Origin of the sequence: Jujubicoccus corallicola, assembly GCF_047345645.1 — a bacterium.
Lineage (GTDB): Bacteria > Pseudomonadota > Alphaproteobacteria > Rhodobacterales > Rhodobacteraceae > JBLEFH01.
The window spans coordinates 169110-281753 of record NZ_JBLEFH010000001.1 but is presented as its reverse complement, the minus strand read 5'-3'; the positions used below and the strand labels follow the sequence as shown (position 1 = coordinate 281753).

At 61.9% G+C, this 112644-nt stretch carries 108 protein-coding genes (2 of these 108 running past the window's edge); 64 read left to right on the top strand and 44 right to left on the bottom strand.

Annotated elements, in window-relative coordinates; all coding sequences use genetic code 11:
* The 3 genes from ACMA5I_RS01350 to ACMA5I_RS01340 form a co-directional block, all read left to right on the top strand.
* Positions 1–734, top strand: the 3' portion of a protein-coding gene (locus tag ACMA5I_RS01350; RefSeq protein WP_525884422.1) for a purine-nucleoside phosphorylase. It extends 67 nt beyond the left edge of the window; only the last 734 of its 801 coding nucleotides appear in the window; the start codon falls outside the window, past its left edge; the stop codon is at positions 732–734.
* A 78-nt stretch (positions 735–812) separates the two neighbouring features.
* Positions 813–1724, top strand: coding sequence for a sulfite exporter TauE/SafE family protein (locus tag ACMA5I_RS01345; RefSeq protein WP_525884421.1), 912 nt, complete (start codon positions 813–815; stop codon positions 1722–1724).
* Positions 1721–2485: a TIGR02186 family protein gene (locus ACMA5I_RS01340; protein ID WP_525884420.1), complete on the top strand. Its 765-nt coding sequence runs from the start codon at positions 1721–1723 to the stop codon at positions 2483–2485. Before ACMA5I_RS01345 ends, ACMA5I_RS01340 begins: the two co-directional genes overlap by 4 nt.
* A 9-nt stretch (positions 2486–2494) precedes the next feature.
* Here the strand turns inward: ACMA5I_RS01340 and ACMA5I_RS01335 are convergent, their stop codons facing one another.
* The 4 genes from ACMA5I_RS01335 to ACMA5I_RS01320 are packed head-to-tail and all read right to left on the bottom strand — an operon-like array spanning position 2495 to position 5423.
* Entirely contained in the window at positions 2495–2971 is a 477-nt protein-coding gene (locus ACMA5I_RS01335) for a c-type cytochrome (protein WP_525884419.1), read from the bottom strand.
* Between the two features lie 19 nt (positions 2972–2990).
* A complete protein-coding gene (gene fghA / locus ACMA5I_RS01330; RefSeq protein WP_525884418.1) occupies positions 2991–3830 on the bottom strand; it encodes an S-formylglutathione hydrolase in 840 nt (279 codons plus the stop codon).
* Complete coding sequence (locus tag ACMA5I_RS01325) at positions 3808–4311, bottom strand: GNAT family N-acetyltransferase (RefSeq protein ID WP_525884417.1); 504 nt, start codon at positions 4309–4311, stop codon at positions 3808–3810. Before ACMA5I_RS01325 ends, fghA begins: the two co-directional genes overlap by 23 nt.
* Positions 4311–5423 (bottom strand): S-(hydroxymethyl)glutathione dehydrogenase/class III alcohol dehydrogenase, encoded by a 1113-nt coding sequence (locus tag ACMA5I_RS01320; protein ID WP_525884416.1) that lies wholly within the window; start codon positions 5421–5423, stop codon positions 4311–4313. The genes ACMA5I_RS01325 and ACMA5I_RS01320 overlap by 1 nt, the downstream gene beginning before the upstream one ends.
* A 184-nt stretch (positions 5424–5607) precedes the next feature.
* Here ACMA5I_RS01320 and ACMA5I_RS01315 point away from each other — a divergent pair, with 184 nt between their 5' ends.
* Genes ACMA5I_RS01315 through ACMA5I_RS01290 form a run of 6 tightly spaced genes read left to right on the top strand, consistent with a single transcriptional unit; the run spans position 5608 to position 11937 of the window.
* Positions 5608–6069: an NADH-quinone oxidoreductase subunit NuoE family protein gene (locus ACMA5I_RS01315; RefSeq protein WP_525884415.1), complete on the top strand. Its 462-nt coding sequence runs from the start codon at positions 5608–5610 to the stop codon at positions 6067–6069.
* Positions 6066–7592 (top strand): formate dehydrogenase beta subunit, encoded by a 1527-nt coding sequence (locus tag ACMA5I_RS01310; protein ID WP_525884414.1) that lies wholly within the window; start codon positions 6066–6068, stop codon positions 7590–7592. The genes ACMA5I_RS01315 and ACMA5I_RS01310 overlap by 4 nt, the downstream gene beginning before the upstream one ends.
* Positions 7589–10438: a formate dehydrogenase subunit alpha gene (gene fdhF / locus ACMA5I_RS01305; RefSeq protein WP_525884413.1), complete on the top strand. Its 2850-nt coding sequence runs from the start codon at positions 7589–7591 to the stop codon at positions 10436–10438. Before ACMA5I_RS01310 ends, fdhF begins: the two co-directional genes overlap by 4 nt.
* Positions 10438–11259: a formate dehydrogenase accessory sulfurtransferase FdhD gene (gene fdhD, locus ACMA5I_RS01300; RefSeq protein ID WP_525884412.1), complete on the top strand. Its 822-nt coding sequence runs from the start codon at positions 10438–10440 to the stop codon at positions 11257–11259. The genes fdhF and fdhD overlap by 1 nt, the downstream gene beginning before the upstream one ends.
* Positions 11249–11467, top strand: coding sequence for a formate dehydrogenase subunit delta (locus tag ACMA5I_RS01295; protein WP_525884411.1), 219 nt, complete (start codon positions 11249–11251; stop codon positions 11465–11467). The genes fdhD and ACMA5I_RS01295 overlap by 11 nt, the downstream gene beginning before the upstream one ends.
* Positions 11464–11937: a hypothetical protein gene (locus tag ACMA5I_RS01290; RefSeq protein WP_525884410.1), complete on the top strand. Its 474-nt coding sequence runs from the start codon at positions 11464–11466 to the stop codon at positions 11935–11937. Before ACMA5I_RS01295 ends, ACMA5I_RS01290 begins: the two co-directional genes overlap by 4 nt.
* Positions 11938–11957: 20 nt before the next feature.
* Here the strand turns inward: ACMA5I_RS01290 and ACMA5I_RS01285 are convergent, their stop codons facing one another.
* Complete coding sequence (locus ACMA5I_RS01285) at positions 11958–16577, bottom strand: translocation/assembly module TamB domain-containing protein (RefSeq protein ID WP_525884409.1); 4620 nt, start codon at positions 16575–16577, stop codon at positions 11958–11960.
* Entirely contained in the window at positions 16577–18484 is a 1908-nt protein-coding gene (locus ACMA5I_RS01280; protein ID WP_525884408.1) for an autotransporter assembly complex protein TamA, read from the bottom strand. Before ACMA5I_RS01280 ends, ACMA5I_RS01285 begins: the two co-directional genes overlap by 1 nt.
* Before the next feature lie 230 nt (positions 18485–18714).
* Between ACMA5I_RS01280 and ACMA5I_RS01275 the strand changes: the two genes are divergently transcribed.
* The 5 genes from ACMA5I_RS01275 (at position 18715) to ACMA5I_RS01255 (ending at position 24591) form a co-directional block, all read left to right on the top strand.
* Positions 18715–20277, top strand: a complete 1563-nt coding sequence (locus tag ACMA5I_RS01275) for a peptide ABC transporter substrate-binding protein (RefSeq protein WP_525884407.1) — start codon at positions 18715–18717, stop codon at positions 20275–20277.
* Positions 20278–20335: 58 nt separating this feature from the next.
* On the top strand, positions 20336–21259 hold the full coding sequence (oppB, locus tag ACMA5I_RS01270; protein ID WP_525884406.1) for an oligopeptide ABC transporter permease OppB: 924 nt from the start codon (positions 20336–20338) through the stop codon (positions 21257–21259).
* A complete protein-coding gene (locus ACMA5I_RS01265; protein ID WP_525884405.1) occupies positions 21252–22415 on the top strand; it encodes an ABC transporter permease in 1164 nt (387 codons plus the stop codon). Before oppB ends, ACMA5I_RS01265 begins: the two co-directional genes overlap by 8 nt.
* A gap of 1 nt (position 22416) precedes the next feature.
* Positions 22417–24033, top strand: a complete 1617-nt coding sequence (locus ACMA5I_RS01260; protein ID WP_525884404.1) for an ABC transporter ATP-binding protein — start codon at positions 22417–22419, stop codon at positions 24031–24033.
* 84 nt (positions 24034–24117) lie between these two features.
* The gene (locus tag ACMA5I_RS01255; protein ID WP_525884403.1) at positions 24118–24591 is read left to right on the top strand and encodes a hypothetical protein; all 474 of its coding nucleotides are present in this window, start codon (positions 24118–24120) and stop codon (positions 24589–24591) included.
* A 96-nt stretch (positions 24592–24687) separates the two neighbouring features.
* Here ACMA5I_RS01255 and ACMA5I_RS01250 read toward each other — a convergent pair whose 3' ends face one another.
* The gene (locus ACMA5I_RS01250) at positions 24688–25659 is read right to left on the bottom strand and encodes a DUF1963 domain-containing protein (protein ID WP_525884402.1); all 972 of its coding nucleotides are present in this window, start codon (positions 25657–25659) and stop codon (positions 24688–24690) included.
* A gap of 331 nt (positions 25660–25990) precedes the next feature.
* Here ACMA5I_RS01250 and trpA point away from each other — a divergent pair, with 331 nt between their 5' ends.
* Positions 25991–26884 carry a tryptophan synthase subunit alpha gene (gene trpA, locus ACMA5I_RS01245; RefSeq protein WP_525884401.1) on the top strand — a complete coding sequence of 298 codons (894 nt, stop codon included), beginning with the start codon at positions 25991–25993 and terminating at the stop codon, positions 26882–26884.
* A 223-nt stretch (positions 26885–27107) separates the two neighbouring features.
* On the opposite strand, the gene ACMA5I_RS01240 is transcribed toward trpA, so the two are convergent.
* Positions 27108–27695, bottom strand: coding sequence for an MliC family protein (locus ACMA5I_RS01240; RefSeq protein WP_525884400.1), 588 nt, complete (start codon positions 27693–27695; stop codon positions 27108–27110).
* Positions 27696–27787: 92 nt separating this feature from the next.
* On the opposite strand from ACMA5I_RS01240, the gene xth reads away from it, so the two are divergent.
* The gene (xth, locus tag ACMA5I_RS01235; protein WP_525884399.1) at positions 27788–28579 is read left to right on the top strand and encodes an exodeoxyribonuclease III; all 792 of its coding nucleotides are present in this window, start codon (positions 27788–27790) and stop codon (positions 28577–28579) included.
* Positions 28580–28630: 51 nt separating this feature from the next.
* Here xth and ACMA5I_RS01230 read toward each other — a convergent pair whose 3' ends face one another.
* Positions 28631–28939 carry a DUF4156 domain-containing protein gene (locus ACMA5I_RS01230; RefSeq protein WP_525884398.1) on the bottom strand — a complete coding sequence of 103 codons (309 nt, stop codon included), beginning with the start codon at positions 28937–28939 and terminating at the stop codon, positions 28631–28633.
* A 320-nt stretch (positions 28940–29259) separates the two neighbouring features.
* On the opposite strand from ACMA5I_RS01230, the gene ACMA5I_RS01225 reads away from it, so the two are divergent.
* Positions 29260–29781: an outer membrane protein gene (locus ACMA5I_RS01225; RefSeq protein ID WP_525884397.1), complete on the top strand. Its 522-nt coding sequence runs from the start codon at positions 29260–29262 to the stop codon at positions 29779–29781.
* A gap of 62 nt (positions 29782–29843) precedes the next feature.
* On the opposite strand, the gene ACMA5I_RS01220 is transcribed toward ACMA5I_RS01225, so the two are convergent.
* Positions 29844–31118, bottom strand: coding sequence for an E22 family MetX-like putative esterase (locus ACMA5I_RS01220; protein WP_525884396.1), 1275 nt, complete (start codon positions 31116–31118; stop codon positions 29844–29846).
* A 106-nt stretch (positions 31119–31224) separates the two neighbouring features.
* On the opposite strand from ACMA5I_RS01220, the gene ACMA5I_RS01215 reads away from it, so the two are divergent.
* Positions 31225–31962 (top strand): enoyl-CoA hydratase/isomerase family protein, encoded by a 738-nt coding sequence (locus ACMA5I_RS01215; protein WP_525884395.1) that lies wholly within the window; start codon positions 31225–31227, stop codon positions 31960–31962.
* A gap of 38 nt (positions 31963–32000) precedes the next feature.
* Here the strand turns inward: ACMA5I_RS01215 and ACMA5I_RS01210 are convergent, their stop codons facing one another.
* A complete protein-coding gene (locus ACMA5I_RS01210) occupies positions 32001–32594 on the bottom strand; it encodes a LolA family protein (protein ID WP_525884394.1) in 594 nt (197 codons plus the stop codon).
* Between the two features lie 131 nt (positions 32595–32725).
* On the opposite strand from ACMA5I_RS01210, the gene ACMA5I_RS01205 reads away from it, so the two are divergent.
* On the top strand, positions 32726–33646 hold the full coding sequence (locus tag ACMA5I_RS01205; RefSeq protein WP_525884393.1) for a hypothetical protein: 921 nt from the start codon (positions 32726–32728) through the stop codon (positions 33644–33646).
* A gap of 36 nt (positions 33647–33682) precedes the next feature.
* Here ACMA5I_RS01205 and ACMA5I_RS01200 read toward each other — a convergent pair whose 3' ends face one another.
* The 3 genes from ACMA5I_RS01200 to ACMA5I_RS01190 form a co-directional block, all read right to left on the bottom strand.
* On the bottom strand, positions 33683–36271 hold the full coding sequence (locus ACMA5I_RS01200) for a DNA translocase FtsK (protein WP_525884392.1): 2589 nt from the start codon (positions 36269–36271) through the stop codon (positions 33683–33685).
* 10 nt (positions 36272–36281) lie between these two features.
* A complete protein-coding gene (locus ACMA5I_RS01195; RefSeq protein WP_525884391.1) occupies positions 36282–37466 on the bottom strand; it encodes an aminotransferase class I/II-fold pyridoxal phosphate-dependent enzyme in 1185 nt (394 codons plus the stop codon).
* 130 nt (positions 37467–37596) lie between these two features.
* Complete coding sequence (locus ACMA5I_RS01190) at positions 37597–38916, bottom strand: amidase (protein WP_525884390.1); 1320 nt, start codon at positions 38914–38916, stop codon at positions 37597–37599.
* 118 nt (positions 38917–39034) lie between these two features.
* On the opposite strand from ACMA5I_RS01190, the gene ACMA5I_RS01185 reads away from it, so the two are divergent.
* Positions 39035–40258, top strand: a complete 1224-nt coding sequence (locus ACMA5I_RS01185; RefSeq protein WP_525884389.1) for a UbiH/UbiF/VisC/COQ6 family ubiquinone biosynthesis hydroxylase — start codon at positions 39035–39037, stop codon at positions 40256–40258.
* Positions 40259–40311: 53 nt separating this feature from the next.
* Here ACMA5I_RS01185 and ACMA5I_RS01180 read toward each other — a convergent pair whose 3' ends face one another.
* Positions 40312–41085, bottom strand: coding sequence for a GGDEF domain-containing protein (locus ACMA5I_RS01180; RefSeq protein WP_525884388.1), 774 nt, complete (start codon positions 41083–41085; stop codon positions 40312–40314).
* Between the two features lie 299 nt (positions 41086–41384).
* Here ACMA5I_RS01180 and purU point away from each other — a divergent pair, with 299 nt between their 5' ends.
* Both purU and ACMA5I_RS01170 read left to right on the top strand, forming a co-directional pair.
* Positions 41385–42257: a formyltetrahydrofolate deformylase gene (purU, locus tag ACMA5I_RS01175; protein WP_525884701.1), complete on the top strand. Its 873-nt coding sequence runs from the start codon at positions 41385–41387 to the stop codon at positions 42255–42257.
* Between the two features lie 117 nt (positions 42258–42374).
* Positions 42375–43316, top strand: a complete 942-nt coding sequence (locus ACMA5I_RS01170; protein ID WP_525884387.1) for an EamA family transporter — start codon at positions 42375–42377, stop codon at positions 43314–43316.
* A 3-nt stretch (positions 43317–43319) separates the two neighbouring features.
* On the opposite strand, the gene ACMA5I_RS01165 is transcribed toward ACMA5I_RS01170, so the two are convergent.
* Positions 43320–44459, bottom strand: coding sequence for an AI-2E family transporter (locus ACMA5I_RS01165; RefSeq protein ID WP_525884386.1), 1140 nt, complete (start codon positions 44457–44459; stop codon positions 43320–43322).
* 140 nt (positions 44460–44599) lie between these two features.
* Between ACMA5I_RS01165 and ACMA5I_RS01160 the strand changes: the two genes are divergently transcribed.
* Positions 44600–45520 carry a zinc ABC transporter substrate-binding protein gene (locus ACMA5I_RS01160; RefSeq protein ID WP_525884385.1) on the top strand — a complete coding sequence of 307 codons (921 nt, stop codon included), beginning with the start codon at positions 44600–44602 and terminating at the stop codon, positions 45518–45520.
* On the opposite strand, the gene ACMA5I_RS01155 is transcribed toward ACMA5I_RS01160, so the two are convergent.
* On the bottom strand, positions 45517–45933 hold the full coding sequence (locus ACMA5I_RS01155; protein ID WP_525884384.1) for a universal stress protein: 417 nt from the start codon (positions 45931–45933) through the stop codon (positions 45517–45519). The genes ACMA5I_RS01160 and ACMA5I_RS01155 overlap by 4 nt on opposite strands.
* Before the next feature lie 169 nt (positions 45934–46102).
* Here ACMA5I_RS01155 and ACMA5I_RS01150 point away from each other — a divergent pair, with 169 nt between their 5' ends.
* The 6 genes from ACMA5I_RS01150 (at position 46103) to ptsN (ending at position 49829) form a co-directional block, all read left to right on the top strand.
* Positions 46103–46714, top strand: a complete 612-nt coding sequence (locus ACMA5I_RS01150) for a ribonuclease D (protein WP_525884383.1) — start codon at positions 46103–46105, stop codon at positions 46712–46714.
* 2 nt (positions 46715–46716) lie between these two features.
* A complete protein-coding gene (locus ACMA5I_RS01145) occupies positions 46717–47349 on the top strand; it encodes a hypothetical protein (RefSeq protein ID WP_525884382.1) in 633 nt (210 codons plus the stop codon).
* Positions 47349–47816: a lipopolysaccharide transport periplasmic protein LptA gene (gene lptA / locus ACMA5I_RS01140; protein WP_525884381.1), complete on the top strand. Its 468-nt coding sequence runs from the start codon at positions 47349–47351 to the stop codon at positions 47814–47816. The genes ACMA5I_RS01145 and lptA overlap by 1 nt, the downstream gene beginning before the upstream one ends.
* The gene (gene lptB, locus ACMA5I_RS01135; RefSeq protein WP_525884380.1) at positions 47813–48559 is read left to right on the top strand and encodes an LPS export ABC transporter ATP-binding protein; all 747 of its coding nucleotides are present in this window, start codon (positions 47813–47815) and stop codon (positions 48557–48559) included. Before lptA ends, lptB begins: the two co-directional genes overlap by 4 nt.
* Before the next feature lie 163 nt (positions 48560–48722).
* A complete protein-coding gene (hpf, locus tag ACMA5I_RS01130; RefSeq protein ID WP_525884379.1) occupies positions 48723–49313 on the top strand; it encodes a ribosome hibernation-promoting factor, HPF/YfiA family in 591 nt (196 codons plus the stop codon).
* A gap of 51 nt (positions 49314–49364) precedes the next feature.
* On the top strand, positions 49365–49829 hold the full coding sequence (ptsN, locus tag ACMA5I_RS01125) for a PTS IIA-like nitrogen regulatory protein PtsN (RefSeq protein ID WP_525884378.1): 465 nt from the start codon (positions 49365–49367) through the stop codon (positions 49827–49829).
* A 70-nt stretch (positions 49830–49899) separates the two neighbouring features.
* On the opposite strand, the gene ACMA5I_RS01120 is transcribed toward ptsN, so the two are convergent.
* Positions 49900–50922, bottom strand: coding sequence for an asparaginase (locus ACMA5I_RS01120; protein ID WP_525884377.1), 1023 nt, complete (start codon positions 50920–50922; stop codon positions 49900–49902).
* Between the two features lie 168 nt (positions 50923–51090).
* Between ACMA5I_RS01120 and ACMA5I_RS01115 the strand changes: the two genes are divergently transcribed.
* The 4 genes from ACMA5I_RS01115 (at position 51091) to ACMA5I_RS01100 (ending at position 53886) form a co-directional block, all read left to right on the top strand.
* Entirely contained in the window at positions 51091–51591 is a 501-nt protein-coding gene (locus ACMA5I_RS01115; protein WP_525884376.1) for an invasion associated locus B family protein, read from the top strand.
* A 96-nt stretch (positions 51592–51687) separates the two neighbouring features.
* Positions 51688–52845, top strand: a complete 1158-nt coding sequence (gene rlmN / locus ACMA5I_RS01110; RefSeq protein ID WP_525884700.1) for a dual-specificity RNA methyltransferase RlmN — start codon at positions 51688–51690, stop codon at positions 52843–52845.
* 79 nt (positions 52846–52924) lie between these two features.
* A complete protein-coding gene (locus ACMA5I_RS01105; protein ID WP_525884375.1) occupies positions 52925–53467 on the top strand; it encodes a L,D-transpeptidase family protein in 543 nt (180 codons plus the stop codon).
* A 29-nt stretch (positions 53468–53496) separates the two neighbouring features.
* Complete coding sequence (locus tag ACMA5I_RS01100; protein WP_525884374.1) at positions 53497–53886, top strand: RidA family protein; 390 nt, start codon at positions 53497–53499, stop codon at positions 53884–53886.
* Between the two features lie 46 nt (positions 53887–53932).
* Here ACMA5I_RS01100 and dalA read toward each other — a convergent pair whose 3' ends face one another.
* Positions 53933–54544 (bottom strand): divisome-associated lipoprotein DalA, encoded by a 612-nt coding sequence (dalA, locus tag ACMA5I_RS01095; RefSeq protein ID WP_525884373.1) that lies wholly within the window; start codon positions 54542–54544, stop codon positions 53933–53935.
* Between the two features lie 143 nt (positions 54545–54687).
* On the opposite strand from dalA, the gene ACMA5I_RS01090 reads away from it, so the two are divergent.
* The 3 genes from ACMA5I_RS01090 (at position 54688) to ACMA5I_RS01080 (ending at position 56882) form a co-directional block, all read left to right on the top strand.
* Complete coding sequence (locus tag ACMA5I_RS01090; RefSeq protein WP_525884372.1) at positions 54688–55323, top strand: L,D-transpeptidase; 636 nt, start codon at positions 54688–54690, stop codon at positions 55321–55323.
* A gap of 151 nt (positions 55324–55474) precedes the next feature.
* Entirely contained in the window at positions 55475–55690 is a 216-nt protein-coding gene (locus ACMA5I_RS01085) for a hypothetical protein (RefSeq protein ID WP_525884371.1), read from the top strand.
* 532 nt (positions 55691–56222) lie between these two features.
* On the top strand, positions 56223–56882 hold the full coding sequence (locus tag ACMA5I_RS01080; protein ID WP_525884370.1) for a PEP-CTERM sorting domain-containing protein: 660 nt from the start codon (positions 56223–56225) through the stop codon (positions 56880–56882).
* 118 nt (positions 56883–57000) lie between these two features.
* On the opposite strand, the gene secA is transcribed toward ACMA5I_RS01080, so the two are convergent.
* Positions 57001–59712 carry a preprotein translocase subunit SecA gene (gene secA / locus ACMA5I_RS01075; RefSeq protein WP_525884369.1) on the bottom strand — a complete coding sequence of 904 codons (2712 nt, stop codon included), beginning with the start codon at positions 59710–59712 and terminating at the stop codon, positions 57001–57003.
* 171 nt (positions 59713–59883) lie between these two features.
* On the opposite strand from secA, the gene ACMA5I_RS01070 reads away from it, so the two are divergent.
* The 12 genes from ACMA5I_RS01070 (at position 59884) to ACMA5I_RS01015 (ending at position 68570) form a co-directional block, all read left to right on the top strand.
* A complete protein-coding gene (locus ACMA5I_RS01070) occupies positions 59884–60984 on the top strand; it encodes a peptidylprolyl isomerase (RefSeq protein ID WP_525884368.1) in 1101 nt (366 codons plus the stop codon).
* A 150-nt stretch (positions 60985–61134) separates the two neighbouring features.
* Complete coding sequence (gene argJ / locus ACMA5I_RS01065; protein WP_525884367.1) at positions 61135–62415, top strand: bifunctional glutamate N-acetyltransferase/amino-acid acetyltransferase ArgJ; 1281 nt, start codon at positions 61135–61137, stop codon at positions 62413–62415.
* On the top strand, positions 62412–62810 hold the full coding sequence (locus ACMA5I_RS01060) for a (deoxy)nucleoside triphosphate pyrophosphohydrolase (RefSeq protein ID WP_525884366.1): 399 nt from the start codon (positions 62412–62414) through the stop codon (positions 62808–62810). The genes argJ and ACMA5I_RS01060 overlap by 4 nt, the downstream gene beginning before the upstream one ends.
* 183 nt (positions 62811–62993) lie before the next feature.
* Positions 62994–63383, top strand: coding sequence for a succinate dehydrogenase, cytochrome b556 subunit (gene sdhC, locus ACMA5I_RS01055; protein WP_525884365.1), 390 nt, complete (start codon positions 62994–62996; stop codon positions 63381–63383).
* A gap of 11 nt (positions 63384–63394) precedes the next feature.
* A complete protein-coding gene (gene sdhD, locus ACMA5I_RS01050) occupies positions 63395–63772 on the top strand; it encodes a succinate dehydrogenase, hydrophobic membrane anchor protein (protein ID WP_525884364.1) in 378 nt (125 codons plus the stop codon).
* 10 nt (positions 63773–63782) lie between these two features.
* The gene (gene sdhA / locus ACMA5I_RS01045) at positions 63783–65588 is read left to right on the top strand and encodes a succinate dehydrogenase flavoprotein subunit (protein ID WP_525884363.1); all 1806 of its coding nucleotides are present in this window, start codon (positions 63783–63785) and stop codon (positions 65586–65588) included.
* Positions 65588–65956 (top strand): hypothetical protein, encoded by a 369-nt coding sequence (locus tag ACMA5I_RS01040; RefSeq protein WP_525884362.1) that lies wholly within the window; start codon positions 65588–65590, stop codon positions 65954–65956. Before sdhA ends, ACMA5I_RS01040 begins: the two co-directional genes overlap by 1 nt.
* Positions 65956–66339: a hypothetical protein gene (locus ACMA5I_RS01035; RefSeq protein ID WP_525884361.1), complete on the top strand. Its 384-nt coding sequence runs from the start codon at positions 65956–65958 to the stop codon at positions 66337–66339. The genes ACMA5I_RS01040 and ACMA5I_RS01035 overlap by 1 nt, the downstream gene beginning before the upstream one ends.
* Positions 66340–66341: 2 nt before the next feature.
* Positions 66342–66698 (top strand): hypothetical protein, encoded by a 357-nt coding sequence (locus ACMA5I_RS01030; RefSeq protein ID WP_525884360.1) that lies wholly within the window; start codon positions 66342–66344, stop codon positions 66696–66698.
* A complete protein-coding gene (locus ACMA5I_RS01025; protein ID WP_525884359.1) occupies positions 66695–67090 on the top strand; it encodes a hypothetical protein in 396 nt (131 codons plus the stop codon). The genes ACMA5I_RS01030 and ACMA5I_RS01025 overlap by 4 nt, the downstream gene beginning before the upstream one ends.
* Positions 67090–67869 (top strand): succinate dehydrogenase iron-sulfur subunit, encoded by a 780-nt coding sequence (sdhB, locus tag ACMA5I_RS01020; protein ID WP_525884358.1) that lies wholly within the window; start codon positions 67090–67092, stop codon positions 67867–67869. The genes ACMA5I_RS01025 and sdhB overlap by 1 nt, the downstream gene beginning before the upstream one ends.
* Positions 67870–67922: 53 nt before the next feature.
* Positions 67923–68570 (top strand): succinate dehydrogenase, encoded by a 648-nt coding sequence (locus ACMA5I_RS01015; RefSeq protein ID WP_525884357.1) that lies wholly within the window; start codon positions 67923–67925, stop codon positions 68568–68570.
* Positions 68571–68584: 14 nt separating this feature from the next.
* Here the strand turns inward: ACMA5I_RS01015 and ACMA5I_RS01010 are convergent, their stop codons facing one another.
* Complete coding sequence (locus tag ACMA5I_RS01010; RefSeq protein WP_525884356.1) at positions 68585–70549, bottom strand: methylmalonyl-CoA mutase family protein; 1965 nt, start codon at positions 70547–70549, stop codon at positions 68585–68587.
* Positions 70550–70822: 273 nt separating this feature from the next.
* Here ACMA5I_RS01010 and ccrA point away from each other — a divergent pair, with 273 nt between their 5' ends.
* The 3 genes from ccrA to ACMA5I_RS00995 all read left to right on the top strand — a co-directional run bounded on the left by ccrA (position 70823) and on the right by ACMA5I_RS00995 (position 73404).
* Positions 70823–72091 (top strand): crotonyl-CoA carboxylase/reductase, encoded by a 1269-nt coding sequence (ccrA, locus tag ACMA5I_RS01005; RefSeq protein WP_525884355.1) that lies wholly within the window; start codon positions 70823–70825, stop codon positions 72089–72091.
* A 122-nt stretch (positions 72092–72213) separates the two neighbouring features.
* On the top strand, positions 72214–72381 hold the full coding sequence (locus tag ACMA5I_RS01000) for a hypothetical protein (RefSeq protein WP_525884354.1): 168 nt from the start codon (positions 72214–72216) through the stop codon (positions 72379–72381).
* Between the two features lie 57 nt (positions 72382–72438).
* On the top strand, positions 72439–73404 hold the full coding sequence (locus tag ACMA5I_RS00995; protein ID WP_525884353.1) for an ion transporter: 966 nt from the start codon (positions 72439–72441) through the stop codon (positions 73402–73404).
* 26 nt (positions 73405–73430) lie between these two features.
* On the opposite strand, the gene ACMA5I_RS00990 is transcribed toward ACMA5I_RS00995, so the two are convergent.
* From ACMA5I_RS00990 to ACMA5I_RS00970, 5 genes are read right to left on the bottom strand one after another with little or no spacing between them, the layout of a single operon-like run.
* On the bottom strand, positions 73431–73892 hold the full coding sequence (locus ACMA5I_RS00990; RefSeq protein ID WP_525884352.1) for a universal stress protein: 462 nt from the start codon (positions 73890–73892) through the stop codon (positions 73431–73433).
* A gap of 9 nt (positions 73893–73901) precedes the next feature.
* Positions 73902–74921, bottom strand: coding sequence for a tryptophan--tRNA ligase (gene trpS / locus ACMA5I_RS00985; protein ID WP_525884351.1), 1020 nt, complete (start codon positions 74919–74921; stop codon positions 73902–73904).
* A gap of 27 nt (positions 74922–74948) precedes the next feature.
* Positions 74949–76487 carry a murein biosynthesis integral membrane protein MurJ gene (gene murJ, locus ACMA5I_RS00980; RefSeq protein WP_525884350.1) on the bottom strand — a complete coding sequence of 513 codons (1539 nt, stop codon included), beginning with the start codon at positions 76485–76487 and terminating at the stop codon, positions 74949–74951.
* 10 nt (positions 76488–76497) lie between these two features.
* Positions 76498–79251 carry a [protein-PII] uridylyltransferase gene (locus tag ACMA5I_RS00975; RefSeq protein ID WP_525884349.1) on the bottom strand — a complete coding sequence of 918 codons (2754 nt, stop codon included), beginning with the start codon at positions 79249–79251 and terminating at the stop codon, positions 76498–76500.
* An 8-nt stretch (positions 79252–79259) separates the two neighbouring features.
* The gene (locus tag ACMA5I_RS00970) at positions 79260–80453 is read right to left on the bottom strand and encodes a penicillin-binding protein activator (RefSeq protein WP_525884348.1); all 1194 of its coding nucleotides are present in this window, start codon (positions 80451–80453) and stop codon (positions 79260–79262) included.
* 118 nt (positions 80454–80571) lie between these two features.
* Here ACMA5I_RS00970 and rsmI point away from each other — a divergent pair, with 118 nt between their 5' ends.
* The 6 genes from rsmI to ACMA5I_RS00940 all read left to right on the top strand — a co-directional run bounded on the left by rsmI (position 80572) and on the right by ACMA5I_RS00940 (position 86746).
* Positions 80572–81411 (top strand): 16S rRNA (cytidine(1402)-2'-O)-methyltransferase, encoded by an 840-nt coding sequence (gene rsmI, locus ACMA5I_RS00965; protein WP_525884347.1) that lies wholly within the window; start codon positions 80572–80574, stop codon positions 81409–81411.
* A complete protein-coding gene (locus ACMA5I_RS00960; RefSeq protein WP_525884346.1) occupies positions 81408–81746 on the top strand; it encodes a YraN family protein in 339 nt (112 codons plus the stop codon). Before rsmI ends, ACMA5I_RS00960 begins: the two co-directional genes overlap by 4 nt.
* 10 nt (positions 81747–81756) lie before the next feature.
* Complete coding sequence (locus ACMA5I_RS00955; protein WP_525884345.1) at positions 81757–82581, top strand: glutamate racemase; 825 nt, start codon at positions 81757–81759, stop codon at positions 82579–82581.
* An 18-nt stretch (positions 82582–82599) separates the two neighbouring features.
* On the top strand, positions 82600–83541 hold the full coding sequence (gene gshB / locus ACMA5I_RS00950) for a glutathione synthase (RefSeq protein WP_525884344.1): 942 nt from the start codon (positions 82600–82602) through the stop codon (positions 83539–83541).
* Between the two features lie 134 nt (positions 83542–83675).
* Entirely contained in the window at positions 83676–85475 is a 1800-nt protein-coding gene (locus tag ACMA5I_RS00945; protein ID WP_525884343.1) for an OmpA family protein, read from the top strand.
* A 14-nt stretch (positions 85476–85489) separates the two neighbouring features.
* Positions 85490–86746, top strand: coding sequence for a helix-hairpin-helix domain-containing protein (locus tag ACMA5I_RS00940; protein WP_525884342.1), 1257 nt, complete (start codon positions 85490–85492; stop codon positions 86744–86746).
* 33 nt (positions 86747–86779) lie between these two features.
* Here the strand turns inward: ACMA5I_RS00940 and ACMA5I_RS00935 are convergent, their stop codons facing one another.
* The 6 genes from ACMA5I_RS00935 to ACMA5I_RS00910 form a co-directional block, all read right to left on the bottom strand.
* Entirely contained in the window at positions 86780–88279 is a 1500-nt protein-coding gene (locus ACMA5I_RS00935; RefSeq protein WP_525884341.1) for a YifB family Mg chelatase-like AAA ATPase, read from the bottom strand.
* A gap of 81 nt (positions 88280–88360) precedes the next feature.
* The gene (locus ACMA5I_RS00930; RefSeq protein ID WP_525884340.1) at positions 88361–89329 is read right to left on the bottom strand and encodes an ABC transporter ATP-binding protein; all 969 of its coding nucleotides are present in this window, start codon (positions 89327–89329) and stop codon (positions 88361–88363) included.
* Positions 89326–90321 carry an ABC transporter ATP-binding protein gene (locus ACMA5I_RS00925; protein WP_525884339.1) on the bottom strand — a complete coding sequence of 332 codons (996 nt, stop codon included), beginning with the start codon at positions 90319–90321 and terminating at the stop codon, positions 89326–89328. Before ACMA5I_RS00925 ends, ACMA5I_RS00930 begins: the two co-directional genes overlap by 4 nt.
* Before the next feature lie 9 nt (positions 90322–90330).
* Entirely contained in the window at positions 90331–91239 is a 909-nt protein-coding gene (locus tag ACMA5I_RS00920) for an ABC transporter permease (RefSeq protein WP_525884338.1), read from the bottom strand.
* Between the two features lie 3 nt (positions 91240–91242).
* Positions 91243–92250 (bottom strand): ABC transporter permease, encoded by a 1008-nt coding sequence (locus tag ACMA5I_RS00915; RefSeq protein ID WP_525884337.1) that lies wholly within the window; start codon positions 92248–92250, stop codon positions 91243–91245.
* A 66-nt stretch (positions 92251–92316) separates the two neighbouring features.
* Positions 92317–93900 carry an ABC transporter substrate-binding protein gene (locus tag ACMA5I_RS00910; RefSeq protein WP_525884336.1) on the bottom strand — a complete coding sequence of 528 codons (1584 nt, stop codon included), beginning with the start codon at positions 93898–93900 and terminating at the stop codon, positions 92317–92319.
* A 335-nt stretch (positions 93901–94235) separates the two neighbouring features.
* On the opposite strand from ACMA5I_RS00910, the gene acs reads away from it, so the two are divergent.
* From acs to ACMA5I_RS00890, 4 genes are all read left to right on the top strand, one after another.
* The gene (gene acs / locus ACMA5I_RS00905) at positions 94236–96179 is read left to right on the top strand and encodes an acetate--CoA ligase (RefSeq protein ID WP_525884335.1); all 1944 of its coding nucleotides are present in this window, start codon (positions 94236–94238) and stop codon (positions 96177–96179) included.
* A gap of 65 nt (positions 96180–96244) precedes the next feature.
* Positions 96245–96508 carry a DUF4212 domain-containing protein gene (locus ACMA5I_RS00900; RefSeq protein WP_525884334.1) on the top strand — a complete coding sequence of 88 codons (264 nt, stop codon included), beginning with the start codon at positions 96245–96247 and terminating at the stop codon, positions 96506–96508.
* A 3-nt stretch (positions 96509–96511) separates the two neighbouring features.
* The gene (locus ACMA5I_RS00895) at positions 96512–98311 is read left to right on the top strand and encodes a sodium:solute symporter family protein (protein WP_525884333.1); all 1800 of its coding nucleotides are present in this window, start codon (positions 96512–96514) and stop codon (positions 98309–98311) included.
* Between the two features lie 100 nt (positions 98312–98411).
* Entirely contained in the window at positions 98412–98696 is a 285-nt protein-coding gene (locus ACMA5I_RS00890; protein WP_525884332.1) for a Dabb family protein, read from the top strand.
* Here the strand turns inward: ACMA5I_RS00890 and ACMA5I_RS00885 are convergent.
* The 8 genes from ACMA5I_RS00885 to fliF form a co-directional block, all read right to left on the bottom strand.
* Positions 98693–101857, bottom strand: a complete 3165-nt coding sequence (locus ACMA5I_RS00885; RefSeq protein WP_525884331.1) for an efflux RND transporter permease subunit — start codon at positions 101855–101857, stop codon at positions 98693–98695. The genes ACMA5I_RS00890 and ACMA5I_RS00885 overlap by 4 nt on opposite strands.
* Positions 101854–103059 carry an efflux RND transporter periplasmic adaptor subunit gene (locus ACMA5I_RS00880; RefSeq protein ID WP_525884330.1) on the bottom strand — a complete coding sequence of 402 codons (1206 nt, stop codon included), beginning with the start codon at positions 103057–103059 and terminating at the stop codon, positions 101854–101856. The genes ACMA5I_RS00885 and ACMA5I_RS00880 overlap by 4 nt, the downstream gene beginning before the upstream one ends.
* Before the next feature lie 14 nt (positions 103060–103073).
* Positions 103074–103532, bottom strand: a complete 459-nt coding sequence (locus tag ACMA5I_RS00875) for a GbsR/MarR family transcriptional regulator (RefSeq protein ID WP_525884329.1) — start codon at positions 103530–103532, stop codon at positions 103074–103076.
* 121 nt (positions 103533–103653) lie between these two features.
* A complete protein-coding gene (locus tag ACMA5I_RS00870) occupies positions 103654–104727 on the bottom strand; it encodes a FliG C-terminal domain-containing protein (RefSeq protein ID WP_525884328.1) in 1074 nt (357 codons plus the stop codon).
* Positions 104724–105434 carry a flagellar type III secretion system pore protein FliP gene (fliP, locus tag ACMA5I_RS00865; RefSeq protein ID WP_525884327.1) on the bottom strand — a complete coding sequence of 237 codons (711 nt, stop codon included), beginning with the start codon at positions 105432–105434 and terminating at the stop codon, positions 104724–104726. The genes ACMA5I_RS00870 and fliP overlap by 4 nt, the downstream gene beginning before the upstream one ends.
* Positions 105415–105654: a FliM/FliN family flagellar motor switch protein gene (locus ACMA5I_RS00860; protein ID WP_525884699.1), complete on the bottom strand. Its 240-nt coding sequence runs from the start codon at positions 105652–105654 to the stop codon at positions 105415–105417. The genes fliP and ACMA5I_RS00860 overlap by 20 nt, the downstream gene beginning before the upstream one ends.
* A gap of 91 nt (positions 105655–105745) precedes the next feature.
* Positions 105746–106339, bottom strand: a complete 594-nt coding sequence (locus tag ACMA5I_RS00855; RefSeq protein WP_525884326.1) for a hypothetical protein — start codon at positions 106337–106339, stop codon at positions 105746–105748.
* Positions 106340–106348: 9 nt separating this feature from the next.
* A complete protein-coding gene (gene fliF / locus ACMA5I_RS00850) occupies positions 106349–107902 on the bottom strand; it encodes a flagellar basal-body MS-ring/collar protein FliF (RefSeq protein WP_525884325.1) in 1554 nt (517 codons plus the stop codon).
* A gap of 131 nt (positions 107903–108033) precedes the next feature.
* Here fliF and ACMA5I_RS00845 point away from each other — a divergent pair, with 131 nt between their 5' ends.
* Genes ACMA5I_RS00845 through ACMA5I_RS00835 form a run of 3 tightly spaced genes read left to right on the top strand, consistent with a single transcriptional unit; the run spans position 108034 to position 109553 of the window.
* Positions 108034–108510, top strand: a complete 477-nt coding sequence (locus ACMA5I_RS00845; RefSeq protein ID WP_525884324.1) for a flagellar basal body-associated FliL family protein — start codon at positions 108034–108036, stop codon at positions 108508–108510.
* 12 nt (positions 108511–108522) lie between these two features.
* Positions 108523–109035: a hypothetical protein gene (locus ACMA5I_RS00840; protein WP_525884323.1), complete on the top strand. Its 513-nt coding sequence runs from the start codon at positions 108523–108525 to the stop codon at positions 109033–109035.
* Entirely contained in the window at positions 109032–109553 is a 522-nt protein-coding gene (locus ACMA5I_RS00835) for a MotE family protein (RefSeq protein ID WP_525884322.1), read from the top strand. Before ACMA5I_RS00840 ends, ACMA5I_RS00835 begins: the two co-directional genes overlap by 4 nt.
* Here ACMA5I_RS00835 and rfbA read toward each other — a convergent pair.
* The 4 genes in view from rfbA to rfbC are tightly spaced (at most 1 nt apart) and all read right to left on the bottom strand, a layout consistent with a single transcriptional unit that may run on beyond the window.
* Positions 109550–110425 (bottom strand): glucose-1-phosphate thymidylyltransferase RfbA, encoded by an 876-nt coding sequence (rfbA, locus tag ACMA5I_RS00830; protein ID WP_525884321.1) that lies wholly within the window; start codon positions 110423–110425, stop codon positions 109550–109552. The genes ACMA5I_RS00835 and rfbA overlap by 4 nt on opposite strands.
* Position 110426: 1 nt before the next feature.
* Complete coding sequence (rfbD, locus tag ACMA5I_RS00825; protein ID WP_525884320.1) at positions 110427–111272, bottom strand: dTDP-4-dehydrorhamnose reductase; 846 nt, start codon at positions 111270–111272, stop codon at positions 110427–110429.
* A complete protein-coding gene (gene rfbB, locus ACMA5I_RS00820) occupies positions 111269–112309 on the bottom strand; it encodes a dTDP-glucose 4,6-dehydratase (RefSeq protein ID WP_525884319.1) in 1041 nt (346 codons plus the stop codon). The genes rfbD and rfbB overlap by 4 nt, the downstream gene beginning before the upstream one ends.
* A protein-coding gene (gene rfbC / locus ACMA5I_RS00815; protein WP_525884318.1) for a dTDP-4-dehydrorhamnose 3,5-epimerase crosses the window boundary here: on the bottom strand, positions 112309–112644 show its 3' portion. It continues 225 nt past the right edge of the window; 336 of the gene's 561 nt are visible here — the last part of the coding sequence; its start codon lies beyond the right edge, outside the window — the gene reads right to left on this strand; it ends in the stop codon at positions 112309–112311. The genes rfbB and rfbC overlap by 1 nt, the downstream gene beginning before the upstream one ends.

The window sequence follows — 112644 nt, the reverse complement described above, 5'->3', positions numbered from 1 at the left end:
TCGTCCTCGGCTCCGGCCTTGGCGGGCTGGCGGACCGGGTCGAGGGGCTGGCGATTGACTATGCCGACCTGCCCGGCTTCCCCCATGCGGGCGTCTCCGGCCACAACCCCAAGCTGGTGATCGGCACGCTCGAAGGCGTCCGCGTCGCCATCTTCGGCGGAAGGGCGCATTATTATGAAAGCGGCAAGCCCGATGTGATGCGCGCCCCGCTGGAGCTGCTGCAATCGCTCGGCGCGGAAAGCCTGCTGCTGACCAACTCCGCCGGATCGCTCCGCGAGGATCTGCCGCCGGGCAATATCATGGCGCTGTCCGATCACATCTCGCTCTTCGGGCAGAACCCGCTAATCGGCGAGAAAACCGACAAACGCTTCGTCAACATGACCGAGCCTTATGACCCGGACATCCGCGCCGCGCTCCATGCGGCGGCGGAGGCGGAAGACGTCACATGCGGGGATGGCGTTTACGCATGGTGCACCGGCCCGTCCTTTGAAAGCCCGGCGGAAATCCGGATGCTCAAAACCCTCGGCGCGGATGCGGTCGGCATGTCCACCGTGCCCGAAGCGATCCTTGCACGGTTCCTCGGCCTGAAGGTCGTCGCGGTTTCTGTGATCACAAATATGGGCGCGGGCATGGCCGCCGAAAATATCAGCCACGAACAGACCAAGGAAATGGCGCCCATCGGGGCGGCGAAACTCGAAAAAGTCATCCGCCGCTGGCTGCGCGACATGGCCTAGGCCTTCCCGCAGCGCAGCATTTGCGGTTAACCTTATCGCAAGCCTCGCGGGTTACACCGCCCCAATTGCCGGAGCGCCATGCCAATTTACCTGCCCATAGCTGAAATCTCGGTGGATCTCTTCGTGATCCTCGGTCTCGGCGCGGTTGTGGGGGTGATGTCCGGCATGTTCGGCGTCGGCGGCGGGTTTATCCTGACGCCGCTCCTCTTCTTTATCGGTGTGCCGCCCGCCGTGGCGGTCGCGAGCCAGACAAATCAGGTCGTCGCCAACTCCTTCTCCGGCGTGCTTGCGCATCTCAGGCGCGGCGCGGTGGACCTCAAAATGGGCACCGTCCTGCTCATCGGCGGCCTGATCGGCTCCTTCTTGGGCGTCCGCCTCTTCTCCTATCTCGAACGCATCGGCCAGATCGACCTCTGGGTCAGCCTCGGCTATGTGCTGCTACTCGGCATTATCGGCACGATGATGTTTGTCGAGAGCCTCAAAGCCGTGCGCAATATCGGCAAGGCGCATAAGAAACCGAAGCGAAAACGGGGCTGGGTCCATGCCGTCCCGTATAAAATGCGCTTCCGCCGCTCGCAGCTCTATATCTCCCCGATCCCGCCCGCGCTGATCGGCGCCGCCATCGGCTTTATCGCCGCCATGCTCGGCGTCGGCGGCGGGTTCATCATGCTCCCCGCAATGATCTATATCCTCGGGATGCCCACCAATGTCGTGATCGGCACCTCGCTCTTCCAGATCCTCTTCGTGACCGGCTTCACCACGGTCCTCCACGCGACCAGCACGCAAACGGTCGATGTGGTCCTCGCCATGCTGCTCATCATCGGCGGGGTGATCGGCACGCAAATCGGCGCGCGGCTCTCGGGCATCCTGCGGCCCGAATATCTGCGCCTGATGCTCGCCGTTCTGGTGCTTGGCATGGGCCTCAAACTCTTCGCCGATCTGGTGCTGACCCCGTCCGAAATGTTTGAACTGACGCGGGTCTCGCCATGATCCGCCTGCTGCTCTTCCTCGCACTCGCCCTCCCCGCCTTCGCCCAGCCGAGCCGCCAGACGCAAAGCAATATCGTGGTCGGCCTCAGTCAGGAGGACGTGTCCATCACCACGGATTTCTCCGGCTCGCAGATCTATGTGTTCGGCGCCGTGCGCAATATCGAGGGCGAGGGCAATCTCGATGTGGTCGTGACCGTGCAAGGCCCCTCAACCCCCGTGATCGTCCGCCGCAAGGAACGCAATTGGGGCATCTGGATGAACGGGCAAGCGGTCGAGGTGGACCAGGCCCCCAGCTTCTATGCCGTCGCCGCGACCGAGCCGATTGGCGATCTGCTCACCAATACCGACGATCTGCGCTACCGGATCTCGCTCAAAAACGCGATCCGCATGATCGGCGCGCCGCTCCATGTCGATGATATGCGCGTCTTTACCGACGCCGTGCGCGATGTGCGGACCCGCCAGGGCACCTACCGCGAACTCGATACGCCGGTCGTCCTGCGCGAGCAAACCCTGTTCGACACGGCGATCGACCTGCCCGCCAATCTCATCGAGGGCGATTTCACCGTGCGGATTTTCCTGCTGCAAAATGGCCGGGTGATCGCCAATCACGCCGAGGATCTGCCGGTGCGCAAGGTCGGGCTGGAGCGCACGCTCTACAACCTCGCCAACGAGCGGCCCTTGCTTTACGGGTTGCTCGCCATCGCGCTGGCGCTGGCGGCGGGTTGGACCGCCTCCGAAGTGTTCCGCTGGATCAGACGGTAAGAGGGTAGATCACTCCGCCGGCTCTTCCTCCGGCGTCTCCGCACCCGCTTCGCCGCTTGCCTCCGGGACGAAATCCGGCGAGAAACTCGCCAGATAAGCGATCATCGCGTCCCGCTCTTCCTGCTCCCGCAGCCCGACAAAGACCATCTTCGTGCCCTCCACCAGATCCCGCGGCTTTTCGAGATAGGCGTTCAGCAGATCCGGCGTCCACACCGGGTTTTCCTCCGCAAAGGCCAGCATCCCCGGCGAATAGCCCGGACTATCGGCAAACGCCTCACTCGCCGCCACCGGCCCGCCGACCATCCCATTCAGCGCCGGACCCGAACGCTTCTGCGCATCCTCACCCACCATGTGACAGGCGCGGCATTTGCGAAACTGCGCCTCGCCCTCCTCGATCAGCGCGGGATCGCTGAAATCCTGCGCAAAGCTCGGGATGGCGAGAAGGCTCAGCGCGGTGGCCGCGCGGGTAAGAGAGGCGAGGTTCATGGGGCGACTCCTTTGAGGCTCAGGACAGCCGGGCAGCGTGCCAGGCGATATGATCCTTGGCGAAACTTGAAATAAAATCATAGGAGTGGTCGTAACCCGGTTGCAAGCGCACGACTCCGGGCATTTTAACTTTCGCCATCGCCGCACTCAGCGCCCAGGGCCGCAGAAGATCGTAAAACTGGTCCGCCGTGCCCTGATCGACGAGCAAATCGCCCGTCCACGCCCCGCTTTCAATAAGATGTGAGGCATCGTGGTCCTTATGGTCCTCCGCCTTGCCGCCGAGATAGCCGGTCAATTGCTTCTGCCCCCACTCGGACTCCGTCGGGTTCGCAATCGGCGCGAAGGCCGAGACGGTTGCGTAAAGCTCCGGGTGGCGACAGGCCAGCGTGATCGCCCCATGCCCGCCCATGGAATGCCCGAAAATGCCGTGATTGGTGAAGGCAAACTCCTTGTCCATCAGCTTGCGCAACTCCTTGGTGATATAGCTTTCCATCTGGAAATGCGCGGCCCATGGGGCCTCCGTCGCGTCCACATAAAAGCCCGCGCCCTGCCCCATATCGTAAGCCTCATCATTGGCGACGTTCTCACCGCGCGGGCTGGTGTCGGGGTAGATCACCGCCAGCCCGGCCTCGGCGGCATGGTCCTGAAACCCCGCCTTGGTGAAGGCGTTCTCATGGGTGCAGGTCAGCCCCGAGAGATACCACAAAAGCGGCACCGGCCCGGTTTCAGCGGCGGGCGGCAGGTACAGCCCGAAGGTCATCTCGCTGCCGAGCATCTTCGACTGATGCGTCATCACAAGATTGCGGCCACCCGCGCGGCGGTTTTCGGATTTGATCTCAAGACCCATCGGTCCCTCCATTCAGCTTGCGGAACATGACCAGCGCATCGACATAGCCATGGTCAGGATGATCGAACGCTTCGGGCAGGCGGCAGAGCGTTTCAAACCCCGCCCGCTCCCAAAGCCGGATCGCGCCCTGATTGGTGGACACGACAAAGTTGAATTGCATGGCGCGAAACCCGTCCGCCGTCGCGCCCTCCAGAACCGCATCCAGCAGCCCTTGCGCCACGCCCTTGCCGCGCGCGGCGGGCGCGGTGGCAAAGCTGGCATTGGCCACATGCGCGCCGCCGCCAGGACGGTTCGCGCCATAATGGGCGGTGCCAAGAACCGCGCCGTCCTCCTCCGCGATCAGCACGGTCCAGCCGTCGCACCAGTCCGCCAAAGCGGCGTCGCGCGAAATATCGCGGGGGATGCAATAGGTCGCCCCCTCACGGTAAACCGGCTCCAGAACAGACCAAAGGGCGTCCCCATCGGACGCCCTATACGCGCGGATCGAGACCATTAATACTCGACCACCGCCCGGATCGACTTGCCCTCATGCATCAGATCAAAACCGTGATTGATCTCGTCGAGCTTGAGTTTATGGGTGATCATCGGATCGATCTCGATCTTCCCTTCCATATACCAATCGACGATTTTCGGCACATCGGTCCGCCCGCGCGCGCCGCCAAAGGCCGTGCCGCGCCAGCTTCGGCCGGTCACAAGCTGGAAGGGCCGCGTCGAGATTTCCGCCCCCGCCGGTGCCACGCCGATGATGATCGACTGACCCCAGCCCTTATGGGCACATTCCAGCGCATCGCGCATCACCTTCACATTGCCCGTCGCATCAAAGGTGTAATCCGCGCCGCCTTTGGTGAGGTTCACCAGATAGGGCACCAGATCGCCCTCGACCTCCTTGGGGTTCACGAAATCGGTCATGCCGAAATGCTCCGCCATCTCGCGCTTGGAGTCGTTGAGATCCACCCCGACGATCTGCCGCGCGCCCGCAAGGCGCAGCCCCTGAATGACATTGAGCCCGATCCCGCCAAGGCCGAACACCACCGCGCGCGAGCCGATCTCGACCCCGGCGGTATAGATCACCGCGCCGATCCCCGTGGTCACGCCGCAGCCGATGTAACAGACCTTGTCAAACGGCGCGTCCTCACGGATTTTCGCGACCGCGATTTCCGGCAACACCGTGTAATTCGAGAAGGTCGAGCAGCCCATATAGTGATGGATCGGATCGCCATCGAGCGTCGTGAACCGGCTCGTCCCGTCGGGCATCAAGCCCTTGCCCTGCGTCTCGCGGATCGACTGGCAGAGATTGGTTTTGGGATGAAGGCAATACTCACACTCGCGGCATTCCGGCGTGTAGAGCGGGATCACGTGATCGCCTTTCTTGAGGCTCGTCACCCCTTCGCCGACTTCCACCACAACGCCCGCGCCTTCATGGCCGAGGATCGCCGGGAACAGCCCCTCGGGATCGTCGCCCGAGAGGGTGAAGGCATCCGTATGGCACAGCCCGGTGGCCTTGACCTCGATCATCACCTCCCCGGCTTTGGGGCCGTCGAGATTGACGTCAATCACCTCAAGCGGTTTGCCAGCTTCAAAAGCGACGGCTGCACGGGTTCTCATGGGCTTTCTCCCTCTGCTTGCCCCGGCCTGCGCCGGATGGCTTGGAAATTTGCGACCGCCCTTTGGGCGGGCCATGAAAACCATTGCCTAGGACGCAAGGCCCATGCAACCCTGACGGAAGCGCTGCCGCAAATTTTGCATAAAAATGCCGCATAGAGAGAGCAGCCAAGCAAGGGAGGCCCGCGTGACGCAGATCCCCAGCGAGGAGGACATCACCGCCATCTGCGCCGGTCATGCCGACGCGCCCGATGCCTTGCTCGAAATTTTCCACGACATCCAGCTTCAGTTCGGCGCGGTGCGCGAGGCGGATCTGCATGTCATCGCCCAGCGGCTCAACCGCAGCCGGGCGGAGATTTACGGCGTTCTGAGCTTTTATCACGATTACCGCCGCGAACCCGCGGGGCCGGTGGTGGTGAAACTTTGCCGCGCCGAAGCCTGCCAGTCCGTCGGAGCGCTGGCGCTGATCGAAGAGATCTGCGCCGCGCGCGGTGCGGCGCTTGGAGAGACCGCGAACGGCGTGACACTGGAGCCGGTCTATTGCCTCGGCAATTGCGCCCTTGGCCCGGCGGCGCTGGTCAATGACCGGCTGATCGGGCGGCTCACCCCCGCGCGGCTCGACGCGGCGATTGCGGAGGCGCAGGCATGATTATCTGGGTGCCCAGCGACTCCGCCGCCCGCTCGGTCGGGGCCGACGCCGTCGCCGCCGCCCTCGCCAAGGCCGCGCCGGATGCCACGATCCGCCGCAACGGCACGCGCGGGATGCTCTGGCTGGAGCCGCTGGTCGAGGTGGAAACGCCCGAAGGCCGCGTCGCTTACGGTCCCGTCACGCCCGAGGATGTGCCGGGGCTAGTGGACGCGATCCAATCGGGCGGCGACCACCCCCTCGCCCATGGCCTCACCGACAAGATGGACTGGATGACCCGCCAGGAACGGCTCACCTTCGCCCGCGTCGGGCTGATCGACCCGCTGGATCTCGACGCCTACGCCGCCCATGGCGGGCTCGCGGGCCTCAAGGCAGCACTCCAGACGGACCCCGCCGAGATCTGCGCCACCCTCAAAACCTCCGGCCTGCGCGGGCGCGGCGGCGCGGGCTTTCCGGCGGGCATCAAATGGGACACCGTCCGCCAGCAACCCGGCGCCGAGAAATACATCGCCTGCAACGCCGATGAGGGCGACAGCGGCACCTTCGCCGACCGCATGGTGATGGAGGGCGACCCGTTCATGCTGCTCGAAGGCATGGCCATCGCGGGCCTCGCCACGGGGGCGGAAACCGGCTTCCTCTACATCCGCTCGGAATACCCGGACGCGATTGCCCGCATGAACGAAGCCGTCGCGATCATGGAGAACGAGGAATGGCTCGGCGCGGATATCGCCAAGACGGGCCGCCCCTTCCGCGTGAAAATCCGCACCGGCGCGGGCGCCTATATCTGCGGCGAGGAGAGCGCCATGCTCAACTCCATCGAGGGCAAACGCGGCACCGTACGCGCCAAACCCCCGATCCCGGCCATCGCGGGCCTTTTCGGCGCGCCCACCGTGGTCAACAACGTGCTGACCCTCGCCACCGTTCCGCTGATCCTCGCCAAGGGCGCGGACGCCTACGCCAGCTACGGCCTCGGCCAATCCACCGGCACACAGCCCTTCCAACTCGCCGGAAACATCAAACGCGGCGGGCTGATCGAGAAAGCCTTCGGCGTCTCCCTGCGCGAGCTGATCGAGGATTTCGGCGGCGGCACCCTCTCGGGCCGCCCCTTCCGCGCGGCCCAGCTTGGCGGCCCGCTCGGGGCCTATGTCTCCGCCGCCATGCTGGACCTTCCCATGAGCTATGAGACTTTGGCCGCAAACTCTGCTATGCTTGGCCATGGCGGCATCACCGTTTTCGATGACACGGTCGACATGGCCGAAATGGCCCGCTTCGCGTTCGAATTCTGTGAAATCGAGAGCTGCGGGAAATGCACGCCCTGTCGGGTGGGGGCAACGCGCGGCCGAGAGACCGTCGAAAAGATCATCCAAGGGGGTGATGTCGCTCGCAATATCGCCCTCGTGGAGGATTTGTGCGAGGTGATGACAGATGGTTCACTCTGCGCCATGGGCGGGCTGACCCCGATGCCGGTGCGCTCGGCCATCCGCCTGTTCCCCGAGGATTTTGAGACCGCAGGAGGCCAGCCATGACCTATCAGCGCCAGCCCGATCTCGGCACCCCGGCCCGCAAGGGCGCGGAGGTGTCGCTCATCATTGACGGCCAAAGCGTCACCGTGCCCGAAGGCACGTCCATCATGCGCGCCGCGGCGATGATCGAGCGGGACATCCCCAAACTCTGCGCCTCCGATATGATGGAAAGCTGGGGCTCCTGCCGCATGTGTCTGGTAGAGATCGAGGGCGTCAAAGGCACCCCCTCAAGCTGCACCACCCCGGTCCGCGAGGGCATGGTCGTCCGCACCCAGACCCAGCGGCTGGAGCGTCTGCGCAAGGGGGTGATGGAGCTCTATATCTCCGACCACCCGCTCGACTGCCTCACCTGTTCGGCCAATGGCGATTGCAATTTGCAGGATGTGGCCGGGCAAGTGGGCCTCCGCGAAGTCCGCTACGGCATGGAGGGCGAGAACCATTTCGACGTGGAGAGCAAAGCCGCGCCGGACCTCTCCAACCCCTATTTCCAATATGACCCGAGCAAATGCATTGTCTGCTCGCTCTGCGTGCGCGCCTGCGAGGAGGTCCAGGGCACCTTCGCGCTCACCATCGAAGGGCGCGGGTTCGACAGCCGCGTCTCCGCCGGCACCGGGGCCGATGATTTCTTTGGCTCGGAATGCGTCTCCTGCGGGGCCTGCGTCCAGGCCTGCCCGACCGCCACACTGATGGAAAAATCCGTCGTGGATCACGGCATCCCGCGCCGCACGGTCGAGACCACCTGCGCTTATTGCGGCGTCGGCTGTTCCTTCCGCGCCGAAATGCAGGGCGAGGAGGTCATCCGCATGGTGCCCTCGAAAACCGGCGGCGCGAATGAGGGGCATAGCTGCGTCAAAGGCCGTTTCGCCTTCGGCTATGCCACCCATAAGGACCGCCAGACGGAGCCGATGATCCGCGAGGCAATCACCGATCCTTGGCGCAAGGTCAGTTGGGACGAGGCCATCGCCTTCGCCGCCGACCGGTTCAAGGCGATCCAAAACCAGCATGGCCGCGCCTCCATCGGCGGCATCACGTCGAGCCGCTGCACCAATGAAGAAGTGTTCGTTGTCCAGAAGATGATCCGCGCCGCCTTCGGCAACAACAATGTCGATACCTGCGCGCGGGTTTGCCATTCGCCGACCGGCTATGGCCTCTCGCAAACCTTCGGCACCTCCGCCGGGACGCAGGATTTCAAATCCGTCGATCAATGTGACGTGATGCTGCTCATCGGCGCGAACCCGACGGACGCGCATCCCGTCTTTGGCAGCCGCATGAAAAAGCGGCTCCGGCAGGGCGCGCAGATCATCGTGGCGGACCCGCGCCGCATTGATCTCGTCAAATCCCCCCATATCGAGGCGGCCCATCACCTCCAGCTCAAACCCGGCGCGAATGTGGCGCTGATGAATGCGCTCGCCCATGTTGTCGTGACCGAGGGGCTGGTCGATGAAGCCTTCGTCGCCGAACGCTGCGAGGCGAAAAGTTTCACTCTCTGGCGGGACTTCATCGCCGATCCGCGCCACGCCCCCGAGGCGGTTGAGGAGGCCACCGGCGTCGGCGCCGAGCATATCCGCCTCGCCGCCCGCACCTATGCCAAGGCGGGCAACGCCGCGATCTATTACGGCCTCGGCGTCACCGAACATAGCCAAGGCTCGACCATGGTGATGGCGATGGCCAACCTTGCCATGGCCACCGGCAATATCGGGCGCGAAGGCGTCGGCGTGAACCCGCTGCGCGGCCAGAACAATGTCCAAGGCTCCTGCGATATGGGCAGCTTCCCGCATGAGTTCTCCGGCTACCGCCATGTCGGCCTTGATGATGTGCGCAGCCTGTTTGAGACCGATTGGGGCGTGCCGCTCGACCCCGAGCCGGGCCTCCGCATCCCCAACATGTTCGACGCCGCCCTCGACGGCTCCTATCGCGGCCTTTTCGTGCAGGGCGAGGACATCGCCCAGTCCGACCCCAACACCGCCCATGTGCAAGCGGCGCTGGAGGCGCTGGATTGCCTCGTCGTCATGGACCTGTTCCTCAATGAGACCGCCGCCTTCGCCCATGTCTTCCTGCCCGGCACGTCCTTCCTCGAAAAAGACGGGACCTTCACCAATGCCGAGCGCCGCATCAACCGCGTGCGCCCGGTCATGGCGGAGAAATCCGGCCTCAGCGAATGGGAAGCCGTCTGCCGCCTTTCCCGCGCCATGGGCTACGACATGCACTATGCCAGCGCCTCCGAGATCATGGACGAGATCGCCCGCCTCACCCCGACCTTTGCGGGCGTCAGCTTCGACCGGCTCGACCGCGAAACCCTGCAATGGCCCGTCAACGACGCGCACCCGGACGGCGCGCCGATCATGCATGTGGACGGCTTCGTGCGCGGTGAGGGCCAGTTCATGCTGACCGAATTCGTCCCGACGCCGGAGCGGACCACGCGCTTCTACCCGCTGATCCTGACTACGGGCCGCATCCTCAGCCAGTATAATGTCGGGCAGCAAACCCGCCGCACCGAGAACAGCCAATGGCACGAAACCGACGAGCTGGAGATCCATCCCTTCGACGCCGAAGAACGCGGGATCGCCACCGGCGACATGGTCTCCATCGGCAGCCGCATCGGCACCACGACGCTCCGCGCGCGGGTCTCGGACCGGATGCCGCAAGGCGTGGTCTACACGACCTTCCACCACCCCCTGTCCGGTGCGAATGTGATCACAACCGAGAATTCCGACTGGGCCACCAACTGTCCCGAATATAAGGTGACCGCCGTGCAAGTGACGCGCTCCAACCAGCCCTCGGACTGGCAGACCAGGCGCGAAGAAATGGAAGAGACCCATTACGGGATCGACCTTCCGGCGGCGGAGTGATGCTCGACAAGTCCGACAAATCGATTCATTCACCCTATGCCAGGGGTCGGGTTTTAACCGCGGAGGGCGGAAACATACCGACCGGTTGGTATGTTTCCGAGGAAATGCCGGTCGCGATCTTAACGAACGGGCAACGCTTCGCGGTGATGATGGCGACCCCGGCGGACCTTGAGGACTTCGCCCTCGGCTTCGCGCTGTCCGAAGGCTTGGTGCCTTCCGCGGAGGTTCTGACGGATGTGAAAATCGCCGAAGCGGCGGATGGTTGGCTGGTCAATCTGAAGGCCGACCCGGAGATTTTCACCGCCGCCGAAGACCGCCGCCGCCGCATCGCGGGCCGGTCGGGCTGCGGGATCTGCGGGGCGCAAAGTCTCGACGCAGCGGTGCGGCCCGCGCGGGCTGTGACCGGCGCCCGGCCCACAGTTGCCGCCATCCTGCGCAGTTTCGACGCGCTGCGCGAGGCGCAGGAGATGAAGGCTCTCAACCATTCCGTCCACGGCGCGGCGCTGTGCAACGGCTCGGGCGAGGTCCGGCTGATCCGGGAGGATATTGGCCGCCATAACGCCCTCGACAAACTCATCGGCGGGGCCCTGCGCGCGGGCGGGCCGAAGCCCGGCGATTTCGTGACCCTGTCGAGCCGGGTGAGCGTCGAGATGGTGCAGAAAGCCGCAACCCTCGGCACCCCGCTTCTGGCCGCGATCTCCCCGCCTAGCGCGCTGGCGCTACGGCTGGCTGCGGATGCAGGGCTGGCCATCGCCGCACGGGCCAAGGGCGATGTGATGCTGTTCGATCCCGCCCAGTTCGGAGCCGCTGATGAAGCCTGACCACCTTGTCACCATGGCCAACCAGATCGCGGATTTCTTCGCCGCTTATCCCGAAACGGAGGCGGTTGACGGGGTCGCAGGCCATATCGAGAAATTCTGGGACCCCCGGATGCGGGCCGCGATGGCGGCGCATCTCGATGCGGGCGGCGACGGGCTGACCCCGCTGGCGCGGCAAGGGGCGGAGAAGCTGCTGGCGCAGGCCAAGTGAGCGCCCGCGCCGCCGCTGCGCTGGCGTGGATTGTTTCCGAAATCGAGGCGGCGGGCCTCCCCTATCAAATCGTCGGCGGCCTCGCGGCGCGCGCCTATGGGGCGACGCGGGCTTTGCATGACATTGATCTTTATGTGCCTTTCGAGGGCGACCGCGACTTTATCGACAGCATCGCGCCGAGCATCATCTGGGGGCCGGAGACGCTGGTCGAAGGCCCATGGTCGCTAACTTATGTTAAGCTCGATCATGCAGGCCAACGGATCGAGATTGGCAGCCCGGACCGCCTCGCCCTTCGAGACGGACGGACCGGCGCTTGGATGCCGCAAGAGATTGATTTCGCAAGTTCCGTGCGGCGGGAGGTTTTGGGCCAAACCGTCTGGGTCATGCCGCGCGCGGCGCTGATCGCTTACAAGACGATCCTGCACCGGGACGTGGATCTGGACGATATCGCCGAGATCTCACGACCCTAGAGGGGGCCGCAGCCCCCTCCTCAATAATCCCGCTCGTAATAGATGCCGATGGTGCCTTCGCTCTCGTTATCGACGGAGATGCGGCCTCGGATATGCTCGGTGATATCCACGCTGACGCCGGCCTCGGTGGTCCCGGCGGAGTTGGTCTCGATGGTGGTGTAGACATCATCGGAGAGATATTTGCCGGCCTGCACCGCGGTTTCGCCATCCTCGTCGGTTTTCACGTCGAGATTGTCGAAGCCGATGGTCTCGCGGATCTCGCTCATCACGCCGCCATCGCCGCCGCCGGTCAGTTCCGACACCGCCGCCGCCAGCTGGGCAAGCTGGAAGGCCGACAGCTCGGAGATCGAGCGGTCGAAGATCACGCGGGCCAGCACCTCGTCCTCGGGCAGTTCCGGGGTACTCTGGAAGGTCAGATCGAGATCATTGACCGGACCAGCGACGATCACCTGCGCGGTCACATCGCTGCTCTGGGTGAGCGCGACGAGGCGCAGACGCGGGGTCAGCGTGCCGTTGAGGGTCAGGGTTCCTTCGTCGAGGTCGATCCGCTGGCCGAGCAGGTTGAGGCGACCGCGATTGAGTTCGAACTGGCCGATCGGGGCGGGATCGCCCACGGTGCCTTCGATCTGGACGCTGCCGCCAAGCTCGCTGTCGAGGCCGCGTCCGCGCACAAACACACGCTCGGGGGCGGAAATCTCGATATCGAGCCGCAGATCATCGGTCGGGCTGGCCTGCTGGCTGCGCTGGCGCTCGCGGATCGCGGCGCGGGCGAGCGTGGCTTCCACGGCGGGCGGCGCGTTCACATGCTCGACCCCGAGACGCAGACCGGCGGAGCCGCCAAAGCCCTGCGGGATCGAGATTTCGGTTTCGCTCAAATCGATCCGGCCCGAGACGAGGCCCGCGCCATAGATCGGCCCGTCGATGGAGAGATCGCCGTTGAAGCGGGTCGCGACGATATCGCCATCGGTATAGCGGATGCCGCGCATGGTGATGTCGATATCCGCCGGGAAGGGCGCGGCGATGCCCATCGTGCCGGAGGCGTTGATCGTGCCGCCGCGCGCCAGTTCCGCCGAGAGGCTGTTGAGGTTGAGCGTGTCGCCCGCCAGCGCCGCATCGAGCGCGATGTTCTCGACGCGGATGTTGAGGCCCGCATCCACATAGGTCGCGCCGCTGGTGGAGATGGTGCCGGAGAGTTGTGGGTTGGAGAGCGCGCCGCTCGCCGCAATGTCGAGATTGACGACGCCGTCGGCGCGGGCGTTGCGGCTGGCCAGGGTCTGGTCGAGCAGATCGAGGGGCAGCGCGCCTTGGGCGTTCACGTTCATCGCGCCGCCGTTGAAGGGGACGGAGCCCTGGGCGTTGAGGGTCAGCCCGGCGGGGCCGTTCACCTGAAGCCCGGTGACGTTGAGCGCCTGCCCGCGATATTCGCCGGTGAGCGCTGCCGAGAGGCCATTCGCGCCGAAACTGTCAAGCGGGGCCGCGCCGATGCCGGAGCCATCGAGATCGAAGCTGACCGCCGGATCGGTGAGCGAGCCGGTGACTTGCCCCGTCCCAGTGACGCTGCCGCGCAGGTTTTGCCCGTCGACAAAACGGTTGGCGAAGGCGAGCGGGAAGGCGTCGAGATTGATCGAAAGGTTGACCGGCCCGCCGCTGAGCGAGGTGGTGCCGTTCACGCGGGCGGAGACGCCGTCATCGGTGTTGAGCGCAGCGTTGAGGGCCAGCTGATCCGTGCCGGTCATCTCGCCGCTGGCGTCGATATCGATGGGCGGCACGCCGGCATTGGCGATCGGCGCGGCGGTCAGGTCGCGGCCCGTCACGTCGAAATCGACATTGGGCTGGGTTCGCGAGCCGGTGATGGTCGCATTGCCGTTGACGATGCCGCCCGCGTTGAGATTGGGCACGACGGCGTTGGCGATATCGAGCGGGACATTGGCGAGATTGGCGCGCAGGTTGAGCTGCTCGCCCGCCTCGCCGCTGACCTCGACCCGCCCGCCATTCACGTCGAGCGCGATGTCGCCAAGGGTGACATCCTGCCCGCGCAGTTGGATTTCTGCGGGGTTGAGGAGGCGTGCGGAGGCGTTGTTTTGATTGAGCTGCGCCGTGTCGAGCGCGAGATCCATGCCGCCTTCGACCTGCGTGACCGCACCCGCTGCGTCGATGGTCGCGCCATTGCCGAGCCGGGTGTTCACGTTGAAATCGGTGGTGTCGCCATTGGTGGTCGCCGAGCCTTCAACGATATCGACCGAGGTTTCGCCGAAGCTGATGTTGCCGCCCGAGAGATCCGCATTGATCTGCGGCGCGGCGAGGGCGTTGGCGATGGTCGCGTCGAGGGTGATGTTGCCGATGCGGATATTGCCCTGCTCGATACCGTTGAGATCGCCATCGACGGCCACATCCTGCTCGCCATTTTCAGCCGAGAACTGCACATCGAGATCGACGGACCCGGCGGCTTCCATCAGCGCCAGCGCGGCGGCGTCGGAAATATCCGGCGAGATGATCTGGACGCCGCCCTCGAAGAGACCAGATTCGACATTCTGCACCACATCGCCGACGAGCTCGGTCGCGCCGATGGCGAGATCGAGACCGCTGATCTGGCGCTGTTCTTCGCCAATATCGACGGAGCCAGCCAGCGTGATCGGCGCATCGCCAAGCTCGCCGCCGCCCGAGAGATCGCCGCGCAGGCCCGCATCGTCGTTCACGCCGGCGAATTCGAAATAGATATCCTGCGCGTCGCGGCCCTGAAGTTGGCCGTTCGGGATATCGCCGCGGGCGGTGAGATTGGTCGTGCCGTCCCGGCCCTCGGCGGTCGCCGTGAGGTTGAGCGCGCCGGAGGCGTTTTCGGACAGCACTCCGAGATCGCGGATCAGTGCGTCGAGCGAAATGTCGTTGCGGTTCGAGTTGGCAACGCCGGAGAGATTGGCCTGCAACTGACCGTTGTTGACTTCCACATCGCGGAAGAGGAGCCCCGCCTCGTCACGGATCGCGCGGCCATCGAGCGCGGTCTCGCCCGCGAGCATGGCGTTGGCCTGCTCCTGCCCGACCTGAAGGTCTTGCATGAGGCCGGTAATGTCGAAATCGAATTTGCCCGAAGTCAGGCCATAGCTGCCCTCAAGGGTCAGGTTGCCGCCGCCCGCGAGATCACGGTTGGCGAGGCCCGCGAGCGGGGTCAGGTCCGGCAAATCGGCCTCGATGGTGCCGTCGAAGGTGAAATCGTCGATCAGGCCCTGAAGCCCGATCTCGCCCACTTCGCCGCTGATTTGCGCGGTTTGTAACTCGACCGGCTGGCCCGCAGGGAGCCGCGCCTGAATGTTGAGATCGAGCGCATCGCCAAGGGCGCGCGCCGTGTCCGCATCCTCCGCATCGAGACCGCGCAGCCCGCCGGTGATGCCAACCGTCACGAGACGATTTTCCGCATCATCAAGGGCTTGCGCCTCGCCGCCCAGATCAATGTCGAGCGCTTCGGCGGAAATCTCGTCGAATTGCAGCGCCTCGGCGGTGATGGAGCCATCCCATGCGTCGGACCCTTCCAAGCCATAGCGAATGTCGATATTGGCCTGCCGCAGCGACGCCTCGGTCTCGCCCGCCGGGAGCGGCACATCCTCGGTGCCATCGCCAAGCTGACCTTGCAGATCGAGACGGCGCAGGAAGCCGCCCTGAAGCGTTTCAAGCTGGCCGGAGAGGGACAGCGCATTGGTTTCAACGGCAAGCTCGCTGAGTTCAACCGCGCCTTCGCCTTTGTTGACGCCCTGCACCTTCACCGTGCTTTCGCCCTCAAGGAAGGGGCGGTAGCGCTCCGGCACGACGCGGGCCATCTGGCCGCGCAGATCCGCGCCGAAACCGAGACCCTGCTCACCCTGACGCATGGCGACCGTGCCAACGACGAGGTCTTCGCTGTCGGTCTCCAGGTCGATATTCACGTCGAGATTGTCGAGTTTGCCCTCGCCCTGCACCTCAAGCGAAATTTCCGGCTGCCCTTCGATGTTGAGCAAGGAGGAGACGAGACCGCCCGGCGGCTCATAGGTCGAAATGTCGATCAGTGTGTCGCGGCTGTTGCTGTCGAACTGCGCCGTCACGCTGATATTGCCGCCATTGTCGCCGTTGTCGAGGCGCTCCAGATTCATGGTCGCGTCAATCGCCGCGTCGTCAAAGGTCATCCCGCCCGTGACGGAGGCGGCGAACGCCTCACCGACGACCGGCTCGCCCACCTCGACGCGCTGAATATCGAGCTCACCCAGATTGAGCGAGACCGGCAGATCGGGGAGCGTGAAGGGCTTGGCTTCCGTCTCGACCTGATCGCCGCCCTGCCCCGGCAAGCGCGGGATCTCGATGCTTTCGGCGGCGAGGCGGTTGATGTTCACGCGGCCGCGCAGGAGCGCGAGGCGGTTCCAGTCCAGCTCGGCGTTGCGGATGGTCAGCCACGGGCCGTCCTCATCGGCAAAGCTGATTTCGCCGACGCGGGCATTGCTCGACAGCGCGCCATCGACGCCCGAAATGCTGACGGTCATGTTTTCGCTCGACAGCCGCTGTTCAAGCTGGCGGACGATGAAGCCGTTTTCATCCTCGTCGCCATCTTGTTGCGCGGAGAGCGGCAGCACGAGCGCGGTGGACAGGAGAAGGCCGGTAAGAAGGGTTTTGCGTGTCATCAAAATGCCTGCCCGAGACCGATATAGACCCCGAAGTTTTCGTCTGCTTTGTCTTTGTCAAGCGGGACCGCCACATCGACGCGGATCGGGCCGAGCCCGGTCTGGCGGCGTATGCCGAGGCCCGCGCCAAAGAGCATGTCGCCCGAGAAGTCCGGCGTGGTTTCATCGGTGACGAGACCGCCATCAACGAAGGCGACCGCGCCCCAGTTATCGGTGATATCGGCGCGGAATTCGACCGAGGTTTCGACCAGCGAGAGACCGCCTTCGACAATGTCGTCGCCGTCTTCATCCTGTCCGGTGACGATGCCGATCTGCTTGTATTCATAGCCGCGCACGGAGCCGCCGCCGCCGGCGTAGAAGGTCAGGCTGTTTGGCGCTTCATCGAGATCGGTGTTCAGGAGCGAGCCGACCTTGACCCGGCCTGCCAGCACGAAACGATTATCGGTGCCAAAGCCTTTGTAATAGCGGCCTTCCAGCGTCGGGCGGAGGGGGAAGTTCTCGTATTCGGCCTCGTAATAGGCGTCAAACGTGCCGCGCAGATAGAAGCCGGAACGCGGGTCCGTTTCGCTGTCGCGGCGGTCCCATTCGATGGCGCTTTCGGCGCCGAACAGGAGGAATTCCTGCGTCCCGGTCGCGTCCACCACTTCGGATTTCTCGACCACGGCGAAGAGGCTGCCGGAGGTGTATTTGTCGTAGATATAGTTGAAGCCCGTCCGCGCGCTGACGCTTTCGTCGCGGTAAGTCTCGAACACTTCCTGTTCGGCAAAGACGGAGGAGACGAAATCGAGATCCGGGTCGAACAGGCCCGGCATGGTGTAGGTGACGCCGACCGAGTAGTCGATATCGTTTACATCATCGATGTCGCTGATGTCTTCGCTGGAGCCGATGCGGCTGACCGAGGCGTCGAAGCGCAGGCGCTCGGCGCGGCCAAAGAGGTTGCGGTGATACCAGTAGCTTTCAAGGCTCACCCCGTCGAGCGAGGACAGCTCTGCCCCGAAGGAAATGCGGCGCAGCGGTTTTTCCTCCACTTCGATATGGATCGGATAGCTGCCATCGGGGTTGATGCTCTCCGGCTCCTCGAAGCGCAGCATGCGGAACACGTCGAGCCGCCCGATGCGCTCTTCGGCTTCCTCGATCACATCGGGGTCGAACTCCTGACCCTCGGGGATATCGGCCATATAGACGGTATAATTCGGGTCCATCCGCTCCGTGCCGGCGATGCTGGTGCGGCCAAAATTGGCGCGTGAACCCGGCTCGACCGGAACATACACATCAAGCTGCTGGCGGTCGTGATCGGCCACGGCGTCGGGGGCATATGCGGTGGCTTTGGGATAGCCAAGCTGGCGCCAAAGCCGCGTCGTTGCGCGGGCGGCGCGGTCCACCACACCGGCGCGGGCGGGCTCCCCGGTCTCAAACCCGACATCCTCGGGCGAGGTGCCGATGTCATCCTCGGTCTTAATGTAGCCGGTATAGCGGTTGCCAATCTCGGCGCGGCCAAACTCGAATTCCGGCCCGGCGCTCACCGTGATTTCCACCGGCACGGGATTCGGCAAAGGCGCGTCCAACTCGATTTCTGAGGCTTCCTGACCATTAATTTTAATAGAGACGACAGGGCCATAGCGGGCCTCGTCATACATCGCGCCGATAATATTGCGGTAATCGCCCCGTGCTTTCGCGATAACCCCGGCGGAGCCAGAGGCCGGATCGTCGCGGTCTTCCCAAAGCGCCGAGGCCGATTCCGTGATGTCCTTGGCCGTGTCGTCATCGGCGGTGATCGTGACCTCGTAATTATGCGGGTCGATCACATCGACCTCGCCTTCATCTTCGTCTCCCCACAAATGAATTCCAAAGAGTTCAAAGGCTTGTGCTTTTTGCGGGGTCATCAAAAGCGCCGGAACGCTGCTCATGAGAAGGAAGACGGCCGAGCGGATCACGGGGGAAAAACTCCTTTGAGGCATGTGCTCACCAAATCGGATCGGTGAAGGTAGCGCAAGTAAACTTCAGTGCTTAAACGCTTAACTAAGCAAAGCGTTGCATAAAAATCTCCGCATCACTCTCATTTTGTTCCCCTTGCGAGCGCCCAAATTTTGGGCAACCTTTCTGACATGAATAACTCTATCAGGGAGTAAGAAGAAAAATGTTGAAAACAATCGCAACCGTTTCGGCCATCGCATTGATGGCGAGCCAGGCCCATGCCGTGACCTATATGCGCGGCAACGATGGCGACCCGGAGACACTGGATCACCACAAGACCTCCACCGTCGCCGAGGGCCACATCATGCGCGACCTCTTTGAAGGTCTCGTCATCAAGGACGCGAATAACGAACTCGCACCCGGCGTCGCAGAAAGCTGGGAAGAGAGCGAAGACGGCACGGTTTATACCTTTACCATCCGCGAGGATGCAAAATGGTCGAATGGCGATCCGGTGACCGCTAATGATTTCGTCTTTGCCTTCCGCCGCCTGCAAGACCCGGCGACAGCTGCGTCTTATGCGACCATTCAATATGCCATCAAAAACGCAGAGGCCGTGAACACGGGCGAAATGCCGGTTGAAGAGCTTGGCATCCGCGCTGTGGACGATAAGACCCTCGAAATCACGCTGGAACAGCCGACCCCTTATTTCATTGAGCTGCTGACTCACCAGACCGGTCTGCCGATGCACCCGGCCAGCGTCGAAGCCGGTGACTTCACCCAAGCGGGCAACATGGTCTCGAACGGCGCGTATACGCTGCAAGAGGTCGCGCTGAACGAGCGCATCGTTCTGCAAAAGAACCCGGAATTCCACGATGCCGAGAATGTCGCTATCGACGAAGTGCAGTATATCCCCTTCGAAGACCGCGCGACCTGTGTGCGCCGTTGGGAAGCGGGCGAGATCCATTCCTGCTCCGACCTTCCGGCGGAAGATCTTGAGCGCCTGAAGGCCGAGCATGGCGATGCCGTGCGCCTGCCCCCGTATCTCGGCACCTATTACTATGACATCAACACCGAGCGTTTTGACGATGTGAATGTCCGTCAGGCGCTGAACATGGTGATCGACCGCGAATTCCTCGCCAATGAAATCTGGCAGGGCTCGATGGCGCCGGCATATGGCTACATCCCGCCGGGGATCGGCAACTATGAGGTCGAAGCGCCGACCTATGAGTGGTCCGAGGACTCGCTTCTCGACCGTGAGGACGCCGCCATCGCGCTGATGGAAGAGGCGGGCTATTCCGACGACAACCGCCTTGAGATCGAACTCAGCTACAACACCTCGGAGAACCACAAGGCGACCGCCACCGCGATTGCCGAGATGTGGGCCCCGATCTATGTGGATGTGACCTACAACGTCCGCGACGCGTCGGCGCATTATGCCCATCTTCGCGACACCAGCGATTATGATGTCGTCCGCGCAGGCTGGATCGGCGACTATTCCGACCCGCAGAACTTCCTGTTCCTGCTGGAGCAAGGCAATGACGGCTTCAACTACGCCAACTATGCCAATGATGAGTATGACGCGCTGATGGAGGAGGCCGCCGCCGAGCAGGATCTCGTGGCGCGCGCCGAAATCATGAAGCAAGCCGAGGAAATCGTTCTGCGCGATGTCCCGCGGATTCCGCTGCTGTGGTACAGCTCGCACGGCCTCGTGTCGCCGAAACTGCAAGGCTGGGTCGATAACATCGACGACAACCACCCGACGCGCTTCCTCTCGATCGCAGAGTAAACCCGCAACCGCGCCGTCCCCTTGTTTCGGGGGCGGTGCCCTTTTGGGGGTTTGAACCATGCTCTCCTATGTTTTGCGGCGCCTGTTGAGCGCTATTCCCACCCTGTTTTTGATCATTACCGCCACGTTTTTCCTGATGCGGATCGCCCCGGGCGGCCCCTTCGACGGCGAGCGCCCACTGGAGCCGACCGTGATGGCGAATATCAACGCCACCTTTGGCCTCGATAAGCCGCTCCATGAGCAATATCTCATGTATCTGGGCAATCTCGCGAAAGGCGATCTTGGCCCGAGCTTTGTCTATCGCGACCTGCGTGTGCAGGATATTCTGGGCAACGGCCTGCCCGTCTCCATCCAGCTTGGCCTGACCGCCCTCGCGGTCGCCCTCGTGATCGGTGCCACCCTCGGCTCCATCGCCGCCGTGCGCCAGAACAGCTGGATCGACTATGCCGTGATCGCCACCGCGACCTTCGGCATCACCATCCCGAATTTCGTCGTCGCGCCCGTGCTGGCGCTGGTCTTTGGCGTGATGCTCGGCTGGCTGCCCGCGGGCGGCTGGGAGAACTGGTCGCTGGAGCATATGATCCTACCGGTCATCACCCTGGCCCTGCCGCAGATCGCCGTGATCGCCCGCCTCGTGCGCGGCGCGATGATCGAGGCGCTGCGCTCGGACCATGTCCGCACCGCCCGCGCTTACGGCCTCGGCCGCTGGTCGGTGATCGTCACGCATAGTTTGCGTGCGGCGATCCTGCCGGTTGTGTCTTATCTCGGCCCGGCGGCGGCGGCGCTGCTCACCGGCTCCATCGTCGTCGAGCAGATTTTCGGCATCCCCGGCATTGGCCGCTACTTCGTGCAAGGCGCGCTGAACCGCGACTATACCCTCGTTATGGGCACCGTCGTGATCGTCGCCGTCTTTGTCGTCCTCTTCAATCTTATCGTCGATCTCGTCTACGCGGCGCTCGACCCACGGGTGCGTTATGAGTGATATTTCCCAACTCCCCCATGATCCGCTGACCCCGCTCGATCCGGGGCAGGAGCAACTTCCCGACACCGAAAGCCGGTCGCTCTGGCAAACCGCCCTGATGCGGCTGAAAAAGAACCGCGCGGCGATGGTCGCGATCTTCACGCTGCTTTTGCTGACTCTGGCGGGGATTTTCGGGCCGATGGTGGTGCCCAACCACTATGCGCAGGTTTTCCCGGAATATGTGAAAACGCCGGCGAGTCTGGAGGCGTATCCGCGCGCCGATGAGATCGTCCCGGCCGCCGAGGACGCGCTCCGCCGCGCCCGGATGGAGCTGGGCGAGATCACCGTCGAGGGCGGCAAGGTCACGATTCCCGTCACCTCCGCCCGCGAGATCGACCCTCGCTATGCGCGCTATCTTGAACGGGCGAACGACTTTTCGAACGCCGAATTCACCGAGATCGCGAGCGACGGGCTGAGTGGCACCCTGACCGCAGATGTGGCGCAGAATTACTTCTTCTTCGGCACCGATGCGAATGGCCGGGATCTTCTCTCCCGCACCCTGATCGCGCTGCGCGTCTCGCTCATCATCGGGGCGCTGGCCACCGCCGTCGCGCTGGTGATCGGCGTGACCTATGGCTCCATCGCGGGCTTTGTCGGCGGGCGTGTGGACAACGTGATGATGCGGTTTGTGGATATCCTCTATTCGCTGCCCTTCATCTTCTTCGTGATCCTGCTGGTGGTGTTCTTTGGCCGCAATCTCGCGCTGATGTTCGTCGCGGTCGGCTGCGTCGAATGGCTGGACATGGCGCGGATCGTGCGGGGGCAAACCATCTCGCTCCGCCGCCGCGAATTCGTGCAGGCCGCCGAGGCGCTTGGCGTCCGCTCCCGCGGCATTCTGCGCCGCCATATCGTGCCGAACACGCTCGGGCCGGTCATCATCTACATGACCCTGCTGATCCCGAAAGTGATCCTGCTGGAGAGTTTCCTGTCCTTCCTCGGTCTCGGGGTGCAGGAGCCGCTGACCTCGCTCGGCGTGCTGATCTCCGAAGGGGCCCGCAATATGCGCGGCGCGCCCTATATGCTGATCTTCCCGGCCGCCACGCTGACCGTTCTGCTCTTTGCGCTGAACTTCATTGGCGATGGCCTGCGCGACGCGCTTGATCCGAAGGACCGTTGATATGACTGACCAACCCGTATTCGACGCAACCGACGTTCATGTGCGTTTCGACACCCCCGATGGCGAAGTTCACGCGGTCAAAGGCATCTCGATCAATGTGATGCCCGGCGAGCGCGTGGCCGTGGTGGGCGAGTCCGGCTCGGGCAAGAGCCAGACGATGATGGCCGCCATGGGGCTTCTAGCCGTCAACGGCAAAGCCACCGGCTCGATCAAATATCGCGGCGAGGAACTTCTCGGCGCGTCCAAGGACAAGCTCAACCGCATTCGCGGTGCCAAGATCACCATGATCTTTCAGGAGCCGATGACCTCGCTTGATCCGCTCTACACGATCGGCGCGCAGTTGATCGAGGTGCTGAAAAAACATGGCGGCTACAAGGGCCGCGCGGCGGAGGCGCGGGCGCTGGAGCTTTTGCAGCTCGTCCATATCCCCCAACCGGAGCGCAAGCTGAAGGCCTATCCGCATGAGATGTCCGGCGGGCAGCGCCAGCGCGTAATGATCGCGATGGCGCTCGCCAATGACCCGGATTTGCTGATCGCGGACGAGCCGACCACCGCGCTCGACGTGACCATTCAGGCGGAAATCCTGATGCTCCTGCGCGAATTGCAGGACAAGATCGGCATGTCGATCCTCTTCATCACGCACGACCTGACCATCGTCGAAGCCTTCGCCGACCGGGTCTATGTGATGCAGGGCGGCAATCTGGTGGAACACGGCACCGCCGCGCAGATTTTCGGCAATCCGGAGACGGACTACACAAAAATGCTGCTCGCTGCCGAGCCGGAGGGCCGCAAAGCCGCGCCGCAAGAGGGGGCCGAAACCCTGCTCACCGGCGATGATGTCTGCGTGACCTTCGGCGATGCGGGCGGGCTCTTCTCGAAAGGCTGGGAACTCAAGGCGGTTGACCACATCTCGCTGGCGCTGAAACGCGGCCAGACCATCGGGGTTGTGGGCGAATCCGGCTCGGGCAAATCCACCCTCGGGCGGGCGCTGCTCAGGCTCAACAAATCCGAAGGGCGGATCGCCTATCGCGGGCAACTGCTGTCGGATCTCGATGTCGCCGAAATGCGGCCCTTCCGCGAAGACCTGCAAATGGTGTTCCAGGACCCTTACGGCTCGCTCAGCCCGCGCATGAATGTCGGGCAGATCATCACCGAGGGCCTGCTGGTCCACCAGCCGGAACTGTCCTCCAAGGAGCGCGACAAGATCGCTGGCGATATTCTGGAGGAGGTCGGGCTGACCCGCGCCATGCGCAACCGCTTCCCCCATGAATTCTCCGGCGGGCAGCGCCAGCGGATCGCCATCGCGCGGGCGCTGGTCCTCAAACCCGATGTGATCGTCCTCGACGAGCCGACCTCGGCGCTCGACCGCTCCGTCCAGAAACAGGTGATCGAGCTCTTGCGCCAACTCCAGCGCGACTACGATCTCTCCTATATCTTCATCAGCCACGATCTCGCGGTCGTCCGGGCGCTCTCGGACTACGTGATGGTGATGAAACAGGGCAAGGTCGTGGAGGAAGGCCCCGTCGATCAGATCTTCGACGCGCCGCAAACCGAGTATACCCGCGAGTTGATGCGTGCGGCCTTCTCGCTCTCGGACATCCTCAAGGAAGCCTCGTAACCACCCCCTGCCCGCCACATGCGCGGGCAGGTTTTCCACAGGGCCGATCTGGTCCTTTATGCGCGCCATACCTATATTATGGGTATGGCGCTCTTTTTATTGATCCTTCTGACCCTCGCCCTCATCGCCATCGCCCTGCCGCGCCTGCGGCTTGCGGCGGCGGGTCTCGCGATCCTCATGGCGGGCGGGCTCGGCACCTATCTTCTCACCGATGGCGGGCCGGATGACAGCACCCTCAGCGTCGAGGATCTGCGCATCACCGACATGGCCCTTGGCGAGCGCCCCGGCGGACGGATGCTCTCGATGCGGGTGCATAATGACGGCGCGGTGCCGCTCGAAAGCGTGACCATGCGCCTCCAGATGCTCGACTGCCCCACAACCACCGAAAGCGACGCCTGCGAGATCATCGGCGAAGGCCGCGGCTCGGCCTATGTCACGGTGCCCCCCGGCCAACTCCGCGAAATGAACATCCCCTTCGCCCTGCCCGGCGACACCCCCGCACAGGGGAACCTCCTGTGGCGGGCCGAACCGGATCGGATCCGGGCGGGGCAGCGGTAGGGCTGGCGTGGTCGCGCGCCGTTCTGAGGCCGCGGTTGCTCCTCATCACACCCGCTGAACCCTATTTTCAATTAGACCTCAGCTAATTAGGTCTCCTCAGGTCATTTGTGAGGTCCCTACTGCGCGGTCAAATCGACATTCGGCGAGGTCTTTCTCATCAACAAACATATACATCGCACCGTCACCCCATGTTGGCATGAGCCGCGATAGGTATGTCTCGGCATTTATTGTCAGCACATGTCGCCAGCGTTCTCTTGCACGGGCTATTTGGTCGTCATTGTCCGGCCCCGGTCCAGTAGCAATCATTTCGACGTCGCCGTGCATATCTTGTTGAAGCGGGACCTCCCAGCCACCAAGTTGGTCGCCCCCGCCATCCGCAAACTCGAATCTCTCGTCTGCCAGTCGGTGGTAGAAAGCTTGATCTCGTCGCGGATTCACCGTCCACCCTGAAATAGGCGAGAGCGGCTCTGCTTCTATATCCGCGTCCCAAGGTTCCACCATCGGGGTTCCAAAGTCTGAAACACCAAGTTGCCATGCCTCGCGGAGAAGGGCCGGTGTTTCATGCCGCCTCAGCCCGCTCGCATCGCTCCAAAGCAAGGTGATGCCTCCATGCGGCGATTGCGGGCCATACCAATCTGCAAATGAATCATTAAAAGCCCAAAGCATACCCCGATCTGGCAGCGCAGGATCGAAACCTTGTTCGTGCGCCATAGCTTCGAGGTCGACTTGCGCAAGAAAAGCCATCGGAAAGGGTTTTCCGAGAAGGTCGATTGCAAAGTCTACGAAGACTTCCTGCTCCGGTAAAACGATAGAGTCCCTCAGTAGCTGCGCATAGCGCTCGCAATCTGCAAGAGGCGGCCTTACGGGCCAAGCAAGTTCAGGCGGTAAATCTGGTTCGCCGCCCACCTTCGATGTGCGAACTGGCAAACCGACGTCGGGAGCGGGATCGCTGTGCCTTAACCAAATCGTTGGACGCGCAGTTTCAATCAAAAGGCGCGATGACGAGGCATCAAGTCCGAGCGTACGGCAGGCGTGATTGATCGCGTCAATATTAGAAAAGAAAGTCATTTAGATCCTTTTGTCAGCGAGCCTTACTTGGGTCGTTTTCGTCGGCCTTTATGTCACGTTAGCTGTTCTGCAAACCCGGTACGAGAGGTGATCTCATCCAAAGGTAAAGCCGCACACATGCGGTTCGAAAGATCAATAAAGCTGTGCACAAAAGTCGATCTCACCCAAAATAGCAAAGCGACCACACCTAAGAATTCACCAAGACTATTTTGATGATCTAGCGGAGATCACGAGTGCCGGTATTGTCTAAACCCCTTCCCGTCAAAATTTCTCTCTCTCCGCTTTCCTTCCGCGCGCCAGTGTGGTTTCACTCATGCGCAAGGAGACCACTATGACGCATCGCCTGACCGACACTTTCGCCCGTTGCCGCGCCGAGGATCGCGCGGCGCTTGTCACCTTTACCATGGCGGGCGATCCGGACGCCGAGACCGCGCTCAATGTGCTGAAAGCCCTGCCCGAAGCGGGGGCGGATATTGTCGAGTTCGGGATGCCCTTCACCGATCCGGTGGCCGATGGTCCGTCGGTGCAGCGTGCGGGGATCCGCGCATTGAAAAACCAGGTTCCGTTGGGGCAGACGCTCGACATGGTGGGCCGGTTCCGGGCGGAGAATGACAGCACGCCCATTATTCTGATGGGCTATTTCAACCCGATTTACGCCTATGGCGTGGAGAAATTCTGCACCGAGGCGGCGACGGCGGGCGTGGACGGGCTGATCGTCGTGGATGTTCCGGCGGAGATGGATGCCGAGATCGCCCCGCAGGCGCAGATCGCAGGTCTCGATCTCATCCGCCTTGTGACGCCGACCACCGATGACAAGCGGCTCGGCAAGGTTCTGCAAAACACCTCGGGCTTTCTCTATTATGTCTCGATCAAGGGGACGACCGGCGCGGCGACCGCGAATTTCGCCGCTGTGAAAGAGGCGTTGACCCCGATCCGCGCGAAAACGGATCTGCCGATTGCCGTGGGTTTCGGGATCAAGACCGCCAAGGACACCGAAGAGGTCGGGCGGTTCGCCGATGCGGTGGTCGCGGGCTCCGTGATTGTCGATGCGCTGGAGGCGAGTCTTGCCGAGGGCGCGGCGACGGATCAGACGGTCAAGGCGGTCACCGATGTGGTGAAAGAGCTGCGCAGCGGCATTGATCGCGGCGGCAAGGCGCGGCAGCAGCCGGTGCAGCGTGAAGGTGCCTTTGGGCGGTTCCTGCGCGGGATCGGGTTGCGGCGCTGACCGCCGCACCCTGTTTTTCAAGGCTCAGTAAACGCCGAGCAGCTTCAGAATCAGGACGACCACGACAACGAGGCCGACCAGATAGATAATGCTGTTCATCTTCTCTCCTTTAAGTGACGGGCACGTAACATGCCCTCACCGACAGGGTGAATCGGCTATCTGATTGTTTCAAGACAATTTTATGTTTGGAGGCTGAAAAACCTCCAAACGGTGCTTTGGGGACTCAGAGCGGTCCTTCATTGAAATGCGCGCCGGCGCAGCCGGTCATTTCCATCCCGCCGACCGTGACGCTCGCGGTGAAAGGATAGCTGCGGTCGGCCATCGTATCGTCACAGCGCTGGTCCGTGACGTCGAGGGTGAAGGCGCTGGCGGCAAACTGCCAGCCCGTATCTGTGCGGCTCACACTCGCCGTCGGGACAACCACATCCTCGAAATCGGGTCGGGCCAGCGTCATGCTGCGCCCTTCCACCGAGACCGACCAGAACGGTTCATTCCCGCCCGCGCGGAACGGGATCAGGGTGCAGCTATCCTCGCCGTCATCCAATTGCAGGATCGCCTCATTGCCCTTCATGTGGAAACCATAACCCTCCCCCGCATAGCGCGACCCGCTGGCCGCTGGGATCTGATCCAGCGTCTTGCGGCCCTCTGAATCGTCGATATAGGCCACGCCCTCCCCGGCAATCACGCCATAATCCTGCCCGGCGCAGCTATAGGTGAGCGGCACGATGGTCACGGAGGGCTCCTCCTCAGCGGCGGGCTGACAGGCGGCCACAAGGCCGACGAGCGGGGCAAGCATCAAAATCTTTTTCATGAATAGGGTCTCCTTACGCCATGACGCGCGCCGGGCAGCTTGCACCTTGTCCTCACTCGGGGCAGTCTCCCCCGCGAAAGAAGGAGACGGCCATGAAACTTGCAACCTGGAACATCAACTCGGTGCGTCTGCGCGAAGCGCTGGTTCTCGATATGCTCAAAGAGGATGCGCCCGATGTGCTGTGCTTGCAAGAAACCAAATCGCCGGTGGAGAAAATCCCTTTGGAGGGCTTCGCGGAACTCGGCTATTCCCACTGGGTCGCGGCCGGGCAAAAGGGCTATAACGGCGTGATGATCCTGTCGAAAATCCCGCTGGCGCCGCTGGAGGACGGAAGCGTGCCGCCGATCTGCCGCGAGTCCCATGCCCGCCATATCGGCGCGCGGCTGGAGAACGGGATCACCCTTCATAACGTCTACATCCCCGCAGGCGGCGACGAGCCGGACCCCGAGAAAAACGCCAAATTCGCCCATAAACTCGATTTTCTTGACCGGATGAAAACCTGGTTCGCAGGCCAGCGCCCGGAAAAATCCATCATCGTCGGCGATTTCAATATCGCGCCGCGCGAGGATGACGTCTGGTCCCACAAACAGCTGCTCAAAGTGGTCAGCCACACGCCGATCGAGGTCGAGGCCATGACCGCGATGCAGGACGCCGGCGGCTGGGTCGACATCACCCGCAAACACATCCCCGAAGGCCAACTCTACAGCTGGTGGTCCTACCGCGCCCGCGACTGGGACGCCGCCGACAAAGGCCGCCGCCTCGACCACATCTGGGCCAGCGGCGATCTGGAAAGCGCGTCCCGCTCAAGCTGGATCAAACGGGAATGGAGAGGAGCTGAGAAACCGTCGGATCATGTGCCGGTTTTCGCGGAATTTGAGGTGTAAGGGGGAATTGAGAGAGCACAGATAACTACTACACTCTCCTAGCTCGGCTTTTTAGCAATCGTAGGCGTCTGCCTGCACGACCGCAGACTCCATTGAACTGCTCGATGATGAGACGACAAATGCATTGCCACCCATTTCCGATACCGAATTGCGAAGCTGATTATAGGCGCTCGTCGTATCCATCGCTTCGGTCATGCCAAACATACCGGAGCCAGTGACACCTCCGAGAAATTGACAGCTTTCGGCAGCGTTCAATGAAATCTGCCGAACATTGGAAGCTTCGCTCGACAAATCCGTACTACAGGCGGCCATAGCCAAAACTAAAGATAGGGTACTAACGAAGCGCATCTGTGTCTCCATGTTGGAATTAAACTCCTCAACCTAATCACAAACTGCACATTATGAAAATTTTAATTTGAGAAAATTATGCCTAGCTATTGGAGTTTGGTGTCGCCTTCAGGTTTTAATGGCAAGGAGCATCAAAAGCCCCCAACTCTCTTGAGAGTCTCGGTCTTCCCAAAAATAATCTGAACCGAATTCGCGCTTAACACAAACGCCCCCTCACAAAAATGTCATCCCCCACCACACGCCCGCTTGCAACCTTCTCTCCCCCTCACGCGTAAAGGTTAACGAGGCTGCGGGTGCGGGGCTTCGAGAACAAACCTGATCTGGAGGAAAAAATGAAAAAGCATCTTGCAATGGGCGCAGCAGTTTTGGCGCTGTCAACGACGTCGGTTTGGGCGCAGGACTGGTCGGGGTTCTATCTCGGCGCGGGTGTCGGCAATCTTGAGGTCGAAACCGATGTGGATATCGAAGAAGATGACACCGCATTCGGCCTTCATGCCGGTTACCGCTATGACGGCGGCCGTTGGGTTGTGGGCGGCGAAATCGAGCATGACTGGACGGATATCGAGCTTGTCCCCGATGCGATCACCGTGGATCGGGTGCTGCGCCTGAAGGCCAGCGCGGGCTATGAGTTCGGCAATGTCCTTGCCTATGTCGTCGGCGGCGCGGCGAATGTCGATGTGGATGGTTTGGGCGACGAGTGGGGCGAGTTCTACGGCCTCGGCGCGTCCTATGCCTTCACCCCGAAAGCCAGCGTCGGCGTGGAACTTCTGGAGCATAATTTCGAGGACATCGGCGGCTCGGGCATCGACGCGGATGCGTGGAGCACCAGCCTGCGCACCTCCTGGCGGTTCTGAGGCCTGAGGCGTAAACCCCGCTGGGATTTAAGGAGCGCGGCGCAACACCGCGCTCCTTTCGCTTACTGCGCCTCCGCGCCTTCGCTGTCCGCCGTGCCCTCGGCAGCTTCGCTGTCAGCCGCGTCCTCCTCAGCGGTCTCTTCTGCAGGCGCCTCTTCCGCCGGAGCCTCCTCACCCGCCGCCAAAAACGCCGCGATCTGCGGGGCCGCCTGAAGCATATTCACCACCCCGTCGAGATGCCCGCGCGTGCCTTGCAGCTCGACCACCTGAACCGGGGTGCCATCGGATTTGATGATCGCCGCCGTCTCGCGCACCGCATCGCCGGGGAAGACGAGATCCTCGTTGGAGTGGATCAGCATCACCGGCACGTCGATATCGAGCAGCCCCTCGAACACATTCTCCCCGCCGCCCGCAACGAATTGCTGGTTGGCCTTCACGAGATAGAGGAAATGGTTCGCGTCGGACGCCCCTGCCCGCGCCGCGCCCGCCGCGTTGAGGGTGGAGACGACCGCGTATTCATTGTCAAAACTCGCCCCCGGATCGGCGCTCTCATCCGCCCAATTGCGGCCAAAAGCGGCGTTCGACCATTCCGGCGACTGCGCATGGAGCGTCACGATCTTGAGCGCCTGCGCCAGCCCCGCATTCGGGGCCTCGCCATCGTAATAATCGCCGCCATTCCAGTTCGGATCGAGACGGATCGGCGCGGCCCAGATGTCGAGCCAGGCGATCAGATCCGCATCCGCATAGCCGGAGGAAATGACCGGAATGGCGCGCTCCAGAAGGTCTGGGTAACTCGCCGCCCATTCATAGGTTTGCAAGCCGCCCATGGAGGCGCCCATGACCGCGTGCCATTTTTCGATGCCGAGCTGCTCCATCAGCCCTTTTTGCGTGTCCACAAAATCGCCGATGGTCATGATCGGGAAATCCATGCCGTAGGGCTCACCGGTCTCGGGGTTGATGCTCGCCGGGCCGGTTGTGATCACATTGGGATCATTGGCCGCGAGATTGACGGGCGTGTCGACCGAGACGACGAAATATGTATCCGTATCAATCGCTTTGCCGGAGCCGATGATCGCATCCCAATAGCCCGGCGCGGCGTCGTCCTCGCTGTATTTGCCCGCCGCATGAGAATTGCCGGAGAAATAATGCGGGATCAGAATCGCATTGTCCTTCGCATCATTCAGCTCGCCATAAGTCTCATAGCCGAGTCGCATCTCCGGCACCGTCTCGCCGCCGCGCGTTTGGTAGTTCTCGATAGTGAATTCCTGTTTCTCGACAAGCCCGTCAAAGGCCAGAGCCGGGCTGGCGAGCAGCAGGCTGAGCAGAATGGATCGCATGGTGTTCCTCCCTTGTGGTGTCCCGAGTGAACCCATCCCGCCGCGCGCTGTCTAGTCTTTTGACACCGCAGGAAAACCGGGTAGCGTGGGAGCAAGGAGGCCCGCCATGATCGAGACCCGCCGGAGAGGCTATATCTTAACCATCATCCTCAACGCGCCCGAGCGCCACAACGCGCTCAGCGTGGAGGACATGGAAACGCTGCATTCCGCGCTGAACGCCGCAGGGGACGCGCGGGCGATTGTGATCACAGGGACGGGCCGCAGTTTTTGCGCCGGTGTGTCGCTGGGGGAGGTCAGCGGGAAGGACATGAACGCCAACCCGCTCGGCGCGCTTTGCGACCGGCTGTCCCGCCAGCCGCAGCCGGTGATTTGTGCGCTGAATGGCGGGGTCTATGGCGGCGGCGTGGAACTGGCGCTCGCCTGCGATTTTCGGATCGGGGCGGAGGGGATGAAGATGTTCGTGCCGCCCGCCCGGCTGGGGATACATTACCAACCGGTCGGTATGTCCAGAGTGATTGCGCAACTCGGATTGCAGATGGCGCGGCGGATCTTTTTGAAGGCGGAGACCTTCACCGACGAGGCGCTCCTCGACATCGGATTTCTCGATGCGCTGGTCCCGGCCGAGGCGCTGGAGGACCGCGCATTTGAGGAAGCCGAAGCGCTGGCGACCCTCGCGCCGATGGCTGTGCAGGGGATGAAAATCACGCTCAACGAGATTGCGGAAAACCGGCTGGATGCGGATGCGGCGCGCGGGCGGATCGCGGCGGCCTTTGCGTCGAGCGACCATGCCGAGGGCCTCGCCGCGCAAAAGGAAAAGCGCCCGCCAAAATTCATCGGGCGCTAAGGAAAAAGCCGGGCGCTATGGCCCGGCTTCATCTCTCGTTAACGGCGCTCTTCGAGCTCGATGTTGAATTTCACCGGCTCGATGGCGACCCCGGCATTCAGCTCATTCAGGATCACCGTGGTTTTCTGACCCTTGCCATCGGTCACGACCCACTGACGCAATTCGGCCGGGTCGGTGAACACCATCTCGATGGTGCCGCGCTCAGGGAAGCGCGGGTCCTGCGCCACCACATGGGTCGCGGTACCGTCGAAAAACGCCTGTTTCACAACGCCCGGACTGGTCAGGTTGGTGTTGGTCGAGAGCAGGATGTTCAGCGGCGTCTGGCTCAGCGGATAGCGCTGCGGCCCCCGGTTCGACTTGCCGTCAAACACCGCCACGTTGATCCCGTCGGCCAGCACCTTGTTGCCGCCGCCCGCATATTCAAAGCGGATCTTGCCAGGGCGCTGCATCCAGAAATTCCCCTGCGAAAGGCTCCCGCCCGGATTTTTCTGCACGAAACTGCCCGAAGCGGTGCGGAACTGGTTCAGATACTGGTTAATCTGAGCGATCGAAAGCTCCCCCGCCGAGGCTGGCAATGCCGGCGTCAGGAGGGGCAGGGCCGCAAGGCCCGCAAGAAGTGTGCGTCTGTTCATAAGGCTAATATAGGCGCTCCAAACGAGTCGTCACCCCAACTGATGATAACGGCCTATAAAGAAAGGGTGAAAGGACGGTGAGGATAGGGCAGAAAGTGGATTATGTAAGATCGAGATAACGGAGCCTTATGATGAATGATCTATTTGCACAACTCAAGGACAGTGCCCGTAGCTTCGTCATCGACAATCTGCCCTATAACCGAAGAAATCCCGCCTTAAGGACACAACTTTCACACATGTCCACGCATGAATTGCTCGTGACTTGGAATAATTGGGAATGGCGGCTGATAGCTAAAAGACCGAGAGAGGTCGTCGTTTCTCCAGAGTTTCGATCCAATCGCGTTCTCAAAGAAAGAGCGCGCGATATCATCTCGGTTGTACGAGACATTGAGTTAGGAAATGACCTTACGAAATATCTAAGTCGTGGTGTGAGGCATGGATATGTAGATGTCAGCCGCAAGAAAACGCATCAGAGACGCGACTTAGATTTAATGTTGAATGACTGGGGCGTTCATCATCTTCATATATCAACTGTGGTTCAAGACGATGGATTTGTTGAAAGAAGCGACGACATTATCTTCGCCATCTTCCGCCGCGATCACGTATTTCTTATTGATATCATGACACACAAAGATTGGGCTAAAGAGCACATTATGCGCGTCATTGTGCGAAACTGGCCTGAGATGGATTTTGTAAGAAAATTGAAGGGCGTGGTTGGCCTCAGCCGCTCAATTTCGGACGAAGAGCGACTCGCTCTCAGGAAAGTTCAGGCGAATACTCCAACTGAGATAGACGGGAAGGTTTACGCAGCTTCTGAAGGCATGGTCACATCAGGGCACAGTTTACGTCAGTCCCTGAGAGCTCATGATATGATCGAAAGCTATCAAGACTTCGCAAAACAATACGCATATGCGCCCGATGAGATCATAGACAATGTGAGAAAGCATGGTGTCGTTTGGCCCAACGCGCCAATCTTTCGTGCCGAGCTTGGACCAAACGCGTTCGGCGTCGTTGAGACGAAAACTCAAACGTTTTTCAATCTAGAACGGTAGCCTAACACCGCTCTAGATTTTTTTCGGTATCGAAGGTCAGTTCACCCCGCCCCGCTCTGGCACCAGAATCTCCCGTTTGCCGACGTGGTTCGCCGCTGAAACCACACCGTTTTCCTCCATTTGCTCCACGAGGCGGGCGGCTTTGTTGTAGCCGATGCCCAGTTTGCGCTGGATGTAGGAGGTGGAGCATTTGCGGTCCTGCAGGACGATTTGGACGGCCTGGTCGTATTGCGCGTCTTCGCCGTCGGTATTGCCGCCGAGGCCGAGGACGAGGTCGATGTCGCTGGCGGCGTCGTCATCGGGGCCGTCGAGGACGCCCGCCTCATACTCCGGCGCGCCTTTGGCCTTGAGATCATTGACGACTTTCTCGACTTCGGCATCGGACACGAACGGCCCGTGGACACGGGTGACGCGTCCACCGGAGGCCATGTAGAGCATGTCGCCCTGCCCCAGAAGTTGCTCGGCGCCCATTTCGCCAAGGATCGTGCGGCTGTCGATTTTCGACGTGACCTGGAAGGAAATTCGGGTCGGGAAGTTGGCCTTGATCGTCCCTGTAATCACATCGACCGAGGGGCGCTGCGTAGCCATGATGAGGTGGATGCCCGAGGCCCGCGCCATTTGTGCAAGGCGTTGAATACAAGCTTCGATTTCCTTGCCCGCGACCATCATGAGGTCGGCCATCTCGTCCACGATGACGACGATATAGGGCATCGCCTCGGGGGTGGTTTCCTCGGTCTCGAAGACGGGCTCGCCGGTGTCGTCGTCAAAGCCGGTCTGGATCGTGCGGGTGAAGTTTTCGCCCTTGGCAAGCGCTTCTTTCACGCGGGCGTTGTAGCCGTCGATATTGCGCACGCCCATGCGGGACATTTTGCGGTAGCGTTCCTCCATCTCCGCGACGGTCCATTTGAGGGCGACGACGGCCTTTTTCGGGTCCGTCACAACAGGGGAGAGGAGGTGCGGGATGCCGTCATAGACGGACAATTCCAGCATTTTCGGGTCGATCATGATCAGGCGGCATTCTTCCGGCGAGAGGCGGTAGAGCAGCGACAGGATCATGGTGTTGATGGCCACGGATTTGCCCGAGCCGGTGGTCCCGGCGATCAGCAGGTGTGGCATTTTCGCGAGGTTGGCGACGATGGGGGCGCCGCCGATATCCTTGCCGAGCGCCAGCGGGAGCGCGGCGCGCGGGTCTTCGAATTCGCGGGAATTGAAGATTTCGCGCAGGAGGACCATTTCGCGGTCGTCATTCGGAAGCTCGATCCCGATGACATTGCGGCCCGGCACGGTGGACACACGCGCGGTCACGGCGGACATGGAGCGGGCGATGTCGTCCGAGAGGCCGATCACGCGGGAGGCTTTGAGGCCGGGGGCGGGTTCGAGTTCGTAAAGGGTCACAACCGGGCCGGGGTGAGCCGAGCCGATATCGCCTTTGACGCCGTAATCATCGAGGACGCCTTCGAGGGCGCGGGCCTGCGATTCCAGTTCATCATCCGAGCGATGCGTGCGCTGGACGGTCGCCGGGTCACGCAGAAGCTCCTGATCGGGCAGCTCAAACGCGCCGTCGCGCACGGGTTTCGGCGCGGCGGGACGCGCGGGCGCCGACGGGCGCGGCGCGGGTGCAGTGTGGCGGTCGGGGGCCGGGGCGCTTGGCACTTCGGCGGCAGGGGTTGGCGTGACGGGCGCGGCCTCCGGGCGCTGCGGCGCACCCGAGCCCATCAGATCCTCGGTGGTGTCGCGCAGACGGCTGAACATGCCGCCCGATGCGGGCTGTGTCTGCGCCGGGGACGCTTCGGTATTGCCGGAGAGGCGCGAGAGGAAACCGGGCTTGGACGGGGCCGGTTCCGGCGCGCGCGCGGGCTGTGTGTCCGCTTTCGCGGCGCGCCCTTCGGCCATCGCGGCTTTGCGCTCGCGGGCGAGTTCCGCCGCTTTGCCGCCTGCAAGGCCGAGCATGTCCGCGATCCCGGCATAGAGCCATACGGCCCCCTCCCAGATCACGCTCCAGATGCTGCGGAGTTCGCGGCGGGTAAAGCCAAGCGCGTAGAGGCTGACGAGCGCCAAAGCGCCCGCGAGCAGCACCGCGACGACGCGCAGGCCGCCCATCGGGGGTAGCGGCAGCATGGTCACGAGCGGCGTCAGCAGCCAGTCGCCAAAGACGCCGCCAAGGCCGAAGTTATGCGGCCAGTCGGCGTGGATTTCATGGGTCGAGGCGTAGATTGAGGCCAGCGTCCACATCAGCGGGACGGTGATCAGCCGCGAGACGATGCGCTCCTCGCCCCGGTGGATGACGAGGCGGACGCCCCAGACGGCGAGCGCAATCGGCAGGGCGAGCGTGCCATAGCCGGTGAAGAACATGAACGGACCCGCCAGCGCCGCGCCGAGGCGGCCGAAGGTGTTCTGCGCCGGGTTGCTCGACGAGGAGAGGAAGCCGGGATCGTCCGCATGGTAGCTGGTGAAGATCAGCCAGAGGATCACGGCAAAGACGATCATGCCGATGCCGATCAACTCGGTGCCGCGCTGACGCAGCGCCTCCTCGTGATGCTCCTCGATGAGGCGGATCCGGTTCGGTTTCTTCTTTTTCGCGCTGGCCTTGGGTTTGGCGGCGCGGCGCTGTTTTTTCACGGCCATCATATCCCCGTCATCCTCGGTTTGTCAGTTCAGTTCGGATCGCGGTCAGACCGCGCGTAATTTCATCTTCTTCCGCCACGAGCGCGACGCGGATATAGCGCGCGCCGGGATCGGTGCCGCCGCTCTCGCGCGACAGATACGCGCCCGGCAGGACGCGCACACCGTGGTTTTTCCAGAGCCGGAGGGCGAAGTCTTCCCCGTCCCCCACATCGAGCCAGAGGAAAAATCCCGCTTCGGGGCTGGTATAGCCAGGCAGATTGCCCAGAATCTCGTCCGCAATCTCGTATTTGCCGACATAGCGGGCGCGGTTCTCGGTCACATGCTCCTCATCGGCCCAAAGCCGCGCCGCCGCCATTTGCAGCGGCAGCGGGAGCGGCGCGCCGCCGTAAGAGCGCAGCTTGCGGATCGCGGCGACGGATTTGACGCCGCCCGCCACGAAGCCCGACCGCAGACCTGGCGCGCTGGAGCGTTTGGAGAGCGAGTGGAAAATCAGCACGCGCTCAGGGTCCGCGCCGATTTGCGCCGCGGTTTCGAGCGCGCCCCGTGGCGGCTCCCCGCGGTAAATCTCGGAGTAGCATTCATCGGCAAAGAGCCGGAAATCATGCGCATCGGCCAGGGCGATCAGGTCGCGCCAATAGGTCCCCGTCGCAATCGCGCCCTGCGGGTTCGACGGCGCGCAGAGATAGGCGATGGCGGCGCGGTCGAGGATCTCTTTTGGCAAGGCGCTGTAATCCGGCAGGAACCCAGTTTCCGCCGTGGCGGGGACATAGACCGGCTCGGCCCCCGCTGCGAGGGTCGCCGCCGCGTAGCATTGATAAAACGGATTGGGGAGCAACACCGCCGGGCGCTGGCCGTTCTTCTGCTCCGGGCAAAGCGCGAGGCAAGCGTTGAACAGCCCCTCCCGCGTGCCGTTGAGCGCCATGATCCCCTCATGCGGAATATCGACACCATACCGCCATTTGAGCCAACCCTCTATGGCCGCAAGCAGTTCCGGCGCGCCGTCATTGGGGGGGTATTTGTTGAACCCATCGGCATGGCGATTGATCTCGTCGATCACGAAGGCCGGGAACGGATGTTTCGGCTCGCCAATCGACATATGCAGAACATCCCCACCCGGTTCATGCGGGTCGAGCAGAGCGCGCAGGCGTGGAAAGGCGTAATCCGGTAGGTCGGAAAACCGCTCAGGAAACTGCATCTTGGCCTCATAACGGGGCCTTTGCGGCCCTCTATGCGCATGATTCTAGCGATTTTAGAGGAGTCCGTCTAGTCAGACGGCAAGATTATATCGCGAAAAGGGATGGCCGCGCCTTTTGCCGTCGCGGCGATTACGGCCGCACCAGCTTTTCCATCGCCGCGCCGAGGCGCAGGAGTTGGGCGTCGCTGCCTGCCGGGCCGAGGAGCATGAGGCCGCAGGCTTTGCTGTCCGTCGGCAGCGTCAGCCCCGCCCCGCCCCAGAGATTGCCGATGCGGGTGTGGCTGAGGCAGCGCAGATTGACGGTTTTGAAGAACTCCTCGTCCTCCAGATCCGCGATTTTCGGCGGCAGGATCGGCGCGGTTGGCAGTAGGAGCCCGTCCGTTCCTGCGAGGCGGCGGGTGAGTTTGCGGCGTAGCTCAGTGAGGGTTTTCCAGTCCTCGTTGAACTCCTGAAGGGTCACATCCTTGCCGCCCCGGAAGCGCTTGAGCACCGGCGGGGCCATCAGGCAGGGCATCGCCTCGATCACCTCGCCCCATTGCGCATAGGCCTCGCCCGCGAAGAGGACGCGGGACATGGTGAGCATCAGGTCGATCTCGGGGAGCGTGTCCCGGCTCACCTTCGCGCCTGCGGATTTGAGCCGCTCGACGGCGGTTTCAAAGGCTTGGGCGATGGTGGGGTCGAGATCGCGCATTCCGGCTTCGGGGATCACGAAATGGCGGCCCTTGAGCGCCGCGCCCGCGAGATCCACGGGACCGCCACCGAGGGCGGTGTAGAGCAGCGCGGCGTCCTCGACCGAATGAGTGAGCGGGCCGACCGTGTCGAAACTTTTGCAGAGCGGCACCGCGCCGTCGGTGCTGATCCGGCCATGGGAGGTTTTGAGGCCGACGAGGTCATTCCACGCCGCAGGCACCCGGACGGACCCGCCGGTATCGCTGCCGATCCCCGCCGCCGCCAGCCCCATGGCCACGGAGACCGCCGCGCCGGAGCTGGACCCGCCCGGCACGCAGCCCGGCATGATCGCGTTTTGCGGGGTGCCGGTGATGGTGTTGAGGCCGAGGCCGGAGAAGGCCAGCTCGGTCATATGCGTCTTGCCGAGGCAGACCGCGCCATCTGCCGAGAGTTTCGCCAGAACCGCCGCATCCTTGCCTGGCACGCGGCCGCTGAGGAGCGCCGATCCGGCCTCCGTCGGGCGGTTGGCCATGTCGAAAAGGTCTTTCCAACTCAGCGGGATCCCGTCGAGCGGACCTTTGCGCGCCTCGTTCCGCGCCCTTTTGCGCGCGGCCATCGCCTCGGCAAAGGCGCGGCCCGGCGTCACACGAATATAGCCGGAGGTTTCTGCGGGCAGGCCCTCGATCTTGTCCAGAAGCTGTTCGGTGAGCGTCACCGGGTCGATATCGCCCGAGGCGATCTGGCGGGACAGGGTCGCAAGGCTCTGCGGCATTTTGGTCATGGGCACCTCCGCCGCGAAGTCTTGCAATGCAATCCTCTGTCCGTCCAGCTTTTTCCCCGAACATGCGCTTAACCATGCGCGGTTTTGCTGGACCTGATCCGGCGGCAGGTGTAGCCAAATGGGTATGGACAGCACTCTTCTCATCGTTGGCGGCGGTCTTTCGGGACCGGCCATGGCGCTCGCCGCGGCGGCGGGCAGATTGACCTCTCATGTGATCGACGCAGCCCCGGCGGCAACGCGCGCGGACCGGGATTTCGACGGGCGCGCCTATGCGATTTCGGCGGGCAGTCAGAAGATGCTCGCCGCGCTTGGCCTTTGGGACGCGCTGGAGCCGCACGCGCAGCCGATCCTCGACATCAAGGTGAGCGATGGCAAGCCGGGCGGCGGCGTTGCGCCGCTGACGCTGCATTTCGATCACAATGAGCTTGATGGCGGGCCGATGGGATGGCTGGTGGAAGGTCGCCATATCCGCGCGGTCCTGCGCGCCGCCTGTGAGGCCGAAGCGCGGATCACGCTCATGGATGAGACGCGCGTCACGGCGCAGCGGACGACGCCGGTGGCGGAGGTGGATCTCTCGAGCGGCGAGACCCTGCGCGGGCAACTGATTATCGGCGCGGATGGCCGGATGAGCGGGACGGCGACGCGCGCCGGGATCACGCGGCGCGGGCATGAGTATGGGCAAACCGGCCTCGTCTGCGCGCTGGCGCATGAGAAGCCGCATCAGGGCGTGGCGCATCAGATGTTCCTGCCCGAAGGCCCGCTGGCGATCCTGCCGCTCACCGAGAACCGCTCGTCGATCGTGTGGAGTTGCCGCGCGGATCATGCCGAGGCGGTGAACGGGCTGGACGATGCCAATTATCTCGCGCATCTGCGCCCGCGTTTCGGGGATTTTCTGGGGGAGATCACGCTGGCCGGGAAACGCTTTTCTTATCCGCTGAGTCTGAGCATCGCCCGCGACTTTACCGCGCCGCGTCTGGCGCTGATCGCCGATGCGGCCCATGGGGTGCATCCGCTGGCCGGTCAGGGCCTTAATCTCGGGTTTCGCGATATCGCGGCGCTCGCCGAAGTGCTGACCGATGCGGCGCGGCGCGGTGAGGATATCGGGGCGGCGACGGCGCTTGACCGCTATGCAAGCTGGCGGCGGGCCGACACGGCGCAATTGGTTTTGGCGACGGAAAGCATCAACCGGCTCTTTTCCAACGACAATGCGCTGCTACGCGCCGCGCGGGTGGTAGGACTTGGCGCGGTCAATGCGATCCCGCCGCTGCGGCGCGGCTTCATGCGCGAGGCCGCAGGGCTCACGGGGGATCTGCCGCGCCTGATGACCGGCGCACCGCTTTAAACTTTCAGGTTTTAATCTTAATCCGGGTATTAACCTTAACCCGGAAATTAACCTTAACCGTAGAGCCGGATCGGGCGACGGCGCTCAGTTTGGCTTGCGGACAAAGGGAAGGCGAAATCCGCCTCGGGCTGATCGCTGAGCGCGACGATGTTGACCGTATTTCGCCCGCGACCCTTGGCGCAGTAGAGCGCCTTGTCGGCCACGCGGAAGCAGACATTGAAGCTGCTCGGAATGTCCATATAGACGACGCCGATGGATGTGGTCGCAGTCAGGGTTTCTTCATCCTCGCCCGACGGGATGTGCAAATTCGCGATGTTGGAGCGCAGGCGCTCGGCGATGATCGCGGTCTGCTCCTGATCGATATCGGTGAGCAGAACGGCGAATTCCTCGCCCCCTACCCGGCCGATAATGTCGTTGCGACGGACGCAGAATTTCATCGCATCGGCAATGGCGACCAGAACCTTGTCGCCCACATCATGGCCGTAACGGTCGTTGATGGATTTGAAATAATCGGCATCGAGCAGCATGAGGGCGCAGTTGCCATCGGACTCATCCACCACCCGCGTCGCCTCAGAGACGAAACCGGCGCGGTTGTTGATATTGGTGAGGAAATCCGTGTGGCTGGCGCGCTGCAGGCGCAGATTGGCCTCCCGCAGCGAGGTGCCGACGCGCATTTCCATCATGCTGCCGGGGATGATGATCGACATCGCGACCACGGCGACGATGGCGGGCAAACGCCAGCCCACTTCTGCGGTGATCTGGGGAACGACGAGATAGCCGGCCATTTCGGCCATCAGAACGGCGATGGATGTTTCTGTTACGGACACCAGTGCCAGGGCGATGAAAAATCCCCACCTTGGATTGTCTGATATCAGTCTCAGAAGGTATTCGGTCATCCTACGCCCTCACGCTCCTAAAGAGCGTGACAATAATTCATTAACAAAAAGTAACCATCACTCCGTGGCGCGGAGCGTTAAGTCACGGCTAACAATGGTTACTATATAAGCGACACATTGGAAAACGAGAAGAATCTTCCGCGGAATTTAATTTTAATCCTACGTAACGAAATTTCCGCTTGTTGCGGAAGCCCTTTCTTCGCATTAAGGCAGCCGGAAAAAGGGAGAGCATTGTGGCCGGAAAATCCATCCTGACGCTGACCTGTGACGACCAGCCGGGCATTGTTTCGGCGGTCTCCGAAGGGCTGTTTCGCCATGGCGGAAACATTCTCGAAAGCGCGCAGTTTTTTGGCGAAGAGCATGATAAGGGTCCGGAAACAGGGCGATTTTTCATGCGGGTGGTGTTCTCTCATCCCGAGGCGTTGGACCCCGATACCCTGCGCGCCACTATCAATGAGCGCCTGCCTGTGAAGGATGCCAGCATCCAGATTATCGACGCGGAGTATCGGCCGAAAATTCTCATCATGGTGAGCCGCGTGGACCACTGTTACGAGGATCTTCTCTATCGCGTGAAGATCGGCACGCTCAAGGCGGATGTTGTCGGAATCGTGTCGAATCACGACCGCTGGGCCGAAGATGCGGCGCGCCGTGGAATTCCGTTCCACCACCTTCCCGTCACACCGGAGACCAAGAAAGAGCAGGAAGCCGCGCTCGATAAAATCATCGAAGAGAGCGGCGCAGATCTCGTTATTCTTGCGCGTTACATGCAGGTGCTGACGGATGCGTTCTCCAACCGGCATTTCGGGCGGATCATCAACATTCACCACAGCTTCCTGCCCGCCTTCAAAGGCGCGCATCCTTACCGCCAGGCGTGGCAACGCGGCGTGAAGCTGATCGGCGCGACGGCGCATTATGTAACGCCCGATCTTGATGAGGGGCCGATTATCGTGCAGGATGCGGAGCCCGTGACCCATGTGATGGGCGAGGCGGACTACGTCGCCACGGGCCGCGATATCGAGTCGCGCGTGCTGGCGCGGGCCGTGCGGGCGCATCTGGAGCAGCGGGTGTTCCTCCATGGCAGCCGGACGGTCGTTTTTGCCTGACCCTAGGTGACGGGTGTTTTCGCGTAACCCAAGGTTAATGCCTTGAGTCGCTGATCGGGATATGCAAGCCATACGCCAAGGGCCGGAAATCGCCGGTCTTTTCGTCTGGAGACCCCGATGCAGCGCAATTCGCCCCTTGCTGGCATACTCGTCGCCCTCTGCGGCTTCGCCGTGTTTGCGACCCATGACGCGATCATCAAGCATCTCGGGGCGAGCTATTCGGTTTTCCAGATCATCTTCTTCGCGGGCCTCTTCGCGCTCATCCCGATGACCTTCATCATGGGGGCGGACCGGCGCGAGGACACGTTCCGGCCCAACAACCCGCTTTGGGTCGCCGGACGCGTGGTCAGCGGCCTCATCGCCATGGCGAGCGCCTTTTACGCTTTCTCCGTCCTGCCGATGACGGAGGTCTATGCGATCCTCTTTACCACGCCGCTGCTGGTGACGGCGCTCTCGGTGCCGATCCTGGGCGAGACCGTCGGCAAATGGCGCTGGATGGCGGTGGTGATGGGCCTGATCGGGGTGGTTGTGGTGCTGCGTCCGGGCAGTTCGGACCTCACGTTTGGCCATGCCACCGCGCTGATCGGGGCGCTCGCCAATGCATTCAGCGCGCTGATTACCAGGAAGATCGGGCCGCAAGAGCGCCCGGTGGTGATGGTGCTGTTCCCCATGCTCGGCACGCTGATTGTCATGGCCTGCCTGCAACCCGCCGTGTATCAGCCCCCGACCCTCACCGCGCTGGCGTTGATGGCGGTGGTGGGGCTTTTCTCCGTGACAGGTCAGCTCGCGTCGGTCTTTGCCTATAGCCGCGCGCCCGCCGCGATGATCGCGCCGCTGCAATACAGCCAGATCATTTGGGCAACCATCTTTGGCTTGCTCTTTTTTGACGAAACACCGGACAAATGGGTGGCCATCGGCACGGCGATCATTATCGCGAGCGGCCTCTTTGCCCTCTTCCGCGAGCGGGTTGGCATCAGCCGGGTGAAGCCGGTGAGCCAGAGCCGCAATATGCGGAGTTTCTCCGGCCCGGCTTTCTTCCGCTATAACCGCGACAAGTAACGTCTAGCTGCGATCCGTATCGCTGCGGGCGCGCTCGGCGTCTTCCTCCACCACCGAAGGGTCTTCGGCGGAGAGGAAATTGCCGACATGCTCCAGCCCCGGAATGTGATCACAGAGCACCCGGATCACCACGAGCAGCGGCACAGCCATAACCATGCCCATGACCGACCAGAGCCACGCCCAGAAGGCGACGGCGACGAAGACCACAACCGTGTTGAGCCGCAGGCGGCGGGAGACGAAATAGGGCGTGATCAGCTGGCCCTCGACGGCGGTGAGGGTCAGATAGGTCAGCATCACGCCGAAGATCGGGGCCCAGCCGGGGAAGGTCACGAGGGCGATGAACCCCGCGAAGGCGACCCCGGCGATGGCGCCGAGATAGGGGATGAAGTTGAAGAGGAACGCCACGGCGGCGAAGAGCAGCGGCGAGGGCATCCCCCACCACCACATCGCAAGGCCGACGCAGACACCGAGCGCGAAGTTGATAAGTGTGATCGTGCCGAGATAGCTGCCGAGCGAGGTTTCGATCTCGCGGACCACCGCATAGGCGCGGCGCTTGTCGCGCAGGGTCGAGAAGCTGGCGATGATCTTGCGGTAGAAGAGATCCCCCGCCGCGATCAGGAAGAAGAGCAGGACAAGCATAAAGACCGCCTGCCCCATGATGCCGGGCGCGGTGCCGGTGAAGGTCTCGATCAGGCCCTCGCCGGATTCCGCCTGAATGGTTTCCTCGCCGCCATTGGTCGCCTCTTCGATCTGCTCCGCCGTGCGCTGGATCTCCTCGAAGGAGCCGCGCATGTCCGCGAACCGGCGCTCGATCTGCTCCACCATGGTTGGCACATCGTCGATGAGATCGGCAATCGGCACGGAGAGCGCGCCGAAAAGCCCCATCAAGGCGCCCATAAAGGCCACTGTGATCACAGCCGCCGAAATCCCGCTCGGGATGCCGCGCCGGCTCATGAAACGGCGCACCGGGGTAAAGACGAGGGAGAGCAGGAGGGCCATCGTCACCGGGATCATGAAGGCAGCCGCGTATGCGAAGCTGCCCAGAAGCATGATGGTGAAGATGCCCACAACGGGCCAACTGGCGAGAGGGCGACGGCGCGGCGGGTCTTGCACCTCGACCTCGGGCGGGGTTGAACTGGTCATGAAGCCTCTTGAAGCGTCAGAAGGGTTTGAAATAGCTACTTTTCGCGACCTTAACGTAAATGTCCGGAAGCGTCCCGTAAAATCCTATTGATCTAGTATAATGTTATAGCATAACAGTTGCGCCGTAAATGGAGATGTTCATGAAGTTTTTTGCCTGTCTCGCGGCGCTGAGTCTCGCTGCACCTGCCCTCGCCGCTCCCAAGGTTGTGACCGATATTGCGCCGGTGCATGGGCTGGTGTCGCAGGTGATGGAGGGGGTCAGGACGCCGGAGTTGTTGCTGCCGCCCGGCACTTCGCCCCATGGTTTTGCGCTGCGCCCGTCTCAGGCGGCGGCGCTTCAGGCGGCGGATGCGGTGATCTGGATCGGGCCGAACCTGTCGCCCTGGCTTGATGAGGCGATGGAGAGCCTGAACACTGACGCGTCCATCGCGCTCGCCGATGCGCCCGGAACGGTGCATCTGCCCGCCCGCCACAACGCGGCCTTTGGTGGGGCGCATGATCACGGCCATGACCATGATGACGAGGTGCATGATGCGCATCACGGCGATGATCCGCATCTCTGGCTCGACCCGGAAAACGCGATGGGTTGGGTGGATGTGATCGCCGCGGCCTTGGCGGAGGCGGACCCGGAGAATGCCGAAGCTTACCAAGCGAATGCAGCGGAAGCGCAGGCGGATTTGCGCGCGCTGTCAGATCAGATCACGGCGGACCTGACCCCGCTCCATGGCGCGTCTTTCATCGTGTTTCATGATGCTTATCAATATTTTGAGCAGCATTTCGACATGCCCGCCCTCGGCGCCATCGCCATGAGCGACGGTCAGCGCCCGAGCGCGCGGCAGATCGCGTCGCTCCGCGAGCGCGTGCGGGAGGCTGGGGCCGTTTGCGTCTTCCAGGAGCCGCAGCACAATCCCGGACTGGTCGAAACCGTGGTGGAGGGCACCGGGGCGAAGATCGGCACGCTCGACCCTATCGGCGCGGATCACGAGCCGGGGCCGGAGTTCTACGCTGCCCTTCTGACCGGGCTGGCCAAAGGGTTCACGGACTGCCTGAGCGCCGATTAACTGCGCACCAGAAACACCGAACACGGCGCATGGCTGGCGATATAACCGCCATTGGAGGAGAAGAAAAACTCCAGAAAACCGGGGACATGGCTCGCCATCACCACCAAATCGCAGTCCGATTTGCGGATATAGTCGAGCAGGTCGCGATCCAGATCCGCGCGCAGATCATGAGACGCAACGATTGCGGCTTCCGCCGGGTGGCCGTGCTTGCGCCCTTCCTCCTCGGCCAGCGCGTCGAGCGCCGAACGGTATTCCTCCAGATTATGCGCCACACGGCTCGGCGTGGTGCCGGTCACGCCCACATAGGTCACTTTCGCGCCATTATGCTTGGCCAGACGCGCCGCGACGTCGAGCGCATCCTGAAGGCTGTCGCGATGTGACAGATCGACCGGGACGACGATGGATTGATACATTTTCTCCCCCTTTCAGCGTCCAGAAGAGGTGAGGACTTGCCTCTCCCTCCTGTATATATAAAGCAAACTGACAGGGTTTTTGGGGCTTAGCGAAAGTTTTAAGAAGAAAAGCGCCGCTTGCGCCGCCACCAGCGACACCCTAGCTAACGAAGGACAGACGGAGAGACACATGGCCAACCATCTTTACAGGGGCGATTTGCCCGACGGGCTCGACCTTGGATCGAGTGTCGCGATTGATTGTGAGACCATGGGCCTCCATCCGCACCGCGACCGGCTCTGTGTCGTCCAGCTTTCCAATGGCGATGGCGACGCGCATCTGGTGCAGATCGCGAAAGGCCAGACCTCCGCGCCCAATCTCGAAAAGCTGCTGACGGACCCGAATGTGCTGAAGCTGTTCCATTTCGGGCGCTTCGATATTGCGGTGATGTATCACACCTTTGGCGCGCTGGCAGCGCCGGTCTATTGCACCAAGATCGCGTCGAAACTGGTGCGCACCTATACGGATCGGCATGGGCTGAAATATCTCTTGGGTGAGTTGGTGGGTGTCGATATTTCCAAGCAGCAACAGTCGAGTGACTGGGGTGCAGAGGAGCTGACCACCGCGCAGATGGATTACGCCGCTTCGGACGTGCTGTATCTGCACCGCCTGAAAGACGAGCTTGACCAGCGGCTTGCCCGCGAGGGCCGCGATGAGCTGGCCCAGAAATGTTTCGACTTCCTGCCCACCCGCGCCCGGCTCGATCTCGCTGGCTGGCCCGAGGTGGATATTTTCGCGCATTGATCATGTCGGGGATCGGGCACAGCAAACTGGTGGCGATGGCCAAGCGGATCCTTCCGCTGATCGCTCTCGGCTTGCTGGCGACCCTGTTCTTGATGCGCGGCGAGCGGGAGTTGGAGAATGAACTGACCTTCTCCGACGAGGAGGTCGAGGCCGCGGGCGACGGCATAGCCATCACCGGCCCGTCCATCTCGGGCGAGTCGCAGGACGGAGTTCTCTTCGATTTCCGCGCCTCCGAAGTCCGGCCCGGCGGCACGAGCGATGTGAGCCAGACCGGCATGTCGTCCGGGGACAGCGCGACGGTGAGCAATTTCATCGGCACGCTCGATCAGCCGGGCGGTCAGGGCCTGCGCATGGAAGCGATCGCGGCGGAACTGGCCGAGGGCGGCACCATCGTGCGGCTGCCCCAAAGTGTGAATATCTCCACGACGGACGGGTTTGATCTCAACGCGGACACCGCGATTGCCAATGCCAATGAGGGCTCCGTCTCGCTCTCCGGCACCGTCGAGGCGGCGGGTCCGATGGGCCGCATCCGCGCCGATAATGCCGAGATCAAACATGACGGCACATCCATGACTGTGACCTTTCGCGACCGTGTGCGTCTCGTCTATGATCCTGCAAAACCCGGAGTCGAATAATGCGCCTGTCCGCCCCTTTCCTTGTGAGTCTCGCCCTGCCGCTCGCCGCTCTGGCGCAAGGCGCGGCCTTTAGCGGGCTGCAATTCGAAAGCTCCGATCCCATTGAAATCACAGCCGATCAGCTCACGGTCGATCAGGCGACCGGCGAAGCGGCGTTTGAGGGCAATGTCATCGCGGCGCAAGGGCCGCTGCGTCTTGGCGCGGGCCGTCTGAGCGCGAATTATGACGGCGAGGAAGTGCGCGAGATCACGGCGACGGGTCAGGTGACACTCACCAATGGCGAGTTGGCGGCGGAGGCCGCGCAAGCGGTCTACAATGTGCCGGGTGCGGAGGTCGTGATGACCGGCGACGTGCTGGTCACGCAGCAAGGCAACGCACTGGCGGGCGAGCGGCTGGTGATTGATCTGGAACGCGGCACCGCGCAGATGGATGGCCGGGTCCGCTCCGTGCTGACACCAAACCAATGAGCCTTGATGCCCATACCGGCGCGGGCGGGCTGCGGGTGCGGCACCTCTCGAAAGGCTACCGCAAAAAGCCGGTCCTGCGCGATGTCTCGCTGGAGTTAAGCCGGGGCGAAGTGGTCGCGCTGCTCGGGCCGAACGGCGCGGGCAAAACCACCTGTTTCTATGCGGTTGCCGGGCTTGTTCCGGCGGATTCCGGCGAGGTCATGATCGACGGCGAGGATGCGACGCATCTGCCCATGTATCGCCGCGCCGGTCTCGGGCTTGGCTATCTGCCGCAGGAGGCCAGCATCTTTCGCGGCCTCTCGGTGGAGGACAATATCCGCGCCGTTCTGGAGCTTCACGAACCGAACCCGGCCAAGCGCCGCGCGCGTCTCGAAGAGCTGCTTGGCGAGTTTTCCCTAACCCATCTGCGCCGCGCGCCCGCTATCGCGCTATCGGGCGGGGAGCGCCGCCGCGCGGAGATCGCGCGCTGCCTCGCCGCCGATCCGCGCTACGTTTTGCTCGATGAGCCCTTCGCCGGGGTGGACCCGATTGCGGTCGGCGATATTCGCGCGTTGGTGGCCCAACTCAAGACCCGCGATATTGGCGTTTTGATCACCGATCACAATGTCCGCGAGACCCTCTCCATCGTTGATCGCGCTTACATTTTGCATGACGGCGCGGTGCTGATGAGCGGCACGCCGGATGAGGTGATCGGCCATGATCAGGTGCGCCGAGTCTATCTCGGCGACAGCTTCCATATCTGAACAGGACTCTTGCCTGAATGCTTGGCGCCGTCATATGCTGATGGGAGGGAGGCTTCTATCACAATGATTAATTTGACGTTTCATTAACAAATTCAATGAACCGTAGGGAGCAGGCCCGATATACCAAAAGAGCCCCAGACACAGAAAAAGGAGGCCCCATAAAATGCGCATTCAGGTCAGTGGAAAACAACTCGACACGGGCGAAGCCCTTCAAACGCATGTCGAAGATCGTCTTCTCGAAACGTTGGACAAATATTCCCAGCGTCCCACGGAAGCCGTTGTGACCTTCTCGAAAGATGCCCATGAGTTGGTCTGCGATTCTTCGGTCCATCTCTCTTCGGGACTGACTGTGCAGGCCAAGGGCCGCGCCAATGAGATCTATGAAAGTTTCGAGGAAGCCCTTGAACGCATGGACAAACAGATGCGCCGCCACCGCCGGCGCCTGAAGGACCATAACAAGACGCGGAAATCTCCGGTTGAAGTTGAGGGCGCATCGTCCTATGTCCTCGCTGCCTATCCAGATGACTCGGATCTCGAGGGCGCCGTCAACGGTGACGACACCCTTCAGCCGATGATCGTCGCCGAGATGGAAACCAAGGTGAAAACGCTGAGCGTTGGCGAAGCGGTCATGGAGATGGAGCTTTCGGCGGCCCCGATGTTGGTCTTCCGCAACAGTTCACATGGCGGGGTAAATGTGATTTATACCCGCGACGACGGAAATATCGGCTGGATCGACCCAAGAAAGCTGGGATGATCGCCGCATTGAGATGAGCAGGGGCCGCCTTCGCGGCCCGGAAAGGACTTCATGGAAATGTCCAAAATCCTGGCGTCACAAGCTGTGGTGCCAGGCCTGAACGTATCCAGCAAGAAACGGCTGTTTCTCGAAATTGCTGAGCTCGCAGAGCGTATCTATGGCCTTGACGAAAAGAAGGTTTTCGAGGCCCTGAAAGCGCGCGAAGAGCTTGGCCCGACGGGGATGGGGCGCGGTGTTGCGATCCCTCATGCGCGTCTTGATGAGCTTGACGAGGTGGTGGGGATTTTCATCACGCTCGAAAAGGCTGTCGATTTCGATGCGGTTGACCGCAAGCCCGTGACCTTGGTCTTTGTCCTGCTCGCCCCGACCGAATCGGGTGCGGAACATCTCAAGGCGCTCGCCCGCGTCTCGCGCCTTCTGCGCGACGAAAATATGTGCAAGAAGCTGCGCGCCAATGACGACGCGTCGACGCTTTATGCGGTTTTGACGGAGCAGGAGAAAAGCAAGGCTGCTTGATCCGCTCCCGCAGACATGAAAAAGCCGCGCCCGATCTTTGGCGCGGCTTTTTATATTTTATGGCACAGGTTTAGAGAAGCGCCTTGCCGTCTTCCCAAAGCGTCGCACTCGGGCGGGTCTCGCCGACCGCGAGGCTGCGCCTGTTGAGCAGCACCGGCGTCATGTAATCCTTGATCCGCGGATCCTCGGCCTCGGCCACCCCCAGACGGGTGAGCAGAGTCGCAATCGCTGCTTCCGCACCGCGCAAATTGCCGTCCGCAACCTTGAGCGCGACGCCGATGCCGAGATCCGGGATCGCCGCCGTGTAGACGCCCTCCGCGCCGAATTTCACCGCCGCGCGGCCGCCCGTCGCCTCCATCATCCGCGTGTCCGATGCGGTTTCGCCCCGCACCATCACCGGGTTCTCCCGCATTGCGTCGATGAGCCGGGTCGCCGCCTTCGCCCGTGTCTCGCCCAGCCCCTGCGGCGCGGCCATTTTCGCCATCGCCTTGGCCAGACCCGCGACCGAAATCGCGAAGGTCGGCGCAGAGCAGCCGTCGATCCCCATGGCTTTCGCGTCCTCGCCGGACATCTCTTCCAGCGCCGCAAGCACCTGTTTTTGCAGGGGATGCGACGGGTCGATATAGTCGTCGAGGCTCGCGCCCATATGTTTGCTCGCCGTCAGATAGCCCATATGCTTGCCCGAACAGGTGTTGTGCATCTGGCAGGCCGGACCGCCATCGCAAAGGATCGCGTGACGCGCCGCCTCGTCGAACGGGACTTGCGGGCCGCAGCGCAGATCGTCGTCGCCGAGACCAAGCGCCGCGAGCCATTCGCTGACCATCGTCGTATGCTCTTTCGCCCCGTCATGGGACGCGCAAGCGAGCGCCAGTTGCGCGGGCGTAAGACCCATGGCATCCGCCGCGCCGCTTTCCACCAGCGGCAGTTGGTGAAGCATCTTGGCCGAGGAGCGCGGATAGATGATATGGCCCGGATCACCCCAGCTTGCGACCACCTCGCCATCCGGCTTTGCGACCACCGCCCAGCCATCATGTTGCGACTCCAGAAGATCGCCGCGCCAGATTTCCGCCAGCGTCACCGCACCTTGTGCCATAGCCTGCTCCTTTTGATCTCTCGTCATCCATGTCCCGCATGCACATTTCCGTCAAGGGGGCTGGAAAAATCCTCCCGGATTAGGCTAAAGTATCTGTCGAGCAGGTGCCAAGCGCGCCAGTGGAAACCCCGGGATAACGGGGCCTGAACAAAACGAGGCGAAATGCAGATGAAATCTTTTGTGAAATCCACCGTAATTGCGCTTGGCCTGATGACGCCTGCGCTGGCCATGGCTGCAAGTGAGGAGCATGGCGACTGGATGATGTATGCCGAGGACGGGCTGTGCTGGGCCGTCTCCATGCCGACCACCTGGAAAGCCGAGCGCGGCGGTCAGACGGTCGATGCAAGCCGCGGCGAGATCCGCCTGATGGTCACCTTCCGCCCGTCGGACAATGTGAAGGGCGAAGTCAGCTACAATGTCGGCTACCCGCTCCGTCAGGACAGCGAAGTCACCGCGACGATCGGCAGCACCGATGTGAAACTCTACACCGATGGCGAATGGGCATGGCCCTACAGCCCGTCGGAGGACACCAAGCTGGTGTCGGCGCTGAAGCGCGGCTCTTCGGCCAGCTTCATCGGCACCTCCTCGCGCGGGACCCAAACCACCGACACGATTTCGCTGAACGGCTCGATGGCTGCGATCAACGCGGCGGAAGAGGCCTGCTACTAAGGCGCTCTGGCCAAAGCACCGCAAAATTGCTATATGATGCAGAACCCGCCCGTAAAACGGCGGGTTTTGATATTGGATGACCCCATGGATAGAGACATGACCGCCACCGCGCCGATTACGCAGGATCTCGTGACCATTCCCCGCAAGGACGCGGAGGGATTGCCGAATCTGATTGGGCTGAGCCGTGCGGCTCTTGGCGATGCGCTGCGCGAGATTGGCATCCCGGAGAAGCAGGTGAAGATGCGCACCGGGCAGATCTGGTCCTGGGTCTATTTCCACGGGGTGAAAAGCTTTGACGAGATGACCAATCTCTCCAAGGCCATTCGCGCCGATCTCGCCGAACGCTATGCGCTCCGCCGCCCGGAGATCGTGACCCGGCAAATCTCCGAGGATGGCACGCGCAAATATCTGCTGCGTATCGCCGGCGGGCATGAGGTCGAGACGGTCTATATCCCGGAATCGGATCGCGGCACGCTTTGCATTTCCAGCCAGGTCGGCTGCACGCTGAATTGCTCCTTCTGCCACACCGGGACGCAGCGGCTCGTGCGTAACCTCACCGTGGACGAGATCGTCGGCCAGATCATGGTGGCCCGCGAGGATCTGGGGGACTGGGCGACCGGCCCCGAAGAGCGCCGCAAGATTTCGAACGTGGTTCTGATGGGCATGGGCGAGCCGCTCTACAACACCGACAATGTCCGCGACGCGATGAAGATCGCGATGGATGGCGAGGGCATTTCGCTGTCGCGCCGCCGCATCACCCTTTCGACCAGCGGGATCGTTCCGGAGATCGCCCGTGTGGGGGAGGAAATCGGCTGTCTGCTCGCGATCTCCTTCCACGCGACCACCGATGAGGTGCGCGACAAGCTGGTGCCGATCAACAAGAAATATAATATCGAGACGCTGCTTCAGGCCTGCCGCGATTATCCGACCCTGTCGAATTCCGAGCGGATCACCTTTGAATATGTGATGCTGAAAGGCGTCAATGACAGCGACGCGGATGCGCGCCGTCTGGTCAAGCTGATCTCCGGCATTCCCGCCAAGATCAACCTGATCCCCTTCAATCCATGGCCGGGCGCGCCCTATGAGCGCTCCGATGATGACCGGATCGAGACCTTCGCCAATATCGTGAATCGCGCGGGTTACGCCTCGCCCGTGCGCACGCCGCGCGGCGAGGACATCATGGCCGCTTGCGGTCAGCTCAAGAGCGCCACGGAGAAACAGCGCAAGTCTGCCCTGAAAAAAGCGCCCGCTTAAGAGGATAGAAAGCCTCTCTCTGTTTTGCTATAAATACGGCAAAACAAGCCGGAACCGGCGCATTAAAAATGAGGCAGCTATGCGTGTATATTCACTTGTCGCGGCAGGTTTGCTCATGCTTCTCGCCGCTTGCGGTGGTGGCAAGAACGAGCAGTCCTTCCCGCAAAATCCCTATTTCTCTCCTAAAGCGCTCCCCTATTCGGGGCCCGAGGTCGATCATGTCATCATCATGAAGGGCTCGCGCAAAATGTTTTTGATGAGCGGCGCGACGACGCTCGGCACCTATGCGATTGACTTGGGCTTCGCGCCGGATGGCGACAAGGTCTATGAGGGCGACGGGAAAACCCCCGAGGGCCGCTTCTTCGTGGATCGCAAGAACCCCAACAGCACCTTCTATCTCTCCATCGGCATCAACTATCCGCAGCCCGAGGACATCGCGATTGCCAAGGCGATGGGGAAAAGTCCGGGCGGCGATATTTTCATCCATGGCGGCCCGCGCCCCGGCATCGACGATGACGGACCGGACTGGACGGCGGGCTGTATTTCCATCTCCGACGCGGAGATTTCGCAAATCTACAACATGGTCCCGATCGGCACCCCGGTCACGATCCTTCCCGACTAAAAGGAGGCGGCCTGCGCGCCGCTTTTTTCATGAGCGCCAAACACATCCCGATCAACGCCGCCAACGCGCCGCAAAGCGCGGGCGGCTATGCGCAAGCGGTTCTGACGGAGAATGCGCAACGCATCCTGCATATCAGCGGGCAGATTCCGGTCGATTTGGAGGGCAACACCCCGCCCGATTTCGCAGATCAAGCCCGGCTCGCCTGGGCCAATGTGATCGCACAATTGGAGGCGGCGGAGATGGGTCTCACCAATCTCGTCTCGCACCGAACCTATCTGGCGGACCGCCGCTATCGCGAGGCGAACAGCGCCGTGCGGCAAGAGGTGCTTGGCGACCATCAGGCTGCGCTGACGGTGATTATCGCGGATATCTATGATCCGGCATGGCTTCTCGAAATCGAGGCCGTCGCCATCGCATGAAAAAAGGCGCCGCGAAGGGCGCCTTTCTTGCCTGTAAACCGCTGGCTTAGTTGACAACGGTCTCAATCGGCTGCGGGTCCATGCTCTCGGTCGAGAAGGTGCCATCCGGCCCCTGCACGGTCGAAGCGATCAGACGCTGACGCGAGTCGCCCAGAAGCTGCACCCACCAGAGCTTGCCATCCGGGTCCTGCACATAAGCGAGGCCCAAATCGGTTGCGGACGGGTCGACCATCGCTTGGCGCGTGTTCTCTTCAGATACCCAAGTTTTCATGACCTGGAACTCGCCCTCGTAGGCTTCGGCGATGTTTTCCTGCACAACGCGCGCAGTGTAACCGGCACGGTTCGCACGCTGCTGCGGCGACGCCCCGTCAGAACCGAAATGCCAGGCGCGCTTTTGCACGGACATATCGCGCGCATGGGTCAGCGCGGCAGCGTTCAGGCTCGCATTGAGCTGAAGCGGCGACAGACCGCTTTGCGCCCGCAGCGCGTTCACGGCGTCGAGGTGACGGTATTGAATATCGGCTTCGGAGCCCGCCGGAATTTGCGAACCATTAAACCCAAGACCTTGTCCCGGCTGGACAGGCGCAGCGGTCGGTCCCGTGCTGCAGGCAGCAAGCGCGGCTGCGGCAACCCCGGCAAGAATAATTTTTTTGAACATCAGTGTCCCTTTCGCTTTTCGCTGCTTATGCTTTATCTGGAGTTAGGAATACATTCAAACCCTTGTGAGCGGTCGTCACACAGGCCTTTGCAAAATCCTAACACCCTATTATATATTGCGACAAACATTTTTGAGGGCATGTTATGACCAAAAAGACACCACTGCTGAACCGTCGTGCATTTACAACTTCGGCCCTGACCATCGGTGCCACCGGCCTGATCGCGCCCAAAGCGTTCGCTCAGGTGCGTTCGGCCGTCACTGGCCAGACCACGGCAGATCTTGAGAATCGCCCGATGGCGGATGGTGGCACCAGCGGCCACAACATCTCGAATTTCCGCTCGCGGAACTGGCGGGATCACTATGACAGCCTCGGCGTCGGCGTGATCGTTGAGGACACGCAAGCCCGCGCCCTGCACTTCTGGAGCGGTGATGGCCAGACCTATCGCGTATACCCGACCTCTGTTCCGATGACAGAGGATCTGACCAAGCGCGGCCGCACCGAGATCGTGCGTAAGAAAGTCGGGCCGGACTGGGCGCCCACCCCGTCGATGATCAAGCGCGATCCGTCCCTGCCCCGTTATGTCGGTCCGGGCGATCCGCTGAACCCGCTCGGCACCCATGCGATGTATCTGAGCTGGACCTACTACCTGATCCACGGCACGCAGGACACGCGCAAAATCGGGCGCCGCGCCTCTTCGGGCTGCTTCGGCCTCTATAACGAGCACATCCAGGAGCTGTTCGGCATGGCGCAAGTCGGCACCAAGGTGCATGTGATTTAAGCAAATATCACATCTGCGCAAGAATTTACGGGGCGAGATAGAGATATCTTGCCCCGTTTTTCGTTTTGACGGAAAATACCGCCCGCAGGCTAATTAAGGCGCGGCGGGGAGAAGCCTGTCCCACTCACAATCGTGCCATGAGGAGAGCAAAATGAAAAAGCTTACAGCCATGACGGCTGCGCTCGCATTGAGCGCGTCTGTTGCGACTGCCGGCCAGCTGAGTGGCCCGGCGGCAGACGCAAACGTCGTCTACACCCCGGAAGTGCAGGAACCCTACGGCCAGAGCGGCTCGAACTGGACAAGCTGGCTCGTGCCGGTTGGTGCGGTTCTGCTGGTTGGCGCACTGGTCGCTGCAGCTTCGGACTAAACTAAACTATTTCATGCGACACTAAAGCGCGGCTTCGGTCGCGCTTTTTCATTGAAAAACGCGAATCATTCGATGTGTGATTCGACATAAATCAGTCCGATGAGCGGATATGTCGCGAAGTTACGTTACGTCACTTTTACGTACCGTCACGTTTTTAACGCTGCGATTTGGCCCCAATCACCGTGGCCGCCCATTGTCGGAAACACGCATCAGGATCACGGCACCCAACGTTTTAAGCACTTTCTCGCCAAAACGCGGAAAACACCAAAATGTTACAAAAGACATATTACAAAGGATGAATCGGTTCCATTCCGCGTTCGAAACGCGCAAATCTTTTGCTGGATAAAGAAAAAACTGCTATGTGAAGTAGATCACATTAGCGAATTCTTAACGTGGCTATTTTTGAGGCATCCTGAGGGACGTCTTCAGGACAATTCTCGGTGGATTTTAATCAGTTCTTAAGTTATGGTCCTCGGGTAGCACCGCCTCAATCTGGGGCTACTTCGAAATTAATTCGGGTGAGAGATACACTATGAAACATATGAACAAGTTCGCTGCTGGTGCAGCAGCTGCCGTTGCGCTCAGCGTGGCAGCACAAGCTTCGGCGGCAGTTTATGCAACCAACGTGGAAGCTGTGGATCTCGGTTATGTCACCGACGCAACCCGCACCGACGCAAACAACGCGCTCGGCGCACCGGACGACAAGTTCCTGTCGCTCGGCGTTGCGAAAAACGGCATGGCGAACGGCGCTGTTGTGCTGAGCTTCGACAACCAGATGTTCGACACGGGCACCGTGTACGAAGTGACTTTCAACTGTAACGATGTTGGTGCCGATGGTTGTGCCGACTATTCCGAGCATGCGAACGTCTATTTCGGCAACGATCCGTTCGAGTGGGATGGTACCGCAGGGACCCTGGGTGATTACCTCGCAAATAACTTCAGCCTCGCTGGCGTGGTCGGCAATGCTGATGCACAGGGCGGCGTGAGCGTCACCCGCATCGACGGTCCGTTCAAGTATATCGGCATCGTGAACAACACGATCGGTGGCGATGCTTACTTCGGCCCGAATGCAGATGGCTTCGACGTGAACGCTGTCAGCATCTCGCCGGTTCCGGTTCCGGCAGCGCTTCCGCTGCTCGGCCTCGGCATCCTCGGCCTTGGCATGGTGTCGCGCCGTCGTCGCGACGCGTAAGCGATAGCCAATCCATAAAGAAAGCCCCGCATTATGCGGGGCTTTTTTCTTGAACGGATGACAGCAAAAGAAAAGGGCCTTCCGCGGAAGGCCCTTTTTTCATGTCTCGCGGTTCAAATCAGAACGCGCCGTGGCAATGCTTGAACTTCTTGCCGGACCCGCAGGGGCAAGGATCGTTGCGTGACGGATCGCCCCAAGTCGCCGGATCGTTCTCGTCAAACCCATTGTCCTGCGCTTCGGGCGCGCCCTCAGTGGCTTCCGCCGCCTGCACCGTCTGCTTCTGTTGCTCGGCCTGACGCTGGATCTGCTCCATCATGCGGCGCTGCTCTTCCGGCGTCATGAGCTGCACGCGGGCGAGGCTCTGCGTGACTTCACCGCGCAGACGGCTCAGCAGGTTCTCGAAGAGCCCGAAGGCTTCCGACTTGTATTCATTCAACGGATCGCGCTGCGCATAGCCGCGGAAGCCCACGACTGAGCGCAGGTGATCGAGCGTCAGCAAATGCTCACGCCAGTTCTTGTCGATGGTCTGGAGGAGAAGCTGCTTCTCTACCGCTTTCATCGTCTCCTCGCCATAGCGCTCCGTCTTGTCGCCCATCAGCTTCTCGCCCGCTTCGGCGATCCGCTCGGCGATCACGTCCTGATCCACGCCCTCTTCATCGGCCCAGGCCTGAATCGGCAGATCGAGGTTCAGCTTGTCGCGTACGGCCTCGGAGAGGCCGACCGTATCCCACTGGTCGGGATAGGATTTCGGCGGCATATATTCATCGACCAGATCGTCCACGACCTCTTCGCGCATATCCGTCACGATCTCAGAGACATCCTCGGCCTCCATGATCTCCCGGCGCTGCTCGAAGATCGCTTTCCGCTGATCATTCATCACGTCGTCATATTTCAGAAGCTGTTTCCGAATGTCGAAGTTCCGGCCTTCGACCTTCGCCTGTGCGCGCTCCAGCGCCTTGTTGACCCATGGGTGCGTGATCGCTTCGCCCTCTTCCATGCCAAGCTTTTTCAGCATGGTATCGAGACGGTCCGACCCGAAGATCCGCATCAGATCATCTTCCAGCGACAGGAAGAAGGAGGAGCGGCCCGGATCGCCCTGACGGCCCGAGCGGCCGCGCAGCTGGTTGTCGATCCGGCGGCTTTCATGGCGCTCGGTCGCGAGAACAAAGAGGCCGCCCGCATCGAGCGCCTTCTTCTTCTCATCCGCGACCTCATCCTTGATCCGCTGGCGCGCTTCGGCGGCGGCCTCATTGGAGTGACCCTCTTCGAGCCCGGCCAATGCCGCGTTGATCTGCGCATCGACGTTGCCACCAAGCTGAATATCGGTCCCGCGGCCCGCCATGTTGGTCGCGATGGTCACCGCGCCCGGCTTCCCCGCATCGGCGACGATCCCGGCTTCCTGCTCATGGAACCGCGCGTTCAAAACGTTATGCGGCACGCCCGCCGCTTTCAGCAGTTCCGAGAGATATTCCGACTTCTCAATGCTGGTCGTCCCGACGAGCACCGGCTGGCCGGTTTCATGCGCCTGTTTGATCTCTTCGACAATCGCGTCGTATTTTTCCTTGGCGGTGCGATAGATGCGGTCGTCCTCGTCAAGCCGCGCAATCGGCTTGTTGGTCGGCACTTCGACGACGCCAAGCTTGTAGATTTCCTGAAACTCGTCCGCCTCGGTCATGGCCGTCCCGGTCATCCCGGCCAGCTTGTCATAGAGGCGGAAATAGTTCTGATAGGTGACGGAGGCGAGCGTGATGTTCTCCGGCTTGATCTCGACGCCTTCTTTCGCCTCGATCGCCTGATGAAGACCGTCGGAGAGACGGCGGCCCGTCATCATCCGTCCCGTAAATTCGTCAATCAGCATCACTTCGCCGTCTTTGACGATGTAATCCTTCTCCCGCTTGAAGAGAGCATGTGCGCGCAGCGCCTGCCCGACATGGTGGACCAGCGTTGCGCTTTCGGGATCATAAAGCGACGCCTCCATATCCAGAAGGCCCGTCGAGTGGAGCCGCTGCTCCATGAACTCGTTGCCCTCGTCGGTCAGGGTCGCGGAGCGCTGTTTCTCGTCAATGGTATAGTGAACCTCGGGCTCGAGCTCCGGCACCAGCTTGTCGATGGTGACGTAAAGCTCGCTCTTGTCCTCCGACGGGCCGGAGATAATCAGCGGCGTCCGCGCCTCGTCCACGAGGATACTGTCCACCTCATCGACAATCGCGAAATAATGGTCGCGCTGGACCATCTGATCGAGCGACGCCTTCATATTGTCGCGCAGATAGTCGAAGCCCAGCTCGTTATTCGTCGCATAGGTAATGTCGCAGGCATAGGCGTCTTTCTTGGCCTGCTCATTCATGCCCGGCACGGCAACGCCGACGGTCATGCCGAGGAAATTATAGACCTTCGCCATCCACTCCGCGTCACGCTTGGCGAGATAATCGTTCACCGTCACCACATGCACGCCGCGACCCGTCAGAGCGTTGAGATAGACCGGCATGGTGCCCATCAGGGTCTTGCCCTCACCGGTTTTCATCTCGGCAATGTTACCTTGGTGAAGAACGATCCCGCCCATGAGCTGCACATCGAAGGGCCGCATCCCCAAGGTCCGCTTGGCCGCTTCACGCACCACGGCGAAGGCTTCGGGGAGCAGATTGTCGAGCGTTTCGCCATTTTCCAGACGCTCGCGGAATTCCGCCGTCTTGGCGCTTAATGCCGCATCATCGAGGGCGGAAATCTCTTCCTCAAGTCCGTTGATTGTCGCGACGAGCGGGCGGAAGCCCTTGATAATGCGGTCATTCGGTGTGCCGAACACCTTTTTCGCGATGGATCCGAAACCAAGCATAACAGCTCCGTGTGTGTTGCGCTGCGGCCTTGCCTGACCCCAAAGCAATATCTAGGTGAGGGAGCAGGCGGGCCAAAACGGCCCGAGCCGGTTGGCGCTTAGTTAAGCGGCAGCCCCCTGACTGTCAACGGCGGCAGGCCCTTCGCGGCCTTCGTCAAATAAGGAGGACTTATGCCCCTGATGCGAACCACGGCCATTGCGGCCATCCTTGCCCTGCCCCTTGCTCTTTATGCACAGGACGCGGCGGAAAACGCGGACACCAGCGCGGGCGACACCGCCGCCGAGGCGCAGCAGACCAACACCGACGGCGCAACGCCTGAGTCGGCGGTTGGCGCGGAAGCCGCAGACGAGGTTGCCACTGAGGATGCCGCCGAAAGCGACAGCGATGTGACCAGCGACGAAGCTTCCGGTGCAGGCAATGGCGAGGCGACAGCCGAAGCCGCTGAGGGTGAAGCTGCCGAAGGCGAAGCCGCAGCGGAAGAAGCCCCGAATTATGACGACGCTGACGCCAGCACCGTGGTTGCCGAAGTGGGCGACACCTCGATCACCCTTGGCCACATGATCGCCCTGCGCGACCGTCTGCCCGCCCAGCTTCAGCAGCTTCCGCCGGAAACCCTCTTCCGCGCGATCAAGGAGCAGCTCATCGAGCAGGCGCTGATGGCACAAGCCGCGCCGGAATCGAATGACCAGCTTGCCGAAATCGTGGTGCAGAACATCACCAACGAGCTTGGCGCGACCGCCTACATGACGCAGATCATCGAAGAAAACGTGACGGATGAAGCCATCCAGCAGCGTTACGAGGAAGAGATCGGCGCGATGGAGCCGCAGACCGAGTGGAAAGCGGCGCACATCCTCGTGGATGATGAAGAGACCATCAACAAGGTCGTCGAAGAGCTGGAAGGCGGCGCGGAATTTGCCGATCTCGCAGCGGAATATTCCAAGGACGGCTCCGCCCAGAATGGCGGCGATCTTGGCTGGTTCGGTGCTGGCCAGATGGTCGCCCCGTTTGAGGAGGCCGTGGCCGCTCTTGAAACGGGCGCAGTCTCCGATCCGTTCGAGACCCAGTTCGGCTGGCATATCGTGACGCTGGAAGAGACCCGCGAGCGCGAAGCCCCGAGCCTCGATCAGGTGCGCGGCACCATTCAGGCCGAGCTTGAGCAGGAAGCCATCGCCAATGCTGTGACCGAGCTGCGCGAGAATGGCGATGTGACCGAGGCCGATGTGAATATCGACCCGGCTCTCATCAACGACAGCGATCTGATCGGCGAGTAATCCCGCGCGATCTCTGCCTTGGCCGCCGCGATCCACACCGGGTCGCGGCGGCTTTTTCATGCGCAGCTTTTTGGCCGCCGGGCGCGCGGCTCTCTCGCCAAGCCAAAAAAATCGGCGTAAAGGAGGCGATAGACAAGACCGGAGGCCCTGATGACCCGCACCGCTGATGACATTCGCGCCGAAATCGCCGCTTTGGAGGCGGAACTGGCCACGCTTCCGAAAACGCCCGTCGTCGCGCCGCTGGCGGTTCCTTTCCCGGATCTGCCGGAAATTGAGGGCGTGCGCTTCGCCGCAGGGTCCGCAGGCGTGAAATATAAAAACCGCACCGATGTCATGATCGCAGAACTGGCCGAAGGCAGCGTGGTTGCGGGCACCTTCACCCGCTCGGCCACGCGCTCGGCCCCTGTGCGCGATTGTCAGGCGAAGATGAGCGACAGCACCGCGCCCGCCCTGATCGTCGTGAATTCCGGCAATTCCAACGCCTTCACCGGCGGCAAGGGCGAGCGTTCGGTCGCCGAGATCTGCGCCGCCGCCAGCGCCGCTACGGGGATCGACGCCGCCCGCATCTTCACCGCTTCCACCGGCGTGATCGGCGAGCCCCTGCCCCATGACCGGATCACCGCCATTCTGGGCGATCTCGCGGGGGAGCTTGCGCCCGGCAATGCCGAAGCTGCCGCCCGCGCCATCATGACCACGGACACCTTCCCAAAGGGCGCGGTCGCCAAGGCCGGAGACGTGACAATCGCAGGCTTTGCCAAAGGCTCCGGGATGATTGCGCCCGATATGGCGACGATGCTCGTCTATATCTTCACCGACGCGAAAATCGCGCAGCCGCTCCTGCAAAAGCTGGTCAGCGAGATTTGTGATCGCAGCTTCAACGCGATCACCGTGGACAGCGACACCTCGACCTCGGACACGCTTCTCGTCGCCGCCACCAACCGCACCGGCGCGGAGGTCACCGAAGGCGCGGCGCTGGCGGCGTTTGGCAAAGCGCTGGAGGAGGTGATGCTCAACCTTGCTCATCAGGTCGTCCGCGACGGCGAAGGCGCAACGAAATTCGTGGCCGTCAATGTCACCGGCGCGGCGAGCGATGCAGATGCGCGCACCATCGCCCTCGCCATCGCCAATTCGCCGCTGGTGAAAACCGCGATTGCGGGAGAGGACCCGAACTGGGGTCGCGTTGTCATGGCCGTCGGCAAATCGGGCGCGGAGGCGGATCGTGACCGGCTGACCATCCATTTCGGCGATGTGCTGGTGGCCGAAAACGGCGAGGTCTCGCCCGATTACCGCGAGGAACAGGGCGCGGAGTATATGAAGGGCGAAGAGCTCGACATCACCGTCGATCTCGGCCTCGGCGCGGGCCGCTACACCGCGTGGACCTGCGATCTCACCCATGGCTACATCACCATCAACGCGGATTACCGGTCGTGAAAACCGTCCTTGTCTCCGCTGTCGCGCTGATCGACCCCGATGGGCGTGTGCTGCTGGCGCAGCGGCCTGAGGGGAAAAGCCTCGCCGGGATGTGGGAATTCCCTGGCGGCAAGATCGAGCCGGGCGAGACGCCGGAGGCGGCGCTGATCCGCGAATTGCATGAGGAACTGGGGATCGACACCTGGGCAAGCTGCCTCGCCCCGCTCACATTCGCCAGCCACAGCTATGAGAGCTTCCATCTGCTGATGCCGCTTTTTGCCTGCCGCAAATGGAACGGCATCCCGCAGCCGAAGGAGGGCCAGACCCTCGCCTGGGTCCGCCCGAATGAGATGAAATCCTACCCGATGCCGCCCGCAGACCTTCCGCTGATCCCGATTCTCCGCGACTGGCTCTGATTTTCCTGATTTGTGATCACAAGAAAATACCTGTGATCACAAATCGGGACCCAAAACCATTTTTTTGCACCTGCACAAGGCAATGCCCTTGTAAGGCGGCAAGTTTTGGTCCTAAAGTCACCAAAATGCCAGCGTCCGGGGCCGTTTCCGGGCTTGCGAGCCATTACAGAGAGGGAGACACACATGGCTGATGTCAACCGGGGCAAACGCCCGCTTTCACCCTTTATGATTGGGCCCTATTACCGGCCGCAACTGACCTCCATGACCTCGATTGTCCACCGGATTACCGGCTGCGCGCTCGGGCTGGCCGGGATTCTCGTCGTCTGGTGGTTCGTCGCCCTCGCGATCGGGCCGGATGCCTATGCCACGGCGAATTGGTGGCTGACCAGCTATGTCGGCGATCTGATCTTCTTCGGCGCGCTTTGGGCGATCCTCTATCACATGCTCAACGGCATTCGGCACCTCGTCTGGGACACGGGCCGCGGGCTGGAAGTCCAGACCGCCGAGAAGCTCGGCGTCATCGTGATCGGCCTGTCGCTGGTCTTCACCATCATTCTAGCCTTCGCGCTTTAAGGGAGACAGCTATGGGATTCCAAACAGATAAAGCGCGTGTTGACGGTCTTGGCTCGGCCCATGAAGGCGCCGGCCACTGGTGGGTCCAGCGTGTGACCGCCGTGGCGCTTGTGCCGCTGTCGCTCCTCTTCCTGTGCAGCTTTGGCAGCACGCTTGGCGAGGATTTCTCGGTCGCCCGCGCCACATTCGACAATCTCTGGAACGCGATTGTCGCGATCCTCTTTTTCGGCATCGCAGCCTACCACCTCAAAATGGGCGTTCAGGAAGTGTTGATGGATTACGTGTCCAACAAAAGCACGCTGGTCGTCTCGCTGCTGGCCAACACCCTGATTTGCGGTCTGCTGGGCGCGACTGCGATCCTGTCCGTTATTCTTATCGCGCTCGGCTGACCCGGAGGATTTGATGGCTTACGAATTTATCGACCACGAATATGACGTTGTCGTCGTCGGTGCGGGTGGCTCCGGGCTGCGCGCAACGCTTGGCATGGCCGAGCAAGGGCTGAAAACGGCCTGTATCACCAAGGTGTTCCCGACCCGCTCGCACACGGTGGCGGCGCAGGGCGGCATTGCGGCGTCCCTGTCCAATATGGGCCCAGACAACTGGCAATGGCATATGTACGACACCATCAAGGGGTCGGACTGGCTCGGCGATATGGACGCGATGGAATATCTCGCGCAGGAAGCCCCGAAAGCGGTGTATGAGCTGGAGCATTACGGCGTTCCGTTCAGCCGGACCGAGGAAGGCAAGATCTATCAGCGCCCCTTCGGCGGCCACACCACGGAATTTGGCGAAGGCCCGCCCGTGCAGCGCACCTGCGCCGCGGCGGACCGGACCGGCCACGCGATCCTGCACACGCTTTACGGCCAGTCGCTGAAGGAAAAGGCAGAGTTCTTCGTCGAATATTTCGCGATTGATCTCATCATGACCGAGGACAATGTTTGTCAGGGCGTTGTGGCGTGGAAGCTGGACGACGGCACCATGCACCGCTTCTCGGCCAAGATGGTCGTGCTGGCGACGGGCGGTTATGGCCGCGCCTATTTCTCCGCGACCTCAGCCCATACCTGCACCGGCGATGGCGGCGGAATGGTCGCGCGTCAGGGTCTGCCGCTTCAGGATATGGAGTTCGTGCAGTTCCACCCGACCGGCATTTATGGCGCGGGATGTCTCATCACCGAAGGCGCGCGCGGCGAAGGTGGGTATCTGACCAACTCCGATGGCGAGCGTTTCATGGAGCGGTATGCGCCGACCTATAAGGACCTCGCCTCCCGCGATGTGGTGTCGCGCTGCATGACCATGGAAATTCGCGAAGGCCGCGGCGTCGGCGCGAATAAGGACCATATCTTCCTGCATCTCGACCACCTGCCGCCCGAAGCGCTGCATGAGCGTCTGCCGGGGATCTCGGAAAGCGCGAAGATTTTCGCAGGCGTCGATGTGACCAAGGAGCCGATCCCGGTTCTCCCGACCGTGCATTACAACATGGGCGGCATCCCGACGAATTACTGGGGCGAGGTACTGAACCCGACCGCAGAGAACCCCGATGCGATTGCGCCCGGCCTGATGGCCGTGGGTGAGGCTGGCTGTGCCTCCGTGCATGGCGCGAACCGCCTTGGCTCCAACTCGCTCATTGACCTCGTGGTCTTTGGCCGCGCGGCCGCGATCAAGGCGGGGCAGGTCGTTGATCCGAATGAGAAAAACCGTCCGCTCAACGAGAAATCCGTTGATGCCGCGATGGAGCGTTTCGACCGTCTGCGCTACGCCGATGGCGGCAATACGACCGCGGATGTCCGCCTCGATATGCAAAAAGCTATGCAGACCGACGCGGCCGTGTTCCGCACCGACAAGACGCTCGCCGAGGGTGTCGAGAAGGTGAAGGACATCGCGGGCAAGATGGACGATCTGCATGTCACCGACCGCTCGCTGATCTGGAACAGCGATCTGATGGAGACGCTGGAGCTGACCAACCTGATGCCGAACGCACTCGCGACCATCGTCGCCGCCGAGGCCCGCAAGGAAAGCCGCGGCGCCCATGCCCATGAGGATTACCCGGATCGCGACGACAAGGAATGGCGCAAGCACAGCCTCGCCTATGTCGACGGCCCGGATGTGCGGCTCGACTATCGTCCGGTCCATCTCGATCCGCTGACGGATGAGGAAAAGGGCGGCATCCCGGTCGCGAAGATCCAGCCGAAGAAACGGGTTTACTGATGCGCGCGCTGTTTGTCATCGGCTCCCTGGCGCTTGCTGCTTTTGCACAGCAAGCCGCTGCGGACGAGCCGGTGACAGACGGCGCAGCGGGCCCTCTCCCGGTGTTCGAAACGGCGGAAGCCGCATGGGCCGCACAGGAAGACGCCGCCATCGCGCGCGGCGAAACCGCCGAAGATGCGGCGCGCTTTAGCTGCCTGATGAAGTTTCTCTCCGATGAAGAGTTCGTCGCCTTCCGCAGCCTGGTCGCGACAAAATCGGGCGAAGAGGTCAACCAAGCGGCTGTCACCACTGCCGAAAACGCAACGGAAAGCGCGGCGATCACCGCCTGCATCCCGGAGCGCGTGGCACAAATAGAGGCGAGAAACTGATGCGTAAACTTCTTCTTATTGGAGTTCTTGGCCTCGCGGCCTGTGCGGAGCAAACCCAGTCCGGGATAAGCGACGCGGACTCCCGCGCCCTTGGTGGTGAGCTCATTGCACAGAACCCCGAATTGCTGCGCTCCCCCGTGATCCTTACCGCGCTTGAAAATCAGGGACTGGCCGAAGGGGATAGCGTCGAAAAAGTGGCCACGATCTCCTGCACCATGGCCAATCTGACCGATGAAGAGGTCCGCATCCTCGCCGCAGAAGCCGACTCGGCCAGCGGCGAGATCACCGGCGAAGCCGTCGCCGCCATGCTCCCCGCGATGTTCCGCGCCGAAACGCAAGCCTGCATCCCCGGCAAAATGCGCGAGATCGAGGCCCGGATCTGATGATGCGTAGCTTTGCCCTTATCGCCATTCTCACGCTCTCGGCTTGTTCCGGGGCGACGATGATGGACAGCCTCGGGATCGAGGGGTCTGATCTGCGGATGACCGAGACCGAACTCGCGCAGATGGAAACCGAGATGCTCGAAGAGGGCGATCCGCCCGTGATCGCCGCCATGACAAGCTGCATGTTCCGCCATGCGAGTGACGAAGAACTGCGCAGCGTCGCCGATGTGGCGTTCAGCGCGGGTCCGGTCGCCGACGCGAAGGCGGATGCGGTGATCGAAGGCATTATGGCCCGGCCCGAGACGCAGGCTTGCGTCGCCGAGCGCACGACGGCCCTGACCGCGCAGGTGGCATCATGATCCGTTTTCTCCTCATTCCCGCGCTCGTTGCGGGCTGCACGGCGATCTCGCCGAACCCGCCGCCCGGTGTCTCGCAAGCGGTGCATGACCAATGCCGCGATCAGGCGCAGCGCGCGGCGATCCGTCCGCAAGCGGCGGTTGGCATTGCCGTGGGCCGCAAGGTGCGCCCCAGCACGGCGGTCGGCATCGTCAATGATATGGACCGCGGGCAGGACGCCTATCTGCGCTGTATCCGCAACGCCGGAACGCCCGCCATCAACGCCCCTATCGTGCTCACCGAGACAGAGCGCGCCGCATGGTCAACCCTATCCCCAGCAGAGCAACAAGCCGCCGCCGCGCATATCCGCGCAGGCGGGACGCTTGAAAGCTATCTCAAATCGCGAGGTGCATAATGGTACAATTTCGTCTGCCGAAGAACTCCCGCATCGTGGTTGGCAAAAGTTGGCCGAAGCCCGAAGGCGCAACAAATCTGCGCGCATTCAAGATCTACCGGTTCGACCCGGACAGCGGTGAAAACCCGCGTCTCGACACCTATTGGCTCGACATGGATGATTGCGGGCCGATGGTTCTCGACGCGCTCATCAAGATCAAGAACGAGATCGACCCGACGCTGACCTTCCGCCGCTCCTGCCGTGAGGGCATCTGCGGTTCCTGTGCGATGAATATCGACGGGATCAACACGCTGGCCTGTATCTACGGCCTCGACGAGGTGTCGGGCGATGTGAAGATCTACCCGCTGCCGCATATGCCGGTGGTGAAGGATCTGATCCCGGACCTGACGCATTTCTACGCGCAGCACGCCTCGGTGAACCCCTATCTGATCACCGAGACGCCGACCCCGGCGAAGGAATGGCGTCAGTCCATCGAGGATCGCGAGAAGCTCGACGGTCTTTATGAATGCGTGATGTGCGCCTGCTGCTCCACCTCCTGCCCGAGCTATTGGTGGAATGGCGACCGCTATCTCGGCCCGGCCGCGCTGCTCCATGCTTACCGCTGGATCATCGACAGCCGCGACGAGGCGACCGGCGCACGGCTCGACAATCTTGAAGATCCGTTCAAGCTCTATCGCTGCCACACCATCATGAATTGCGCAAAAACCTGCCCGAAGGGTCTCAACCCTGCCAAGGCGATTGCCGAGATCAAGAAGCAGATGGTAGAACGGGTCTTGTGATCCGAGCCTTCTTTTTAAGTCTGTTGTTCGCATCGCCCGCATTTGCGGGCGCTGTGCTTTTTCTGGGTCCGGACGTCTCTGCGCGGCTGCGTGTGCTGCCGGGAGACGCCGCGTCCGAGACCGCGAACCTGCGCCTTGTCACCGTCACCGGCACCTATTCCAGTGGCGACCGGTACGGGATCGAGGGGCTGGCCATCCATCAGGGCGAGATCGTCTCGGCCCGCTATCAGGGATGGGACGGGATCATGACCATTCAGGATGGCCAGTTGCAAATTTTCAACCGCCGCGCGGTGTCTGTTGGTGATGCACGGTTCGATCTGACCAAGGGTGCGGAGCGCAAAGCGTTCATCGAGGCGGCGAAGGGCGGCAATCTGTCGGTGCTTCAGGGGCATCTGCTGATCACGGACGGGCGGCTTGATGTGAAGGACGCCGAGGGCCAGCCCCGGTTCAAACGGCGGATCCTCTTCACAACCAAGAGCGGCGAGATTGGGCTTTACGATTCCGAAAGCGCGGTGACGCTGTACGACGCGGCGACGCAGCTTCAGGGCGAATATAATGTCGATATGGCGTTCAATCTCGACATGGGCACCTATGATTTCTGCCGGATCGACGCGCCCGAGAACGCGACGCGCTATTGCGGGTTTCTGCGTGAGGACGGGCTCGACAAGCTGACCAACCTGCTGGAATTTCAGGTCGAGTAACCGGCGGCGGGCCTTTACTCCGCCGCGATGGAGGACGGCTCGAGCAAGTCCACGATATCCATCATGATCTTGTTGAGATCGAAATCCTTCGGCGTATAGACCTTGGCGACGCCATAGCTGCGCAGGGTCTCGGCATCCTCTTCGGGGATGATCCCGCCCGCGACGACCGGCACATCATCGAGCCCGGCCTGACGCATCCGCTCCATCACTTCCTTGATGAGCGGCAGATGCGAGCCGGAAAGGATCGAGAGACCGACCACATGGGCGGACTCTTCCAGCGCGGCATTGACGATCTGGGCGGGGGTCAGGCGGATGCCTTCATAGACCACCTCCATCCCGCAATCGCGGGCGCGGACGGCGATCTGTTCGGCACCGTTGGAGTGCCCGTCCAGACCCGGTTTGCCGACGAGGAACTTGATCCGGCGGCCCAGTTTGCCGCTGACCGCCTCCACCGCCGAACGCACATCCTCAATGCCCTCGTAAGGCGCAGCCGCCGCTTTGCCGACGCCTGTAGGCGCGCGATATTCGCCAAAGACCTCGCGCATCGCCGCGCCCCATTCCCCGGTGGTGACGCCCGCTTTCGCAGCGGCGATGGAGAGCGGCATGATGTTCTCGCCCGCCTCAACGCCCGCTTTCAGCTTGGCGAGCGCATCCTGAACCGCCGTGTCGTCACGAGCGGCGCGCCAAGCCTCCAGCGCGGCGATCTGGTCCTGCTCAACCTCGGGGTCAACGACCATGATGCCACCGCCCACCGTAAGCGGCGACGGCTCCGCCTCGGTCCATTTGTTCACGCCGACGACAACCGTCTCGCCCGTCTCGACCTTTTGCAGACGGCGCGAATTGGCCTCCACAAGCTGGCCCTTCATATAGTCGATGGCCGCGACCGCGCCGCCCATCTCGTCGATCCGCGCCAGTTCCTCGCGCGCCTGCGTCTTCAGCGTCTCGACTTTGGCGTCCACCGCCGGGTTGTTGTCGAACAGATCATCATATTCGAGCAGGTCGGTCTCATAGGCCATGATCTGCTGCATCCGCAGCGACCATTGCTGATCGAAAGGCCGCGGCAGGCCAAGCGCCTCGTTCCACGCCGGAAGCTGCACCGCCCGCGCCCTTGCCTTTTTCGACAGCGTCACGGCCAGCATTTCGATCAGGATTCGGTAAACATTGTTCTCCGGCTGCTGCTCGGTCAGACCCAGCGAATTCACCTGCACCCCGTAGCGGAAGCGCCGCATCTTCGGATCATCCACACCGTAGCGATCCCGGCAAATCTCGTCCCACAATTCCACGAAAGCGCGCATCTTGCACATTTCGGTCACGAAGCGGATGCCCGCGTTCACGAAGAAGGAAATCCGCCCGACCACCGTGGGGAAATCCTCTTCCGGCACGGTGCCCTGCACCTGATCGAGAACCGCGGTCGCGGTCGCCAGCGCGAAGGCCAGTTCCTGCTCCGGCGTCGCGCCCGCTTCCTGCAAATGGTAGGAACAGACATTCATCGGGTTCCACTTCGGCACATCGCGGTAGCAGAAGCCCGCAATGTCGCCGATCAGTTTGAGGCTCGGCTTCGGCGGGAACACATAGGTGCCGCGCGAAAGATATTCCTTGATAATGTCATTCTGCACCGTGCCTTGCAGCTTGGAGATGTCGGCCCCCTGCTCCTCGGCCACCGCGATGTAGAGGGCGAGCAGCCACGCCGCCGTCGCGTTGATGGTCATCGAGGTGTTCATCTGCTCCAGCGGGATCTGATCGAAAAGTGCGCGCATGTCGCCCAGATGGCTGATCGGCACGCCGACCTTCCCGACCTCACCCTTGGCCAGCACATGATCGCTGTCATAGCCCGTCTGGGTCGGCAGATCGAAGGCCACCGAAAGCCCCGTCTGCCCCTTGGCGAGGTTCGAGCGATAGAGCGCATTCGAGGCCGCAGCGGTCGAGTGGCCCGCATAGGTGCGGAAAAGCCAGGGGCGGTCGCGGGTGGTCTCGGTCATGTCAGTCTCCCGAATCAGGGCCATGTGATGCAGTGCAGCGTAAAATATGCGACAGATTATTGCGCGAGGGCAAGAGGGTGCGCTTTCTTCCTTGCGTCAGGATAGGGATCAAACCGCTTCATCCTTAACAATCTATGCGCCCGTCTGACGTGACGTTTGCGGCAACCCTCGCGGGAAAACACGAAAGCCTGTAAATTGCTGCATTGCACTAGGCGCACGATCATGTCATAGAACGGTTCAAAGACGTAATTATGTTGTGCAAAGGAGCGCCCTATGTCCGATACGATCCCTGATTATGACGCCCCTGAGAAGGATCTTTACGAAGTTGGGGAAGTCCCCCCGCTCGGCTATGTCCCGAAACAGATGTATGCGTGGGCCATTCGCCGCGAGCGCCATGGCGACCCGGAAGACGCCATGCAGCTTGAGGTTGTCGATGTGCCGAAGCTCGACAGCCATGAGGTGCTGGTCTTCGTGATGGCCGCAGGGGTCAATTATAATGGGATTTGGGCCGGTCTCGGCCAGCCGATCAGCCCGTTTGATGGCCATGGCGAGCCCTACCATATTGCCGGCTCCGATGCGTCCGGCATCGTCTGGGCTGTTGGCGACCGGGTGAAGAACTGGAAGGTCGGCGACGAGGTGGTCATCCACTGTAACCAGGACGATGGCGACGACGAGCATTGTAACGGCGGCGACCCGATGTTCTCCCCGAGCCAGCGGATCTGGGGCTATGAGACGCCGGACGGCTCTTTCGCGCAGTTCACCCGTGTGCAGGCGCAGCAGCTTATGCCGCGTCCGCAGCATCTGAGCTGGGAAGAATCGGCCTGCTACACGCTGACTCTTGCGACCGCCTACCGGATGCTCTTCGGCCATGAGCCGCATGAGCTGAAGCCGGGCATGAATGTCCTTGTCTGGGGCGCATCGGGCGGGCTTGGCTCCTTTGCGATCCAGCTCATCAACGCCGCGGGCGGCAATGCGATCGGCGTGATCTCCGATGAGGACAAGCGCGATTTCGTCATGAGCCTTGGCGCCAAAGGCGTGATCAACCGGAAGGATTTCAAATGCTGGGGCCAGCTTCCGACCGTGAACAGCCCGGAATATAAGGAATGGTTCACCGAGGCGCGCAAATTCGGCAAGGCCATCTGGGACATCACCGGCAAGGGCAACAATGTCGATATCGTCTTTGAACACCCCGGCGAGGCGACCTTCCCGGTCTCGACGCTGGTCTGCAAAAAAGGCGGCATGGTCGTGATCTGCGCCGGGACCACCGGGTTCAACACAACCTTCGACGTGCGCTATATGTGGATGCACCAGAAGCGCCTTCAGGGCAGCCACTTTGCCCATTTGAAACAAGCCTCTGCGGCCAACCGCCTGATGATCGAGCGCCGCATCGACCCCTGCATGTCCGAGGTGTTCCCCTGGGCAGAGATTCCGCAGGCACATACCAAGATGTACAAGAACCAGCACAAGCCCGGAAACATGGCTGTTTTGGTCACATCGCCGCGCACCGGTCTGCGGACTTTCGCCGATGTTCTTGAAGGTTGAATAAAATCAACGACAAAACGCCGAACGAATTCGTTTTCGATTCGTTCGGCGGCAAGAAAAGTTTTACATCTATAGGTCAAAAAGAGCGGGCTTAACTCACAACGCGAGATGGAAGACCCCGCATGGACGACTGGATGACCGACAGTTTGGCCGAATTACGTGAAAAGGCGGCGGAGCAGGGATTCTTCGATCTGGCCGAAGCTCTCGACGACGCACTGATGATGGCCCATGTCGAATTCGCGAATGACGCCGAGCCGATCCCGGCCCCGCATCGCACCCCCGATTATTGAAGCGTTTGCATTCCCCCAGATTTTCACGCGATAACCCTTTGTTAAGGGGGAAATCGCATGACAGTGCGCACACGCGTCGCCGAACTTCTGACCGTTTCAGGCAAAAAGGACCGCTGGGGGCATCTCTTCGATCTCGCGCTGATGACGCTGATCGTCCTCAACGTCATCTCGGTGATGCTGGAAACCATGCCCTCCATGCTGGAGAAACATGGCGAAGCCTTTGTGGCCTTCGAGACCTTCTCGCTGCTGATCTTCAGCATCGAATATGGTGCACGCATCTGGGCCGCGCCGGAGCAGAAATGGCGCGAGGAATGGGAGATCGACCACTCCGAAAGCAATCTCTCGCTGCGTCTGCAATGGATGGCGACGCCCGGCGCGATTGTCGATCTGCTCGCCATTGCGCCCAGCATCATCGGCACGGCGCTCGGCCTCGATCTGCGCTTCCTGCGGGTGCTGCGCCTACTGCGGCTCCTCAAACTGACACGCTATTCCGGCGCGCTCAACATGCTGATCGACGTGCTGGTCGAGGAGCGCCGCAACTTCTTCGCCGCGATTTTCATCCTTGTGGTGCTGATCATTATCGCCGCCTCGGGCATCTATATCGTCGAGCACAACGTCCAGCCGGACGAGTTCGGCTCCATCCCCGAAGCGATGTGGTGGGCCGCCGTCTCGCTCACCACCGTCGGCTATGGCGATGTGACGCCCGTCACCCCCATCGGCAAGGTGTTTGGCGCAATGATCACGGTGATCGGCATCGGTATGGCGGCGCTGCCCGCCGGGATCCTCGCCTCCGGGATTTCGGAGCAACTCTCCACCCGCCGCGGTGAGCTGGAGCAGCGCTACCGCGCCGCCCTCGCGGACGGGAAAATCGACATGGCCGAACGCAAGGAACTCGAGGCGCTCCGCAAGGAACTCGGCATGACCCGCCACAAGGCGCGGATGATCGAGAAAAACATCACCATCAGCCAACCGAGCGAGCAGCGGACGCATCTCTGCCCGCATTGCGGGGAACCGATTGAGTGAGGGATGAGGGTTAAACGCCGCCCGGATCAGCAGATTTTGCGCAGCTCATCCATCGTGATGCCCGCCGGGACCACCGTCACCGGCACCCGCACCTTGCCCGCATGGCGGCCCGCGATCAGCCCCTGAATGAGCGGCCCCGGCCCCTCATCCTTGCTCGACGCGGCGAGGACGAGGATGCCAATATCGTCCTTTTCCTCGATCAGCTTGAGAAGGCATTTCACCGGCTCGCCCTCACGGATGTTGAGGATCGGGGTGATGCCCGTGGCGCGACTCGCCATCATGGTGTGCTCGCGGAATTTATCCTCGATCTCTTCCTCGGCCTCGGCGCGCATCACGTCTGCAACGCCCATGAAATGCTGCAAATTCTCGCTCTGGATCACGGCCAGCACCTCGACGCCTGCATGGGTGCGCTCGGCGCGCAGCGCGGCGAAATGGAGCGCATTGACCCATTCGTCGCTCTCATCCATGACGACGAGAAATTTCCGCATATGGCCCCCTTATCCCTTCGGGCGCAGCAGCCCCATGATCTCCTTCGCCTCGGCCACAATCGGCGCGGCAATGGCATTCGCCGCCTCGCCACCCTTGGCCAGCGCGCGCTCGATCTCGGCGCGGTCTGCCCGGATATCATTGAACCGCGCGGAAATCGGCGCAAGAGATTCCACCGCCAGATCCGCAAGTTTCGGCTTGAACGCGCCGAATTGGGCGCCTTCGTATTCCTGCAAAACCTGCTCTGCGGCCTGTCCCGACAGCGCCGCGTAGATGTTGACGAGGTTGCGCGCCTCGGGCCGTCCACTCAGATCATCCATGCTCGCGGGCAGCGGCTCGGGGTCTGTTTTCGCCTTCTTGATCTTCTTGGCAATGTCCTCGGCGCTGTCCGTCAGGTTGATCCGGCTCATATCGGAGGGGTCCGATTTGCTCATCTTCTTGGTGCCATCGCGGAGCGACATGATCCGTGTCGCCGCGCCCTCAATGAGCGGCTCGGGGATCGGGAAGAACTCCTTGCCATAGTCGTTGTTGAACTTGGTCGCCACATCGCGGGTCAGCTCAAGATGCTGTTTCTGGTCGTCCCCCACCGGCACATGGCTCGCGTGATAGGCCAGAATATCCGCCGCCATCAGCACGGGATAGTTGAAGAGGCCAACAGACGCGGCTTCCGAGTTTTTCCCGGCCTTGTCCTTGAACTGCGTCATGCGTTTCATCCAGCCCATGCGGGCCACGCAGTCAAAGAGCCATGCGAGTTCGGCATGGGCGGGCACAGTCGATTGCGAGAACAGGATCGATTTCGCCGGATCGAGACCGCAGGCCATATAGGTCGCCGCAATGTCGAGCGTGCCTTCGACCAGTTCCGCAGGGTCCGGGTTCACGGTCAGCGCGTGCAGATCGACGATGCAGTAGATTTTCTCGCCCGGCCCGTCCTGAAGCTCAACAAAGCGTTTCACCGCGCCGAGATAATTGCCAAGGGTCAGCTTGCCGGTCGGCTGCACGCCGGAGAAAATGCGGGTGATGGGTGTGGTCATGGTCTCTCTCCATCGACGCGCCGGGCTTTAGCCGCGGCGCAGGAATTTCTTGAGGTCCGCAGGGGTCATCGCCCCGGTCAGCACCGTCAGCGCTGCATACACCGCGATGCTGGCAAAGACCAGAACGGCGAGGGCGGGATAGCGCCACGACGTGCCAAAAAGCAGAGGCTCCATCAGGGTTGCCATGCCCCATGAGGCAATGCCCATGCCGAGCGAAGCGGCGATGATGCGCGGGACTTTGCGTTTCAGGCGCTCGTCAATCCGGGCCTCCTCGCCGATTGCGCGGCTGCCGCGCCAGAGGAACCAGACCATGCCCCACCCCGCCAGAGTGGTCCCGACCGCCGCCGCGATAAAGCCGATGAAGGGGGCGAGACCGATCGCGAGAACGAGGTTGATGATCATCGCATAGAGGGCGAAGCGGAACGGCGAGCGGGTGTCTTCGCGGGCGAAGAAGAGCGGTTGCAGCACTTTTTGAAGAACGAAGGCAGGAAGGCCCGCGCCGTAAACGGCGACGGCAAGCGCGGTGGCTTGGCTGTCCGCGAAATCAAAGGCGCCGCGCTGATAGAGGACCGAGGTCAGCGCCACGGGGATCGCGATGAGGGCGACCGCCGCAGGGACGGTGAGCGCCAGCGAGAACTCCGCCGCCCGGTTCACCGCATCGCGCCCGCCCGCCACATCCTGAGCGGCGAGGCGGCGGGAAAGGTCGGGCAGGAGCACCACGCCAATGGCAATGCCGACGACGCCGAGGGGTAGCTGATAGAGCCGGTCCGCATAGTTGAGCCACGCGACCGCGCCGTCGAATTGCGAGGCGACCTGACGGCCGATCAGCAGGTTGATCTGGATGACGCCGCCCGCAAGGATCGCGGGCGCGGCGATTTTGGCGAGCCGTTTCAGCTCCGGCGTCATTTGCGGCATCCGCGGGATGAGCCGCAGGCCCGCGCGGTCCGCCGCGACCCAGACGAGCGCCAGTTGCGCGATCCCGGCGACCGGGACCGCCCAGACAAGCGCCTTGCCGATATCCGCGCCGAGAAAATCCGCGCCGAGCATCGCGGCGATAAACACGATGTTGAGCAGGATCGGCGCGGCAGCAGCAGCCGCAAATCGGTTCATCGCATTGAGCGCGCCGGAGATCAGCGCGGCCAGCGAGATGAAGAAAATATAGGGGAAGGTGATGCGCCCGAACTCGACGGCGAGATCGAACCGCTCATCGCCACGAAAGCCCGAGGCCATCGCCAGCACCAGCGCGGGCATGAAAAGCTGCGCGACCAGTGTGAGCAGCAAGACCACGCTCGCCAGCCCCGCCATGGCGTCGCGGGCAAAATCCTCCGCGCCTTCGCCCTTCTCCCATTTCTTGGAAAACATCGGCACGAAAGCCATGTTGAACGCGCCCTCGGCAAAGAAGCGGCGGAACATGTTGGGCAGCGAAAACGCCACCACGAAGGCTTCGGCGACCGGCCCGGCCCCGAGATAGCCCGCCATCAGAATATCGCGCGCAAAGCCGAGGATACGGCTCCCAAAGGTCCAGCCGCCAACGGTCAGGAAGGACCGCAAAAGATTGGTTTTCATCGCTCTGCCGTTACTCCGCCGCCTGCGCCGTGATCGACGCGCGGATCTTGCTCTCGATCTGCCGTTTCTTGCTCTCGGACCAGATCTTCAGCCCGAAGAGATCCTTGACATAAAACACATCGACGGCCTCTTCGCCATAGGTCGCGATCTGCGCCGACGCGATGGTGACATTGCAGGCGGTGAGCGCGCGGGTCAGATCATGCAGCAGGCCGAGCCGGTCGCGGGTCTCCACCTCGATGATGGTAAAGCGCTCGGAACCGTCATTGTCGAAGCTGATCGTGGTCGGCACACGGAACTCCGCCTCGCGCTTCTTGATCTTGTGGCGGTTGGCGATCTCCCCGCGGGTGGAGATCTTCCCTTGCAGCGATTTCTGGATCAATTGTTTGAGACGCGGCAGGCGGGTCTCATCGAAGGGATGGCCCTCCGCGTCCTGCACCCAGAAGGCGACCGTCGCGAGCCCATCCTGCGTCGTATAGGTCCGCGCATCGACCACGCTCGCGCCCGACAGCGCCAGCGCGCCCGCGAGCCGTGAGAAAATGCCGGGATGGTCGGACATGGCGAAAAGCGTCCGCGTGGCGTCCCGCTCCTTATCCGCGTCGATGCGGATCACCGGCGCATCGGGCGGCACATCGGCGAGCATTTGGGCGAAGGCAACATGGGTTTCGGTGTCAAAACCGAGCCAATAGGGCGAATAATGCCGCTCCAGCTCGGTCGGGAGCAGCGGGCTCTCCGGCCCGAGCGCGGCGGCGAGATCTTCCTTCGCCTTCTCCTCAAGCTGCGGGATCGACGCTTCGCCAGAACCTTGCAGAATCGCGCGGGTCTGGCGGTAGAGATCGCGCAGCAGCATCGCCTTCCAGTTGTTCCACACCCCCGGCCCGACGCCGTTAATATCGCAGACCGTCAACACGAGCAGCAGATTGAGCCGCGAGGTGGACTGCACCGCCCGTGCGAAATCCTGCGCCGTGCGCGGGTCCGAGAGGTCGCGCTTTTGTGCCACATCGCTCATCAGCAGATGGTTGCGGACGAGCCAGATGACCGTCTCCACCTCCGCTTCATCGAGCCCGAGACGCGGCGCGACCGTAGCGGCGATCTCCGCGCCAAGCTCCGAATGATCCTGCGGGCGGCCCTTGCCGATGTCATGGAGAAGCAGCGCCACATAAAGGACCCGCCGGTTCACACCCTTTTTCAAAATTTCCGTCGCGATCGGCATATCGGCGACCAATTCGCCCTCTTCGAGCCGGTTCAGGCAGGAGATGCACTGGATGGTGTGCTCGTCGACCGTATAGCTGTGATACATGTTGAACTGCATCATCGCGACGATCTCGCCGAATTCCGGCATAAAGGCGCCAAGCACCCCCATCTCATTCATCCGCCGCAACGCCCGCTCCGGGTTGCCGCTATCGACCAGAAGTTCGAGGAAGATGCGGTTGGCCTCGGAATCGCCTGTGAGTTGCGAGGCGAGATGCAGGTTGCGCGCGATGAGCCGCATCGCGTCGGGATGGATCAGATGCTCCGTCTCCAATGCGTCGCGGAACAGGCGCATCATATTGCGCGGGTCGGCGAGGAAAACCGCCTCGTCCTTCACGCTCAGCCGCCCATGCTGGAGAACATAATTCTCCGACAGGCGGTTGCCGAAAATCGCCAGCACATTGCGGATGGACTGGGCGACCTTGGCGCTCCGCTTGATGTTCCGCGCCTCAAGCTGCGCGAGGAAGATGCGGGTCAGATCGCCCACATCCTTGGAATGGCGGAAATATTCCTGCATGAACTGCTCAACCGCGCGGCGACCCGGCTTGTCCTCATAGCCAAGCAGCGCGGCCACCTCAACCTGCATGTCGAAGGTGAGCTGTTCGACAGGCCGGTTCGCCGCGAGATGCAACGCGCAGCGGGCGGACCAGAGAAATTGTCCCGCCTCGACGAAGGTTTTCAGCTCCTCAACCGTCAGAAACCCTTCGCGGACGAGGTCAACGGCGCTGTCCTTATGGGTGAGATATTTGCCGATCCAGAAGAGGGTTTGCAGATCACGCAGCCCGCCCTTGCCCTCCTTCACATTCGGCTCCAGCACGAAGCGAATATTGCCCTGTTTCTCGTGCCTTGCGTCCCGTTCGGCCAGCTTGCCCTCGGTAAATTCCTCCGGTGTGCGGGAGAAAAGATCGTCCCAAAGCGCCGTGTCGAGTTCGCTGTAAAGATCCTCGTCCCCCGCCAGCAGGCGCTTTTCCAGAAGCGCCGTGCGGACGGTCAGATCCGCCGAGGCCTGCCGCAGACATTCCTCCACCGTGCGGGTCGCGTGACCCACTTTCATTTTGAGATCCCAGAGCGTGTAAAGCAGGGTCTCGACCACACATTCCACATGGCCCGTCGGCTTGGAGGCCGTGAGGAATAGAAGGTCAATATCGGAGAACGGCGCCATCTCCTCGCGCCCATAGCCGCCAACCGCCAGCAGGGCGAGCCGCTGCGCTTCGGTCGGATTCGGGGCGGGATGGATATAGGTGGTCACGGCGCGGAAGGCGGCGACGATCACCGCGTCGGACAGCCAGCAATAGGAGCGGATCGTCTCCAGCGCCGCGCTTGGCCGGGTGCGAAAGGCGGTTTCAATCACCGCTTTGCCGTCGGTCCAGCGGTCGCGGAGTAAGGTGACCAAGGTGTCGCGCGGATTGTCCGGGCGCTCCTCAAAGGCCGCGTCGACCGCCGCCTCAAGCTTGCCCACATCCAGAATGTCATCGGGCGGGCAAATCAGCCCGCCCGCACCGTTATCCCCAAGCATCAAACGCCTCAGAACAGGCCGCCGCCGCCAAACTGGCGGGGCGCCGGATCGAGCATGACAGCCGCGCCGTCGCGCACTTCCATCACCGCGAGCGCGCGCTCGGCGATGCGGTTGGCGTTGAAGCGGAACGGACCATTCGCGCCGACGAAACCGCCGGGACGGGTCAGGCCTTTCGAGGTCAGCGCATCGCTCCGGCCCGTGCCGATCAGCGCGCCCGCGGCGGCGACGCCGTCATAAGCAAGCGCGGCGAGCGGATGCGGGTTGCGGCCATATTGGTCGCGGAACCGGCTGTTGAACGCGGCGGTGATGGTCGGGTCCGCCAGAGTGAACCAACCGCCTTGCAGCGCCGGTGCGCTCAGCGCATTGCCCGCGCCATCCCATTTGGTGAGGCCCGAATATTTCACCTCCGCCGGGTTCAGCCCGTTCTCGGACAGCGCCGAGGCGATATAGGTCAGGCTCTGCTCTGGATTGTCGCTGAACACAACCTGCTCCGCACCCTTGTCTTTCAGAATGGAAACGATTTGGGGGGCAGCGGTCGTAACGCCCTCGGGCGAGAACTCATAGGTGCCCGCACCGGCCAACGTCACACCGTTCTTGATGACGGCGGTTTCCACGGCCGCACGGCCCAGTTCACCCTCGAAATTCGACGGATAGACCACGCCGATATTGTTGATGCCGCGCCCTTTGGCGAAGCTCACCACCCGGTCGGCGACATTTTCAAGCGTGTTGCCCATGACGAACACATTCTGCTCGGCAATGGCGCTGGCGTTGGAGAAAGCCAGAACATTCACATTCGCCGCATTGGCCGCGATCCCGGCCGCATTGGCGTTTTCAGCATAAAGCGGGCCGACGATCAGTTTCGCACCGTCGGAAATCGCCTGAGTCGCGACCGAGCTGGCCGTGTCCGCGTTCCCCGCCGTGTCATAGAATTTCAGCTCCAGCGTCGCGCCGTTCAGATCCGCCATCGCCATATTGGCGGCGGCCTGCATATCGCGCGCGAGGCCCTGCACCTCTGGGTTCGGCGCGGTTTGCGGCAGCAGCATCGCCACTGTCACGGTCTCGCCGCGCTCAATTTCCGCACCCGTGAGCGGGCCGAAATCATGGCGCGCCGTCGGCACCGCCGCACAGGCTGCGAGCCCTGCGAGCGCAACCGCCGCCGCACCGTTTTTCAGAATTTTTGCAAAAGGCAATGTCATAGTCATGGAATCCCTCGTCCGCTTTGCCGTAGACTTCGGGAATGCACGCTACGCGCTCCTGACATGGCAGTAAACTAATTCTTAAAATTCAGGGCACAATAAGAGCGGCAGAAGAGGAGCAGGCATGGAAGCGGCGCTGTATCTGGTCGCCACCCCTATCGGCACGGCAGCCGATATCACCTTGCGCGCATTGGATATTTTCCGCTCCGCCGACATTCTCGCGGCGGAGGACACGCGCAATCTGCGCCGCCTACTCGACATTCACGGCGTCGCGCTGGAGGGCCGTCCCTTGGTTTCATATCACGACCATAATGGCGCGAAGGTCCGCCCGCGCATCATGGCCGCGCTCGCGGAGGGCAAATCGGTCGCCTATGCGTCGGATGCGGGCACGCCGCTCGTCGCCGATCCCGGTTTTCAGCTGGCCCGCGAGGCGATTGCCGAGGGCCACACCGTCCGCAGCGCGCCCGGTGCCAGCGCGGTTCTGGCGGCGCTGACCGTCGCGGGATTGCCCACGGATCGCTTTTGTTTCGCCGGGTTCGCCCCCAACAAAGGCGCGGCGCGGCGGCATTTTTTCGAGGATTTCGGGGCGGTGCCTGCAACGTTGATCTTCTACGAATCCCCGAAACGGCTCGCGGCGGCGCTTGGCGAAATGGCAGAGGTGTTCGGACCGCGCTCGGCGGCGGTTTGCCGGGAACTCACCAAGAAATTCGAGGAGGTGCGGCGCGGTGCGCTCACCGATCTGGCGGCGGCCTATGCGGATGAGCCTGCGCCAAAAGGCGAGATTGTCGTCGTCATCGGCCCGCCCGAGGGGGACGCCGAGGTCGATCTCGATCAGGCCCTCCGCACCGCGCTCACAACCATGAGCGTGAAGGACGCCGCCGCCCATGTCGCGACCGCGACCGGCGTGAAGAAACGCGAAGTTTACGCCCGTGCGCTGGAGATCTCGCGCGAGGATGAAGCGTGAGATACGAGACCGGCATCGCGGCGGAAGAGGCCGTGCGCCGCCATTACGAGGCGCAAGGCGCGAGTTTGCTCGCCGCCCGGTGGCGGCCGCCGCTCCGGAAGGGTCTGGGCGAGATTGATCTGATTTTCTCCCAAGACGGCGCAACCATTTTCGTGGAAGTCAAAGCCCGCGCCACCCATGCCAAAGCCGCCGACAGCCTGACATGGCATCAACGTCAGCGCCTCTTGCGCTCGGCGGAACTCTGGCTGGCGGAGCGCCCTACCCCTGCCCGTCTAGACGCCGCTTTGGTGGACGGCGCGGGCGAAATCCATATCATCGAAAACATCACCCAATGAGGAGGTGTCCATGATCGGCTTTTTCGACAGCGGCTATGGCGGGCTGACGGTGTTTCAGGCCGCCGCCGAGGCCTTCCCGGACCATGATCTCGTCTATCTCGGCGATCACGCCAATGCCCCTTATGGCGAGAAAAGCCCGCGTGAGATCACCCGGCTGACCCGCGCCGGATCGCAGGCCCTGCTCGATTTGGGTTGTGATGTGGTGATCCTCGCCTGCAACACGGCGGCGACCACGGCGCTGCGCCGGATGCAGCATGAGGGAATCCACGGCGTTCTCGGGATCGCGGTGCCAACCATCGAGGCGATCACCGGGCAGGACTGGTCGGACCGCTATTCGCTGACCCCGATCACCCCCGCCACCGTTGGGCTTTTCGCGACGCCCGGCACGGTGGGGAGTGGTTATTACGGGGCCGAAATCCTGCTCCGCGCACCGGATATTCGCCTGATGGTCCAGCCCTGCCCTGGCCTTGCAGGCATGATCGAGACCGGCGCCAGCGAAGCGGAAATGGACGCCGCCATCGCCGGGTTCTGCGCGGGTCTGCTGGCGCAAGGCACGCCGGATCGGGTCGTCCTCGGCTGCACGCATTACCCGCTCGTCGCCGATCTTTTCGCCCGCCATCTACCCGAAGGCATTCCGATCATCGACCAGCCGGGCGAGACCGTGCGCCGCCTCACGCCTTACCTCACGCGCCACAACATCACCCCCGGCAGCGGCAAGCGCCTGTTCCTGACCAGCGGCGATCCGGCGGAGGCGCGGCGCGGCACGGAGCGGCTGCTAGGAGAGGTTTTGCCCTTCGAAGCGCTTGAACCCAAACCCATCACGGTCCATCTCTAGGCGCCAAAGGAGAACGCCATGCTCAAAGTCGCCGTCCAGATGGACCCGATCCAGTCCGTCAACATCCATGCCGACAGCACCTTCCGCCTGATCGAAGAGGCGCAGAGCCGTGGGCATGAGGTGTTTTACTACACGCCTGACAAGCTCGCATGGATCGAAGGCACGCTTCAGGCGACCGGCCAGTGGGTCAAGGTGAAGCGCGAGCAGGGCAATCATGCGGATCTCTCGGACATGCAGACCGTCGATTTGCAGGATTTCGGTGTGGTGTGGCTCCGTCAGGACCCGCCTTTCGATATGTCCTACATCACGACAACGCATCTGCTGGACCTCATCCACCCCAAAACGCTGGTGGTGAACGACCCGACTTGGGTGCGTAACTGGCCGGAAAAGCTGCTGGTCCTGCAATTCCCGGACCTGACCCCGCCGACGGCGATTGCCCGCGATCTGGCCACGCTGCGCGCATTCAAGGAAACGCATGGCGATGTGATCCTGAAACCGCTTTACGGCAATGGCGGCGCGGGTGTGTTCCGCCTGACGCCCGAGGACCGCAACCTCTCCTCGCTCCATGAGCTTTTCGCCGGGATCAACCGCGAGCCCTTGATTATGCAGAAATTCCTGCCCGCCGTCTCAAAAGGCGACAAGCGGATCATCCTCGTCGATGGCGAGGTGGCGGGCGCGATCAACCGCGTGCCGCAAAAGGGCGAGACCCGCTCGAATATGCATGTCGGCGGCGTGGCGGAGAAGGTCGGCCTCACGGAGCGCGACAAGGAAATCTGCGCCGCGATTGGCCCGCTCCTGCGTGAGCATGGCCAGATTTTCGTCGGCATCGACGTGATTGGCGACTATCTCACCGAGATCAACGTGACCTCCCCGACTGGCATTCAGGAAATGGAGCGCTTCGACGGCTCGAACGTCGCGGGCATGATTTGGGACGCAATCGAGCGCCGTAAGTCCCAATAAAAAACTGGTCACAGAGAAGTGACGGAACGCGGGCGGCGCTTATCCGCTCGTCACAGCTATGTCGCTTGAACTCAATAGTTAACACATTATTCTCGCGCCGGTTTTAACAATTTAATGATGCGAGGGAGTTCCCGATGCGCAAGCAATTGGGTGGGCTGGTCTTGGCGGGCGGGCTTCTCGGTCTCGGCTGGTGGGCCACATCGGTCGAAGCCCCTGATATCGAAGAGGACTTATCCGCACGGGCCTCCGCTATGCTCGACGATCTGGGCGCCGAAGTGACCCATGAGGTTTCGGGCCGCGATGTGATCCTGCGCGGCAATATCGCCAGCGAGGTGGAGCGCCGCGAGTTGCTGGCGGCGGCGAATGATCTCGCCGGTCGCCGCGTGGTGCGCGATGAGATGCAGGTGGTCGAGACCGCCAGCCCCTACCGGTTCCGAGCGGTCAAACAAGACGGTGTGATCAGCGAAATTTCCGGCAACTATCCCAATGACGAAGCGCTTGCGGCGCTTGGCCAGACGCTCCCGGAAGCGCAGCTTGCCAGCCTCACCCGCGCCGCCGGTGTGCCCGACGAGAACTGGCCCGGTATGGTCGCGCGCGGTCTCGACGCGCTGGCGGTTATCGACAATGGCACGCTGGATGTGACGGACCGGGATATCGTGATCTCGGGCCGCACCGAGGATCCCGCAGAGGTCGAACAGATCGCCCAGATGGCGCAGGACATTCCCGGCAGCTATAGCTGGGTCAGCGATGTGATCGGCGCGCAGGCGGGCGGCTACAGCTTCCGTGCGAACAAGGCGGGCGATGAGTGGCGCGTGGCCGGGCAAGTGCCGTCCGAGAAGTCGCGGAGCAAGCTCGATCAGCTTATCAATGGCGATGCGGCGCTTCTGGAAATCGTCGAAGACGCGCCTGAAAATTGGGATGCGGCGCTGACCCTCGGCCTCAATGCGCTCGGCCAGCTTGAGCGCGGCGAGTTGTCGATGACGGAAACGGAACTACGTCTGACCGGCGTTGCGCCCGATCCCGAAACGGTCGAAGCCGTGACGCTGGCGGGCGACTCGCTTCCCGATGGCTACAGTTTCGAGACCGATGTGACCGCGAGCGACACGGTTGAGATGGGCGAAACGGATCTGACCATCGCGCTCGACGCGATCAATGGCGCGAGCGTGTCCGGCAAGGCACCAGCGGAACTCGACCCGACCATCCTCGCCGTCGCGCTCAATGTCAGCAATATGAGCGGCGAGGTGGAGCCGACCGAGGGCGCCGCCGGCGAAACCTTCGCGCGGCTCAACGGCATCGCGGGGGTTCTGGGCCATTTCGAGACCGCCGAAATTCGCGTGAGCGGCAAGGATATTAGCATCGAGGGGCAAACCGGCGCGGATTCCGACCCTGAAAACGTCGCCAATATGCTCCGCGAGCGCCTGACCGAGAGTGACAGCGTGACCGTCACCGCTTCCGATGTGACCGTGAATGAAGGCGACATGCGCCAAAACGCGATCACCGGGCTGAATGAGATTTATACGGGCGGTTACTGGCTCCCCGATATCGACGTGGAGACGACGCCCGATGGCTGTAGCGAGGCGGTCAACACCGCGCTTGGCCGCGGCGCGATCACCTTCGTCACCGGCTCGGCACAGCTCGATGCCGAAGCGCGCGGCGCGATCAACGAGATCGCGGCCATCGCCAAGCTTTGCGTGACCGAAGGCAATCTGACGCTGGAGATCGGCGGCCATACGGACTCGCAAGGCAGCGAGGACAGCAATCAGCAGCTCAGTCAGGAACGCGCCGACGCGGTGCGCAGCGCGCTGGTGCAGCGCGGCGTGCCCGACAGTATTGTCGCGACAGGCTATGGCGAAAGCGAGCCGATTGCGGATAATAACACCCCGGAAGGCCGCGCCGAAAACCGCCGCACCGCCTTCACTTGGGCGCAAGAGTAACGAGGAGAGCAACGATGTTTCAGGAATGGCCCTATCTCTTGGGGGAAATCTGGGTGCTTCTGGCGCTGGCAACGCTGCTCGGCCTCGCGGCGGGCTGGCTGATTTTCGGCCATCGCCGGGGGGATGAGGACCTCAACGCCGACGCGCTGCGCCGCGATCTGGCCGCCTGCCGTCAGGCGTCGCAGCAGAAGGATCAGACGATCTCGATGCTGGAAACCCGTCTCGACTCGCTGGCCGAAGCGGATGGAACAGATCAGAGCGCCGAGGTTGAAAGGCTGCGGAGCGAAGTGGCCGAGCGGGATGCGGAACTGCGGGAACTGGAAGCGCGGATTGCCGAGAATGAGGCCCGCCCCGAGGCGATTTCCGATGCGGTGGAGGGTTTCTCGCAGGCCGATCATGACGAATTGACCGCGCAGTTGGCCGCCCGCGAAGAGGCGATCCGTGCGCTGGAGACCCGGATTGCGGAGTCGGAAAACCGCGCAGCCGAACTCGCGGCCGTGGAGCCGGGCATTCCGCAGCAGGAGCATGACGCGGTGAAGGCCGAACTGGTCGCGCGGGATGATGTGATCCGGGATCTCGAAGCCAAGATCGCCGCACAGGAAACCGCGCAGGCCGAGGCCTCGCCGACGATCCGCGTTGAGGATCACGAGGCGCTGAAAACCGCGCTTTCGGAGCGGGATGACACGATCCGCGCGCTGGAGACGCGTCTGACAGAGAGCGAAAACCGCACCGCCGCGCCGGTGGAAACCGGGGTCAGCCAGCAGGAGCACGACGAATTGCTCGAAGCGCTGCGTGCGCGCGACATGGAATTGCGGGTGCTGCATGATCGGATCGCGTCATTTCAGGAGGAAAGCGACGAGAAGGCCGGGGCGGCCGCTGCCGCGCGGGTTGCGCAATCGCCCGCGATGCCACTTTTCACGCAGCCGGTGCAGGAGCCTGCTGCCGCCGAGCCTATGCCGGGGCCGCAGGCCGCAGAGCCCGCCGAAACCGGCACCCGCCCGCAGAGTTTTAAGGCGCCGCGCGGCGGCGTTGCGGATGATCTCAAACTCATCAGCGGGATCGGCCCGAAACTGGAGCGCCAGCTTCATGGCCTCGGCTTCTTCCATTTCGATCAGATCGCGGACTGGACGCAGAGCGAAATCGATTGGGTTGACACGCATCTCGAAGGCTTCAATGGCCGCGTGACGCGCGACAACTGGGTCGCGCAAGCGCATGTGCTGGCCAATGGCGGCACGGCGGAGGACGCGGCGCGGCTGCGCACGAGAGACTGACAAAGGCCCGCTTCGGCGGGCTTTTTCATGGGCTTAGGCCGCACTTCGGAAACTCAGCGCCTCGGTGAGATGGGATTTCTCGACGGCCTCCGCCCCCGCCAGATCGGCGATGGTTCGCGCCACGCGCATCACCCGGAAATAGCCGCGCGCAGAGAGGCCAAGCCGCTCCGCCGCCGCCGACAACAGCGCTTTGCCGTCCTCAGCCAGCCGCGCCGCGTCCATCAGGGGATCGCCGGACATTTCAGCGTTGAGCTTGCCTTGGCGCGCGTTGGCAACTTCGCGCGCCGAAGCCACACGGGCGGCAATGGTTGCACTGGACTCGCCAGTCGCCGTGCCGGAAATTTCGTCGATCTTCACGGCAGGCACCGTCAGATGCATGTCGAACCGGTCGAGGATCGGGCCGGAAAGCCGCGACAGATATTCCGCCCCGCATCCCGGCGCTTTACCGCAGGCGCGCGCGATATCCGCGAGATGACCGCAACGGCACGGGTTTGCCGCCGCCAGCAGGATGAACCGAGCGGGATAAGTGAGATGCGCGTTGACGCGGGAGACGGTGATCTCGCCGGTTTCCAGTGGCTGGCGCAGCACTTCGATGACATTGCGGGGAAATTCGGGGATCTCGTCGAGGAAGAGAACACCGTTATGCGCCAGCGAAATCTCCCCCGGTTTCGCCATCCGCCCGCCACCTGCGACCGACGCGACCGAGGCCGAATGATGCGGGCTGCGAAAGGGCCGCGCGGCGCAGAGCCCGTCCGCGCCAAGCTCGCCCGCGATGGAATGGATGACCGAGCTTTCCAGCATCTCACGCGGATTGGCGGGCGGCAGAAGGCCGGGCAAACGCGCCGCGAGCATGGATTTGCCCGCGCCCGGCGGTCCAATCATCAGGAGGTGATGACCCCCGGTCGCGGCGATTTCAAGCGCGCGTTTCGCCCGCTCCTGCCCGCGCACATCGCGCAGGTCGGGGTATGAGGCGAGGTCATCGCGGCGCTGCGCTTCGGCGGGCGGGAGTGGACGTTGGTCGGTCAGATGCTTGATCGCGGCAAGGAGCGTGGCGGGTGCGGTCACGGTGCAAGCCTCCACCCACGCGGCTTCGCCGCCGCAGGCCGCCGGGCAAAGCAGGCTCTTTTCCTCCGCCACCGCCAGCATCGCCGCCGGGAGCGCGCCGCGCACGGGCATCAGCTTGCCATCAAGAGACAGCTCGCCGAGCGCAATCGTTTCGGCAACCGTCTCGCGCGGCAGCATCTCCATCGCCGCCAAGATCGCCAGCGCGATTGGCAGGTCGAAATGTGAGCCTTCTTTCGGCAGGTCGGCGGGCGAGAGGTTGATCGTGATCCTCTTCATCGGCAGCGCGATGGCGATGGCCGAGAGCGCCGCGCGGACGCGCTCCCGCGCCTCGCTCACCGCCTTGTCCGGCAGGCCGACGATAGCGAGACCCGGCAGGCCCTCGCTCAGCGCACATTGCACCTCCACGGGGCGGGCTTCGACGCCGTGAAAAGCAACGGAATAGGCGGTGGCGATCTGGGGCTGAACCATGCCGCTATAGGCGGCAAGAGTGGTTAAAGGCCGGTAAAGAGCAAAGGCGCGCGGCGGGTGATCCCGCGCCGCGCGCCCGTTTTAGGCGTCGTTTTCCGGGAAATAGCAGGCCGCGCTATGCGCGCCGCCTTCCAGAACCGGGCGTTCACCCTTGCAGACATCCTGCGCCTTCCAGCAGCGCGGATGGAAGGGACACCCCTCCGGCACCGCGAGCGGCGACGGCAATTCGCCCTCAAGGCGGATCCGCTGGCGCTGGCGCGTCGGGTCGGCCTGCGGCGTCGCGGACATGAGCGCCTTGGTGTAGGGGTGCATCGGGCGGTCGAACACATCGTCGCGCGGGCCGCGCTCGACGATCCGGCCGAGATACATCACCAGCACCTCATCGGCCATGTGGCGCACCACCGACAGATCGTGGCTGATGAAGAGATAGGCGAGGTCGAGACGGTCCTGCAGGTCGATCAAGAGGTTCAGGATCTGGCTCTGGATCGAGAGGTCGAGCGCCGAAGTCGGCTCATCCAGCACGAGGATTTTCGGGTCCAGCATCAACGCCCGCGCCACCGCGATCCGCTGGCGCTGGCCGCCGGAGAACATATGCGGGTAACGATCGTAATGCTCCGGGCGCAAGCCGACGAGCTTGAGCATTTCGCGCGCCTTCGCCTCGCGGTCCTTTTTGCTCATGTCCTTGCGGTTGATGAGCAGCGGCTCCTCCAAAATCGCGCCGATCTTCTGGCGCGGGTTGAGCGAGCCGAAGGGGTTCTGGAACACGATCTGAACCGAGGAGCGCAAGCGGCGCTGTGCCTCCTTCGTGTCCGTCGCGGTCACATCCACGCCGTCGATTTCGAGATGCCCGCCGGTCGGTGGCTCGATCATCGTGACGAGCCGCGCGAGTGTGGATTTGCCGCAACCGGACTCGCCCACAACGGCGAGCGTCTTGCCCGGCACCAGCTCGAAACTGGCGGAACTGAGCGCGCGCACCGTGCCCGATTTCTGGAACATGCCGCCGCCAACCTCGTAGAAGCGCGAGAGGTCCTGTGCTGTGACGAGGCTCATGAGGCGTCTCCCTTCATCATCGGCTGGCCGTGGTCGAGCGGGTAATGGCAGAGGGCGTAGCCCATTTCGGGGCTGGCGCGCTCCGGTTTGACGGCTTTGCATTTTGCATCGGCAAACTGGCAACGCGGCGAGAAGAGACAGCCCTCGGGGCGGTCAAACTGGCCGGGCACCACACCGGGAATGGCGGGCAGATGCTTATCCGTCGCGCGCTCCGGAAGCGCCGCGAGCAGCGCCGCCGTGTAGGGGTGATGCGGGTTCGAGAACAGCTCGCGGACGTTCTGCTCCTCCACCTTCTGCCCCGCATATTGCACCTGAACGCGCTCAGCGGTTTCGGCCACGACGCCCATGTCATGCGTGATCAGCACGAGGCCCATGCCGGTTTCCTGCTGAAGATCGCTCAGAAGCTCCAGAATCTGCGCCTGAATGGTCACGTCGAGCGCGGTGGTCGGCTCGTCCGCGATCAGGAGTTTGGGACGGCAGGCAATGGCCATGGCGATCATCACGCGCTGGCTCATCCCGCCCGAAAGCTGGTGCGGGAAAGCGCTGAGGCGCTTTTCCGGGTCCGGTATTCCGACGAGATCGAACAGTTCAACCGCCCGGTCATGGCGCTCCTTGCGGCCCATGCCGAGATGGATGCGCAGGCTTTCCTTGATCTGCCAGCCGACCGTGAAACACGGGTTCAGCGAGGACATCGGTTCCTGAAAGATCATCGCCATGTCGCGGCCAATGAGTTGGCGGCGCTTGCGGGCGGAGATGGTTTGCAGATCATGCCCGTCGAAAATCATCTTGTCGGCGGTGATCGTCGCGGTCCATGGCAAAAGCCCCATCATGGCGAGCATGGAGACGGATTTGCCCGAGCCGGACTCGCCTACGATGGACAGGATTTCGCCCTTATCCACCACCACATCGACGCCATCGACCGCCTTAAACTGCCCGCCCGCCGTCGCGAAGCTGACGGAGAGGTTGCGGATATCGAGAAGAGTATCTGTCATGCCGCCTCCTTACGAGCGCTTGAGTTTGGGATCGAGCGCGTCGCGCAGGCCGTCGCCCATCAGGTTGATGGAGAGCACGGTGATCAGGATCGCGAGGCCGGGGAAGGTCACGACCCACCAGGCGCGCAGGATGAATTCGCGCGCTTCGGCGAGCATCGTGCCCCATTCCGGGGTCGGCGGCTGCGCACCCATGCCGAGGAAGCCGAGGGCCGCTGCGTCGAGGATCGCGGTCGAGAAGGAAAGAGCCGCCTGCACGATGATCGGCGCGAGGCAGTTCGGCAGGACGGTGATGAACATCAGCCGGAAGAGCGACGCGCCGGCCACGCGGGCGGAGGTCACGTAATCCTTGCCCTTTTCGGACAGCACCGCGGCGCGGGTCAGGCGCACGTAATGGGGCTGCAAGACGATGGCGATGGCGATCATCGCGTTGAAGAGCGACGGGCCGAGGATGGCCACCAGCACCAACGCCAAGAGCAGCGACGGGAAGGCGAGGATGATGTCCATCAGGCGCATGATCGCGGTATCGAGCCATGTGGGCGCGAAACCTGCGATGAGGCCGATAATCACGCCCGAAGTGGCGGCGATAGCCACAACGACGAGACCGATAAAGAAGGAGTAGCGCGAGCCTTCGATCAGGCGCGAGAGCACATCGCGGCCCACGGCGTCGGTGCCCAGAAGGAACTGTGTCGAGCCGCCTTCCTGCCAGAAGGGCGGGACGAGCAGCGCGTCGCGATATTGCTGCGTCGGCGAATGCGGCGCGAGGAGCGGCGCAAAGATCGCGACGAGCAGGAGGAACATGAACACATAAAGGCCGATCACGGCCCCGCGGTTTTCGGAGAAATAGGACCAGAATTCCTTGAGGCGCGACGGGCGCGCGACGGTGGTTTCTTCAAGATCCTGAGACGTTGCCTCTGCCATCGCTTACCTCTTACGAATTTTCGGGTTGATGAAGCCGTAGAGGATATCCACGGTCAGGTTCACGAGCATCACCACCACGGCAATGAGCAGCAGCCCGCCCTGCACGACCTGATAATCGCGGCGGAAAATACTATCGACCATCCATTTGCCGATGCCGGGCCACGAAAAGATGGTCTCGGTCAGGATCGCGCCGGCCATCAGCGTGCCGACCATCAGGCCGATCACAGTGATGACGGGGATCAGCGCATTGCGCAGCGCATGAAGCCCGTTGACGCGGAAGGGCGACAGGCCCTTGGCGCGGGCGGTGCGCACGTAGTCTTCCGACAGCACTTCGAGCATGGCCGAGCGGGTCTGACGTGCGATCACGGCGAGGGGGATGGTGCCAAGGGCGATGGTCGGCAGGATCAGGTGATTGACCGCCGAGATGAACGCGCCGTCCTGTCCCGAAAGCAGGCTGTCGATCAACATGAAGCCGGTCACGGGCGGGAAATAGTAGAGAAGGTCGATCCGGCCCGAGACAGGCGTGATGCCGAGAAAGCCGGAGAAGAACATGATGAGCAGCAGCGCCCACCAGAAGATCGGCATCGAATACCCCACCAGCGCGGTGGACATCAGCGCCTGATCGAAAAACTTGCCGCGATTGACGGCGGCGATGATCCCGGCGGGGATCCCCAGCACCACCGCGAAGATGATGGCGCAGATCGACAGTTCCAGCGTCGCCGGGAAAAGGGCGAAAAACTCGTCCACCACCGGGCGCTTGGAGACGAAACTGTTGCCCAGATCGCCCTGTAGGACGCCGGTCAGATAGTCCCAATATTGCTTCCACATGGGCTGGTCGAAGCCGAATTCTTGCATCAACTGCGCATGGCGCTCGGGCGAGAGACCCCGCTCCCCGGCCATGGTCTGCACGGGATCGCCGGGCAAAAGACGAATAAAAGCAAAGGAAATCAATGTGACCCCGAGAAATGTCGGGATGAACATCAAAACGCGTTTGAGGAAAAAATTCAGCATGGTGCGGGCTCTTGGCTGGCGAGAGAGAAAGGGGCGACATGCGCCGCCCCTTTCAGAGAATGAGGATTATTCCTCGATGTCGACCGGATAGAAGATGTGCCCGCCAAACGGGTCGATCTTGTAACCGGAGACATTCGCAGCGGTCGGCTCGAAGACGACCGAGTGTGCGATGGTTGCCCAGGGCGCTTCACGCTTGAAGATTTCCTGCGCCTGCTCGTAAAGCGCGGTGCGCTCTGCTTCGTCAGACACGGTCTTCGCTTCCTGGATCAGCGCTTCGAACTCTTCGTTACACCACTGCGCGCGGTTGGCGTTGCCCACACCGTCACAGCCGAGAAGAACGGCGAGGAAGTTGTCCGGGTCACCATTGTCGCCGGTCCAGCCGAGAAGCACCGCACCGTCGCGATCTTCGGCTTTCGAGCGCTCGAGATACTCGCCCCACTCATAGGAGACGATCTCGACATCCACACCCGCCTTGGCGAAGTCTTCCTGCATGATTTCAGCCATGCGGCGCGCATTCGGGTTGTAGGGACGCTGCACCGGCATCGCCCAGATCTTCATCGAAAGATCGGTCACGCCAGCCTCTTCCAGAGCGGTCTTGGCAGCTTCCGGATCGTACTGGTCGTCCTCGATCGCGTCGTTATAGGACCACATGGTCGGCGGAATCGGGTTCTTGGCCGCGGTGCCCGCGCCCTGGAACACACCGTCAAGGATCGCCTGCTTGTTGATCGCCATGTTCAGCGCCTTACGCACTTCGGGGCGGTCAAACGGCTCAACCTGGGTGTTATAGGCGAGATAACCGACGTTCAGACCTTCCTGCTCCAGCAGGTTGATGTTCTCGTCCGCCTGCATCGCTTCGATATCAGCCGGGTTCGGATACGGCATGATGTGGCATTCGCCATTCTGAAGCTTCTGGTAACGAACCGACGCATCAGGCGTGATTGCGAAGACGAGGTTGTCGATATTCGCGCGGCCGCGCCAATACTCGTCATGCGCCAGATAGCGGATCACGGCGTCTTTTTGGTAAGCTTGGAACTTGAACGGCCCCGTGCCAATCGGCTGCTGGTTCATCAACTCCGGCGTGCCGGCTTCTTTGAGCTGGTCCGCATATTCCTTGGACATGATCGACGCGAACTGCATCCCGAGGTTTGCCAGCATCGGCGCATCCGGACGGGTCAGCGTGATCTTGACCGTCATGTCATCGACCTTCTCGATGCTCTCGATCAGTTCGGGCATGGACATCGAGTTGAAATACTCGAAGGACGCGCCCTCTTCGTAGAAATCCTGACCTTCCTGCTGACGCTCAAAGGTGAAGATCACGTCATCGGCGTTCATGTCGCGGGTCGGGGTGAAGTAATCCGTTGTGTGGAACTTCACGCCTTCGCGCAGCTTGAAGGTGTATTCGGTGCCGTCCTCGGAAATTTCCCAGCTTTCGGCGAGCGCGGGCTCAACTTCCGTCGTGCCGTATTTGAACTGGGTCAGACCATCCATGATATTCCGGGCGGTCGCGTCAAAGGTGGTGCCCGATGTGTAGAGCGCCGGGTCAAACCCCTCGGGGGAACCTTCCGAACAATACACAAGGGTTTTCGCCATCGCGGTGGTGCCGAGCAATACAGCAGACGCCGTCCCGGCGATCAGGGAAAAGCTTTTCATGATAACCTCTCTGTTGTCATTCACCGCCTTAGCAGCGGTGCGTAAAACTATGTTACGGTGTCTCGCGTGAGATTTTCAAGCGATGATCGCGTGCGATAATCGCAACAAAATCGCAATTTAAGTTCTCAGAGAGGGTCATTTCCGGAACTTCATTTCTGCACTGCAAAAAAAATCGAGACTTTTGTCACAGTGTATGCAATAGTGTGCCCAACTTAACAATTTTGCCCAGTCCGATGATCTACATGAAATGCAGGCTTGTTGACGCCACGGCAGGCGGCTAGCCTTGCCCAAAGAACAAGAGCGGGATGAACCCGAAAGACATAAGGGAGAATGAAATGTCCACAGCAACTGTCAGCCAGGAAAACTACGGCGATTTCACCCTTGACCGCGCGACTCGCGACGAGATGTATGAACGCTCGGTCAAGGATCCCGAAGGTTTCTGGCGTGAGCATGGCCAGCGCCTTGACTGGATGAAACCATATAACGACGTCAAAAACACTGATTTCGATTACAACAACGTCTCGATTGAGTGGTTTCGCGATGGAACGCTCAATGTCGCGGCAAACTGTATCGACCGGCATCTTGAGGAGCGCGGCGATCAGCCCGCGATCATCTGGGAGCCTGACGAGCCGAATGACGAGGCGCTGACGATCACCTATCGCGACCTGCATGAGAAGGTCTGCAAGACGGCGAATATCCTGAAGGATATGGGTGTTGGCAAAGGCGACCGCGTGGTGATCTATCTGCCGATGATCCCGGAAGCGGCCTATGCGATGCTCGCCTGCGCCCGGATCGGCGCGATCCATTCGGTGGTGTTCGCGGGCTTCTCTCCCGAAGCGCTCGGCAACCGTGTCGAGGATTGCGAAGCCAAGGTTGTGATCACCTCCGATTTCGCGCCGCGCGGCGGGCGGGCGACCAAGCTCAAGGAAAACACCGATGCGGCGATGGAGCATGTCTCCCGCGATGTGAAAATCCTCGTCGTCCGCCGCACGGGCGATGATGTGCCGTGGACCGATGGCCGCGACCATGACTACAACGAGCTGATGGGCGGCGCCTCTGCCGACTGCGAACCGGCGGAAATGAATGCCGAAGACCCGCTCTTCATCCTCTACACCTCCGGCTCGACCGGCAAACCGAAAGGCGTGGTCCACAGCTCCGGTGGCTATCTCGTCTGGGCGTCGATGACCCATGAATATATCTTCGACTGGCAGCCGGGCGATGTCTATTGGTGCTCAGCTGATGTCGGCTGGGTGACGGGCCACACCTATATCGTCTATGGCCCGCTGGCGAACGGCGCGACCTCGATCATGTTCGAAGGGGTGCCGACCTATCCCGACGCCTCGCGCTTCTGGGCGGTCTGCGACAAGCATAGCGTCACGCAATTCTACACGGCTCCCACGGCGCTCCGCGCGCTCATGAGCAAGGGCGACGAGTTCGTCGAGAAATGCGATCTTTCGAAACTGCGCCTGCTCGGCTCGGTTGGCGAGCCGATCAACCCCGAGGCGTGGAACTGGTATCACAAGACCGTCGGCAAGGGCCGCTGCCCCATCGTCGATACGTGGTGGCAGACCGAGACGGGCGCCGCCCTGATCACCCCGCTGCCGGGCGCGATCCCCGAGAAACCGGGCTCGGCCACCCTGCCCTTCTTCGGCGTGCAGCCCGAAGTGCTGGAGCCGGAAAGCGGCAAGATCATCGAGGAAACCGAAGCCGAGGGCGTCTTGGCTATCAAGGACAGCTGGCCGGGGCAGATGCGCACCGTCTGGGGTGATCACCAGCGCTTCAAAGACACCTATTTCCAGCAATATAAAGGCTATTACTTCTCGGGCGATGGCTGCCGCCGGGATGAGGACGGCTATTACTGGATCACCGGCCGCGTCGATGACGTGATCAACGTGTCGGGCCACCGCATGGGCACGGCGGAGGTCGAGTCGGCCCTCGTCGCGCATGAGGCGGTCGCCGAGGCGGCGGTTGTGGGCTACCCGCATTCGGTCAAGGGGCAAGGCATCTATGCCTATGTGACCCTGATGAACAATGCCGAGCCGAGCGAGGAACTGCGCAAGGAGTTGGAAACCTGGGTGCGCAAGGAAATCGGCCCGATCGCGAAGCCGGATCTCATCCACTTCACGCCCGGCCTGCCGAAAACCCGCTCGGGCAAAATCATGCGCCGCATCCTGCGCAAGATCGCTGAAAACGACTACGGCGCATTGGGCGACACGTCCACGCTCGCCGAGCCGGAGGTTGTCGATGATCTCATCGAGAACCGCATGAATCGCGAGTAACGCCGCGACGCAAAAGGCCGCGCTTCCGGGTGCGGCCTTCTCTTTAACTATGGGAGGTTCAACCAATGAGTGATCTGACGAAAGATCCATCGAACTACTGGAAGGCCAATATGCGGCTCATCCGCATTTGCCTTGTCATCTGGGCCACCGTGTCCTTCGGCTTCGCCATCCTGCTGCGTCCGCTTCTGTCGGGCATCAAGGTGGGCGGAACCGATCTGGGCTTCTGGTTTGCCCAGCAAGGCTCCATCATCGTCTTCCTCTGCCTCATTTTCTTCTATGCGTGGCGGATGAACAAACTCGACCGCGACTTTGACCTGCACGAGGAATAAGTCATGGATCAAACAACACTTAATATTATCGTCGTCGGCCTGAGCTTCGCGCTCTATTTCGGCATCGCCATCTGGGCGCGTGCAGGCTCCACCAGCGAATTCTACGCGGCGGGCCGCGGGGTCAACCCGGTGGTCAACGGCATGGCCACGGCGGCGGACTGGATGTCGGCAGCCTCCTTCATCTCCATGGCGGGCCTCATCGCCTTCACCGGCTATGACAACTCGTCTTATCTGATGGGCTGGACCGGCGGCTTCGTGCTGCTCGCGCTCCTGCTCGCCCCTTACTTGCGTAAGTTCGGCAAATTCACCGTGCCGGAGTTTATCGGCGACCGGTTCTATTCGCGTCCGGCGCGGATCATCGCGGTGGCGTGCCTAATCATCGCCTCCATCACTTACGTGATCGGGCAGATGACCGGTGTGGGCGTGGCCTTCTCGCGCTTCCTTGAAGTCAGCAACACCGCTGGCCTTTTGATCGGCGCGGCGGTCGTGTTCTTCTACGCCGTTTTGGGCGGTATGAAGGGCGTGACCTACACGCAGGTGGCGCAATATTGCGTTCTGATCTTCGCCTACACCATCCCGGCGATCTTCATCGCGCTGCAACTCACCGGCAACCCGATCCCGGGCCTCGGCCTCTTCGGCAGTGTCGATGATGGCAACGGCTCGACCGTGGCGCTCCTGACCAAGCTCGACCAGATTGTCGCCGATCTCGGCTTCAACACCTATACCGAGCATCACACTGGCACGCTGAACATGCTGCTCTTCACCCTGTCGCTGATGATCGGCACCGCGGGCCTCCCGCATGTCATCATCCGCTTCTTCACGGTGCCGAAAGTGGCCGATGCCCGCTGGTCCGCCGGTTGGGCGCTGTTCTTCATCGCGATCCTCTATCTGACCGCTCCGGCTGTCGGCGCGATGGCCCGCTACAACATCAGTGACATGATGTGGCCGAACGGCACGGACGCGGAGCCGGTGGCGCTCGAAATGATCGAGTCTGACGAGCGTTATGCGTGGATGGGCACCTGGCAGCAAACCGGCCTTCTCGGTTGGGAAGACAAGAACGGCGACGGGCGCATTGCCTATTTCAACGATGGCAATGCCGAAGCGGTCGCGGCCTCTGAGGCTGCGGGCTACGGCTCCGAAAACGAGCTGACCAACTTCAACCCGGATATCCTCGTTCTGGCGAACCCGGAAATCGCCAACCTGCCGAGTTGGGTGATCGCCCTGATCGCCGCAGGTGGGATCGCGGCAGCGCTATCCACGGCAGCGGGCCTCTTGCTCGCCATTTCTTCGGCGGTGTCCCACGATCTCATCAAGGGGTCGATCAACCCGGACATTTCCGAGAAAGGCGAGCTCATGGCCGCGCGTGTCTCCATGGCGGTCGCCATCGGGGTCGCGACATGGCTGGGCCTCAACCCGCCGGGCTTTGCTGCGCAAACCGTGGCGCTGGCCTTCGGGATTGCGGGCGCATCGCTCTTCCCCGTGCTGATGATGGGGATCTTCACGAAGCGCGTAAACGACAAAGGCGCGATTGCGGGGATGCTCACGGGTCTGATTTTCACCGTGGTCTACATCTTCGTCTACAAGGGCTGGTTCTTCATCCCGGACACCAACCAACTGGCGGATGTGCCGGAAAACTGGGTCTTCGGGATCGCACCGGTTTCCATCGGGGCCGTTGGCGCGCTCTTGAACTTCATCGTGGCAACGCTGGTCTCCAACGCGACCGACGAGCCGCCGCAGGAAATCCAGGATCTCGTCGAAAGCGTCCGCGTGCCGCGCGGTGCCGCGGCGGCGATGGACCACTAACGGGCGCGGCCTTCGGGCCGGTCCTTAAAATGCAAAACGCGCGCGGGCTTGTTCCCGCGCGCGTTTCCTTTTAGCCCTTCTGGCAAAAGGAGGGCCGCCCATGATCCGCCATTTCGTCTTTTTCTCCGCCCGCGATGCGCAGGACCGCGATGCCGTCCTCAAGGGTCTGTCGATCCTCAAGGACATCCCCTCCGCGGCGCATGTCGAGGTCTCCCCGAACATGAAGCTCGACAGCCTCTCCAGCGAGGTCGATGTGGTGGTCTATGCCGAGTTCGACGATCTCGCGGCGCTCGAAGCGTTCAAGGCGCATGATCTCTATGAAGAGAGCATCCGCCTTGTACGCCCGATCCGCGAGCTGCGGTTCGTCGCCGATATCGAGGCTTAACCCGCCGCCTGCGCGCGCCGCTCGCGTTTCCGGAGCCGCCGCTTTGCGAGGAACCGCTTGGTCGCGGTCCCCCAGTTTTCGCCGAGCATGAGCAGGGCCGGGGTCAGCACCAGCGTCAGCAAGGTCGCGATGAACATGCCGCCCGCGATGCCGGAGGACAGCGCCGTCCACATCTGCGTCGAGGGCGCGCCGACGGTGATCGAGCGCTCCACGAAGTTGATGTTGAGCGCCAGCACCATCGGCATCAGGCCGAGCACCGTTGTCACCGAGGTCAGCATCACGGGCCGCAAACGCTGCGCACCGGTCCGCAGCACCGCCTCACGCGGGCCAAGCCCGTCGCGCCGAAGCTGATCATAAGTGTCGATCAGAACGATGTTGTTGTTCACCACAATCCCCGCCAGCGCGATGATCGCAATACCGCCCATCACGATGATGAAGGGCCGCCCGGTCAGCAACAGGCCAAGCAGCACGCCCGAGATCGAGAACAGGATCGCCGACAGCACCAGCACGGTTTTGTAGAAGCTGTTGAACTGAATGAGCAGCGTCGTGAACATCAGGAACACAGCGGCGACGAAGGCCGACAGGAGGAAGATCATCGCGTCCTGCTGATCCTCCGCCTCGCCCTGAAACTCGATGCTGATGCCCGGCGGCAGCTCCGCCTCCGCAAGCCAGCCCTGAATCTGGCGCACCTGATCATCCGGCAAAACGCCCGTCTGCACATCCGCATTCACGGTCGTCACCCGCTGCGAATCCTCGCGGTTGATAACACCGGTGCGCGGCGCGGGCGTGAAGGTCACGAAGTTGCGGATCGGCACGAGGCCGAAATTCGTCGGGATCCGCAGGTTTTCGAGATTCTCCAGCGTCCGCTCCTCGGAGGGGAACCGCACACGAATATCCACCGTATCATCCGCATCGGCGGGCTTGTAATCCGCCGCCTCGATGCCGACCGTGAGAAGCTGAACCGCCTGACCAAGCAGCGCAATATCCGCCCCATAACGCGCCGCCTCCTCGCGGTCGACCCGCATCAGGAACTCCACCCCCGGCACCGGGCGCGTGTCGTTCACATCGCGGAACCCGCCCATCTCATCCATGAAGCCGCGCAGCTGATCGACCGCCGCGTTCCGCATCTCGGGATCATAGCCGATCACCTTGATCGAGATCGGCTGCCCCTGCGGCGGGCCGTCTTCCTGCACGCTGATCTGGATCTGAATGCCCGGAATATCGGACACCATCTCACGGATATCATTGCCAATATCTTCCGCTGTCGGGCGCGTGTTCCATTCCGTCAGCTCAAGCTGGATCGCGCCGATGACATCCTCGCCATCCATCCGCGCCTGCTCCTCGGACATGGTGCGGGCATAGACCGACTGCACATCGGGCAAGCCGATTAGACGATCCTCGACCCGGCGAATGATCTTGTCGCGTTCATAGATCGAGAAACTGTCGCGCGCGCGGACTTGCACCTGCATGAAATCCGGCTCCGTCGCCGGGAAGAACCCGACGCCGTGGTTCAGCGCCATATAGGAGCCGACGACCGCCACGATCATCGCAATCGCGGTGAGCAGCGTGAGGAACGGCTTCCAGATCGCGGCGCGCAGCAGGCGGATGTAGAAGCCGCCGAGCCCGGTCATCTGCGTCGGATCGCCCTTCTCCGCCAGCCAAAGCTGACGCTGCTCCTTGGCGCTCTGCGGCTGACGCTTGCCGATGAGACCGCCGAGAACCGGGATGAAAATCAGCGCCATCAACAGGGAGGATAGCAACGTCAAAATCACCGTTATCGGCATGAATTTCATGAACTCACCGATCACGGAATCCCAGAAAAGCAGCGGCACAAACACGCTCACCGTCGTCGCCGTCGACGCGATAATCGGCCAAGCCATCCGCTTCGCGGCGTAGGCGTAGGCATCGCGCGGCGTCCATCCTTCATGGAGCCGGCGATCCGCGAGCTCGGTCGTCACAATCGCGCCGTCCACCAGCATCCCGACCACGAGGATGAGCGAGAACAGGACGATGATGTTCATCGTGTAGCCCATGGCCCAGATCAGCGTGACGCCCGCCAGGAACGAGCCCGGAATCGCCAGCCCCACAAGGATCGACGAGCGGATGCCGAGCGCCCAGATGATCGTCAGCATCACGAGGATCACCGCCGCGATGACGTTATTTTGCAGGTCCGTCAGCAGCTCAACCACCTGCTCGGACTCGTCCTGCATATATTCGACTTCGAGGCTGTCCGGCCATTCCTCCGCCGACGCCTCGATCACCGCCTTCACCTCATTGACGGTCTCGATGATGTTCGCGCCGACCCGCTTTTTGATCTCCAGCGAGATCGCGGGCTGCCCATTGATCCGGGCAAACCCCTGCGGATCCTGAAAGGTCGAGCGCACGGTCGCCACGTCGCGGAAGGTCAGGACTGCTTTGTCCGTCACCTTCACCGGCATGTTCATGACGTCCTCGATATCCTCGATCAGACCGGGCACCTTCAGCACCATCCGGCCCGCACCCGTCTCAATCGCGCCCGCCGCGATCAGGCGGTTGTTGCGGGTCATCAGCGTGATGAGTTCGTCAAAGGAAATCTGGTAGGTCTCGAAAACGGTCGGGTCGATCAGCACTTCCATGAGCTGCTCGCGATCCCCGGCAACCTCCGCTTCCAGCACGCCCGACAGCGCCTCCAGATCGGTTTGGAGTTCGTCTGCAAGACGGATCAGCGTCCGCTCCGGCAACGGGCCATACATGACCACGGTGAAAATCGGGAAAAGCGCGGTGTTGATCTCGGTCACCACCGGATCATCGGCATCCGCAGGCAGGTCCGGCTTGGCGCGATCCACCGCCTCCTGCACCTTGTCGAGCGCCTCATCCGCATCGAACCCGGCATCGAATTCCAACTGAACCGAAGCGTGCCCCTGCGAGGCATTCCCCGTCATGGTTTTCAAGCCCTCAAGGCTCGACAGTTCCGTCTCCAGCGGCGAAATCAGCAGGCGCTCCGCATCCTCCGGCGAAATCCCTTCGAGGCCGGTCGAGACATACATGACCGGGATCTTCACCTCGGGGTTCGACTCCTTGGGGATGGCCATGTAGCTCAGCAGGCCGATCATCAGCAGCATCACCAGCGTCATCACGACGAAGCGCGTGCGCGAAAATGCGGCGTCGATCAGGCTGTTCATTGCAGGCTGCCTTCTTCGCTATCGGGCTGGCTCAACGCATCAAGATCCGCCGAGGCGGATCCGGCGGCCTCTTCTTCGGCGGCGGCGCTATCGTCGGACCGCGTGATCGGCTCCACTTCCTCACCATCCGACACGAAGGCCTGACCCACGGAAATGATCGTCACGTCATCTTCAAGGCCGCGCACCCAGAGACCATCCGTCTCCGCCCGCACGATCTCGACCGGCACGAAGGACACGAGATTGCCCTCGACCAGCGTTTTCACACCAAGCTGGCCGTCCGCCCCGAGCGAGAGAAACGCGGGCGAGACGAAATGCGCGCGACGCGTCTCCGTCGGCACGCGCACCGTTGCGGAAATCCCTGCCGGAATGGTTTCCTCCGGGTTCGCAATCTCAACTTCGGCAGTGAAGGTGCGCGTCTCGGAATCTGCGCTGGCCGAAATATAGGTGATCACACCCTCGCGGCTCTCGCCGGTGATGAACCGCACCTCCGCCGTGTCGCCGCGCGCAATCCGCCCAACCTGCTGCTGCGGGATCTCGAACTCGACCGTCAGCGGATCCGTATCGATGATCTGGCCAATCTCCGCGCCTTGGGAAATCACCTCGCCCGGATCAATATCAAGCTGATCCAGAAGACCCGCAATCGGCGCGCGGATATTGGTGCCATCCAGCGTCTCCTGCACGGCGGCCAAATTCGCCTCCGCCTGACGCAGCGCCGAGCGGGCATCTTCAAGCCGGTCGCGCGTCGCCACACCGCGATTGAGCAGAGTCTGCGCATTATTGAAATCGCGCTGCGTGCGCTCCACCTCAACCCGCGCCTGCTCCAGCTGCGCCGACCGCTCAGCCGGCGCGATCCGCGCGATCAGCTCGTCCATTTCGACCGGCAGGCCCTTGCGCACAAGAATTTCGGCGACCGTACCGCCCGCTTCCGCGCGAATAGGCGTCTGCCGGTCAGGATAAGCTTGCCCCTCTGCGGTCACATATTCCGTCACGTCAGAAGCCGTCGATTCCGTCACCTCGACGCTCAAAACCTGCGACTGACGCTTCTCCGCCGCGGTTTCTTCCTGCGCCTCGCTGCCGCCGCCGATCATCCCCGAGCCCATCCAGAGCACCAGCACAACCACCAAAAAGAGCGCCACCAGATGCGACAGCCTCGTGCCCGGCTCATCACGAAATTCGGGAGCCTGCTCGTCATGCGAATTCATAAAATGAAACTCTCCTATTTAGACTCCGCGCAGAGCCTGGACAGCGACACGGCAACCCCCGCCGACACTGCCCCATAAAAACCCGCGAGCCGCCCGAGACGTGCCGCGCAGGCCGGATCCTCCGCCTGCACCGCCTCGCGCACCGCATTCACACGCGCTTCGCTGTCCGCCGCGCGCTCCGCGTACCCCTCAGCCAAACGGCGAAAGGCGTCATCCGGAAGACGGTAAAAATCCCGCCGATCCCCCGGTTCGCGAAAACGCTCCAGCACACCGAGCGCCTCCAGACGGCGTGTGTTCTCACTCACACTCCCTCTACTGACATGTAGTTGCTCGGCGATCTCAGAAAAAGATCTGGCCTGGCCATCATAGATCATAAGACCGAGAATACGCCCAGAGATCGGTGGATGACCGTCTGCCTGCGCAATCTCGCCCATGATCTCGATGAAGTCGCTGCGCAACGGCTCGGACATCATATCACATTCCCGAAATAAACCGCCCCTCTTCTAAGGCAACCGGTTCAGAAGTCAATGAATGCGAGGCGGTGGACACGAGGGCGTGACCAGCGGCTTGGTCAAGATTTGTTGGAAAGTTCTGTCAGGCATCCTCCTGTTTGATGAGACGGATACTACCGTCGGACTCCGCATCGAGGACCGCTTGCACGAGCAGCTGCTGCGCCGCCTCGCCTTCCTTCGGCGTGAAATCGTCGCGCTCTTCGACATCCGCTTCGAGGCGTTCGGCCAAACGCTTGGGCAGGTTTTCGAGAAGGAACCCCACCGTCTCGCTGCTTTGCAGCTTGCCATGCGCCAGCGCAGTAATGAGATCCGTCTCGTCGATGGCGCGGCAAATCGACGGCACGTCGCCCGTCCGAACGCGCACCGCGATATGCTCGAATGTAAAGATCGTCTTGGCGACCTCTTTGGCGAGCTCCGGCGTCTCGCTTTGCAACTTCTCCATGAGATCTTCGCGCCGCGCGCTCGACACGTTGTTGAGAAGGCCGCCGATCAGGTCCGCAGGACGCTTGGTCCGGCCCGGGCGAATCTGCATGACGAAGAAATCTTTCTCGATCGGCTCTGACAGTAGCTCGGTCAAACGGCTATCGGGAGACGGGATATTCGACAGGCGAAGCACCAGTTTCCGCGCCAATTCGCGATCCATGAGTTCCAAGGTCTGCGAGGCTGTGCCGGTGCTGAGTTGCGCAACGATCAGCGCAGCGGTTTGCGGATGCTCACGCTCCAGGAACCGCGCCAGCGCCGCCGGGTCCGATTTGGACAGGTTCGACCAGATCGTCTCATGCGCGCCGCCCTCCACATCCGACATGATCCGCGCGACGCCATTTTCATCGAGCACCGCGCCGAGCATCGAGCGCGCAATATCGGTGCCGCCATAGATCCCCGTCGTCTCCGCCAGCGTCTCAATGAACTCTTCGATGACATTGTTGAGATCGTTATGGCTAACGCTTTTGAGGCTGCTCGTCGCCATGGCGAGCCGGACAAGATCCCGCTCCTCGGCCATGCGCAGCACATCCGCTGCATGTTCGCGCCCCATAGCCGCAAGCAGGATCGCTGCCTTCTCAAGCTGGCTGTAAAGCGTTTCGACCTCAGTTCCGGTCGGCCGTTTCGCCGGGAGTGCGGGCGCCTTTTGTGTGGCAACGGCTGATGAGGCACTCATTGATAACTCCTCACAAGCGCGCCCGCGAGAAGGCTCCACCCATCCGAAATCACGAAGAAGGCGAGTTTGAACGGCAGAGCCACCATGGCCGGCGGCACCATCATCATGCCCATCGACATGAGCACGGCGGCGACCACAAGGTCGATCACGAGAAATGGGAGGAAAATCAGGAAGCCCACTTCAAACCCACGTTGAATTTCACTGAGCATGAAAGCCGGGATCAGCACCGACAGATCCTCGCGATTACGGCCCTCCGGAATGCTTTCGAAAAGATTGTCCAGCGTCTCCGTATCAACCCGCGCGGCCATGAAAATCTCGAACGGAGCCAAGGTCTTGTTTATCGCCTGCTCCGTTTCGATCTGCTCATTGAGCAGCGGCGAAATGCCCATCTCCCAAGCTTCCGTAAAGACCGGCGCCATCACGAACCAGGTCAGGAAAAGCGCAAGGCTGACGATCAGCATATTCGGCGGCGCCTGCTGCACCCCGAGCGCTTGTCGCAGGATCGACAGCACCGTGACCATGAACGGAAAGCAGGTCACCATGATCGCGATGCCCGGCGCGAGGCTGAGCACGGTGATGATGCCGAAAAGCTGGACCGCGCCCATGGTGAGCGAGCCGCCACCGGCGGAAATCGACACCTCCTGTGCGAGGGCTGGCGAGGCAAAAAAGAGCGCGCCGAGAAGAATGTTAAAGAGCTTCGGAGACATCCGCTACTTCCGTGAGACGCACGCCGAGTCCCCCATTCTCGCCATCAAGCTGCTGCAACTCGCCGCGCGCAATCAGTCGGTCGCCGATATAGATCTCGACCGGATCATCAATCTTGCTATCGAGCGCCAGCACCGAGTCGCGCCGCAGACGCACGACTTCGCTCACCAAGGGTCGCGCCTTCCCCACGGAGACCGTCACTTCGATCGGAACCCCGAAAATCGCGCGATCTTTCCGGCTCTTACCATCGCGCGGCGCGGCGGGCGCGACTGGCTCCGGTCCGCTGACTTCACCCTCAACGATATCCTGTTCATCAGGCGCTGTGTCGTTTGTCATGCTCATCTGCATCCTCTTTCTGAAGATTGAAAAACGCGGAAATTGTCGCGATCACCGCGTCCGCTGCGAGATCTGGCGCGATACGGTCGAAACCGTGGCTCCAATGAACTCGAATATCCGTTTGCGCCGGATCTTTGGCCGCGCGGACCTCGGCGGCACCCTGGAGCGCCTCCTTGAGCGCTGAGACGTGCGCATTTGGCGCGGTGATGGACAATGCCACCTCTTCATCGACCTTCAGCAGTTCCGCCACACGCGCCTGCGTCGCGGCAATCAAGGTTTCGCTCGCAAGGTGCGGCGCGATTGCGCGCACCATCTCGGCAATGGTCGGCGCAATGTCCCGGATCACCGCCTCGCGTGCAGCGTGCTGTTTGAGTTGCGCGTCCTGAACCTCTTCGAGAAGGGCCGCCGTCAATTTGGCTTGCTCCAGCATGAGCAAATGCTCCGCCGCCGCGAACCCATCATCAAACCCGGCCTGATAGCGGTTCCGATGCGCCTCCTTTTCCTTGCTGTCATCAGCCTTCGGAAGGACAGACCCACCCCGAAAATCTTCAAGTCTGATCGTATTAGCCATAATTTCCTCTTACGCGCGCGATTCCGAAATCCACCCGCTGAGCACCCGCGCGCTGTCATCGGCGCGCTGATCCACAATCTGCTTCAAACGGTTAATTTGATCCGAAGATTTGTCGTCAAAATCGAGCGGCAGGATGTCCGAGGTTTTGTTGATCACCTCTTCAACCTGATCCGGGCCCGTCTCGACAGGCGCCGGCTCAATCGCGAGTTGCTGAGGTCGGCGCGTCAGGAACGGACGCAAAACGGTCAGAGCCAGCACGATCACGACAAGGCTGAGAAGTCCCGTGCGGATCAACGATGACAGATTCGGCATCAGCCCCGCGAGCACCCCTGTCCCGGCGACGGCCTCGCTGCCCGCAGGCAAGTCAAACTCCATCGATTCAATAGTGACCACATCACCGCGCGACTCGTCATACCCAATCGCCGATTTGATAAGCGTCGAGAGCCGATCCAACTCCGCCTGCTCCAGCGGCGTCCAGCTCATGTCGCCCGCGTCATCGACGGCGCGCTCGCCATCAACCATAACCGCCACAGTCAGGCGCTCAATCTCACCCGGCGCACGTACCCGCTCCCGCCGCGTCTCCGACAATTCGTAATTGACCCGCTCGCGACTCGTCTCAGCCGTCTGGCTGGAACTCGCGCCGTCCGCGCCATTCCCGTCCGGCAAATTCGACGCCACCGTGACGCCCGAATCCTGACCCCGGCTCGACTCGTTGGTCGCCTCAGTGTCCGTGCTGATCGCAATTCGACTCTCTGGGTCAATCACGCGCTCGCTGATCGTTTCAGCGTCCATATTCGCATCGACATTTACCTCGACGATAGCGCGTCCCGGCCCGAGTCGCGCAGCAAGCAAGCGCTCAACATTCGCCTTCATTTTCAACGCGCGCGACTCGGGCGTCAGATCGCCAGCGCCGCTCGCCCCGCCCTCACCTGCAGCGAGAATAATCCCCGATTCGCTGTCGATGACGGACACGTTCTCCGGGTCGAGATCCGCGACCGCCGACGCAACGAGATACCGCAAAGCGCGCGCTTTTTCGCGACTCATTGTCCCGCTCATGCTCGTCACCGTCACTGACGCGGTCGGCTCCGCGCGGCGCCCGAAACTGCCCGCGTCGCCTTGCGCAATATGCACACGCGCAGCGCGGATGGAGGGCGCGGAAAGAATCGTCCGCGCCAACTCCCCTTCTTTCGCGCGCCAATAGGCCGCGTCGAACATCTGGCTGGTCGTTCCAAATCCATTCAGCGAATCGAGGAGTTCATAGCCTTTCACACTGCTTTGCGGCAAACCTTCCGCGGCGAGTTCGAGGCGCAGAGAATCGCGTTGATCCGCAGTGACATAGATCGAGTCGCCGCGCACATCGAAGGGGATCGTGCGGCCTTCGAGAGCCGTGATCACCTCACCCGCTGCCTCGGCTTCAAGCCCCGAATAGAGCAGCGCCATATCCGGCTTCCGCGCCGCAGACACAAGGCCGATCATGGCGATCACAACGGCGACAACCCCCAGCCCGAAAACGAGTCGCTTTTTGGGTTCCGCTGTCCGCCAGATTTCCAACAGGTCCTTCAAAACTCGCCTCGCTCACTGCTATGCCGCGTCGGAATCACCCGGATTTCGACACGGCCATATCGACATGATCGATTTAAGAATTGGTTAGTGTAGATGCGCTTATATCACATCGAAATCAAATGGATGATCCGATGAGCAGCGCAGACGAGACCGAAGATTCGCCGCCAGAGAAACCAAAAGGCAAAGCCATGATTCTGGTGTCGATTCTCGCATTTCTGCTGGCGGCAGGTGGCGGTTTTTACGCCAGCACGAAGGGACTGATTCCGTCGTTCAAGGGCGAGAAAAAAGCGGAAACGGATACGGAGCTGCCGGTTGCGTTCCTCCCAATTGACCGAATCGTGGTGACGTTGAGCGGGCGCGCCTATGCCAAACAGCTTGTTTTCAGCGGCTCTCTCGAAGTTGCGCCAGAGAATTTGGCGATAGTTGAGGCTTTGAAGCCCAGAATCCTCGATATTTTAAACGGTTATTTACGCGCCGTGGATGAAACTGAGCTTGCAGACCCGGCGCAACTGGCGCGCCTGCGGGCTCAGATGTTGCATCGGATCAATCTCGCCACAGAAGGCGTGCCCGTCAGCAATCTTCTGATCTCGGAATTTATCCTCAACTAGAAGGGTTTAGGTATGAGTGATCTTCTCTCGAACGTCCTGCTTCTCAGCGCGAGCCTTGGCGCGATGCTCTACTGCTATAAGATTTCGAAGCGTCTCCAGAATCTCGCACGTCTGGACCATGGCTTGGGACGAACCATCGCAACCTTGTCGCTTCAAGTCGACGATCTGAAAAAGGCATTGGAAAGCGCAAAACAATGCACCGAGGTTGCGCAGAATGATCTTGCCGAAAGTCTCAAGCGGGCCGAGTCGGCGCGGCGGCATCTGGAGCTTCTGATCGCAGCCATGCAGATACCGCAGTCGAAAGAAGGCACACCAACCACATCGAAATTCGAGAAAAAGAAAGAAGAAAAGCGCGAGGTTCTGAAGCAGGTTGTGAAGGAAATCGAGCCGGTGCGGGTGCCGTGGAAGATGCCGGAACCGCTGCGCCTCAAAGCAACCGAGGTGCCGCGGCCCAATCGGATGGAGACCAATAAGCGCTCGCGCCGCCTTGTGGATCTGGCGCTTGCGAATGGGACGAGCCAATGAAGCGCAAACTGACGGTAATAGGCGTTTTGGTCGGCGCATTTGCCCTGTCTATGGCCCTGCGCATCGGCACGCACGGTCCGGCCTGGGCCACGGAGATTGCGGCGGCTGGCGATTGCACCGATGCGGCGCCGGAGGGATTGATCGCAGCGGTCCGCGCGGAAGAAGCGCGCCTCAAGGAGGAGCGGGAAAAGTTCGAGGCGCAGAAGGCGGGGCTGGATCAGGAGCGCGCTGATATCGAGGAAAAGCAGCGCGTTGTTGCGGCGCTCGAAAGCGATCTCAAAGCCCGTTATGGGGACGAAGAGGATCCGAAAGAGAAGGATCTCGCGAAGCTCACGGCCATGTATGCCAACATGGATCCGAAAGCCGCGTCCGGGATCGTTGCGACGATGGACACGACCTTCGCGGCGGGCTTGATGGGGCGGATGGACCCGGCGGCGGCGGCGGCCATCTTCGCCAACATGCCGCCCGAGAATGCCTATGCGATCACGGTCATCATCGCAGGGCGGAATGCCGGTTAAAGTTTCGCCTTCACGAGCGCTGCGAGATATTGGCCATAGCCGGTTTTCATCAGCGGCTTGGCCAGTTCCATGACGGCCTGCGCGTCGAGCCAGCCTTTGGAATAGGCGATTTCTTCAGGGCAACCGATTTTCAGGCCCTGACGTTTTTCGATGGTGCGAACAAAATCGCCAGCCTCGATCAAGCTGTCATGGGTGCCAGTATCGAGCCAACCATAGCCGCGACCCATTTTTTTCACATTGAGCGCGCCTTCGGCGAGATAGAGCTCAAGCAGCGACGTGATTTCCAATTCGCCACGCGCGGAAGGCTTTAATGACTTCGCCTTGGCGGAAGCGGTACCGTCGAGGAAATACAGGCCTGTCACGGCATAATTCGACGCGGGTTCCTCTGGCTTTTCGATGATGCTGTGGACAGCGCCAGCTTCGTCGAAATCCACCACGCCGTAACGTTCCGGGTCGGCGACGTAGTAACCGAAGACCGTGCTGACCTCATCACCCGCCGCATCCATGACGAGCTTCTGAAAATCATGGCCGTAGAAGATGTTATCACCTAAGACCATCGCAGAAGGGGCGCCGTCGAGAAAGCCTTCAGCGAGCAAATAAGCTTGCGCGAGACCGTCCGGCGAGGGCTGCGTGATGTAGGTGAGATCCAGGCCCCATTGCGACCCGTCGCCGAGTAAGCGTTTGAATTGCGACTGATCGTCTGGCGTCGTGATGATCACAATCTCACGGATGCCCGCCAACATGAGGACCGAGAGCGGGTAGTAGATCATTGGCTTGTCAAAAAGCGGCAGAAGCTGCTTCGACACGGCCTTGGTAATCGGGTAAAGCCGGGTGCCGGAGCCGCCCGCGAGAATGATGCCTTTGCGGTTCATGTCAGCCCTCCAATTTGGCCAAAACATCTGCGAGAGAGCGCTGCCAGTTTGGACGCTCGATCCCGTAATCTCTTGCTAAGTCGTCGCAATTCAGACGCGAATTCAACGGGCGCGCCGCGGGCGTGGGATAGTCGCTCGTTGGGATGTCCGTAACCGTCACCGACAAATTCGCCTGCGCGAAAATCTCGCGCGCGAAGTCAGCCCAGCTCACATCCGGCGCGCCGGCGAAATGATAGATGCCGGAGGCGCCGCGACCTTCCAAAAGCGCATCCGCCATTTTCAGCAACGCCGCCGCGATGTCATCCGCCGAGGTTGGACCGCCGATCTGATCGGAAACGATGGTGAGCGCATCGCGCTGTTTCCCAAGCCGCAGCATGGTTCTCACGAAATTCGCGCCGGTTTCTGAAAACACCCAAGAGGTGCGCAAAATCGCGTGCGGGCCATTTGCGGCTGTGATCCGTGCTTCGCCCTTGGCCTTGCTGCGACCATAGACGGAGAGCGGAGCAATCGGATCGTTCGGCGACCAAGGCTTCTCGCCGGAGCCATTGAAAACATAGTCGGTCGAGATATGGAGAAACGGAATGTCGCGCGCGGCGGCCCATTCCGCAATCTGGCCGGGTGCCTCTGCGTTGAGGCGAAAGGCCGCGTCCGCGTCGCTTTCCGCCTGATCAACCGCTGTGTAGGCGGCGGCGTTGATAATCACGGATGGCGCGGCCGCTTCTAGCGCGGTGACAACAGCTTCCGGATCATTCAGATCCGCCTGGTCGCGGCCAAGCGCGGTCACTTCCCGCTGCGTGCGAAGGGCCGTCGCGACTTGACCGGATTTGCCCAAGACGACGATGCTCATCCCGCCGCTCCGAGACGCTGGCCCACGCCGTCGCGATCCAGCAGCGGGTGCCACCAGTTTTCATTGTCGAGATACCATTCGACGGTTTTGCGCAGCCCTTCCTCAAGCGTCACCGACGGACGCCAGTTGAGCTCGTTGCGCATCCGCGTCGGGTCGATCGCATAGCGCAGGTCGTGGCCGGGACGGTCGGCAACGAAGGTGATCAGCCGATCATGCGGCGCGCCATCGGGGCGCAAATTGTCGAGGATCGCGCAGATCATCCGCACCAATTCGATGTTCTTCGCCTCATTCTCGCCGCCGATATTATAGCTGCGCCCGACCTCGCCCTTATCGAGAACCGTCAGCAACGCGTCGGCGTGATCCTCGACGTAGAGCCAGTCTCGCACATTCTCGCCTTTCCCATAAACCGGGATCTCGCGGCCATGAAGAGCATTCAGGATCACGACCGGGATCAGCTTTTCCGGGAAGTGGAACGGCCCGTAATTGTTGGAACAATTGGTCAGAATGACGGGCAGGCCGTAGGTTTCATGCCAGGCGCGGACGAGGTGATCCGACGCCGCCTTTGACGCCGAATAGGGCGAGTTCGGCGCGTAGGGCGTATCCTCGGTAAACTGGCCCTCCTCGCCAAGCGTGCCGAATACCTCATCGGTGGAAATATGGTGAAAACGGAAATTTCCCGGCTTGCCCGCCTCGGTCCAATAGGCCCGCGCGGCTTCGAGCAGCGTGTAGGTGCCGGTGATATTGGTCTCGATGAAGGCCGCCGGCCCATCGATGGAGCGGTCGACATGGCTCTCCGCCGCCAGATTCATAACCGCATCCGGTTTGAACGTGATAAACACCTCATCAAGCGCCGCGCGGTCGCGAATATCCACCTGCGCAAACTGGTAATTCGGCGCATCCGAGACCGAAGCGACATTGTCGAGATTGGCCGCATAGGTCAGCGCGTCGAGGTTCAGCACCTCATCGCCGCGCGCCACAGCCTGCCGCACCACCGCAGAGCCGATAAACCCTGCCCCGCCTGTCACAATCAATCGCATCACTTGTCCTCGTAGATAAAAGGCGAGTCGAAATCGGCGAAGGCGATTGCCGCCTCGTCCTTGCCCGACAGGATCGCAGAGGTCACATCGACACCCCAATCAATATCCAGCGAGTCGAACCGCACGCTTCCGTCGCAATTAGGCGCATACACATCCGTGCATTTGTAAAGCACGAGCGTGTCCGGCTCCAGAACCGCAAACCCATGCAAAAACCCTTTGGGAACAAGAAGCTGTTTGCCATTTTCGCCAGACAATTCCACGCCGACCCATTGACCATAATGCGGCGAACCTTTGCGGATATCGACGGCCACATCCATGATCCGGCCCCGCCCGAC

Coding starts and splice junctions, on each gene's coding strand:
- ACMA5I_RS01310 (WP_525884414.1), top strand. CDS start 6,066: ATGATTATCTGGGTGCCCAGCGACTCCGCCGCCCGCTCGGTCGGGGCC.
- ACMA5I_RS01285 (WP_525884409.1), bottom strand. CDS start 16,577: ATGACACGCAAAACCCTTCTTACCGGCCTTCTCCTGTCCACCGCGCTC.
- dalA (WP_525884373.1), bottom strand. CDS start 54,544: ATGTTCAAAAAAATTATTCTTGCCGGGGTTGCCGCAGCCGCGCTTGCT.
- ACMA5I_RS01040 (WP_525884362.1), top strand. CDS start 65,588: ATGCGCGCGCTGTTTGTCATCGGCTCCCTGGCGCTTGCTGCTTTTGCA.
- rsmI (WP_525884347.1), top strand. CDS start 80,572: ATGGAAGCGGCGCTGTATCTGGTCGCCACCCCTATCGGCACGGCAGCC.
- ACMA5I_RS00835 (WP_525884322.1), top strand. CDS start 109,032: ATGAAGCGCAAACTGACGGTAATAGGCGTTTTGGTCGGCGCATTTGCC.
- ACMA5I_RS01335 (WP_525884419.1), bottom strand. CDS start 2,971: ATGAACCTCGCCTCTCTTACCCGCGCGGCCACCGCGCTGAGCCTTCTC.
- gshB (WP_525884344.1), top strand. CDS start 82,600: ATGCTCAAAGTCGCCGTCCAGATGGACCCGATCCAGTCCGTCAACATC.
- ACMA5I_RS00890 (WP_525884332.1), top strand. CDS start 98,412: ATGATCCGCCATTTCGTCTTTTTCTCCGCCCGCGATGCGCAGGACCGC.
- ACMA5I_RS01255 (WP_525884403.1), top strand. CDS start 24,118: ATGGCGCTCTTTTTATTGATCCTTCTGACCCTCGCCCTCATCGCCATC.
- ACMA5I_RS00940 (WP_525884342.1), top strand. CDS start 85,490: ATGTTTCAGGAATGGCCCTATCTCTTGGGGGAAATCTGGGTGCTTCTG.
- ACMA5I_RS00855 (WP_525884326.1), bottom strand. CDS start 106,339: ATGGCTAATACGATCAGACTTGAAGATTTTCGGGGTGGGTCTGTCCTT.
- ACMA5I_RS01145 (WP_525884382.1), top strand. CDS start 46,717: ATGTCGGGGATCGGGCACAGCAAACTGGTGGCGATGGCCAAGCGGATC.
- ACMA5I_RS00945 (WP_525884343.1), top strand. CDS start 83,676: ATGCGCAAGCAATTGGGTGGGCTGGTCTTGGCGGGCGGGCTTCTCGGT.
- lptA (WP_525884381.1), top strand. CDS start 47,349: ATGCGCCTGTCCGCCCCTTTCCTTGTGAGTCTCGCCCTGCCGCTCGCC.
- ACMA5I_RS00840 (WP_525884323.1), top strand. CDS start 108,523: ATGAGTGATCTTCTCTCGAACGTCCTGCTTCTCAGCGCGAGCCTTGGC.
- ACMA5I_RS01090 (WP_525884372.1), top strand. CDS start 54,688: ATGACCAAAAAGACACCACTGCTGAACCGTCGTGCATTTACAACTTCG.
- ACMA5I_RS01080 (WP_525884370.1), top strand. CDS start 56,223: ATGAAACATATGAACAAGTTCGCTGCTGGTGCAGCAGCTGCCGTTGCG.
- ACMA5I_RS01260 (WP_525884404.1), top strand. CDS start 22,417: ATGACTGACCAACCCGTATTCGACGCAACCGACGTTCATGTGCGTTTC.
- ACMA5I_RS01320 (WP_525884416.1), bottom strand. CDS start 5,423: ATGAGAACCCGTGCAGCCGTCGCTTTTGAAGCTGGCAAACCGCTTGAG.
- fliP (WP_525884327.1), bottom strand. CDS start 105,434: ATGTCTCCGAAGCTCTTTAACATTCTTCTCGGCGCGCTCTTTTTTGCC.
- ACMA5I_RS01200 (WP_525884392.1), bottom strand. CDS start 36,271: ATGGCCGTGAAAAAACAGCGCCGCGCCGCCAAACCCAAGGCCAGCGCG.
- ACMA5I_RS00845 (WP_525884324.1), top strand. CDS start 108,034: ATGAGCAGCGCAGACGAGACCGAAGATTCGCCGCCAGAGAAACCAAAA.
- ACMA5I_RS01120 (WP_525884377.1), bottom strand. CDS start 50,922: ATGGCACAAGGTGCGGTGACGCTGGCGGAAATCTGGCGCGGCGATCTT.
- ACMA5I_RS01030 (WP_525884360.1), top strand. CDS start 66,342: ATGCGTAGCTTTGCCCTTATCGCCATTCTCACGCTCTCGGCTTGTTCC.
- ACMA5I_RS01210 (WP_525884394.1), bottom strand. CDS start 32,594: ATGAACAGACGCACACTTCTTGCGGGCCTTGCGGCCCTGCCCCTCCTG.
- murJ (WP_525884350.1), bottom strand. CDS start 76,487: ATGAAAACCAATCTTTTGCGGTCCTTCCTGACCGTTGGCGGCTGGACC.
- ACMA5I_RS01215 (WP_525884395.1), top strand. CDS start 31,225: ATGATCGAGACCCGCCGGAGAGGCTATATCTTAACCATCATCCTCAAC.
- ACMA5I_RS00930 (WP_525884340.1), bottom strand. CDS start 89,329: ATGAGCCTCGTCACAGCACAGGACCTCTCGCGCTTCTACGAGGTTGGC.
- ACMA5I_RS01100 (WP_525884374.1), top strand. CDS start 53,497: ATGAGCGCCAAACACATCCCGATCAACGCCGCCAACGCGCCGCAAAGC.
- sdhC (WP_525884365.1), top strand. CDS start 62,994: ATGGCTGATGTCAACCGGGGCAAACGCCCGCTTTCACCCTTTATGATT.
- ACMA5I_RS01345 (WP_525884421.1), top strand. CDS start 813: ATGCCAATTTACCTGCCCATAGCTGAAATCTCGGTGGATCTCTTCGTG.
- rlmN (WP_525884700.1), top strand. CDS start 51,688: ATGACCGCCACCGCGCCGATTACGCAGGATCTCGTGACCATTCCCCGC.
- acs (WP_525884335.1), top strand. CDS start 94,236: ATGTCCACAGCAACTGTCAGCCAGGAAAACTACGGCGATTTCACCCTT.
- ACMA5I_RS00995 (WP_525884353.1), top strand. CDS start 72,439: ATGACAGTGCGCACACGCGTCGCCGAACTTCTGACCGTTTCAGGCAAA.
- rfbA (WP_525884321.1), bottom strand. CDS start 110,425: ATGAACCGCAAAGGCATCATTCTCGCGGGCGGCTCCGGCACCCGGCTT.
- ACMA5I_RS01010 (WP_525884356.1), bottom strand. CDS start 70,549: ATGACCGAGACCACCCGCGACCGCCCCTGGCTTTTCCGCACCTATGCG.
- trpS (WP_525884351.1), bottom strand. CDS start 74,921: ATGACCACACCCATCACCCGCATTTTCTCCGGCGTGCAGCCGACCGGC.
- ACMA5I_RS01280 (WP_525884408.1), bottom strand. CDS start 18,484: ATGAGCAGCGTTCCGGCGCTTTTGATGACCCCGCAAAAAGCACAAGCC.
- ACMA5I_RS01250 (WP_525884402.1), bottom strand. CDS start 25,659: ATGACTTTCTTTTCTAATATTGACGCGATCAATCACGCCTGCCGTACG.
- ptsN (WP_525884378.1), top strand. CDS start 49,365: ATGGAAATGTCCAAAATCCTGGCGTCACAAGCTGTGGTGCCAGGCCTG.
- argJ (WP_525884367.1), top strand. CDS start 61,135: ATGACCCGCACCGCTGATGACATTCGCGCCGAAATCGCCGCTTTGGAG.
- ACMA5I_RS00955 (WP_525884345.1), top strand. CDS start 81,757: ATGATCGGCTTTTTCGACAGCGGCTATGGCGGGCTGACGGTGTTTCAG.
- ACMA5I_RS01160 (WP_525884385.1), top strand. CDS start 44,600: ATGAAGTTTTTTGCCTGTCTCGCGGCGCTGAGTCTCGCTGCACCTGCC.
- ACMA5I_RS01340 (WP_525884420.1), top strand. CDS start 1,721: ATGATCCGCCTGCTGCTCTTCCTCGCACTCGCCCTCCCCGCCTTCGCC.
- ACMA5I_RS00900 (WP_525884334.1), top strand. CDS start 96,245: ATGAGTGATCTGACGAAAGATCCATCGAACTACTGGAAGGCCAATATG.
- lptB (WP_525884380.1), top strand. CDS start 47,813: ATGAGCCTTGATGCCCATACCGGCGCGGGCGGGCTGCGGGTGCGGCAC.
- oppB (WP_525884406.1), top strand. CDS start 20,336: ATGCTCTCCTATGTTTTGCGGCGCCTGTTGAGCGCTATTCCCACCCTG.
- ACMA5I_RS00875 (WP_525884329.1), bottom strand. CDS start 103,532: ATGATGTCCGAGCCGTTGCGCAGCGACTTCATCGAGATCATGGGCGAG.
- ACMA5I_RS01190 (WP_525884390.1), bottom strand. CDS start 38,916: ATGACCAAAATGCCGCAGAGCCTTGCGACCCTGTCCCGCCAGATCGCC.
- ACMA5I_RS00990 (WP_525884352.1), bottom strand. CDS start 73,892: ATGCGGAAATTTCTCGTCGTCATGGATGAGAGCGACGAATGGGTCAAT.
- ACMA5I_RS01070 (WP_525884368.1), top strand. CDS start 59,884: ATGCCCCTGATGCGAACCACGGCCATTGCGGCCATCCTTGCCCTGCCC.
- fghA (WP_525884418.1), bottom strand. CDS start 3,830: ATGGAGGGACCGATGGGTCTTGAGATCAAATCCGAAAACCGCCGCGCG.
- ACMA5I_RS01085 (WP_525884371.1), top strand. CDS start 55,475: ATGAAAAAGCTTACAGCCATGACGGCTGCGCTCGCATTGAGCGCGTCT.
- ACMA5I_RS01170 (WP_525884387.1), top strand. CDS start 42,375: ATGCAGCGCAATTCGCCCCTTGCTGGCATACTCGTCGCCCTCTGCGGC.
- ACMA5I_RS01000 (WP_525884354.1), top strand. CDS start 72,214: ATGGACGACTGGATGACCGACAGTTTGGCCGAATTACGTGAAAAGGCG.
- ACMA5I_RS01195 (WP_525884391.1), bottom strand. CDS start 37,466: ATGCAGTTTCCTGAGCGGTTTTCCGACCTACCGGATTACGCCTTTCCA.
- sdhD (WP_525884364.1), top strand. CDS start 63,395: ATGGGATTCCAAACAGATAAAGCGCGTGTTGACGGTCTTGGCTCGGCC.
- ACMA5I_RS01230 (WP_525884398.1), bottom strand. CDS start 28,939: ATGGAGACACAGATGCGCTTCGTTAGTACCCTATCTTTAGTTTTGGCT.
- ACMA5I_RS01325 (WP_525884417.1), bottom strand. CDS start 4,311: ATGGTCTCGATCCGCGCGTATAGGGCGTCCGATGGGGACGCCCTTTGG.
- ACMA5I_RS01265 (WP_525884405.1), top strand. CDS start 21,252: ATGAGTGATATTTCCCAACTCCCCCATGATCCGCTGACCCCGCTCGAT.
- ACMA5I_RS01025 (WP_525884359.1), top strand. CDS start 66,695: ATGATCCGTTTTCTCCTCATTCCCGCGCTCGTTGCGGGCTGCACGGCG.
- ACMA5I_RS00910 (WP_525884336.1), bottom strand. CDS start 93,900: ATGAAAAGCTTTTCCCTGATCGCCGGGACGGCGTCTGCTGTATTGCTC.
- trpA (WP_525884401.1), top strand. CDS start 25,991: ATGACGCATCGCCTGACCGACACTTTCGCCCGTTGCCGCGCCGAGGAT.
- ccrA (WP_525884355.1), top strand. CDS start 70,823: ATGTCCGATACGATCCCTGATTATGACGCCCCTGAGAAGGATCTTTAC.
- fdhD (WP_525884412.1), top strand. CDS start 10,438: ATGCTCGACAAGTCCGACAAATCGATTCATTCACCCTATGCCAGGGGT.
- ACMA5I_RS00925 (WP_525884339.1), bottom strand. CDS start 90,321: ATGACAGATACTCTTCTCGATATCCGCAACCTCTCCGTCAGCTTCGCG.
- ACMA5I_RS00885 (WP_525884331.1), bottom strand. CDS start 101,857: ATGAACAGCCTGATCGACGCCGCATTTTCGCGCACGCGCTTCGTCGTG.
- ACMA5I_RS01205 (WP_525884393.1), top strand. CDS start 32,726: ATGAATGATCTATTTGCACAACTCAAGGACAGTGCCCGTAGCTTCGTC.
- ACMA5I_RS01150 (WP_525884383.1), top strand. CDS start 46,103: ATGGCCAACCATCTTTACAGGGGCGATTTGCCCGACGGGCTCGACCTT.
- ACMA5I_RS01225 (WP_525884397.1), top strand. CDS start 29,260: ATGAAAAAGCATCTTGCAATGGGCGCAGCAGTTTTGGCGCTGTCAACG.
- ACMA5I_RS00970 (WP_525884348.1), bottom strand. CDS start 80,453: ATGACTATGACATTGCCTTTTGCAAAAATTCTGAAAAACGGTGCGGCG.
- ACMA5I_RS00920 (WP_525884338.1), bottom strand. CDS start 91,239: ATGGCAGAGGCAACGTCTCAGGATCTTGAAGAAACCACCGTCGCGCGC.
- ACMA5I_RS00915 (WP_525884337.1), bottom strand. CDS start 92,250: ATGCTGAATTTTTTCCTCAAACGCGTTTTGATGTTCATCCCGACATTT.
- ACMA5I_RS01275 (WP_525884407.1), top strand. CDS start 18,715: ATGTTGAAAACAATCGCAACCGTTTCGGCCATCGCATTGATGGCGAGC.
- ACMA5I_RS00975 (WP_525884349.1), bottom strand. CDS start 79,251: ATGCTTGGGGATAACGGTGCGGGCGGGCTGATTTGCCCGCCCGATGAC.
- ACMA5I_RS00895 (WP_525884333.1), top strand. CDS start 96,512: ATGGATCAAACAACACTTAATATTATCGTCGTCGGCCTGAGCTTCGCG.
- sdhB (WP_525884358.1), top strand. CDS start 67,090: ATGGTACAATTTCGTCTGCCGAAGAACTCCCGCATCGTGGTTGGCAAA.
- ACMA5I_RS01165 (WP_525884386.1), bottom strand. CDS start 44,459: ATGACCAGTTCAACCCCGCCCGAGGTCGAGGTGCAAGACCCGCCGCGC.
- rfbB (WP_525884319.1), bottom strand. CDS start 112,309: ATGCGATTGATTGTGACAGGCGGGGCAGGGTTTATCGGCTCTGCGGTG.
- hpf (WP_525884379.1), top strand. CDS start 48,723: ATGCGCATTCAGGTCAGTGGAAAACAACTCGACACGGGCGAAGCCCTT.
- rfbD (WP_525884320.1), bottom strand. CDS start 111,272: ATGAGCATCGTCGTCTTGGGCAAATCCGGTCAAGTCGCGACGGCCCTT.
- ACMA5I_RS01240 (WP_525884400.1), bottom strand. CDS start 27,695: ATGAAAAAGATTTTGATGCTTGCCCCGCTCGTCGGCCTTGTGGCCGCC.
- fdhF (WP_525884413.1), top strand. CDS start 7,589: ATGACCTATCAGCGCCAGCCCGATCTCGGCACCCCGGCCCGCAAGGGC.
- ACMA5I_RS01295 (WP_525884411.1), top strand. CDS start 11,249: ATGAAGCCTGACCACCTTGTCACCATGGCCAACCAGATCGCGGATTTC.
- ACMA5I_RS00880 (WP_525884330.1), bottom strand. CDS start 103,059: ATGAATTCGCATGACGAGCAGGCTCCCGAATTTCGTGATGAGCCGGGC.
- ACMA5I_RS00935 (WP_525884341.1), bottom strand. CDS start 88,279: ATGGTTCAGCCCCAGATCGCCACCGCCTATTCCGTTGCTTTTCACGGC.
- ACMA5I_RS01105 (WP_525884375.1), top strand. CDS start 52,925: ATGCGTGTATATTCACTTGTCGCGGCAGGTTTGCTCATGCTTCTCGCC.
- ACMA5I_RS01115 (WP_525884376.1), top strand. CDS start 51,091: ATGAAATCTTTTGTGAAATCCACCGTAATTGCGCTTGGCCTGATGACG.
- ACMA5I_RS00870 (WP_525884328.1), bottom strand. CDS start 104,727: ATGAGTGCCTCATCAGCCGTTGCCACACAAAAGGCGCCCGCACTCCCG.
- secA (WP_525884369.1), bottom strand. CDS start 59,712: ATGCTTGGTTTCGGATCCATCGCGAAAAAGGTGTTCGGCACACCGAAT.
- ACMA5I_RS01155 (WP_525884384.1), bottom strand. CDS start 45,933: ATGTATCAATCCATCGTCGTCCCGGTCGATCTGTCACATCGCGACAGC.
- ACMA5I_RS01185 (WP_525884389.1), top strand. CDS start 39,035: ATGGGTATGGACAGCACTCTTCTCATCGTTGGCGGCGGTCTTTCGGGA.
- ACMA5I_RS01220 (WP_525884396.1), bottom strand. CDS start 31,118: ATGCGATCCATTCTGCTCAGCCTGCTGCTCGCCAGCCCGGCTCTGGCC.
- ACMA5I_RS01035 (WP_525884361.1), top strand. CDS start 65,956: ATGCGTAAACTTCTTCTTATTGGAGTTCTTGGCCTCGCGGCCTGTGCG.
- xth (WP_525884399.1), top strand. CDS start 27,788: ATGAAACTTGCAACCTGGAACATCAACTCGGTGCGTCTGCGCGAAGCG.